This window comes from Pseudomonas sp. S150, from assembly GCF_004526365.1.
Taxonomy (GTDB): domain Bacteria; phylum Pseudomonadota; class Gammaproteobacteria; order Pseudomonadales; family Pseudomonadaceae; genus Aquipseudomonas; species Aquipseudomonas putida_A.
This window is the reverse complement of record NZ_CP038207.1, coordinates 6,003,104-6,117,484: the sequence shown is the minus strand read 5'-3', so window position 1 is coordinate 6,117,484 and position 114,381 is coordinate 6,003,104. Positions and strand designations below refer to the sequence as shown.

The following is a 114,381-nucleotide window of genomic DNA, read 5'->3' as shown; positions in this document are numbered from 1 at the left end:
GCGATTCCACTTGCGGCAAGCAGGTGGGTCTTCGGGTAAAGCGGTGGCGCTTTAGACGGTTCAGTGGTCATAAGTAATTTTGACTTTGAAAAAAGATGAATTGGAAAAGATGAATGACATGATGAAGATGAAATAACTGTATAAAATATAACCAAATCATCCCCGAAGCAAGTCTACAGACACCCTGTCTGCAGATTGGTGTCCGTGCGCCGGGCAAAACTTGTAATTGGTGCACGATCTTGTATGGTTGGTTCCCTTTGAATCTGAGCCTTGCGGGTCTGTTATGAAGTCGGTTGAAGAGCAGCTAGCGCTGATTAAACGTGGTGCGGAAGAACTATTGGTCGAGTCCGAGCTGATCGAGAAGCTCAAGCGCGGCCAGCCGCTGCGTATCAAGGCTGGTTTCGATCCAACCGCCCCGGATCTGCACTTGGGTCACACCGTGCTTATTAATAAGCTGCGCCAGTTCCAGGAATTGGGGCATCAGGTGATCTTCCTGATTGGTGACTTCACCGGGATGATCGGTGATCCAAGCGGCAAGAGCGCTACGCGTCCTCCTTTGACTCGCGAGCAGGTTTTGGAAAACGCCGAGACCTACAAGTCTCAGGTGTTCAAGATTCTGGATCCGGCGAAAACCGAAGTTGCGTTCAACTCCACCTGGATGGATCAGATGGGGCCGGCGGACTTTATTCGTCTGACTTCGCAATACACTGTCGCGCGTATGCTTGAGCGTGATGACTTCGATAAGCGTTACACCACCAATCAGCCGATCGCTATTCATGAGTTCCTCTATCCGCTGGTTCAGGGTTATGACTCGGTTGCTCTGCGCGCGGATGTCGAACTGGGCGGTACCGATCAGAAGTTCAACCTGCTGATGGGGCGTGAGCTGCAGCGTGGGTATGGCCAGGAAGCTCAGTGCATTCTGACCATGCCGTTGCTGGAAGGTCTGGATGGCGTGAAGAAGATGTCCAAGTCGTTGGGCAATTACGTTGGTATCCAGGAAGCGCCAGGTGTGATGTACGGCAAGCTGGTTTCGATTCCAGATGCGCTGATGTGGCGTTACTTTGAGCTGCTCAGCTTCCGTTCGATGGATGAGATCAATGCCTTTCGTGCAGATGTCGAGGCGGGGGCTAACCCGCGCGACATCAAGATCAAGTTGGCGGAAGAGATTGTCGCGCGCTTCCATGGTGAGGAGGCTGCGGCCAATGCTCATCGCGCTGCCGGTAACCGTATGAAGGATGGCGAACTGCCGGATGATCTGCCGGAGATCGAACTGGCCTCTGCTGAAGATATGCCGATTGCGGCCGTCCTGAATAAGGCAGGCCTGGTGAAGAACTCGGCAGCGGCGCGTGATCTGTTGGCTTCTGGTGGTGTGCGTGTGGATGGTGAGGTGGTTGATCGCTCCTTTATATATGTGCTGGGCGCGACCCACGTTTGCCAGGCGGGCAAGAAGGCATTTGCACGTATCACACTGAAAGCTGAATAAAGTTTGAAATAAGGGTTGACGGCGAATTTTAGAAGTCTATAATTCGCCCCACTTCCGGCGCAGTCGAAACGGAAAACTCCTTGAGATTCAATGAGTTACGCAGTTTTCGGCAGCGGCTTGCTTCAGTTCATCGAAGCCTGGAAGGAGTTGAAAGAGCGGTGATGTTTGGCTCTTTTGACGGTTCGATCTTCTCGGTCGAAAGCGGAGAAAAAGAGGTGTTGACAGCGGCGTGTAACGCTGTAGAATTCGCCCCCCGCTAACGAGAGATCGGAAGCGCAAGTGGTTGAAGTTGTTGAAGAAATCTTCGAAAACTTCTGAAAATAATCACTTGACAGCAAATGAGGCTGCTGTAGAATGCGCGCCTCGGTTGAGACGAAAGATCTTAACCAATCGCTCTTTAACAACTGAATCAAGCAATTCGTGGGGTGCTTGTGGAGTCAGACTGATAGTCAACAAGATTATCAGCATCACAAGTTACTCCGCGAGAAATCAAAGATGTAACCAACGATTGCTGAGCCAAGTTTAGGGTTTCTTAAAAACCCAAAGATGTTTGAACTGAAGAGTTTGATCATGGCTCAGATTGAACGCTGGCGGCAGGCCTAACACATGCAAGTCGAGCGGATGAAAGGAGCTTGCTCCTGGATTCAGCGGCGGACGGGTGAGTAATGCCTAGGAATCTGCCTGGTAGTGGGGGACAACGTTTCGAAAGGAACGCTAATACCGCATACGTCCTACGGGAGAAAGCAGGGGACCTTCGGGCCTTGCGCTATCAGATGAGCCTAGGTCGGATTAGCTAGTTGGTGAGGTAATGGCTCACCAAGGCGACGATCCGTAACTGGTCTGAGAGGATGATCACACTGGAACTGAGACACGGTCCAGACTCCTACGGGAGGCAGCAGTGGGGAATATTGGACAATGGGCGAAAGCCTGATCCAGCCATGCCGCGTGTGTGAAGAAGGTCTTCGGATTGTAAAGCACTTTAAGTTGGGAGGAAGGGTTGTAGATTAATACTCTGCAATTTTGACGTTACCGACAGAATAAGCACCGGCTAACTCTGTGCCAGCAGCCGCGGTAATACAGAGGGTGCAAGCGTTAATCGGAATTACTGGGCGTAAAGCGCGCGTAGGTGGTTTGTTAAGTTGGATGTGAAATCCCCGGGCTCAACCTGGGAACTGCATCCAAAACTGGCAAGCTAGAGTATGGTAGAGGGTGGTGGAATTTCCTGTGTAGCGGTGAAATGCGTAGATATAGGAAGGAACACCAGTGGCGAAGGCGACCACCTGGACTGATACTGACACTGAGGTGCGAAAGCGTGGGGAGCAAACAGGATTAGATACCCTGGTAGTCCACGCCGTAAACGATGTCAACTAGCCGTTGGGAGCCTTGAGCTCTTAGTGGCGCAGCTAACGCATTAAGTTGACCGCCTGGGGAGTACGGCCGCAAGGTTAAAACTCAAATGAATTGACGGGGGCCCGCACAAGCGGTGGAGCATGTGGTTTAATTCGAAGCAACGCGAAGAACCTTACCAGGCCTTGACATCCAATGAACTTTCCAGAGATGGATTGGTGCCTTCGGGAACATTGAGACAGGTGCTGCATGGCTGTCGTCAGCTCGTGTCGTGAGATGTTGGGTTAAGTCCCGTAACGAGCGCAACCCTTGTCCTTAGTTACCAGCACGTTATGGTGGGCACTCTAAGGAGACTGCCGGTGACAAACCGGAGGAAGGTGGGGATGACGTCAAGTCATCATGGCCCTTACGGCCTGGGCTACACACGTGCTACAATGGTCGGTACAGAGGGTTGCCAAGCCGCGAGGTGGAGCTAATCCCACAAAACCGATCGTAGTCCGGATCGCAGTCTGCAACTCGACTGCGTGAAGTCGGAATCGCTAGTAATCGCGAATCAGAATGTCGCGGTGAATACGTTCCCGGGCCTTGTACACACCGCCCGTCACACCATGGGAGTGGGTTGCACCAGAAGTAGCTAGTCTAACCTTCGGGAGGACGGTTACCACGGTGTGATTCATGACTGGGGTGAAGTCGTAACAAGGTAGCCGTAGGGGAACCTGCGGCTGGATCACCTCCTTAATCGACGACATCAGTGCTCCATAAGTTCCCACACGAATTGCTTGATTCATTGAAGAAGACGATAGAAGCAGCTTAAGCTCCAAGCTGATAGCTCTTAGCTAATCAGTTACGCGCTCGAAATTGGGTCTGTAGCTCAGTTGGTTAGAGCGCACCCCTGATAAGGGTGAGGTCGGCAGTTCGAATCTGCCCAGACCCACCAATTTTGTATGGGGCCATAGCTCAGCTGGGAGAGCGCCTGCCTTGCACGCAGGAGGTCAGCGGTTCGATCCCGCTTGGCTCCACCATTAACTGCTTCTGCTTGTTAGAGTTTAGAAATGAATATTCGTGAATGAATATTGATTTCTAGTCTTTGATTAGATCGTTCTTTAAAAATTTGGGTATGTGATAGAAAGATAGACTGAACGTTACTTTCACTGGTAACGGATCAGGCTAAGGTAAAATTTGTGAGTGACTCTTAAGAGTTTTGCGAATTTTCGGCGAATGTCGTCTTCACAGTATAACCAGATTGCTTGGGGTTATATGGTCAAGTGAAGAAGCGCATACGGTGGATGCCTTGGCAGTCAGAGGCGATGAAAGACGTGGTAGCCTGCGAAAAGCTTCGGGGAGTCGGCAAACAGACTTTGATCCGGAGATGTCTGAATGGGGGAACCCAGCCATCATAAGATGGTTATCTTGTACTGAATACATAGGTGCAAGAGGCGAACCAGGGGAACTGAAACATCTAAGTACCCTGAGGAAAAGAAATCAACCGAGATTCCCTTAGTAGTGGCGAGCGAACGGGGACTAGCCCTTAAGTGGCTTTGAGATTAGCGGAACGCTCTGGAAAGTGCGGCCATAGTGGGTGATAGCCCTGTACGCGAAAGTCTCTTAGTCATGAAATCGAGTAGGACGGAGCACGAGAAACTTTGTCTGAATATGGGGGGACCATCCTCCAAGGCTAAATACTACTGACTGACCGATAGTGAACTAGTACCGTGAGGGAAAGGCGAAAAGAACCCCGGAGAGGGGAGTGAAATAGATCCTGAAACCGTATGCGTACAAGCAGTGGGAGCCCACTTTGTTGGGTGACTGCGTACCTTTTGTATAATGGGTCAGCGACTTTTTTCAGTCGAGCTTAAAACCGAATAGGGGAGGCGTAGCGAAAGCGAGTCTTAATAGGGCGTCTAGTCGCTGGGAAGACCCGAAACCGGGCGATCTATCCATGGGCAGGTTGAAGGTTAGGTAACACTGACTGGAGGACCGAACCGACTACCGTTGAAAAGTTAGCGGATGACCTGTGGATCGGAGTGAAAGGCTAATCAAGCTCGGAGATAGCTGGTTCTCCTCGAAAGCTATTTAGGTAGCGCCTCATGTATCACTGTAGGGGGTAGAGCACTGTTTCGGCTAGGGGGTCATCCCGACTTACCAAACCGATGCAAACTCCGAATACCTACAAGTGCCGAGCATGGGAGACACACGGCGGGTGCTAACGTCCGTCGTGAAAAGGGAAACAACCCAGACCGTCAGCTAAGGTCCCAAAGTTATGGTTAAGTGGGAAACGATGTGGGAAGGCTTAGACAGCTAGGAGGTTGGCTTAGAAGCAGCCACCCTTTAAAGAAAGCGTAATAGCTCACTAGTCGAGTCGGCCTGCGCGGAAGATGTAACGGGGCTCAAACCATACACCGAAGCTACGGGTATCACGCAAGTGATGCGGTAGAGGAGCGTTCTGTAAGCCTGTGAAGGTGAGTTGAGAAGCTTGCTGGAGGTATCAGAAGTGCGAATGCTGACATGAGTAACGACAATGGGTGAAAAACACCCACGCCGAAAGACCAAGGTTTCCTGCGCAACGTTAATCGACGCAGGGTTAGTCGGTCCCTAAGGCGAGGCTGAAAAGCGTAGTCGATGGAAAACAGGTTAATATTCCTGTACTTCTGGTTATTGCGATGGAGGGACGGAGAAGGCTAGGCCAGCTTGGCGTTGGTTGTCCAAGTTTAAGGTGGTAGGCTGAGATCTTAGGTAAATCCGGGATCTTAAGGCCGAGAGCTGATGACGAGTTACCTTTTAGGTGACGAAGTGGTTGATGCCATGCTTCCAAGAAAAGCTTCTAAGCTTCAGATAACCAGGAACCGTACCCAAACCGACACAGGTGGTTGGGTAGAGAATACCAAGGCGCTTGAGAGAACTCGGGTGAAGGAACTAGGCAAAATGGCACCGTAACTTCGGGAGAAGGTGCGCCGGTGAGGGTGAAGGACTTGCTCCGTAAGCTCATGCCGGTCGAAGATACCAGGCCGCTGCGACTGTTTATTAAAAACACAGCACTCTGCAAACACGAAAGTGGACGTATAGGGTGTGACGCCTGCCCGGTGCCGGAAGGTTTATGGGGTTAGCTAACGCGAAGCTCTTGATCGAAGCCCCGGTAAACGGCGGCCGTAACTATAACGGTCCTAAGGTAGCGAAATTCCTTGTCGGGTAAGTTCCGACCTGCACGAATGGCGTAACGATGGCGGCGCTGTCTCCACCCGAGACTCAGTGAAATTGAAATCGCTGTGAAGATGCAGTGTATCCGCGGCTAGACGGAAAGACCCCGTGAACCTTTACTATAGCTTTGCACTGGACTTTGAATTTGCTTGTGTAGGATAGGTGGGAGGCTTTGAAGCGTGGACGCCAGTTCGCGTGGAGCCATCCTTGAAATACCACCCTGGCAACTTTGAGGTTCTAACTCAGGTCCGTTATCCGGATCGAGGACAGTGTATGGTGGGTAGTTTGACTGGGGCGGTCTCCTCCTAAAGAGTAACGGAGGAGTACGAAGGTGCGCTCAGACCGGTCGGAAATCGGTCGTAGAGTATAAAGGCAAAAGCGCGCTTGACTGCGAGACAGACACGTCGAGCAGGTACGAAAGTAGGTCTTAGTGATCCGGTGGTTCTGTATGGAAGGGCCATCGCTCAACGGATAAAAGGTACTCCGGGGATAACAGGCTGATACCGCCCAAGAGTTCATATCGACGGCGGTGTTTGGCACCTCGATGTCGGCTCATCACATCCTGGGGCTGAAGCCGGTCCCAAGGGTATGGCTGTTCGCCATTTAAAGTGGTACGCGAGCTGGGTTTAGAACGTCGTGAGACAGTTCGGTCCCTATCTGCCGTGGACGTTTGAGATTTGAGAGGGGCTGCTCCTAGTACGAGAGGACCGGAGTGGACGAACCTCTGGTGTTCCGGTTGTCACGCCAGTGGCATTGCCGGGTAGCTATGTTCGGGAAAGATAACCGCTGAAAGCATCTAAGCGGGAAACTTGCCTCAAGATGAGATCTCACTGGAACCTTGAGTTCCCTGAAGGGCCGTCGAAGACTACGACGTTGATAGGTTGGGTGTGTAAGCGCTGTGAGGCGTTGAGCTAACCAATACTAATTGCCCGTGAGGCTTGACCATATAACACCCAAGCAATCTGAATGCTCGAAAGAGACCAGATTGCGGTGTGTGAAGACGCAATGAACCGAAAGTTCGCGATGCTCACAAAACACCTGTATCACATACCCGATTTGCTGAAGCGAGGCCAGCCGGTCACGAGTCAGTACCCGAATTTCTTGACGACCATAGAGCGTTGGAACCACCTGATCCCATCCCGAACTCAGAAGTGAAACGATGCATCGCCGATGGTAGTGTGGGGTTTCCCCATGTGAGAGTAGGTCATCGTCAAGATTAAATTCCGAAACCCCAATTGCGAAAGCAGTTGGGGTTTTGTTTTGCCCGCAGGAAAGTGGTGCGCTTGATTTCTATGCAATCGCCCGGCTCATGGCTATTATTCGGACCTCATTGTGAGGCGAGACCTGCATGCTGACGTTGTTGAATCTATTAAAGGATGGTCGATTCCATTCCGGCGAGGCTCTGGGGGTTACCCTGGGAATCAGTCGAAGTGCGGTGTGGAAGCAGCTTCAGCATCTTGAGGCTGAGCTCGGGTTGTCCATAAACAAAGTCCGGGGCAGAGGCTATCAACTGGCTGCACCCTTGACGCTCCTCGACCCCCTGAAGATTAGTGCCTTAGCAGCGGTTTGGCCGATTACAGTCTTTGATTCCATCGATTCCACTAACGCAGAGGCGCTTCGCGCGATCAATCAGGGTCGAGCGGCGCCGTTTCTGGTATTGGCCGAACGACAGATTTCCGGTCGCGGTCGCCGAGGCCGCAAATGGGTAAGCCCTTTTGCTGAAAATCTCTACTACAGCCTGGTCCTGCGCATTGAAGGTGGCATGCGCCAGCTTGAGGGCTTGAGTCTGGTGGTCGGTTTGGCTGTTATGCATGCCCTGCGAAAGCTGGGGGTGGCGGGCGCAGGATTGAAGTGGCCCAACGATGTGCTGGTCGGGAACAAGAAAGTCGCCGGTATTCTTCTTGAGCTAGTAGGGGATCCGGCAGATGTTTGCCATGTGGTGCTGGGTATAGGCATTAATGTGAACATGCAGGTTGCTGAGGAAGTTGACCAGCAATGGACGTCAATTCGACTCGAGACGGGTCAAACCTGCGATCGCAACGTCTTGGTGGCTGAGCTGAGCGACCAACTGCGCGGTTATATCCAGCGTCATCAGGTCCATGGTTTCTCTGCGTTCCAGGAGGAATGGGAAAAGGATCACATGTGGCAAGGTCGCCCGGTTTCTTTGGTTGCGGGCGTTAGTCATATAGAAGGCGTAGTGCTTGGTATTGATAGCCAGGGTGCGCTGCGCTTGAAGGTGGACGGCGTGGAAAAAGTATTTAGTGGTGGTGAGCTCAGTCTGAGGTTGCGTGATGATTCTTGAGCTCGACTGTGGGAATAGCTTTATCAAGTGGCGCGTATTGAATACGGCTGCTGGCGGTCTTTTCGCGGAAGGTGTTGTCGACTCGGACCAAGCTCTGGTGGATAGCTTGTGCGCATTTGAGAACCTGTCGTTGCGCAAATGTCGGTTGGTCAGCGTAAGAACCAGCGAAGAAACTGCTGCGCTCACCCGAATTCTCGAGCAGACGTTCTGCATCTCGGTAGTGTGCGCCAAGTCGGCCAGTGAAATGTCTGGTGTCAGGAATGGCTATGACGACTATGAACGCTTGGGACTGGATCGCTGGTTGGCGATGCTCGGTGGCTTTCATCTGGCTGCCGGCGCCTGTCTGATTCTGGATTTTGGCACTGCTGTGACGGCCGACTTTATTAATGCCGAAGGTGAGCACCTTGGGGGATTCATTTGCCCAGGAATGCCCTTGATGCGTAACCAGTTACGTACGCATACCCGGAAAATCCGTTATGGGGACTTGGCTGCCGAAAAAGCGTTGACGAGCCATGCTCCGGGGCGCAGTACCGTCGAGGCGGTGGAGCGAGGGTGCTCTTTAATGTTGAGAGGTTTCGTTCTGACCCAGATGGAAATGGCTCGATCCTATTGGGGGGAGCGCTTTGCTGTCTTTATTACCGGTGGCGATGCTGGATTGGTGGCGGACGTCGTGCCTGATGCTCGGATCGTCCCTGACCTGGTATTTGTAGGGTTGGCGATGGCGTGTCCTTTAACTTGAGGTTTGTATGCGTTGGTTGTTCCTGCTGCTCGTTGTTCTCAATGTGTTCTATTACGTCTGGCATCAGCAGGAGGCGCCCTTGCGTGCAAAAGATGTCACTCCTCTCAGCATGTACCGCGGGTCCCAGCAAGATATTCGCTTATTGAGTGAGGCGACTGGTGACTCTGCGGGAGGGCAAGGCGCACGCCGTGCCGGACAGGAGTGTCTGTTTTTGGGTGGTTTGACTCAAGAAAGCAGCCTTTCCGCGCTACAGATGCGTCTAGCGGGCATGAGTGTGAAGGTTCAGGCATCGCAAAAGGATCTTCCCGAGCCTGGATATTGGTTGCGCATTGCGCCCGAAAGCCAGCGTTTATTGGGGGATGTGCAGTTGCAGAACCTTTCTAAGGAATTCAATGAGTTAAAACATAAAATAATGCTGTGTGAGGGGGTTGCACCGCTGGAATAGTTTGCATAGAATGGCGCCCGCTCCACAGCGAACACCTAAACAGGTTGTCAAAGTGGAGCGGTGTCAACGCAGCTAACCTCAGGTTTTTAATGAGAAAATGCTTGACAGAAGGTCGGCATAGTATAGAATGCCGGCTCGCTTAGGAGGGGTTCCCGAGCGGCCAAAGGGATCAGACTGTAAATCTGACGTCTACGACTTCGAAGGTTCGAATCCTTCCCCCTCCACCATTTTTAGCGTGAGCTGCAAGCTCCGCGGGTATAGTTTAGTGGTAGAACCTCAGCCTTCCAAGCTGATGATGCGGGTTCGATTCCCGCTACCCGCTCCAAGTTTGCAGGTTCTGCAAAGTGTTACGCTCTTGTAGCTCAGTTGGTAGAGCACACCCTTGGTAAGGGTGAGGTCAGCGGTTCAAATCCGCTCAAGAGCTCCATATAACAAGGCAGATATGAAAATATCTGCCTTTGTTTTAATGGTAGATATCGTTCGTCTAATTCTTCTGTTGAGGGTGTTATCGATGGCTAAGGAAAAATTTGATCGTTCCCTGCCCCACGTCAACGTAGGGACCATTGGTCACGTTGACCACGGTAAAACCACTCTGACCGCTGCTCTGACTCGCGTCTGCTCCGAAGTTTTCGGTTCGGCCGTGGTTGAATTCGACAAGATCGACAGCGCTCCAGAAGAAAAAGCTCGCGGTATCACCATCAACACCGCACACGTTGAGTACAACTCGCTGATCCGTCACTACGCTCACGTTGACTGCCCAGGTCACGCTGACTATGTGAAGAACATGATCACCGGTGCTGCTCAAATGGACGGCGCTATCCTGGTTTGCTCGGCCGCTGATGGTCCGATGCCACAAACCCGTGAGCACATCCTGCTGTCCCGTCAGGTAGGCGTTCCGTACATCGTGGTTTTCCTGAACAAGGCTGACCTGGTAGACGACGCTGAGCTGCTGGAGCTGGTTGAGATGGAAGTTCGCGACCTGCTGTCCACCTACGACTTCCCGGGCGATGACACTCCAATCATCATCGGTTCGGCTCGTATGGCGCTGGAAGGCAAAGACGACAACGAGATGGGCACCACTGCCGTCAAGAAACTGGTTGAAACTCTGGACAGCTACATCCCAGAACCAGTTCGTATGATCGACAAGCCATTCCTGATGCCAATCGAAGACGTATTCTCGATCTCGGGTCGCGGTACTGTTGTGACTGGTCGTATCGAGCGCGGTATCGTTCGCGTTCAAGATGCACTGGAAATCGTTGGTCTGCGTGACACCACCACCACCACCTGCACCGGTGTTGAGATGTTCCGCAAGCTGCTCGACGAAGGTCGTGCTGGCGAGAACTGCGGCGTTCTGCTGCGTGGTGCCAAGCGTGACGACGTTGAGCGTGGTCAGGTTCTGGTTAAGCCGGGTTCGGTTAAGCCGCACACCAAGTTCACCGCAGAAGTTTACGTTCTGAGCAAGGAAGAAGGCGGTCGTCACACTCCGTTCTTCAAAGGCTACCGTCCACAGTTCTACTTCCGTACTACTGACGTGACTGGTAACTGCGAACTGCCAGAAGGCGTTGAAATGGTAATGCCAGGTGACAACATTCAGATGACTGTTACCCTGATCAAAACCATCGCGATGGAAGATGGTCTGCGTTTCGCTATCCGTGAAGGCGGTCGTACCGTCGGCGCTGGCGTCGTAGCTAAAATCATCGAATAAGCGGTTGTAATGTATTTTTCGGGCCGGCATAATGGTCGGCCTGATTTTGTTTTAGGTCAGTAGCTCAATTGGCAGAGCGACGGTCTCCAAAACCGTAGGTTGGGGGTTCGATTCCCTCCTGACCTGCCAGATTCACTCGGTGTGTCTGGCTTTCTTTTCACAGGATCTTCATAGATGACTCCTAAGGCTGAAGCTCAAGGCTCTCGCTTCGATCTGCTCAAGTGGCTTGTGGTAGCTGCTTTGGTGGTTGTGGGTGTAGTTGGCAATCAGTATTACGCTGCTTCACCGATCCTGTACCGTGTACTCGCTTTGCTCGTAATTGCTGCTGTAGCTGCCTTTGTAGGCCTGCAGACTGCAAAGGGCAAGTCGTTCTTTGTACTGGTTAAGGAAGCGCGCACCGAGATTCGTAAAGTCGTATGGCCAACTCGCCAGGAAACCACGCAGACAACGTTGATCGTTGTTGCTGTGGTTATCGTTATGGCGTTGCTGTTGTGGGGTGTTGATTCCCTGCTCGGTTGGCTTGTTTCCTTGATTGTCGGCTAAGGGTGTCCCGTGGCTAAGCGTTGGTACGTTGTGCATGCTTACTCGGGTTACGAGAAGCATGTCATGCGCTCGCTGATTGAGCGCGTTAAGCTGGCTGGCATGGAAGATGGCTTCGGCGAAATTCTGGTTCCCACTGAAGAAGTGGTTGAAATGCGTAATGGCCAGAAGCGCAAAAGCGAACGCAAGTTCTTCCCAGGCTATGTGCTGGTACAGATGGATATGAATGAGGGTACTTGGCACTTGGTCAAGGATACTCCTCGGGTGATGGGCTTCATTGGCGGTACCGCCGACAAGCCTGCTCCAATCACCGACAAAGAGGCGGAAGCCATTCTGCGTCGCGTGGCTGATGGTAGCGATAAGCCGAAACCGAAGACTCTGTTTGAGCCGGGTGAGGTAGTTCGTGTTACTGACGGTCCATTCGCTGACTTTAACGGCACCGTCGAAGAAGTTAACTACGAAAAGAGCCGTGTCCAGGTGGCAGTGCTTATTTTCGGTCGCTCTACTCCGGTAGAGTTGGAGTTCAGTCAGGTCGAAAAGGTCTAGCTGAACAAGCATCCCAACCCCGCAGCCCTAGGCTGTGGGGTTTTGTCGTCACTGGGATAAACGCGCAAGTAACCGGGGAGCCTTTCGAGGCGTTCGAACCCGTAATTGGAGTGCCTCATGGCCAAGAAGATTACCGCTTACATCAAGCTGCAAGTGAAGGCCGCTCAGGCTAACCCAAGCCCACCTGTTGGTCCTGCTCTGGGTCAGCACGGCGTGAACATCATGGAATTCTGCAAGGCTTTCAACGCCCGTACTCAGGGTCTTGAAGCAGGTCTGCCGACTCCAGTGATCATCACTGTCTACAGCGACCGTAGCTTCACTTTCGAAACCAAATCCACCCCTGCTTCGGTTCTGCTGAAGAAGGCGGCCGGTCTGACCAGCGGTTCCGCTCGTCCGAACACCGTTAAGGTTGGCACTGTTACCCGTGCTCAGCTGGAAGAAATCGCGAAAACCAAAAACGCGGATCTGACTGCAGCTGATATGGATGCAGCCGTGCGTACTATCGCCGGTTCTGCTCGTAGCATGGGCCTTAACGTGGAGGGTGTGTAATGGCTAAGCTGACCAAGCGTCAAAAGGCTATCGCCGGCAAAATCGAAGCAGGCAAGGCCTACAACATTGTAGACGCTGCTGCTCTGCTGGCTGAGCTGTCGACTGTCAAGTTCAGCGAGTCGTTCGACGTTGCTGTAAACCTGGGTGTAGACCCGCGTAAATCCGACCAGGTTGTTCGTAGCGCTACTGTGCTGCCACACGGCACTGGCAAGACCGTTCGCGTTGCTGTGTTCACCCAGGGTCCAGCTGCTGAGGCCGCTCTGGCTGCCGGCGCTGACCGTGTAGGTATGGACGACCTGGCTGCCGAAATGAAAGGCGGCGACCTGAACTACGACGTAGTGATCGCATCCCCGGATGCCATGCGCGTTGTAGGTCAACTGGGTCAGATCCTCGGTCCACGTGGCCTGATGCCTAACCCGAAAGTCGGCACCGTAACTCCAGACGTAGCTACCGCGGTTAAAAACGCCAAGGCTGGTCAGGTTCGTTATCGCACCGACAAAAACGGCATCATCCACACCTCCGTTGGCAAGATCGGTTTCGATGCCGTCAAGCTGAAGGAAAACGTTGAGGCCCTGATCGCTGACCTGAAGCGTATCAAACCAGCTTCCTCGAAAGGTATTTACGTCAAGCGCGTTACCCTGAGCACCACTATGGGCCCAGGTCTGGTTATCGACCAGAGCTCGCTGGACGCGTAAGACAAAGGTTGGTGCGATTATTCGCGCCAATTGAAAGATTGGGGTCCCTGCCTGGCGGGGGCTATCCAAGACCGTAGGCGGCGCAAGCCTTAAACCACAAGCCTACGCAGATGGTGCTCCCGGTTCCTTACCGAATCAGACACCAAAACGACATTCGGTTTCGACCGAGTGAAACGGTAACAAGCAGGAGTTAAACCCGTGGCAATTAATCTCGAAGACAAGAAGGCCATCGTCGCTGAAGTCAACGAGGCTGCCAAAGTCGCTCTGTCCGCTGTCGTGGTTGATGCCCGTGGCGTAACAGTAGGCGCAATGACCGGACTCCGTAAAGAGGCTCGTGAAGCTGGCGTTTACGTACGTGTTGTACGTAACACCCTGCTCAAGCGCGCTGTTGCTGACACTGAATACAGTGTTCTCAACGACGTGTTCACCGGCCCGACCCTGATTGCATTCTCGAACGAACATCCGGGCGCTGCTGCCCGTATCTTCAAAGAGTTTGCCAAGGGTCAGGACAAGTTCGAGATCAAGGCAGCTGCGTTCGAGGGCAAGTTCCTCGCAGCTAATCAGATCGACGTACTGGCAACTCTGCCGACCCGTGACGAAGCAATTTCTCAGCTGATGAGCGTGATTCAAGGCGCTACCAGCAAGTTGGCTCGTACTCTGGCGGCAATTCGCGACCAGAAAGAAGCTGCCGCAGCCTAAGGCTCGTCAACTTCTCGCGTTTTTTGTTTATTTCGATGGTCGCGTAGGCCGTCCCCCAATTCAGGAATTGAGTCATGTCTCTGACTAACGAACAAATCATCGAAGCAATCGGCCAGAAATCCGTAGTGGAAATCGTTGAGCTGATCAAAGCGATGGAAGAAACCTTCGGTGTTACCGCTGCTGCTGCTTCGGCTGGCCCAGCTGTAGCTGCTGCTGCTGTTGAAGAGCAAACCGAGTTCAACGTTGTTCTGCTGGAAGCTGGCGAGAAGAAGGTTAACGTGATCAAGGCAGTTCGTGAACTGACCGGTCTGGGCCTGAAAGAAGCCAAAGAGAAAGTAGACGGCGCTCCTCAGGTTGTAGCTGAAGGCGTTTCGAAAGAAGCTGCTGAAGACGCTAAGAAGAAGCTGGAAGAAGCAGGCGCTAAAGTCGAGCTGAAATAAGTATCGACTTTGCTCCTCCAGCCCGAGCGTCAAGCGACAGGCTGATGGCTGGTGGCTCTTGCCACCGGCCTTTTTCCGTTATTGGCAGCCGACTGGGTCGGTGCTGATAAAGGCGCTGTAACCACCCGATGCGGTGGCGCAAACCATGGGGTTTGCACGATTTTCTGGCTGCTCCCGTCGGGAGGGGCCAAACAAGCAGGTGACCAAGCTGGGGAACGCTGATGGCTTACTCATATACTGAGAAAAAACGTATCCGCAAGGACTTTAGCAAGTTGCCGGACGTCATGGATGTGCCGTACCTCCTGGCCATCCAGCTGGATTCGTATCGTGAATTCTTGCAAGCGGGAGCGACTAAAGATCAGTTCCGCGACGTGGGCCTGCATGCGGCCTTCAAATCCGTTTTCCCGATCATCAGCTACTCCGGCAATGCTGCGCTGGAGTACGTCGGTTATCGCCTGGGCGAACCGGCATTTGATGTCAAAGAATGCGTATTGCGCGGTGTAACTTTCGCCGTACCTTTGCGGGTAAAAGTGCGCCTGATCATTTTCGACAAAGAGTCGTCGAACAAAGCGATCAAGGACATCAAAGAGCAAGAAGTCTACATGGGCGAAATCCCATTGATGACTGAGAACGGTACCTTCGTAATCAACGGTACCGAGCGTGTTATCGTTTCCCAGCTGCACCGTTCCCCGGGCGTGTTCTTTGACCACGACCGCGGCAAGACGCACAGTTCCGGTAAACTGCTGTACTCCGCGCGCATCATTCCTTACCGCGGTTCGTGGCTGGACTTCGAGTTCGACCCGAAAGACTGCGTGTTCGTGCGTATCGACCGTCGTCGCAAGCTGCCGGCCTCGGTGCTGCTGCGCGCGCTCGGCTACACCACCGAAGAAGTGCTGGACGCTTTCTACACCACCAACGTATTCCACGTTAAAGGCGAAGGCCTGAGCCTGGAACTGGTGCCTCAGCGTCTGCGCGGTGAAGTGGCTGTCCTCGATATCCAGGACGATAAAGGCAAGGTTATTGTCGAGCAGGGCCGTCGTATTACTGCCCGCCACATCAACCAGTTGGAAAAGGCCGGGATCAAAGAGCTGGACGTGCCTCTGGACTACGTCCTGGGTCGCACCACCGCCAAGGTCATCGTGCATCCGGCTACCGGCGAAATCCTGGCAGAGTGCAACACCGAGCTGTCGACCGAAGTCCTGGCGAAAATCGCCAAGGCCGGCGTTGTTCGCATCGAAACTCTGTACACCAACGACATCGACTGCGGTCCGTTCATCTCCGACACGCTGAAGATCGACTCCACCAGCAACCAATTGGAAGCGCTGGTCGAGATCTATCGCATGATGCGTCCAGGCGAGCCGCCAACCAAAGACGCTGCCGAAACCCTGTTCAACAACCTGTTCTTCAGCCCTGAGCGCTATGACCTGTCTGCGGTCGGCCGGATGAAGTTCAACCGTCGTATCGGTCGTACCGAGATCGAAGGTTCGGGCGTGCTGTGCAAGGAAGACATCGTCGCGGTACTGAAGACTCTGGTCGACATCCGTAACGGTAAAGGCATCGTCGATGACATCGACCACCTGGGTAACCGTCGTGTTCGCTGCGTAGGCGAAATGGCCGAGAACCAGTTCCGCGTTGGCCTGGTACGTGTTGAGCGTGCGGTCAAAGAGCGTCTGTCGATGGCTGAAAGCGAAGGCCTGATGCCGCAAGACCTGATCAACGCCAAGCCAGTGGCTGCGGCGGTGAAAGAGTTCTTCGGTTCCAGCCAGCTCTCGCAGTTCATGGACCAGAACAACCCGCTGTCCGAGATCACCCACAAGCGTCGTGTCTCTGCACTCGGCCCTGGCGGTCTGACTCGTGAGCGCGCAGGCTTTGAAGTTCGTGACGTACACCCGACTCACTACGGTCGTGTATGCCCGATTGAAACGCCGGAAGGTCCGAACATCGGTCTGATCAACTCCTTGGCTGCTTATGCCCGCACCAACCAGTACGGCTTCCTGGAAAGCCCGTACCGCGTGGTGAAAGAGGGTGTGGTCACTGACGAGATCGTGTTCCTGTCCGCCATTGAAGAAGCCGATCACGTGATCGCGCAGGCTTCGGCGACCATGAACGACCAGAAAGTCCTGATCGACGAGCTGGTAGCCGTACGTCACCTGAACGAATTCACCGTCAAGGCGCCGGAAGACGTCACCCTGATGGACGTTTCGCCGAAGCAGGTAGTTTCGGTTGCAGCGTCGCTGATTCCGTTCCTCGAGCACGACGACGCCAACCGTGCGTTGATGGGTTCGAACATGCAGCGTCAAGCTGTACCAACCCTGCGTGCTGACAAGCCGCTGGTAGGTACCGGCATGGAGCGTAACGTGGCTCGCGACTCCGGCGTTTGCGTCGTGGCTCGTCGTGGCGGCGTGATCGACTCTGTTGATGCCAGCCGTATCGTGGTTCGTGTTGCCGATGACGAAGTTGAAACCGGTGAAGCTGGTGTCGACATCTACAACCTGACCAAATACACCCGCTCGAACCAGAACACCTGCATCAACCAGCGTCCGCTGGTGAGAAAGGGTGATCGCGTTCAGCGTAGCGACATCATGGCTGACGGCCCGTCCACCGACATGGGTGAACTGGCACTGGGGCAGAACATGCGCATCGCGTTCATGGCATGGAACGGCTTCAACTTCGAAGACTCCATCTGCCTGTCCGAGCGTGTGGTTCAGGAAGACCGCTTCACCACGATTCACATTCAGGAACTGACCTGTGTGGCTCGTGACACCAAGCTTGGCCCAGAGGAAATCACTGCGGACATCCCGAACGTGGGTGAGGCTGCACTGAACAAGCTGGACGAAGCCGGTATCGTTTACGTAGGTGCTGAAGTAGGCGCAGGCGACATCCTGGTCGGTAAAGTCACTCCGAAAGGCGAGACCCAACTGACTCCGGAAGAAAAACTGCTGCGTGCGATCTTCGGTGAAAAAGCCAGCGACGTTAAAGACACCTCCCTGCGTGTACCTACCGGTACCAAAGGTACTGTCATCGACGTACAGGTCTTCACCCGCGACGGCGTTGAGCGTGATGCTCGTGCTCTGTCGATCGAGAAGTCCCAGTTGGACGAGATCCGCAAGGATCTGAACGAAGAGTTTCGTATCGTAGAAGGCGCGACCTTCGAACGTCTGCGCTCCGCTCTGGTAGGCCACAAGGCTGAAGGCGGCGCCGGTCTGAAGAAAGGTCAGGACATCACCGACGAAGTTCTCGACGGTCTTGAGCATGGTCAGTGGTTCAAACTGCGCATGGCTGAAGATGCTCTGAACGAGCAGCTCGAGAAGGCTCAGGCCTACATCGTTGATCGCCGCCGTCTGCTGGACGACAAGTTCGAAGACAAGAAGCGCAAACTGCAGCAGGGCGATGACCTGGCTCCAGGCGTGCTGAAAATCGTCAAGGTTTACCTGGCAATCCGTCGTCGCATTCAGCCGGGCGACAAGATGGCCGGTCGTCACGGTAACAAAGGTGTGGTCTCCGTGATCATGCCGGTTGAAGACATGCCGCACGATGCCAATGGCACCCCGGTCGACGTCGTCCTCAACCCGTTGGGCGTACCTTCGCGTATGAACGTTGGTCAGATCCTTGAAACCCACCTGGGCCTCGCGGCCAAAGGTCTGGGCGAGAAGATCAACCGGATGGTCGAAGAGCAGCGTAAAGTCGCTGAACTGCGTACCTTCCTCGACGAGATCTACAACCAGATCGGCGGTCGTAACGAAGATCTGGATAGCTTCTCCGATCAGGAAATCCTGGATCTGGCGAAGAACCTGCGTGGCGGCGTTCCAATGGCCACTCCAGTGTTCGACGGTGCCAAGGAAAGCGAAATCAAGGCCATGCTGAAACTGGCAGACCTGCCGGAAAGCGGCCAGATGCAGCTGACTGACGGCCGTACCGGCAACAAGTTCGAGCGTCCAGTTACCGTTGGCTACATGTACATGCTGAAGCTGAACCACTTGGTAGACGACAAGATGCACGCGCGTTCTACCGGTTCGTACAGCCTGGTTACCCAGCAGCCGCTGGGTGGTAAGGCGCAGTTCGGTGGTCAGCGTTTCGGGGAGATGGAGGTCTGGGCACTGGAAGCATACGGTGCCGCTTACACTCTGCAAGAAATGCTCACAGTGAAGTCGGACGATGTGAACGGCCGTACCAAGATGTACAAAAACATCGTGGATGGCGATCACCGTATGGAGCCGGGCATGCCCGAGTCCTTCAACGTGTTGATCAAGGAAATTCGTTCCCTCGGCATCGATATCGATCTGGAAACCGAATAACACGTGACGCGATCGAGAGCGGGGCAGGACTGCCCGCTCTCTGCTCCGCCAGGAGGAAAGGCCTTGAAAGACCTACTGAATTTGCTGAAAAACCAGGGTCAAGTCGAAGAGTTCGACGCCATCCGTATCGGATTGGCCTCGCCTGAGATGATCCGTTCGTGGTCGTTCGGCGAAGTTAAAAAGCCGGAAACCATCAACTACCGTACGTTCAAACCTGAGCGTGACGGTCTTTTCTGCGCCAAGATCTTTGGCCCGGTAAAGGATTACGAGTGCCTGTGCGGTAAGTACAAGCGCTTGAAGCACCGTGGTGTGATCTGTGAGAAGTGCGGCGTTGAAGTTGCACTGGCCAAGGTTCGTCGTGAGCGCATGGCGCACATCGAACTGGCTTCGCCGGTTGCCCACATCTGGTTCCTGAAATCGCTGCCGTCCCGTATCGGCCTGCTGATGGACATGACCCTGCGTGATATCGAACGCGTTCTCTACTTCGAGAGCTACGTCGTTATCGATCCAGGCATGACCACCCTTGAAAAAGGTCAGCTGCTGAACGACGAGCAGTACTTCGAAGCGCTGGAAGAGTTCGGTGACGACTTCGACGCCCGCATGGGTGCTGAAGCTGTCCGTGAACTGCTGCACGCTATCGACCTGGAGCACGAGATTGGTCGTCTGCGCGAAGAAATTCCGCAAACCAACTCGGAAACCAAGATCAAGAAGCTGTCCAAGCGTCTGAAGTTGATGGAAGCCTTCCAGGGTTCCGGCAACCTGCCAGAGTGGATGGTGCTGACCGTTCTGCCGGTTCTGCCGCCAGATCTGCGTCCACTGGTCCCGCTGGATGGCGGTCGTTTCGCGACTTCCGACCTCAACGATCTGTATCGTCGAGTGATCAACCGTAACAACCGTTTGAAGCGCCTGCTGGATCTGTCCGCTCCGGACATCATCGTGCGCAACGAAAAGCGTATGTTGCAGGAAGCTGTCGATGCACTGCTCGACAACGGTCGTCGTGGCCGCGCTATCACCGGTTCGAACAAGCGTCCTCTGAAATCCCTGGCTGACATGATCAAGGGTAAGCAGGGTCGCTTCCGTCAGAACTTGCTCGGTAAGCGCGTTGACTACTCCGGTCGTTCGGTAATTACCGTAGGTCCGACCCTGCGTTTGCACCAGTGCGGTCTGCCGAAGAAGATGGCTCTCGAGCTGTTCAAACCGTTCATTTTCGGCAAGCTGGAAATGCGTGGTCTCGCGACCACCATCAAAGCGGCCAAGAAAATGGTCGAGCGCGAACTGCCAGAGGTTTGGGACGTTCTCGCTGAAGTAATTCGCGAACACCCGGTTCTTCTCAACCGTGCACCGACCCTTCACCGTCTGGGTATCCAGGCGTTTGAACCGGTCCTGATCGAAGGTAAGGCTATCCAGCTGCACCCGCTGGTCTGCGCCGCGTACAACGCCGACTTCGACGGCGACCAAATGGCCGTGCACGTACCGCTGACGCTGGAAGCCCAGCTCGAAGCGCGTGCGTTGATGATGTCGACCAACAACATTCTGTCGCCAGCCAACGGTGAGCCAATCATCGTTCCGTCGCAGGACGTTGTATTGGGTCTGTACTACATGACTCGTGAAGCGATCAACGCCAAGGGCGAAGGTCGTGTGTTCGCGGATCTGCAGGAAGTTGACCGTGTGTTCCGTGCCGGCGAAGCCGCACTGCACGCCAAGGTCAAGGTTCGTATCAATGAAACCGTCAACGACCGTGACGGCAACAGCGTGAGCAACACTCGTATCGTCGACACCACTGTCGGCCGTGCGCTGCTGTTCCAGGTTGTGCCAAAAGGTCTGTCGTACGATGTCGTCAACCTGCCGATGAAGAAAAAGGCGATCTCCAAGCTGATCAACCAGTGCTACCGCGTGGTTGGTCTGAAAGAGACCGTGATCTTCGCTGACCAGTTGATGTACACCGGTTTCGCTTACTCGACCATCTCCGGCGTTTCCATCGGCGTTAACGACTTTGTTATCCCGGACGAAAAAGCCCGCATCATCGGTGCAGCCACCGACGAAGTGAAAGAGATCGAGAGCCAGTACGCCTCCGGCCTGGTAACCCAGGGCGAGAAGTACAACAAAGTGATCGACCTTTGGTCGAAGGCGAACGACGAAGTTTCCAAGGCGATGATGGCCAACCTCTCGAAAGAGAAAGTCATCGACCGTCATGGCGATGAAGTTGACCAAGAGTCCTTCAACTCGATGTACATGATGGCCGACTCGGGTGCGCGGGGTTCCGCAGCACAGATTCGTCAGCTGGCCGGTATGCGTGGTCTGATGGCCAAGCCGGACGGTTCCATCATTGAAACGCCGATTACTGCGAACTTCCGTGAAGGTCTGAGCGTACTTCAGTACTTCATCTCGACTCACGGTGCTCGTAAAGGTCTGGCGGATACCGCGTTGAAAACTGCGAACTCCGGTTACCTGACTCGTCGTCTGGTAGACGTGGCGCAGGATCTGGTTGTAACCGAGATCGATTGCGGCACCGAACACGGTCTGTTGATGACTCCGCACATTGAAGGCGGTGACGTTGTAGAGCCGTTGGGTGAGCGCGTATTGGGTCGTGTTATTGCCCGTGACGTATTCAAGCCAGGCACCGAGGACGTTATCGTTCCTGCCGGTACCCTGGTAGACGAGAAGTGGGTCGAGTTCATCGAGCTGAACAGCATCGACGAAGTGATCGTGCGTTCGCCGATCAGCTGCGAAACCCGCTATGGCATTTGCGCCAAGTGCTACGGCCGTGATCTGGCTCGTGGTCACCAGGTGAACATCGGTGAAGCGGTCGGCGTTATTGCTGCCCAGTCCATCGGTGAGCCGGGTACCCAGCTGACGATGCGTACGTTCCACATCGGTGGTGCGGCAAGCCGTACTTCCGCAGCCGACAGCGTTCAGGTGAAGAATGGCGGTACTGTCCGTCTGCACAACCTGAAACACGTTGAGCGAGTGGATGGCCACCTGGTTGCCGTGTCCCGTTCCGGTGAGCTGGCAATCGCTGATGACTTCGGTCGTGAGCGTGAGCGTTACAAGCTGCCGTACGGTGCTGTGATTTCGGTTAAAGAAGGTGACAAGGTCGACGCTGGCGCAATCGTGGCCAAGTGGGATCCGCACACTCACCCGATCGTTACCGAAATGAAAGGTACCGTGACCTACGTGGGCATGGAAGAAGGCATCACGATCAAGCGTCAGACTGACGAATTGACCGGTATGACCAACATTGAAGTACTCGACGCGAAAGATCGTCCAGCTGCGGGCAAAGAAATCCGTCCAGCAGTGAAGATGGTCGACGACAACGGCAAGGATCTGTTGCTGCCAGGCACTGACGTTATCGCTCAGTACTTCTTGCCAGCCAACGCCCTGGTCGGTGTTGCGGACGGTGCGAAGATCGCGATCGGTGACGTTATCGCTCGTATCCCGCAAGAAACTTCGAAAACTCGCGACATCACCGGTGGTCTGCCGCGTGTTGCCGACCTGTTCGAAGCTCGTCGTCCGAAGGAAGCGTCGATTCTGGCTGAAGTGAGCGGCACCATCGCGTTCGGTAAAGAGACCAAAGGCAAGCGCCGTCTGGTCATTACCCCGAACGACGGTAGCGATCCGTACGAAGAGCTGATTCCGAAGTGGCGTCACCTGAACGTGTTCGAAGGCGAACAGGTAAACCGCGGCGAAGTTATCTCCGACGGTCCGAGCGATCCGCACGACATTCTGCGTCTGCTGGGTGTGAGCGCGCTGGCCAAGTACATCGTGAACGAGATCCAGGACGTTTACCGTCTGCAAGGCGTGAAGATCAACGACAAGCACATCGAGACCATCCTGCGTCAGATGCTGCGTAAAGTTGAGATCTCCGAGTCCGGCGATTCCAGTTTCATCAAGGGCGACCAGATGGAACTGACTCACGTACTGGTAGAGAACGAGCGTCTGAGCGCGGAAGACAAGTTTGTCTCCAAGTTCACTCGCGTTCTGCTGGGTATCACCAAGGCGTCGTTGTCCACCGAATCGTTCATCTCGGCGGCTTCCTTCCAGGAAACCACTCGCGTACTGACCGAAGCGGCAGTCACCGGCAAGCGCGACTACCTGCGCGGCCTGAAAGAAAACGTGGTTGTGGGTCGTCTGATCCCGGCCGGTACCGGTCTGGCGTACCACAGCGAGCGCAAGCGTCGTCGTGATGCAGACAAGCCGTTGCGCGTAAGCGCCAGTGAAGTGGAAGCTGCACTGACCGAAGCGCTGAACTCGAGCGGTAACTGAGTTCTGCGGTAACTAAGCTGAGGCCCTGATCGCTCCGTTCGTCGAATCGAGACAAATTGTCAAGGTTCGACGGGCGGGGAGGTCGGGGCCTTGCCTTGACTGGGGACAAGATCCTCTTTAGACTCTTGATCCCCTAAATTTGGCGGGAATCCGTTCCTGTCATTTTGCTTTTCTTGCAAGACAATAGCGTCGCAAGACAACAGTGGAGCTAGTAGATGGCAACTATCAACCAGCTGGTACGTCAGCCGCGTAAGCGTATCGTCGAGAAATCCGACGTACCTGCGCTGCAGAACTGCCCGCAACGTCGTGGCGTGTGCACCCGTGTGTACACCACTACGCCGAAAAAACCTAACTCGGCACTGCGTAAAGTATGCCGTGTGCGTCTGACCAACGGTTTCGAGGTTTCCTCGTACATCGGTGGTGAAGGCCACAACCTGCAAGAGCACAGCGTGGTACTGATCCGCGGCGGTCGTGTAAAAGACTTGCCAGGTGTTCGTTACCACACCGTTCGCGGCTCCTTGGATACTTCCGGCGTTAAAGGCCGTAACCAGGGTCGTTCGAAGTACGGTACCAAGCGTCCGAAGTAATCGGTCGTTTTGCAGATTTTCATTTTATTGAGTCGATAAGAGTAAGGTCGGGCTTGCATCCACTGGATCTGTCCCGAACTAACCTGAAGACCGCTTGAGGGCTTATCATGCCAAGACGTCGCGTAGCAGCAAAGCGTGAGATTCTGGACGATCCGAAATACGGAAGCCAGATCCTCGCCAAATTCATGAACCACGTTATGGAAAGCGGCAAGAAAGCCGTTGCCGAGCGTATCGTTTATGGTGCCCTGGAAACCGTGAAGGCTCGTAAGGCCGGCACCGATCCCCTGGAACTCTTCGAAAAAGCACTCGACGCCATCGCTCCGCTGGTCGAAGTGAAGTCGCGCCGCGTTGGTGGTGCTACTTACCAGGTTCCGGTCGAGGTTCGTCCTTCCCGCCGTAACGCTCTGGCAATGCGCTGGTTGGTAGACTTCGCCCGTAAGCGTGGCGAGAAGTCTATGGCTCTGCGCTTGGCTGGCGAACTGCTGGATGCTGCTGAAGGTAAAGGTGCTGCTGTTAAGAAGCGTGAAGACGTGCACCGTATGGCCGAAGCCAACAAAGCTTTCTCGCACTACCGCTTCTAATTTTAGCTTCACTAATTTTGCGAGGGCTTTATGGCTCGTACTACTCCGATTAGTCGCTACCGTAACATCGGTATCGTCGCTCACGTGGATGCTGGTAAAACCACCACCACCGAGCGCGTCCTTTTTTACACTGGCAAAAGTCACAAAATGGGCGAGGTGCATGACGGCGCCGCGACCACAGACTGGATGGTTCAGGAGCAGGAGCGTGGTATTACCATTACTTCTGCTGCCATTACCGCCTTCTGGAAAGGTTCCGAGAAGCAGTACCCGCACGAGCACCGTTTCAACGTCATCGATACCCCGGGCCACGTAGACTTCACCATTGAAGTTGAACGTTCCCTGCGCGTACTCGACGGCGCTGTGGTTGTATTCTGCGGTACTTCGGGTGTTGAGCCGCAGTCGGAAACCGTATGGCGTCAAGCCAACAAATACGGCGTTCCACGTCTTGTTTACGTAAACAAGATGGACCGTGCTGGTGCCAACTTCCTGCGCGTGATCGGTCAGATCAAACAGCGTCTGGGTCACACTCCGGTGCCGATTCAGCTGGCTATCGGTTCGGAAGACAACTTCCAGGGCCAGATCGACCTGATCAACATGCAGGCTGTTTACTGGAACGACTCTGACAAGGGTATGGTTCCTGTTCGCAAGGAAATCCCTGCGGACATGCTCGAGCTGGCTACTGAGTGGCGCAGCAACATGGTTGAGGCTGCGGCCGAAGCCAGTGAAGAGCTGATGAACAAGTACCTGGAAGGCGAAGAGCTGTCGATCGAAGAGATCAAGGCCGCTCTGCGTCAGCGCACTATCGCTGGCGAAATCGTTCTGGCAGTGTGCGGTTCGTCGTTCAAGAACAAGGGCGTTCCCCTGGTTCTCGACGCCGTTATCGACTTCCTGCCTGCTCCAACCGACATTCCAGCTATCAAGGGCTCGAACCCTGATAACGAGGAAGAGGAAATGGAGCGTCACGCAAGTGACGACGAGCCGTTCGCGGCACTGGCGTTCAAAATCGCTACCGACCCATTCGTGGGTACCTTGACCTTCGTCCGTGTTTACTCGGGCGTGTTGAACTCCGGCGACGGCGTGATCAACTCGGTTAAAGGCAAGAAAGAGCGCGTGGGTCGTATGGTGCAAATGCACGCAAACGCCCGTGAAGAGATCAAGGAAGTGCGCGCTGGCGACATCGCGGCCCTGATCGGCATGAAGGACGTCACCACTGGTGAAACCCTCTGCAACGCTGACAAGCCAATCATCCTGGTTCGCATGGACTTCCCGGAGCCGGTTATTTCGGTTGCCGTAGAGCCTAAGACCAAGGATGACCAGGAAAAAATGGGTATCGCACTGGGCAAGCTGGCTCAGGAAGACCCGTCTTTCCGTGTTAAAACTGATGAAGAGACTGGTCAAACGATCATCTCCGGCATGGGCGAGCTGCACCTGGACATCCTGGTTGACCGGATGCGCCGTGAGTTCAACGTCGAAGCCAACATCGGCAAGCCTCAGGTTTCGTATCGTGAGCGCATCACGAAGAATTGTGAAATCGAAGGCAAGTTCGTTCGTCAGTCCGGTGGTCGCGGCCAGTTCGGTCACTGCTGGATCCGTTTTGCTCCTGCTGATGAAGGTCAGGAAGGTCTGCAATTCGTGAACGAAGTTGTAGGTGGTGTGGTTCCTAAGGAATACATCCCGGCTATCCAGAAGGGTATCGAAGAGCAGATGAAGAACGGCGTTGTTGCCGGCTATCCGCTGATCGGCCTGAAGGCAACCGTGTTCGATGGTTCTTACCACGACGTCGACTCCAACGAGATGGCGTTTAAAGTGGCTGCTTCCATGGCGACCAAGCAACTGGCCCAGAAGGGTGGTGGTGAGTTGCTCGAGCCGATCATGGCGGTAGAGGTTGTTACGCCTGAAGACTATATGGGTGATGTAATGGGCGACCTTAACCGTCGTCGCGGCATGATCCAGGGTATGGAAGACACAGTGTCCGGCAAGGTTATCCGTGCCGAGGTTCCACTGGGTGAGATGTTCGGTTATGCGACCGACGTTCGTTCCATGTCTCAGGGTCGCGCAAGCTACTCTATGGAATTCAAAAAATACGATACGGCTCCGTCGCACATCGTCGAATCCGTAACCAAAAAACAAGGCTGATTCAGCCCCTTTAGGCTAGGAGTTAATTGTCGTGGCTAAAGAAAAATTTGATCGTTCCCTACCGCACGTCAACGTTGGCACCATCGGTCACGTTGACCACGGTAAAACCACTCTGACCGCTGCTCTGACTCGCGTCTGCTCCGAAGTTTTCGGTTCGGCCGTAGTTGAATTCGACAAGATCGACAGCGCTCCAGAAGAAAAAGCTCGCGGTATCACCATCAACACCGCTCACGTTGAGTACAACTCGACTATTCGTCACTACGCTCACGTTGACTGCCCAGGTCACGCTGACTACGTGAAGAACATGATCACCGGTGCTGCCCAGATGGATGGCGCGATCCTGGTTTGCTCGGCCGCTGATGGTCCGATGCCACAAACCCGTGAGCACATCCTGCTGTCCCGTCAGGTAGGCGTTCCGTACATCGTGGTTTTCCTGAACAAGGCTGACCTGGTAGACGACGCTGAGCTGCTGGAACTGGTTGAGATGGAAGTTCGCGACCTGCTGTCCACTTATGACTTCCCAGGCGACGACACTCCGATCATCATCGGTTCGGCTCGTATGGCGCTGGAAGGCAAAGACGACAACGAAATGGGCACCACTGCCGTTCGTAAGCTGGTTGAAACTCTGGATACCTACATCCCAGAACCAGTTCGTATGATCGACAAGCCATTCCTGATGCCAATCGAAGACGTATTCTCGATCTCGGGTCGCGGTACTGTTGTGACTGGTCGTATCGAGCGCGGTATCGTTCGCGTTCAAGATGCACTGGAAATCGTTGGTCTGCGTGACACCACCACCACCACCTGCACCGGTGTTGAGATGTTCCGCAAGCTGCTCGACGAAGGTCGTGCTGGCGAGAACTGCGGCGTTCTGCTGCGTGGTACCAAGCGTGACGACGTTGAGCGTGGTCAGGTTCTGGTTAAGCCGGGTTCGGTTAAGCCGCACACCAAGTTCACCGCAGAAGTTTACGTTCTGAGCAAGGAAGAAGGCGGTCGTCACACTCCGTTCTTCAAAGGCTACCGTCCACAGTTCTACTTCCGTACTACTGACGTGACTGGTAACTGCGAACTGCCAGAAGGCGTTGAAATGGTAATGCCAGGTGACAACATTCAGATGACTGTTACCCTGATCAAAACCATCGCGATGGAAGATGGTCTGCGTTTCGCTATCCGTGAAGGCGGTCGTACCGTCGGCGCTGGCGTCGTAGCCAAAATCATCGAGTAATTCTCTTTTATAGAGTCTGCTTGATGAATTGAAAAAGCCCCCGCTCAGCGGGGGCTTTTTTATTGGGTTGACACCTATCTGGGGCGTCTATAGAATTGCGCCTCCTTTTAACGGGCGTATTGCGCCCGGTGGGAATAGCAGCCGGAGTCTGAAATCCAATGCAAAATCAGCAAATCCGTATCAGGTTGAAGGCTTTCGACCATCGCCTGATCGACCAATCAACCCAGGAAATCGTGGAAACCGCGAAACGTACTGGTGCTCAAGTGCGTGGTCCAATTCCACTGCCTACCCGTAAAGAGCGGTTCACCGTTCTGGTTTCCCCGCACGTCAACAAAGACGCGCGTGACCAGTACGAAATCCGCACTCATAAGCGCGTTCTGGACATCGTCCAGCCAACGGATAAAACCGTTGATGCTCTTATGAAGCTTGATCTTGCGGCCGGTGTGGAAGTGCAGATCAGCCTCGGCTAAGACTCGGTCTTAGTCGTGTAACGCTCTGAAATGGGCGGCCATAGCGGGTGAAAGCCCCGTACACTCATGAGGTTTACAACATGACTATTGGTGTAGTCGGTCGTAAATGCGGTATGACCCGTATTTTCACCGAAGAAGGTGTCTCCATTCCGGTCACGGTCATTGAGATCGAGCCGAATCGCGTCACCCAGTTCAAAACTGAAGAGACCGATGGCTATCGTGCAGTGCAAGTCACTGTCGGCGAGCGTCGTGCTTCGCGTGTAACAGCAGCTCAAGCTGGTCACTTCGCTAAAGCGAACGTTGCCGCTGGTCGTACCACCATGGAATTCCGTCTTGAAGAAGGCGAGTACCAGGCTGGCGATCTGATCAACGCTGAAATCTTCGCCGCTGGTCAACTGGTTGATGTAACCGGTCAGTCCAAGGGTAAAGGCTTCCAGGGTACGATCAAGCGTTGGAATTTCCGCGGGCAAGATAACACCCACGGTAACTCCGTATCCCACCGCGTCCCAGGCTCTATCGGCCAGTGCCAGACTCCTGGTCGTGTATTCAAGGGCAAAAAAATGTCCGGTCATATGGGCGCTGAGCGCGTGACCGTGCAGTCCCTGGAAGTAGTGCGCGTGGACGCTGAACGCAATCTGTTGTTGGTCAAGGGCGCTGTTCCTGGCGCTACTGGCGGCAACCTGGTTGTACGTCCAGCAGCCAAGGCTCGCGGTTAAGGGGAAGCTGACATGCAATTAAATGTAAATGACGCTCAAGCGATCGAAGTTTCCGAACTGACATTTGGCGGCGAGTTCAACGAGACGCTGGTTCACCAAGCAGTCGTGGCCTACATGGCCGGCGGCCGTCAAGGTAGCAAGCAGCAAAAGACCCGTTCCGACGTTCGTGGTGGCGGTAAGCGCCCATGGCGTCAGAAAGGTACTGGCCGTGCTCGTGCCGGTACTATCCGTAGCCCAATCTGGCGTGGCGGCGGTACCACTTTCGCAGCTCGTCCACAGGATCACTCCCAGAAGCTGAACAAGAAGATGTATCGCGCAGCAATGCGTTCCATCCTTGCTGAGCTGGTGCGTACTGATCGTCTGGTCGTGGTTCAGGATTTCGCTGTTGAAACTCCGAAAACCAAAGATCTGCTGGGCAAGCTGAACAACATGAGCCTGACCGATGTTCTCATCGTGTCGGACGCTGTTGATCAGAACCTGTACCTGGCTGCTCGTAACCTGCCACACGTAGATGTACGTGACGTGCAAGGTTCCGATCCAGTTAGTCTGATCGCATACGACAAGGTGTTGATCACTGTGTCGGCCGTGAAGAAATTCGAGGAGCTGCTGGGATGAACCAGGAACGCGTATTTAAAGTTCTGCTTGGCCCGCACGTTTCCGAGAAGGCTACGGTTCTGGCAGACAAGAAAGGCCAGTTCGTTTTCAAGGTTGCTACTGATGCAACCAAGCTGGAAATCAAGAAGGCCGTCGAAAGCCTGTTCAGCGTGAAAGTAGAGCGCGTCACTACCCTGAACGTTCTGGGTAAGAGCAAGCGCACTGCTCGCGGTCTGGGCAAGCGTAATGACTGGAAGAAGGCAGTTATCTCCCTTCAGCCAGGCCAAGATCTCGATTTCAGCAGCAGTGCTGAGTAAGGAAGGGGTGCATCATGGCAATCGTTAAATGCAAACCGACTTCCCCTGGCCGCCGTTTTGTGGTCAAGGTGGTCAACCAGGAGCTGCATAAAGGCGCTCCTCACGCACCGCTGCTCGAGAAAAAATCGAAGACTGGTGGTCGTAACAACAATGGCCGTATTACCACTCGTCACATCGGTGGTGGTCATAAGCAGCATTACCGTATGGTCGATTTCCGTCGCAACGACAAAGATGGCATCGTCGCCACTGTCGAGCGTATCGAATACGATCCAAACCGTACTGCTCACATCGCACTGCTCTGCTACGCAGACGGCGAGCGTCGCTACATCATCGCCCCTAAAGGCGTGAGTGCTGGCGACCAGCTGATCGCAGGCGCTCTGGCTCCAATCAAGCCAGGCAACGCTCTGCAACTGCGCAACATTCCAGTCGGTTCTACCGTACACGGCATCGAACTGAAGCCAGGTAAAGGCGCGCAGATCGCTCGTTCCGCTGGTGCTTCGGCTCAGCTGATCGCTCGTGAAGGCGTGTACGTTACCCTGCGTCTGCGTTCCGGTGAAATGCGTAAAGTCCTGGCTGAATGCCGTGCGACCCTGGGCGAAGTCTCGAACTCCGAGCACAGCCTGCGTTCGCTGGGTAAAGCTGGTGCCAAACGCTGGCGTGGCGTTCGCCCAACCGTTCGTGGTGTTGCCATGAACCCGGTTGACCACCCACATGGTGGTGGTGAAGGTCGTACCTCTGGTGGTCGTCATCCGGTATCGCCATGGGGCTTCCCGACTAAGGGCGCGAAGACTCGTGGTAATAAGCGTACCGACAAAATGATCGTCCGTCGTCGCAAGTAAATAGAGGGATACGACAGTGCCACGTTCTCTGAAAAAAGGTCCTTTTATTGATCTTCACCTACTGAAGAAGATCGAAGTGGCGGCGGAAAAGAACGATCGCAAACCAATTAAGACTTGGTCGCGTCGTTCGATGATCCTGCCACAAATGGTCGGTCTGACCATCGCAGTACACAACGGCCGTCAGCACGTCCCAGTTCTCGTGAACGAAGACATGGTTGGCCATAAACTGGGCGAGTTCGCCGGTACCCGCACTTATCGTGGGCACGTGGCTGACAAGAAAGCCAAGCGTTAAGGGGTAAGGAAATGGAAGTAGCCGCTAAGTTGTCGGGCGCTCGAATCTCCGCCCAGAAAGCCCGCTTGGTCGCCGACCAGATCCGCGGGAAGAAGGTGGGCGAAGCGCTCAACCTGTTGGCTTTCAGCAGTAAGAAAGCCGCCGAGATCATGAAGAAAGTGCTGGAGTCGGCCGTAGCCAACGCCGAGCATAACGAAGGCGCAGACGTTGATGACCTGAAGGTCAGCACCGTTTTCGTCAACGAAGGGCGTTCGCTGAAGCGCATCATGCCACGTGCCAAAGGCCGTGCTGATCGCATCGTCAAGCGGTCTTGCCATATCACTGTCAAGGTTGCTGACAAGTAACGGAGTCGAAGAGATGGGTCAGAAAGTACATCCCATTGGCATTCGCCTGGGAATCGTCAAGGAGCACACCTCCGTCTGGTACGCAGACGGTCGGACTTATGCGGACTACTTGTTCGCAGATCTGAAAGTGCGTGAGTATCTCCAAGACAAACTAAAAAGCGCGTCCGTAAGCCGTATCGATATCCATCGTCCGGCCCAAACTGCACGCATCACCATCCACACCGCTCGTCCAGGTATCGTTATCGGGAAGAAAGGTGAAGATGTTGAGAAGCTGCGTCAGGACCTGACCAAGCAAATGGGTGTGCCTGTGCACATCAATATCGAAGAGATCCGCAAGCCGGAGCTCGACGGTATGCTGGTTGCGCAGAGCGTAGCTCAGCAGCTGGAGCGTCGTGTAATGTTCCGTCGCGCTATGAAGCGCGCAGTACAGAACGCCATGCGCATTGGTGCCAAAGGCATCAAAATCCAAGTGAGCGGTCGTCTCGGCGGTGCTGAAATCGCACGTACTGAATGGTATCGCGAAGGTCGTGTGCCACTGCACACCCTGCGTGCCGACATCGACTATGCCAACTACGAAGCTCACACCACCTACGGTGTGATCGGTGTAAAGGTTTGGATCTTCAAAGGCGAAGTAATTGGTGGTCGCCAAGAAGAGCTGAAACCACAAGCACCAGCGCCTCGTAAAAAAGCTGCTAAGTAAGGGGTACGCCAAATGTTGCAACCAAAGCGTACGAAGTTCCGCAAGCAGATGACCGGCCACAACCGTGGTCTGGCACTGCGCGGTAGCAAAGTCAGCTTCGGCGAGTTCGCGCTGAAGTCTGTTGCTCGTGGTCGTCTCACCGCTCGTCAGATCGAGTCAGCGCGTCGTGCTCTGACCCGTCACGTAAAACGTGGTGGCAAGATCTGGATCCGTGTATTCCCGGACAAGCCGATCTCCAAGAAACCTCTCGAGGTTCGTATGGGTAAAGGTAAGGGTAACGTGGAGTACTGGGTTGCCCAGATTCAGCCAGGCAAAGTCCTGTATGAAATCGAGGGTGTTTCTGAAGAGCTGGCGCGTGAGGCTTTCGCCCTGGCTGCTGCAAAGCTGCCGCTCGCCACCTCCTTTGTTAAACGGACGGTGATGTGATGAAAGCGAATGAACTTCGTGAAAAATCCGCACAGCAGCTGAACGAGCAACTGCTCGGCTTGCTGCGCGACCAGTTCAATCTGCGTATGCAGAAAGCAACTGGCCAGTTGGGGCAGTCTCATCTGCTCTCGCAAGTTAAGCGTGACATCGCTCGCGTGAAGACTGTGCTCAACCAGCAGGCAGGTAAGTGATCATGGCTGAAGCCGAAAAAACTGTCCGTACGCTGACTGGCCGTGTTGTCAGCGACAAGATGGACAAAACCATCACCGTTCTGATCGAGCGTCGCGTTAAGCACCCGATCTACGGTAAATACGTTAAGCGTTCGACTAAGCTGCACGCGCACGACGAAACCAATCAGTGCCACATCGGCGACAAAGTCACTATTCGTGAAACTCGTCCGATGGCCAAGACCAAGTCTTGGGCGCTGGTTGATGTTCTCGAACGCGCTGTGGAAGTCTAAGGGCTAGGGGTCGGAGAAATTATATGATTCAGACTCAATCCATGCTCGATGTGGCCGATAACAGCGGCGCTCGCCGCGTTATGTGCATCAAGGTGCTGGGTGGCTCCCATCGTCGTTACGCTGGTATCGGTGACATCATCAAAGTTACCGTCAAGGAAGCAATTCCTCGCGGTAAAGTGAAAAAAGGCCAAGTGATGACTGCTGTTGTAGTCCGCACTCGTCACGGCGTACGTCGTGCTGATGGCTCCATTATCCGCTTTGATGGCAACGCTGCTGTTCTTCTGAACAACAAGCAAGAGCCGATCGGCACCCGTATCTTTGGGCCAGTGACCCGTGAACTTCGTACTGAGAAGTTCATGAAGATCGTCTCGCTCGCCCCAGAAGTGCTGTAAGGAGATCCGACATGCAAAAGATTCGTCGTGACGACGAGATCATCGTGATCGCCGGCAAAGACAAAGGTAAGCGCGGTAAGGTGCTGAAGGTTCTTGCTGACAACCGTCTGGTTGTTGGTGGTCTGAACCTGGTCAAGCGTCATACCAAGCCTAACCCGATGTCGGGCGTACAGGGCGGTATCGTCGAGAAAGAAGCGCCACTGCACGCTTCCAACGTCGCCATCTTCAACGGCGAAACCAACAAGGCTGACCGCGTTGGTTTCAAAGTAGAAGACGGTAAGAAAATTCGTGTCTTCAAGTCGACCCAAAAAGCGGTTGATGCTTGAACACTGCTAGGTAGAAGACCATGGCACGACTAAAAGAGATTTACCGGAAGGAAATCGCTCCGAAACTTAAGGAAGAACTTAAGCTTTCGAACGTGATGGAAGTTCCGCGCGTTACCAAAATCACCCTGAACATGGGTCTGGGCGAAGCGATCGGCGACAAAAAAGTCATCGAGCACGCTGTTGCTGACCTGGAAAAGATCACCGGCCAAAAAGTCGTTGTGACCTACGCTCGTAAATCCATCGCTGGCTTTAAAGTCCGTGAAGGATGGCCGATCGGCGTCAAAGTGACTCTGCGCCGTGAGCGTATGTACGAGTTCCTGGATCGTCTGCTGTCGATCTCCCTGCCTCGGGTTCGCGACTTCCGCGGCCTGAATGCCAAGTCCTTCGATGGTCGTGGCAACTACAGCATGGGCGTGAAAGAGCAGATCATTTTCCCGGAAATCGACTACGACAAGATCGATGCTCTCCGCGGTCTGGACATTACCCTGACCACCACTGCCAAGAACGATGATGAAGGCCGCGCTCTGCTGCGTGCTTTCAAATTCCCGTTCCGCAACTGATTGGAGTAGGAAAATGGCCAAGAAGAGCATGAAAAACCGTGAGCTGAAGCGTCAGCTCACTGTTGCCAAGTACGCCACCAAGCGTGCAGCGCTGAAAGCTATCATCGTTGATCTGAACGCAAGTCCAGAAGCGCGTTGGGAAGCTACCGTAGCTCTGCAGAAGCAACCACGTGACGCAAGCGCTTCGCGCATGCGTAACCGTTGCCGCCTGACTGGTCGTCCGCACGGCGTTTACCGCAAGTTCGGCCTGGGCCGTAACAAACTGCGTGAAGCGGCAATGCGTGGTGACGTTCCAGGTCTGGTTAAAGCCAGCTGGTAATCGCTGTCAAAGCCTTGATGGTCGGGTTCGCAAGAACCTGACCATCGGTGGCCTTGAATCTGAATCAAGCCCCTTTTGGGGCTTGATTCATTTCTGGGGTGTGTCTAGAATGACCGGCTCGCCTGAGCCCGTGTTTTTCATGCCCGGAGTTTCTCGGCGACATGTAGTAGCCGCAAGGCTAATTTTTCTGTATTAGGAGCGTCTAGCCCATGAGTATGCAGGACCCGTTAGCGGACATGCTAACTCGAATCCGTAATGCCCAGATGGCTGAAAAGTCTGTCGTAAGCATGCCGTCTTCCACGTTGAAGGTGGCTGTAGCAAAAGTCCTGAAGGACGAAGGTTACATCGCGGATTTTCAGATCACCACCGACGCTAAGCCGTCGCTGTCCATCTCGCTGAAATACTTCGAAGGCCGTCCGGTCATCGAGGAAGTGAAGCGCGTTAGTCGTCCAGGCCTGCGTCAGTACAAGTCCGTTGAAGATCTGCCGAAGGTTCGTGGCGGTCTTGGCGTGTCTATCGTCTCCACCAACAAAGGTGTGATGACGGATCGTGCTGCGCGCGCTGCCGGTGTCGGCGGCGAAGTTCTTTGCACTGTGTTCTAAGGGGGGATAAGCATGTCTCGCGTCGCTAAGAACCCCGTTAAGCTGCCAGCCGGTGTCGAAGTAAAATTCGCAGGCCAACAGCTTTCGGTGAAGGGTGCCAAGGGTACTCTTGAACTGAACATCCATTCGTCCGTTGAGATCGTTGAAGAAGCCGGTGAGCTGCGTTTCGCTGCTCGCAATGGCGATCAACAGACTCGCGCAATGGCCGGTACCACGCGTGCGTTGGTAAACAACATGGTCCAAGGCGTAAGCCAAGGCTTCGAGCGCAAGCTCCAGCTGGTCGGTGTTGGTTACAAAGCGCAAGCAAAAGGTCAGGTGCTGAACCTGGCTCTTGGCTTCTCGCACCCAGTGGATTACGAACTGCCGCAAGGCATCACCGCTGAGACTCCTAGCCAGACCGATATCCTGATCAAGGGCATCGATAAACAGCTGGTAGGTCAAGTGGCCGCTGAGATCCGCGACTTCCGTCCACCAGAGCCGTACAAAGGCAAAGGTGTGCGCTACGCGGACGAAGTCGTCCGTCGTAAAGAAGCCAAGAAGAAGTAGGGCATAGCAAATGACCGACAAAAAAGTTACTCGACTGCGTCGCGCTCGCAAAGCACGCCTGAAAATGCACGAACTCGAAGTCGTGCGTCTCTGCGTGTTCCGCTCGTCGCAGCACATCTACGCCCAGGTCATCTCGGCCGACGGCAACAAAGTCCTGGCAAGCGCCTCGACTTTGGATAAAGAACTGCGTGATGGCGCCACTGGCAACATCGACGCGGCCACAAAGGTTGGCCAGCTGGTCGCTACGCGTGCTAAGGCCGCTGGCGTCTCGCAAGTGGCTTTCGACCGCTCTGGCTTCAAGTACCATGGCCGCGTTAAAGCGCTGGCTGATGCTGCTCGTGAAGCTGGGCTGGAGTTCTAAGTTATGTCAAATAACGACCAAAAGCGCGACGAAGGCTACATTGAGAAGCTGGTTCAAGTTAACCGCGTAGCCAAAACCGTTAAAGGCGGCCGTATCTTCACTTTCACCGCGTTGACCGTGGTTGGTGATGGTAAAGGGCGTGTTGGCTTCGGCCGTGGCAAGTCGCGTGAAGTGCCTGCTGCGATCCAGAAGGCAATGGAAGCTGCTCGCCGCAACATGATTCAAGTTGACCTGAACGGCACTACCCTGCAGTACGCAATGAAGTCCGCTCACGGCGCTTCGAAGGTGTACATGCAGCCTGCTTCTGAAGGTACCGGTATCATCGCTGGCGGCGCTATGCGTGCTGTCCTCGAAGTTGCTGGCGTTCAGAACGTTCTGGCCAAGTGCTACGGCTCGACTAACCCGGTAAACGTGGTTCACGCCACTTTCAAAGGTCTGAAAGCCATGCAATCTCCTGAGTCCATCGCTGCCAAGCGTGGTCTGACTGTCAAGGAGATCTTCTGATCATGGCTACCGTTAAAGTTACGCTGATCAAAAGCATGACCGGCCGCATCCCTAACCACAAACTGTGCGTTAAGGGTCTGGGTCTGCGTCGCATCGGTCACACTGTAGAAGTCCAGGATACTCCCGAGAATCGCGGGATGATCAACAAGGCTTACTACATGCTGCGTGTCGAGGGTTAATCGATGAAACTCAATGATCTGAGTCCAGCGCCGGGTTCCCGTCGCGAAAAGCATCGTCCGGGCCGTGGTATCGGTAGCGGTTTGGGTAAGACTGGTGGCCGTGGCCACAAAGGTCAAACCTCCCGCTCCGGTGGCACTATTGCTCCAGGCTTTGAAGGCGGTCAACAGCCGCTGCATCGTCGCCTGCCGAAGTTCGGTTTCGTTTCCCTGAAAGCCATGGACCGCGCAGAAGTGCGTCTGTCCGAGCTGGCCAAAGTGGAAGGCGACATCGTCACCGTGCAGTCCCTGAAAGATGCCAACGTGATCAACGTCAACGTACAGCGTGTGAAAATCATGCTGTCCGGTGAAGTGACTCGCGCTGTCACTATCGGCAAGGGAATCGGCGCCACCAAAGGTGCGCGTGCGGCTATCGAAGCAGCTGGCGGCAAGTTCGAGGAATAAATGGCTAAGCAAGGTGCTCTCTCTGCGCTCGGCAAAGGCGGTATGTCTGAACTCTGGGCTCGTCTGCGTTTTCTGTTCCTGGCGATTATCGTCTACCGAATAGGCGCACACATCCCGGTTCCAGGTATCAACCCGGACCGACTCGCAGACCTGTTTCGACAGAATGAGGGGACCATTCTTAGCTTGTTCAACATGTTCTCCGGCGGCGCGCTGGAACGGATGAGCATCTTTGCACTGGGGATCATGCCGTACATTTCGGCATCGATCATCATGCAATTGATGACCGCCGTCAGCCCGCAGCTGGAGCAGTTGAAGAAGGAAGGTGAAGCTGGCCGTCGCAAGATCAGCCAGTACACCCGCTACGGCACCGTCGTCCTCGCTCTCGTTCAGGCTATTGGCATGTCCATTGGTCTGGCGGGGCAGGGCGTTGCGTTCACTGGTGACTTTGGCTTCCATTTCGTCGCGGTATCCACTTTTGTGGCTGGTGCGATGTTCATGATGTGGCTGGGTGAGCAGATTACTGAGCGTGGTGTAGGCAACGGTATCTCGATGTTGATTTTTTCGGGTATCGTCGCCGGTCTTCCGAGAGCAATCGGGCAGTCTTTCGAGTCTGCGCGTCAGGGTGATATCAATATCTTCGCCTTGGTTGCCATCGGTTTGCTGGCAGTAGCGATTATCGGTTTCGTGGTGTTCATTGAGCGTGGCCAGCGTCGTATCGCTGTTCACTACGCCAAGCGTCAGCAGGGCCGCAAGGTTTTTGCTGCGCAGACAAGCCACTTGCCGCTGAAGGTGAACATGGCCGGTGTTATTCCGGCTATTTTCGCGAGCAGCATTTTGCTGTTCCCGGCTTCGTTGGGTGCCTGGTTTGGTCAGTCTGAAGGTATGGGCTGGTTGCAGGACATCTCGCAGTCGATCGCTCCTGGTCAGCCGTTGAATATTCTGCTGTTTAGTGCAGGGATTATTTTCTTCTGCTTCTTCTATACGGCGTTGATGTTCAATCCGAAAGACGTAGCGGAAAACCTGAAGAAGTCCGGTGCCTTTATTCCGGGCATCCGTCCAGGTGAGCAGTCTGCACGCTATATTGATGGCGTTCTGACTCGCTTGACCATGTTCGGTGCTCTTTACATGACGGCCGTGTGCCTGTTGCCCCAATTCCTGGTGGTTGCAGCAAACGTTCCGTTCTACCTTGGCGGGACCTCGTTGCTGATCGTGGTCGTGGTTGTGATGGACTTCATGTCCCAAGTACAATCGCACCTCGTTTCGCACCAGTACGAATCCCTGATGAAGAAAGCCAACCTGAAGGGTTACGGCAGCGGCATGTTGCGCTGAGTACCCATAAGGTTCGAGGAGTTGGTGATGAAAGTTCGTGCATCGGTGAAAAAGCTGTGCCGTAACTGCAAGATTATTCGCCGCGAAGGTGTTGTTCGAGTAATTTGCAGCGCGGAACCGCGTCACAAACAGCGCCAAGGCTGAGTGTGATTGTGCTTCAAGCCCGGCAGCTAGTGCGCTGCCGGGTTGATTATTTGTTATTACAGCGATATTATCTCGCGCCCTATTTCTTGGCTTCCGGGGCGTAGGTAGCTGTCAATTGGAGTCCCACTGAATGGCCCGTATTGCAGGCGTTAACATTCCAGATAACAAGCATACTGTTATCTCGCTGACCTACATCTATGGTGTCGGTCGCACTACTGCGCAGAAAATCTGTGCAGACACTGGGGTAAACCCAGCAGCAAAGATCAAAGATCTGAGCGACGAGCAAATTGAACAGCTGCGTGGCGAAGTGGCGAAGTTCACCACTGAAGGTGACCTGCGTCGCGAAATCAACATGAAAATCAAGCGCTTGATGGACCTCGGTTGCTATCGCGGTCTGCGTCATCGTCGCGGTCTTCCAGTACGCGGTCAGCGTACCAAGACCAACGCGCGTACCCGTAAAGGTCCGCGTAAGCCGATCCGCAAGTAATCGCCCCAGCGAATCGACAGGAATTTAATCATGGCAAAACCTGCTGCTCGTCCTCGTAAAAAAGTTAAAAAGACAGTGGTTGATGGCATCGCCCACATCCATGCTTCTTTTAACAACACCATCGTGACCATTACCGACCGTCAAGGTAACGCTCTTTCCTGGGCTACCTCCGGTGGTTCGGGTTTCCGCGGTTCCCGCAAGTCCACCCCGTTCGCTGCTCAAGTAGCTGCTGAGCGTGCTGGTCAAGCTGCGCTGGAATACGGCCTGAAAAACCTCGACGTTAACGTCAAGGGTCCAGGTCCAGGTCGTGAATCCGCAGTCCGCGCTTTGAACGGCTGTGGCTACAAGATCGCCAGCATCACCGACGTGACGCCAATCCCGCACAACGGGTGCCGTCCGCCGAAGAAGCGCCGCGTGTAATCCAGGAGATTGTAAAGAATGGCTCGTTACATTGGTCCAAAATGCAAACTCGCTCGTCGCGAAGGCACCGATCTCTTCCTGAAGAGCGGCGTGCGCGCGATCGAATCGAAGTGCAACATTGAAGCAGCACCTGGTATCCACGGCCAACGCCGCGGTCGCCAGTCCGACTACGGCACCCAACTGCGTGAAAAGCAGAAGGTCCGTCGTATCTACGGCGTTCTCGAGCGTCAGTTCAGCGGCTACTACAAAGAAGCTGCTGGCAAGAAAGGTGCAACCGGTGAAAACCTGCTGCAACTGCTCGAATGCCGTCTGGACAACGTTGTATACCGTATGGGCTTTGGTTCGACTCGTGCCGAATCCCGTCAGCTGGTATCGCACAAGTCGATCAGCGTTAACGGTCAGACCGTAAACGTTCCGTCGTATCAGGTTCGTGCTGGTGACGTGGTCGCAGTTCGCGAGAAAGCAAAAAACCAACTTCGCATTGTCCAAGCTCTCGATCTGTGTGCCCAACGTGGCCGCGTAGAATGGGTAGAAGTAGACACTGAGAAGAAGTCGGGCGTTTTCAAGAACGTTCCTGCTCGCAGTGATCTGTCCGCCGACATCAACGAAAGCCTGATTGTCGAGCTCTACTCCAAGTAAGGGCTAGAAAATAGGTGCATCCATGCAGATTTCGGTAAATGAGTTCCTGACACCCCGCCACATTGATGTGCAGGTTGTCAGTCCAACCCGCGCCAAGATCACTCTCGAGCCTCTCGAGCGTGGTTTTGGCCACACCCTGGGCAACGCGCTGCGCCGCATCCTGTTGTCCTCAATGCCCGGCTGCGCAGTAGTCGAGGCCGAGATTGACGGTGTGCTCCACGAGTACAGCGCCATCGAAGGTGTACAGGAAGACGTAATTGAAATCCTGTTGAACCTTAAAGGTCTGGCCATCAAGCTGCACGGTCGTGACGAAGTTACGCTGACCTTGTCGAAGAAGGGTTCGGGGGTGGTTACCGCTGCCGATATTCAGCTGGATCATGATGTCGAGATCGTTAACCCCGATCACGTAATCGCTAACCTGGCGTCTAACGGCGCCCTGAACATGAAGCTCACCGTAGCTCGTGGTCGTGGTTATGAACCAGCCGACTCGCGTCAGAGCGATGAAGACGAAAGCCGCAGCATTGGTCGCTTGCAGCTCGACTCTTCGTTCAGCCCGGTTCGCCGTATCGCATACGTGGTGGAAAACGCCCGTGTCGAGCAGCGTACCAACCTGGACAAGCTGGTTATTGATCTGGAAACCAACGGTACTCTGGATCCTGAAGAGGCTATCCGCCGCGCTGCAACCATCCTGCAACAGCAGTTGGCTGCGTTCGTCGACCTCAAAGGTGACAGTGAGCCAGTGGTTGTCGAGCAGGAAGACGAGATCGATCCGATCCTGCTTCGCCCGGTTGACGATCTGGAACTGACTGTACGTTCGGCTAACTGCCTTAAGGCGGAAAACATCTACTACATCGGCGACCTGATTCAGCGTACCGAAGTAGAGCTGTTGAAGACTCCGAACCTGGGCAAGAAATCCTTGACTGAAATCAAGGACGTTCTGGCCTCCCGCGGTCTGTCCCTCGGCATGCGCCTCGACAACTGGCCGCCTGCAAGTCTTAAGAAGGACGACAAGGCGACTGCCTGATCGTCGTAATCACCGAACGTAGTGTTTGGTAAGGAATGAACCATGCGTCATCGTAAAAGTGGGCGTCACCTGAGCCGCACCAGCTCGCACCGCAAGGCCATGTTCCAGAACATGGCGGTGTCGTTGTTCGAGCACGAGCTGATCAAGACTACTCTGCCAAAAGCCAAAGAACTGCGCCGCGTTGCCGAGCCGCTGATCACTCTGGCCAAGACAGACAGCCTGGCTAACCGCCGTCTGGCTTTCGACCGTACTCGTTCGAAAGCTATCGTTGGTAAGCTCTTCAACGACCTGGGCAAGCGTTACGCTACCCGTGAGGGTGGCTACCTGCGCATCCTCAAGTGCGGCTTCCGCGCTGGCGACAACGCGCCTATGGCGTACGTCTCGAGTTGGTTGATCGTGCTACTGCTGGCGAAGCTGTATCCGCCGAGTAAGACGTCAGTCTGAAACGAAAAACCGGGCCTAGTGCCCGGTTTTTTGTGCCCGCAAGAAATGCGCTGTTCGTACAAGCTTCTGACATTGTTGTGTTGCCACTATGTGCAGGGAAACATAATTAGTAATTATCTATCGATGACTGCAAGTTAATGAATTTGTAGGTGTCTCATCGATGATCAATACTTCCCAGCAAGCCGATTAGCCGGCAGTTTCAAGACTGACAGAGGAAGAAGACCGTATGAGCCAGATCAAAACGCTTACGACCGCCAGTGGCGCACCTGTCGCCGATAACCAGAATTCTCGCTCCGCCGGCCCCCGTGGCCCGCTGCTGCTCGACGATTTTCATCTGATCGAGAAGCTTGCCCATTTCAACCGTGAAAACATTCCCTGAGCGCCGCGTGCACGCCAAGGGCTCGGGTGCTTACGGTACGTTCACCGTGACCCGTGATATCACCGAATACACCAGCGCCAAACTGTTTGAGGCCGTGGGCAAGCAAACGCCAACGTTCTTGCGCTTCTCCACTGTAGGCGGCGAACGTGGCTCGGCTGACACTGAACGTGATCCACGTGGGTTCGCCCTCAAGTTCTACACCGAAGAGGGCAACTGGGACATCGTTGGCAACAACACCCCTGTTTTCTTCATTCGTGATCCACTGAAGTTTCCCGACTTTATCCACACGCAGAAACGTCTGCCGCAGAGCAACCTGAAAAGCGCCCAGATGATGTGGGACTTCTGGTCGCATTCGCCGGAAGCACTGCATCAAGTGACCATTCTGTTCTCGGATCGTGGCATTCCCGACGGCTATCGCCATATGCACGGCTTCGGCAGCCACACCTACAGCCTGATCAATGCCAAAGGTGAGCGTCACTGGGTGAAGTGGCACTACAAAACCAAGCAGGGCATCAAGAACCTGGCACCAGCCGATGCTGCGCGCCTGGCGGGTACCGATCCGGATTACGCTCAGCGTGATCTGTTCGAAGCCATCGAGCGTGGCGATTTCCCGAAATGGCGCGTATGCATTCAGATCATGACCGAGGCTCAGGCTGCAGCGCACTACGAGAACCCGTTCGACGTGACCAAGACCTGGTCGCAAAAGGAGTTTCCGCTGATCGAGGTCGGCGAACTGGAGCTGAACCGCAACCCGCTGAACTACTTTGCCGAGGTCGAGCAAGCCGCATTCGGTCCGAGCAACATGGTTCCAGGTGTCGGTCTGTCGCCGGATCGCATGCTGCAAGGCCGCGTGTTCGCCTACGCCGATGCACACCGCTATCGCGTGGGCACAAACCACCAACAATTACCGGTGAATGCGCCGCGCAGCCCGGTGAATACGTACCAGCGCGACGGCTCGATGGCCTTCGGCAGCAATGGTGGTGCAGCACCTAACTACGAACCGAACAGCTACATTGAATCACCGAAGCAAGCTCCGCACTACGCCGAGCCTGCACTGGCATTGAGCGGTGCTGCTGACCGTTACGATCATCGCGAAGACACCGATTACTACAGCCACGCCGGTGCGCTGTTCCGTCTGATGAGTGACGAGCAGAAAGCCTTGCTGGTCAGCAATATCGCCGGCGCCATGAGCGGGGTTTCACCTGATGTGGTTGATCGTCAGTTGCAGCATTTCTATAAGGCCGATCCGGCGTATGGAGAAGCAATCGCAAAGCTGCTCGACGTACAGCTTAACGAAGTCTAAACGAGAAGCAGAACCGCCCTCATTGGGGCGGTTTTTGCGTTATTTAGGCTGGTTTTCTCAGAATATCTTCGCTTTTATTGCGCGAAACGGGGTGACCTTCCGGTCAGCTTGGTTCAAACTACAGACTTTCAAGCAGGGAGATGTAGGGCGATGCAAGGCCACCCAGACGTAATCGATTACCTCAACACGTTGCTGACCGGCGAACTGGCCGCGCGTGACCAATATTTTGTTCACTCGCGGATGTATGAGGACTGGGGTTTCACCAAGCTCTACGAACGAATCAACCACGAGATGGAAGAAGAGGCCGGTCACGCCGACGCACTGATGCGCCGGATCCTGATGCTCGAAGGCACACCGCGCATGCGCCCGGACGATCTCGACGTCGGCACCACCGTCCCGGAGATGCTCGAAGCAGATCTGCGTCTCGAGTACAAAGTCCGCGCCGCTCTGTGCAAAGGCATTGAGTTGTGCGAGCAGCACAAGGATTATGTCAGTCGCGAAATCCTGCGTGTTCAGCTCAACGACACTGAAGAAGATCACACCTACTGGCTGGAAAAGCAGTTGGGCCTGATCAAACTCATCGGTCTCGAGAATTACCTGCAATCTCACACCTGATTGCACAGATACAAAAAAGCCCCTGTCACGGTTGAAGTGACAGGGGCTTTTTCATGCCCGGAGATCAAGCCCGATCGCGAATCAGCAATGGCTTGAGGTAATGACCGGTGTGAGATTGCTTCATCTCGGCCACTTCCTCCGGCGTACCGGTGGCGATGATCTGACCACCCTTGGAGCCGCCCTCCGGCCCCAGGTCCACCAGCCAGTCGGCGGTCTTGATCACGTCAAGGTTGTGCTCGATCACCACTACGGTATTGCCGTGGTCGCGCAAGCGATGCAGCACGTCGAGCAATTGCTGGATATCCGCAAAGTGCAGGCCGGTGGTCGGCTCATCGAGGATATACAGAGTTTTGCCGGTGTCGCGCTTGGACAGCTCGCGTGACAGCTTGACCCGTTGCGCCTCACCACCGGACAGCGTGGTTGCCGACTGCCCGAGCTTGATGTACGACAGGCCCACATCCATCAACGTCTGTAGCTTGCGTGCAAGCGCCGGTACCGCGTCGAAGAACTCCCGCGCCTCCTCGATGGTCATCTCGAGGGTTTCGTGGATGCTCTTGCCCTTGTATTTGATCTCGAGGGTTTCGCGGTTGTAGCGCTTGCTCTTGCACACATCGCACGGCACGTAAATGTCCGGCAGGAAGTGCATTTCCACTTTGATAAGGCCGTCGCCCTGGCACGCCTCGCAGCGACCGCCCTTGACGTTGAACGAGAAACGCCCCGGGCCGTAACCTCGGGAGCGTGACTCGGGCACGCCGGCGAACAGTTCGCGGATCGGCGTGAACAGCCCGGTGTAGGTGGCCGGATTGGAGCGCGGCGTACGGCCGATCGGGCTTTGGTCGATATCGACGACTTTGTCGAGATGTTCCAGGCCTTTGATGCTGTCGTGCGCGGCCGCTTCCAGCGTGGTCGCACCATTGAGTGCAGTAGCGCTCAACGGGAACAGCGTGTTGTTGATCAAAGTCGATTTGCCCGAGCCGGAAACGCCGGTCACGCAGGTCAGCAGACCGATCGGGATTTCCAGATCGACGTTGCGCAGGTTGTTGCCGCGCGCGCCCTTGAGCGACAGCGTCAGCTTCTTGTTACGCGGCGTGCGTTTGGCCGGCACTTCGATCTTCACCCGCCCCGACAGGTATTTACCGGTCAGGGAATCCGGGTGCGCCATGACTTCGGCCGGCGTGCCTTCAGCCACGATCTGCCCGCCGTGCACCCCGGCGCCCGGCCCGATATCCACCACGTAGTCGGCCAGACGAATCGCGTCTTCGTCGTGCTCGACCACGATCACCGTGTTGCCGATGTCGCGCAGGTGCTTGAGGGTGCCGAGCAACCGGTCGTTATCGCGCTGATGCAGGCCAATGGACGGCTCGTCGAGGATGTACAGCACCCCGACTAGACCTGCGCCGATCTGGCTGGCCAGACGAATGCGCTGCGCCTCGCCGCCGGACAGGGTGTCGGCGCTGCGATCCAGCGACAGATAGTCGAGGCCGACATTGACCAGAAATTGCAGGCGCTCGCGGATCTCCTTGAGGATCTTGTCGGCGATCTCGCCACGCCGACCTGTCATCTTCAACTCGCCGAAGTATTCGCAGGCATCGCCAATCGGCAGGTTGGTCACTGCCGGCAGGGTTTTCTCGCCAACCCACACGTGCCGCGCTTCACGGCGCAGACGAGTGCCGCGGCAATCCGGGCAAGCCTGGGTGCTGAGAAACTTGGCCAGCTCTTCGCGCACGCTGGCCGATTCGGTTTCGCGGTAGCGACGCTCAAGGTTCGGCACGATACCTTCGAACGGGTGCGAACGTTTGACGATGTCGCCGCGGTCATTGAGGTACTTGAAGTCGACATTCTGCGAGCCGCTGCCGTGCAGGATCTGTTTCTGCTGTTCGGCGGTCAGCTCGTTGAACGGCTTCTCAAGACTGAACTTGTAGTGCGAGGCCAGTGAGCCGAGCATCTGGAAATAATAGACGTTACGCCTGTCCCAGCCGCGAATCGCGCCCTCGGCAAGAGTCAGTTCACCATTGACCAGGCGCTTGATGTCGAAGAACTGCTTCACGCCCAAGCCATCGCAGGTCGGGCAGGCGCCGGCCGGGTTGTTGAAGGAGAATAGTTTCGGCTCAAGCTCGCTGATGGCATGGCCGCAGATCGGGCAGGCAAAGCGCGCGGAGAAGATCATCTCTTCACCTGGCTCATCGTCCATCGGCGCGACCAAGGCAATGCCGTCCGCCAGCTTCAGTGCGGTTTCGAACGATTCGGCCAGACGCTGCTGCAGGTCGGCGCGGACCTTGAAACGGTCGACGATCACATCGATCGAGTGCTTCTTCTGTTTATCCAGTTTCGGCAGTTCATCGAGTTCGCAAATGCGGCCGTTGACCCGGGCGCGGACGAAGCCTTGGGCACGCAGCTCTTCAAAAACCGAAAGGTGTTCACCTTTGCGTTCGCGAATAACCGGCGCCAGCAACATCAGCTTGCTGCCTTCCGGTTGTGCCAGCACCAGATCGACCATCTGGCTGACGGTCTGCGCTTCCAGCGGAATGTCGTGATCCGGGCAACGCGGCGTACCGACACGTGCATACAGCAGACGCAGGTAGTCGTAGATTTCGGTGATGGTGCCGACCGTGGAACGCGGGTTGTGCGAGGTCGACTTCTGTTCGATGGAGATCGCCGGCGACAAACCTTCAATGGTGTCGACGTCGGGTTTTTCCATCATCGACAGGAACTGTCGGGCGTAGGCCGACAGGGATTCGACATAGCGGCGCTGACCTTCGGCGTACAGCGTGTCGAAGGCCAGGGACGACTTGCCGGATCCGGACAGGCCGGTGATGACGATCAGTTTGTCCCGTGGCAGGGTCAGGTCGATGTTCTTCAGGTTGTGGGTACGGGCCCCACGTATCAGGATCTTGTCCAAAGTGGCCTCGCTCGGCGGGCGTCGAAAACGTAGGAGTATACGGGCAAATACTGGATGGATGCACACTATCAAACGAAGGGTTTTTTACCTTGCATGAAGAGAGTTTCATCTATACGCGTCATAGCGTCGCGATATACCCCGTCTTTCGATGGGACTGGTAGAATCGCCGCCGGTTCACACGAGGTTTTTCCATGCACGATCCCCACAGCGAACGCATGAGTGGCAGCGAGACCCGCGCAGCGAGCGGTCTGGCCCTGGTGTTCGCCTTCCGTATGCTTGGCATGTTCATGGTGTTGCCGGTACTGGCGACCTACGGCATGGACCTGGCGGGAGCGACCCCGGCCCTGATCGGGCTGGCGATTGGCGCTTACGGCCTGACCCAGGCGATTTTCCAGATTCCGTTCGGGATCATTTCCGACCGTATCGGCCGGCGGCCGGTGATTTTCCTCGGGCTGGTGGTCTTCGCCCTTGGCAGTGTGCTGGCGGCTCAGGCCGATTCGATCTGGGGCGTGATCGCCGGACGCATCCTGCAAGGCGCCGGGGCAATTTCCGCTGCGGTGATGGCGTTGCTTTCCGACCTGACTCGCGAACAACACCGCACCAAAGCCATGGCCATGATCGGCATGACCATCGGTCTGTCGTTCGCCGTGGCCATGGTGGTCGGGCCGTTGCTGACCCGCGCGTTCGGCCTGTCCGGACTGTTCCTCGCGACGGGCGGCATGGCCCTGTTCGGGATCGTCATCGTAATGTTCATGGTGCCGAAATCCACCGGGCCATTGAGCCATCGAGAGTCTGGTGTGGCGCGTCAGGCCTTGATGCCGACGCTCAAACATCCCGATCTACTGCGCCTGGACCTGGGCATTTTCGTGCTGCACGCGATGCTGATGTCGAGCTTCGTCGCACTGCCGCTGGCGCTGGTGGAAAAGGCCGGTTTGCCCAAGGAGCAGCACTGGTGGGTTTACCTGACCGCACTGCTGATTTCTTTCTTCGCCATGATCCCGTTCATCATCTACGGCGAGAAGAAACGCAAAATGAAACGAATTTTGCTCGGTGCCGTCCTGACGCTGATGCTCACTGAGCTATTCTTCTGGCAGTTCGGTGACAGCTTGCGGGCTCTGGTGATCGGCACGGTGGTGTTCTTCACCGCGTTCAATCTGCTGGAAGCTTCGTTGCCGTCGCTGATCAGCAAGGTTTCACCGGCAGGCGGGAAGGGCACGGCCATGGGCGTGTATTCCACCAGTCAGTTCCTCGGTTCGGCACTCGGCGGGATACTCGGCGGCTGGCTGTTTCAGCATGGCGGTCTGTCGGTTGTGTTCCTTGGATGTGCGGGTCTGGCTGCCATCTGGCTGGCCTTTGCTGTTACCATGCGCGAACCTCCCTACGTGACGAGCCTGCGCTTGCCGTTGTCGCCCGAAGCGATCCGCGAAGCGGGTCTGGTCGAGCGCCTCAAGGCCCTCGTAGGGGTAACAGATGCAGTGATAGTTGCTGATGAAGCGGCTGTTTACATCAAACTGGACAAAGAATTAGTGGATCGCGACACCCTCGAACGCCTGGTGAACAACCCGGCCGGGGCTGCTTGCGAAGCCTAGGAGAACGTTATGGCCCGTGGGGTTAACAAAGTCATATTGGTCGGCACTTGCGGCCAGGATCCCGAAGTTCGCTACCTGCCTAACGGTAACGCCGTGACCAACCTGAGTCTGGCAACCAGCGAACAGTGGACCGACAAGCAAACCGGTCAAAAGGTCGAGAAGACCGAATGGCACCGTGTTTCGATGTTCGGCAAGGTTGCGGAAATCGCCGGCGAGTACCTGCGTAAAGGTTCGCAGGTGTACATCGAAGGCAAGCTGCAGACCCGCGAGTGGGAAAAAGACGGTATCAAGCGTTACACCACAGAAATCGTGGTCGACATGCAAGGCACCATGCAACTGCTCGGCGGCCGTCCACAACAGGGCGACCAACAAGGCGGTGGCAACAACTACCAGCAGCAGGCGCCACGCCAACAGGCTCCGCGTCCGCAGCAGTCGGCTCCACAACAGCGTCCAGCCCCGGCTCCACAGCAGGCTGCACCGCAACCGGCCCCGGATTTCGACAGCTTCGATGACGACATCCCGTTCTGATTCGCTGCTGCATCCACGCTGAATAAAAAAGGCCCGTCGTTCAACACGACGGGCCTTTTTTGTGGCGCAAGGTCCGCGATTACCACTGATCTCCTGTGGGAGCGGGTGTGTGTTTCAGTCGAGGATCAGGTGCGGCAGAAACCGGCTTGAATCCTTGGTGATCAGACTGTTGTCTTCGCGCACGCCGATCCCCGCCGCCTGATCACCAATCACCCACGAGCCGATCAGCGTGTAGCTGTCGTCGAACTTCGGCAATGGCGCAAATTCCTGCAGGATGAATGGCGCATCGGTGTAGGGCCCGCCTTCTTTGACGATCAGACCTTCTGCCGTTTGCAGTTCGATATTCGCGCCTTCGCGGGAGAAGTACGGTTTGCGTACCCAGCCCTTGGGCACCGCACTGGCCGGATTCGGATCAAGGTGCGCCGCGAGCAGATTCGGATGCCCCTTGTGCAGCTCCCACAGCAAAGGCAGCGCGCCTTTGTTCGACAGGATCGACTTCCACGCCGGTTCGAAGAACTGCGTATCGCTTTCGGCGATTGCTGCACCGAATGGCTCGTGGAAAATAAATTCCCAGGCATGCAGCTTGAACAGGTGCGGGATCCAGCGATCCTCAAGGTCGACGAAGCAACCCTCGGCGGTCAGGCCGATGTCTTCGATGTCGATGTGCCGGGATTCGATGCCGACCTTTTCCGCGATCAGGCGCAAGTAGTCGGTGGTCCCCTTGTCTTCGACCGAGTCTTTCATCGACGCAAAGTAGAACGGCCGCTTGAGCTGCAACTCGGCAAACGCCTGGTGCAGCTTGGTATCGATGCTGTTGAACTGGTCGGCATGGCGCGGCAGCATCCCGCGCTCGATGCACTGCTCCAGCCAGCCCCACTGAAACGCCGCTGCCTCATAAAGGCTGGTCGGCGTGTCGTAGTTGAGTTCCAGCAGCTTTGCCGGGCCGTTGCCGCTGTAGGAAAAGTCCATGCGCCCGTACAGATGCGGATGACCTTCCAGCCAGGACGTGCGGATCATGTCGTAGTACGGCGCCGGGATGCTCAGGCGATCCAGCAGCTCTTCGCTGTGCGCCACGCGGTCGACCAGGTCCATGCACATCTCGTGCAGTTCGGTGGTCGGATCCTCCAGATCGTTTTCAATCTGCGCGAGCGTGAACTGGTAGTAGGCGCTTTCGTCCCAGTACGGCTCGTTGTCGATGGTGTGGAACAGAAAGCCGAGGCTTTCGGCCGTCTGTTTCCAGTCGGGGCGCTCGGCGCAGTGGATCTTCTTCATGGTCAGCTGCTCGAACTGCCCCAGCCGCCCCAACCGCTGCGGGCGGAAGACTGGCTGCCGAAGCCGCCGCGGGACGTCGACGAAGCGACGTTGACCGGTTTGCTTCGGGAGCTGTCGTAGCGGGTGTCGGAGCGAGTAGCCGGCGCCGATTCGATTTTGCGGTACTGCGTCGAAGTGTTGTAGGTCTGGCGCGTATCGCGGTCGCGATAAACCGTGCGGTTGGCGTTATTGCTCATCGCATTGCCGATCAACCAGCCTGTGAGCCAGCCGTTGCCGCCGCCGGACGAGTGCGAAGTACTTTGTACGTTCTGGGCGGCGGCTTCACCGGCAGACATCTGCGCATTGGCAAGCGCATTCAGGTCCTGTGGCGCCTCGCCGTTCTGCGGCACCCTGAAACCGCCGAGCTTCGGCACGAAGCGGCCATCGGAGTTTTTCTGGCACCAGTCGGCGGCAAAGTCTGCGTCGCACTTGGCCTTGTCATCGTAGGCCGGCGCAATACGTCGGTGTTCGGTCAATGCCGCGACGTAGGCGTTGGAGCAGACGTCGGCGGCCACTTCGGCGCCGACGCACTCCTCGACAGATTGGAAGCGTTGCTGCTCCTGCGCGGCAACTTCGCCGGAAATCGCCAGCGCCACCGAAGCGGCGAGGGACAGTTGAACGTACTTGCTGCGTTTCATCGAAGGCTTCCCGCCGATCAGTTGGACGGGGTCATGCACGCGGCGTTAAGCATGCCGACGCTGATGGCTACTGCGGCCACATAGATACCCGAAGCGATTTCACCGTTGGCGATACGCTGCGACGTGCCCTTGAGCACCAGCCCCGTGGCGAGAAAGGCCAGCAGCTGCACCACCGCAGCAATTACCGCCCACAGCACGAAATCGAGAACGTTGACCGAAAACGCGATCACGTTGCTGGCCGGAATTGCGAAGCCGATGATCGCGCCCGCCAGAGCGATGGCGGCAGCGATGTTGCCGGAGCGAATCAGCTCGAACTCCTTGTGTGGCGTGATGCGGGTGTAGACGAACTGAAACAGCATGAACAGCAGCACGGCGCCGATCAGGTAGACGACGAAACCGACCAGTGCGGTCTTGTTCAGGGAAACGGCCAGCACTTCCAGCATGGAAAACTTCCTTATTTAAATGGTGCTCAAATCAGTCGTGTACAGCGAAATGCCCAGCGAGGTACTCAGGCTGACGGTGCCTTCCTCGTCCTGTTCGACGGAGAACAGCAGCAGTTCGCGGCGATCGGTCAGGCCGGTCTCGCGCGCGTAAAGCATGGAGTGGTGTTCGATGGTGTAGCTCTCGTCCGGGTTGACCACATGTTCGGTCATCGGTACGAGTTCGGTCTGGCCTTGTTCGGTGCCCCATTCGCGGCTGTACTGGACGCCGTCGTGGGTATAGATCGGCAGGCCGATCGGGCTCGCGGGGCCGGCCAGGCGCTGCAGCTCGGCGTCACTGTTGACGGTCACGTAGCTGAGGTAGTTGAACAGGGTGACCGACTCGATCTGGTCGTCACCGGTGACGTGGATCTGCAGCCAGAAGTCTTCGTTATTGAGGTAGTAGCGATGCAGCTTGTTGGATTGGCCGAGGTCGATCCAGCCGGCGCTCCAGATTGCCTCTGCCGCTGGAACCTGCACCGAGGTGCTGCCATCGAGCAGCAAGGCCAGAGTCGAATCGAATCGCACGCCTTTGCCTTGTGCCATCCCGAGTGGGCCACTGGCTACCGGAGCGGGCGCAACGGGCTGCCAGTTGCTGGTGCCCAGCAAGTCTTTGAACCATCCCATGGGTACATTCCTTGAGGCGGGTGGAGGTGTTCGTCGTAAAAAACGCCGCCAGTGTACCGGGCCGGGCGACGAACGACACGCCGTAAACCATGTGGGAGCGGTTTGCTCGCGAAGGCGGTGTGTCAGGCAGCTAAGGTACCGACTGACACACCGCTTTCGCGAGCAAGCCCGCTCCCACAGGTTTTGTGCAAACGCTTACTGCGCGGACTTCTGCTTCAGACGCTCGAGGATCGCATTGGCGCTGCCTTCGTTCGGCGTGATGCCAGCGTCGCGCAGTTTGCGTTCCAGGTCATTGCCGGTCGAAGCGTCAGCCAGTTCATCGGCGGCACTCAGCTCGGCAGCGCGTTGCTGCTGCTTGGCCTGCAGACGGTTCAGCGTGCCGACGGCGGTTTCCAGTTTGCCGTTGGCGCCGCCGCTGGCGATGGATGCGCTGACCTGCGCCTTCTGCACGCTTTCACGGGCCTTGGCCATGTCCACTTGCTGGCGCAGGCTCTTGATCCGCGACTCGGCCTTGCTGATGTCCTTGCGCATGTTTTCGGCGTAGGTGCCGAATTCGTCGCTCTGGGCTTTCTCGGCGGCCAAGTCGTTGGTCAGGGTCGAAATCGCTTCGGCCACTTCCATGGCCAGGTCTTCGCGGCCGGCGTTCAGCGCGGAAACAGCCTTGGCTTCCAGATCCTTGATCTTCGCGTCGTACTCGCTCACGCGGTCGGCGGCCAGCTTGTGCTTGGCCATGATGGTGACCAGCTCGCGGCGGGCGTTGGACAGCGCGGTGTCGGCGTCGCGGATTTCCTGGTCGAGGATGCGCAGGGCCTGTTGGTCGACGATCGCTTCGCCGACTTCATTGGCGCCGCCGCGCAGCGCGGTGAACAACTTGCTCCAGATGGACTGAGTCATTGGATATTCCCTGTTGATTACTTGAAGAAGTGTTCGAAGGCTTCGCTCGCGCGCTGCACGTTGTCGACCAGGGTTTTCACCTCGGTGACGACGTTTGTCAGGCTCGAGTCGGCGCTGAGGGCGCCAAACATGTTGTAAACGGTCTGACCATTGGGCATCGACTCGATGCCGATCGACGACAGCGGGAACATTTCCCGGCTGCGCAGCACGGCGTCGTTGAAGGCGCGCACGTCAGTGATCGAATCGATGTCCACCAGCACGGTGTCGACGATGATCTGCTGACCGGCCACAGCGATGTGAATCGGCAGACCGCCGAATTCGTTCATTTCCAGCTTGATGCTGGGTTCGGAGCTCTGGATCAGAGACAGCGTGATCTCGTGCGAAGCCACCTCGTCCAGTGCCTTGAGGGCGTTGAAGAGGCTATCGATGTTCCAGTTGTTGCCTGCGCTCATGTAATTCTCCGACATGAATGAGCCAGCCAGAATCGGTTGGCGTAGCTGTTGCTCCATCTGCTTGAGCAAGCTTCGGTTTTCCGGAAGTACCCAAGTTTCGTGTTTCACATAACCGGCGGCAGCCAGGCCCGCGCGCATCTGCTTCATGTAGAAGCTCGACGGCTTTTTCGCGGACGGTTTCGAGCGCTCTCCCTGTGGGCTCTCTGATGCAACGGTGGGGGAGCGACTTTTCATGGCAATGACTCCGTTATGAACATCTCACGCGTGAGCCACACTACAACCAATTCAAAATGCCATCAATGGCTCACGCGTGAGATTTTTTCGGCATGTCGACATCGCTGATGAGGTGGTGGTCGCAAGCGTTGTCCCGGGTGGGGAGTGTGTTTCTGATTAATCACTGATGTTTATTGTCTGGAAGGCGAGTTTGTTTCTCAATTCTCTCGCTGTGATTTTTTATTGTTTAAATATTGAAGATAATTCCTACATTGTTTTGGCATGTTTCCGTAAGAAGTAATAGCGGCCCTTCGTAAGAGCGTAGGAAGTTTGTTCTTTGTGAGTAATATTAAGAAACAAGGTCGGTTCGCAACCACTAAGAACTTATTCTAGTTTTGGGGTGTGCACACCTTCACTCCGGTGGAACACAGCTTGGACTACCGGCCCTTCAACTTTTGAGGAAATCATTATGACTTTCGAAAAAGCATCTTCCGCTGGCGATTCTCAGATCGGCTGATCTGATCAGTAAGAGCCGGGGCCTTAATGGCCCTGGTTCTTTATCAAGTTGTTTTAATAGCGATTGAGGCTCGAATATGAAGCTCTGTCTTAAACCGACGATTATTCCGTTCAAACTTGATGGTCAGGTAGTCCTGCGTTTTAACGGTCAATACGCAAAAATCCCCGACCTACACGGTGCTGTCTGGGAGTTCATCAAGGCACTTGATGGCCGTACACCCTATGAGGAGTTGATTACCCAGGTGGCAGACCGTTACCCCGGGGTGGGTCAGGACGAAATCCGTAGCGTTGCGCAAGATCTGATCAGATACCGGCTGGTCGAAAGTCCGGATGCCTTTGAAGCGACTTCTCTTTCGGATCATGACCGCATCAGATTTTCCCGCAACATCGACTTTTTCGGGTCGATAGCGGCTGTGGGCGAGAACAAGTTCACCCACCAGGAAAAACTGCGCACGGCCAGGGTCTGCGTACTGGGCTGCGGCGGTCTGGGCACCCATATCCTGTTCGACCTGGTGGCGCTGGGTGTCCACCATCTGACGATCCTCGATTTTGACACGATCGAGTTGAGCAATTTGAACCGGCAGATCCTTTACAAGGAAACCGACGTTGGCATGCCGAAGGTTGCAACGGCCAGGCGCAGGTTGCTTGAATTCAACAGTCACCTCGACATTACTGCTCACGAAACCCGCCTCCAGTCGGCGCAAGACGTCGCCGGCATCGTACGCGGCCACGATATTGTGATTTGTGTCGCTGATAAACCCGCGAACTACATGGCCGACTGGCTGAATGAGGCCTGTGTTAAACAGGGCGTACCCTTCATTTCAGGCGGGCTTGATGTACGGCGCTCGGTGTTTTATTCGGTGGTGCCTGGCTCCTCGGGCTGCGGTGCTTGCTGGCTGACGTCGGCGCGTAACAAGAGCAGCCTGGTGAACAGCGTTTCGACCATGGCCAAACAGCACGACATCACTTATGAGCATCCCGGTCCGGCTCTTGTGACTTTGGTGGCTGTCACCGCCGGGATGATGGTCAGCGAAACGGTCAAGATCATCACCGGCTGCCAACCGCCACAATTGACCAACAAGCTAAAGGAATTCACATTCGACGACCTGGACGTCAGCGTCGCCGAAGTCTGGCAACAGAATCCGGACTGCACGGTGTGTGGACATCTCGCGGACGCGCAACGGTCGGCGCAGGCGGAGACTGTCTAGATGTTCAAACTCCTGGCGTCCTATGCCATCACGTCCATCTGCTCATGGGCCATAGCGTTTCTGATCCCGCTGTATGTTTATGAGCAGACCGGCTCCCCAGTCTGGACGTCGCTGGCTTTTTTCGCCGCGATGGCGCCCTACATACTGGTCACGCCCTTCGCCGGTGTGTGGAGTGATCGCTACAGCAAACGGCGTTTTTTGATCGGTGGTGATCTGATCAACATCGTCACCGGCTGCCTTATATATGCTGCCGTGATTACGCTGTCCGGGAGCAGCTTGAGTATTACTCTGTTACTGCTGAGCTTTCTGTTGGCAAGCGTCGGTGCCACCCACCACCCGGTCTTCCAGAGTATTGCGCCTGCGCTGATCGAGGGGCCCAAACTCCATCGATTCAATGCAATCGTCAATGCCAGTGACAACATCATTCGCATCGTTGCACCAATCGGCGTTGCAGCCTTGCTGGCCTTCAGTACCAAGGAGCAGTTGCTGATTGGCAGCATTGTCGGATTTGCGCTATCCCTGCCGCTTTGCTTCTTGCTGAAAGAGCAGGGTAAGCCTGCGCCGGCCACCACGCGGGTATTCACGGAAATCAAAGCCGGACTGTTGTATGTCATCCAGCAGCGAGAACTGTGTTCGTTTGTCATGCTGTTCTTTTTCTGCAATTTCGGTTTTGCCTTGATCGGTGCCAGCCTTGTCTATGTCTACACCACGCTACTGGCCGTGCCATTGAGTGATGTCGGCTATTACTACGGGCTCATTGGTGCAGGTGCCGTCGCCGGATCAGCTATGGGTGCGTTTCTGGTGAAGAGATATCCGGCCGGCATTCTTATCCGTCGAAGCTGTTTGCTGGCCGGAGTGTTCACGCTGATGGGGGCGATGGCCAACGATCCGTGGTCACTTTCGGCACTGTGGGCGCTTTCTACCGGTTGCCAATCCGTGGTGGTCATCGCTTTTTTCACCTATCGCCAGCAAGTGGTTCCGCAAACCATTCTTGGGCGAACGGTAGGAGTTACACGGCTCATTGCCTACCTCGCGATTCCGCCGGCGAGCCTGCTGAGTGGATGGCTGTTACTGCATTTCTCAAGCAGCGCTGTGATTCTTGCGTCAGGCGGTCTGTGCATCATTTTCGCCTCTCTATGTGCTTACTTTCTGGCCAGGTTTGAGCGCCCGGTCATTTACAGCGACGCACAATGAATACGGTTTTGTAAGTTTTTCGGGGTTTCGGAATAACTGGAAAGTTGCGATCGGCTGGATGGCTGATAAAGAATTAAAAGGAATTTAAAGTTGGAAGTAGATAAAGAGTTGAATTGCGGCGATGGGGCGAAGGTCATTAACTTCATGACCGGAGGCACATTATGGGGCCAATGGCTGGACGCTGATGCGTTAGATAGATTGGTTAATCATGAACTGTTGCTGGCAATGCAAAACGGTCATGTTTCCCTGAAGGGGATGCGTTACTTTCTGATCCAGCATCATTACTACTCGCGAAACTTTACCCGCTTTCTATGCGCAATCCTCAATCGCCTCGAGTCCCTTGGCGACATCAAATTACTGTTGGAAAACATGCAAGAGGAAATGGGCATAGATGGTGACAACAAGCTCACGCATTCCGAGCTGTTTCAAAGGTCGCTGCGGATCCTGGGCACCCATCCCTTGGCTGAATTGCCTTTACCTCAGACCGTGGATTTCACCCAATGCATCATGCAGCTTTGCCGCAGTGAAAATCCTGTCGAGGGCCTCGCAGCACTCTGCCTGGGAGCCGAAGCCATTGTGCCGCTGATTTACAAACCGATTCTGCTGGCACTGGAGGGACTGAATGTCAGTGAGGAAGGCCTGGAGTTCTTTCGCCTGCATATCGAAGAGGATGAGGACCACGCGATAACCATGCTGGGAATTCTGCAACGCCTGACTCACCAGACGCCTGAAGCCAAGCGGCTTGCGATTCAAATCGGGCGTCAGGCTATGCTCAAACGTTGTGTCATGTTCGATGCCATCTGGAAGGAAGTCAGTCAGCAGTAGTCGACGTCCCGTTTCGTGCAAATTGCCGCGGATTCGCTGGCAGTCGTGCAGATTGAAACAGGCCTGATGCCACCATGCTTGTTCCAAGCGATTGAATCATTGGGCATTCCCGGCGCCAGGCGATTGGCCTGATCTCTGCACTTCTCTCATTACATTCATCAATTGGCTTGAAGGGGGACGCATGACCCCGATGTCGAGCAGGAAAGTGGTCGTCGCCCATTCGGTTCGGGCCGGGGCGCCGCAACATGAAGTGCAGACCAACAAGGCACTTGCCCGCTGGCTGGCGCAGATTCTGGGACTCAGCTTCGGCGGAAGTTTTGACCCGCAGAAGCATCGCGGTCGCGATTTATATTGGCTGCCGACCCAGACCATTGTTGGCCCGGCCAGCGCGCGTAATCTGGGGATCAGGGGGCCCGGCGATTTGTGGGGCGGGTACGTCGAACACGATTTCATTTGCACCAAAGCCATCAGTCACGGCTTGCGCAGTCATCTGGCTCACGCGCCACAAGGCTGGGCGCCGCAATTCTCCGAGCGCGTGCGCGATGTGGTGCTCGACGGCTTGACGGTGTTTGCCGTGGAAGATGCGCGACCCGCTGCCGAGCATCTGCTGTACAGCGGACCGATCCGCCTGAAGCCGATTCACGCCTGTGCCGGTCGTGGCCAGGAAGTTATCAACAGCCTCGACGCGTTCGATGAAGTACTGGCCCGTGCAGAAGCGGAAGCGTTGTTTCGGGATGGCGTGGTGCTCGAACAGGACTTGAGCAATGTGTTCACCCACAGCGTTGGCCAGTCATTCATCGGCGACAAAGTGCTTAGTTACTGCGGTGATCAATACTTGACCAAGGATGCCCATGGCGAAGACGTCTATGGTGGTTCGAATCTGTTGGTAGTGCAGGGCGGCTACGAAGATCTGCTGGCGCTGGACTTGCCGGATGACGTGCGACAGGCCATCAAGCAGGCGCAGATTTTCGACCGGGCAGCGGATGAGGCTTATCCAGATTTCTACGCCTCGCGGCGCAACTATGACATTGCCCAAGGCCTGGACAGCAATGGCAAACCCCGCAGCGGGGTGCTCGAACAATCCTGGCGCATGGGCGGTGCCAGCAGCGCTGAATTGGCCGCGTTGCAAAGCTTCGTCAATGATCCGCAGATGCCCGCGATCCGCGTGTCGACCGTAGAAACCTATAGCGATCAAAGCCTGCCGGCGGACACCATCGAAATCTATCGCGGGCCAGCGGAGAACAGCGACTTCCTTCTCAAATACGTAACGGTCAAATCTTATGACGGCTAGAAGCGAAAGCATTCAGATCGACATTGATGATGAACAGATGAGCGGGACGTTTCTCAGTCCAAAATCGAAAGTCCCCGGCGTGTTGTTTGTGCACGGCTGGGGCGGTAGCCAGGAGCGTGATCTTGAACGCGCCAAGGGCATCGCCGGGCTTGGTTGTGTATGCCTGACCTTCGACCTGCGCGGTCACACCGGCGGTACCGGCATTCCGCTGACGCGGGTGACGCGCGAAGACAACCTGCGTGACCTGCTCGCAGCCTACGACCGCCTGCTCGCGCATCCGGCGCTCGACACCTCGGCGATTGCGGTGGTTGGCACCAGTTATGGCGGTTACCTGGCTTCGATCCTCACCTCGTTGCGTCCGGTGCGCTGGCTGGCGCTGCGGGTACCGGCGCTGTATCGCGACGAGCAATGGCACACGCCCAAGCGTGAACTGGACAAGGCCGACCTGCGCGACTACCGGGCGACGTTGGTCCGTGCAGACAGCAACCGTGCGCTGCACGCCTGTTCGCAGTTCACCGGGGATGTGTTGCTGGTGGAATCGGAAACCGACGACTACGTGCCCCACGCGACGATCATGAGCTACCGTGCCGCCTGTCAGCAGACGCATTCGCTGACGCACCGGATCATCGATGGCGCCGACCATGCCTTGAGCGAGCCGGTTTCGCAGCAGGCCTATACTTCGATTCTGGTGGACTGGATTACCGAGATGGTGGTGGGTGAGCGGTTGAGCATCATCCAGTCCACATGATTTGTTGTGGCTCTTCGGACGCCTTCGCGAGCAAGCCCGCTCCCACATTTGGAATGCGTTCTACCTGTGGGAGCGGGCTTGCTCGCGAAGGGGCCATCAGCCATAGCCACAAAATCAGGACGGTTTCTTCTCGATCCGCAGCGCCTTGGCCTTGGCTTCCACCAGCAAATACATCACCACCGTAATCAACAACGGCAACAGAAAATAAATCGCCCGATACGCCAGCAACCCCGCCACCAGACTGCCCCGCGAAGCCTCGTGCTGCAGCAGCGCGACGAACACCGCTTCCAGCACCCCGAGCCCCGCCGGAATGTGCGTGATGACTCCGGCAATCGCGCTGATCAACAGCACGCCGAGCACCAACGGATAATCAAGTTTGCTCGGCAGCAGAGTGAAAATCACCGCCGCCATCAGCGACCAGTTCAATGCACCGAGCAGCAATTGCAGGACGGCCATGCGCAGTGATGGCAGGTTGATTTCCACCCCGCGAATCGACCACTCGCGGCGCTTCGAGAACTGGCACGCGGCGAGGTAACCGGCACTCAACAGCAGCAACAGCACGCCAATGCCTTGCAACGCGGCGCTGCTGATTTTCCAGCCCGGCGGCATGCTCACCAGGCCGCTGCTGAACACTACGCCGGCAATCGTCATATAACCGAACCAGTTGGTGGCCAGGCTCAGTCCGAGAATTTTGGCGATGTTGCTTTTGCTCACCCCCAGGCGCGAATACAGCCGATAGCGCATGGCAATCCCGCCGACCCAGGCGCTGAGATTGAGGTTGAACGCATAACTGATGATCCCCACCGGGAGGATCTGTTTCCAGGTCAGGTCCTGGCGAATGTAGGTGCGGCCGATCAGGTCGAAACTGGCGTAGGTGAGAAAGCTCAGCAGGGTCAGGCTGGCGGCGATGATCAGCGTGCGCACCTTGAAGTCAGCCAGGGTTTGCAGAACTTCCGCCCATTCGATACGGGTGGCGAACATCGTCAGCAACACGATCAGCGCGAGGAAGAACAGCAACGTCAGTGGGCGTTTCCAGCGACTCCAGCGAGAGTGAGTGGCGGGCGCAGACTGTGCGTGGGAATGGCTCATGACGTGCGCCCCCGAAACGGCTTGAGCCGCGGTTTGTGCGCCGGCAACCATCCGGCCATTGACGGGAAATGCCGGAGGAAGTGAAACACCAGAAACCCTACGGTCATGTGCCAGATCCGTCCTCGCGGGGACATGCTGGCGTCCATCGCCTTGCAGTGGTTCTGGCTCAGGTCTTCGAGGCGCTGAAACAAATGCTGATTGAACCCGCGATCGCGGATCAGCACGTTGGCTTCCAGGTTCAGCGACAGGCTCAGCGGGTCGAGATTGCTCGAGCCGACGGTGCTCCATTCCTCATCCACCAACGCGACTTTGCCGTGCAGCGGGCGCTGGCAATATTCGTGGATCTGCACGCCGGCCTTGAGCAGGTAGTCGTAGGTCATGCGCGCCGCCAGTTTGGCCACCAGCATGTCCGGTTGACCTTGCAGGATCAGCCGCACCTCGACGCCACGGCGCGCGGCGTTGCGGATCTCGCGCAGCAGGCGGTAGCCGGGGAAGAAATAGGCATTGGCGATCACCACCCGACGTTTGGCCCGGCGCAATGCGTGCAAGTACACATCTTCGATGTCGGTGTGATGCTGATCGTTGTCGCGAAACACCAGACGTACCTGACCGTCGTGATCGTTGAAAGCCATGTCCGCCCGGCGCTGACGCCGGCGCTGCCACCAGAACCGTGCGCGTCCCGGACGACCACTTTGCAGCAGGGCGAAATGATGGATGTCAGCGACCGCTGGCCCTTGAATCTGCACCGCATAATCCTGTTTCGCCTCGGGGCCGAAATCGGCCAGGTGATCGCCGGAAAAGTTGATCCCGCCAATGAACGCGATCAGTCCGTCGACCACCACAATCTTGCGGTGCAGGCGGCGGAACCAGTTGGTGCGAATGCCCAGGTGCTTGGGCGCCGGGTCAAACATTTGCAGATGCACGCCCGCTTCGCTCAGTGCCGCGAGATAACCGGTGGTCAACTCGCCGCAACCAAAACCGTCGAGGCTGACAGTGGTGCGCACGCCACGCCGCGCGGCGTCGATCAGGATCTGCTGCAACTCTGCGCCGACCTTATCTTCGAAAACGATGAAAGTCTCCAGCAGAATTTCACTCTTCGCCGCACGCATGGCGTCGAACACCCGTGGGAAATATTCCTCGCCGTTTTCCAGCAACTCGACGCGGTTATTGCCCTGCCAGCCGTACTCGACATCGACATGCCCGGGCTCGCGTACCGGCGGGTTGATGCTGATCGGTTCCACGGCGGATTTCTCCAGCGGTGCGCTGCTCATAGTTCGATCTCCACCGATAACGGGACGTGGTCGGAAAGGTGTGACCAGGGCCGGTTGGCCAGGACTTTCGGTTGGCTGGCCTTGAGGTTGCGTACGTAAATACGATCGAGCCGCAGCGTCGGCAGACGCGCCGGAAAGCTGCGCGCCGGTTTGCCGTGATGCTCGGCGAACACCTCGCGCAGACCGCAGGGTTCAAGCAGCGCGTCGGCGCGCTGGCGCCAGTCGTTGAAGTCACCGGCGACGATCACCGGCGCGTCAACCGGCAGCTCCGCCAGACGCTCGCCGAGCAGTTTCAATTGCGCATTACGATGGCTTTCGCGCAGACCCAGATGCACGCAGATCGCATGCACTTCGACGCCATCGCCGGGCAGGCGCAGCACGCAATGCAGCAGCCCGCGGTTCTCGTGGCCGCTGATCGAGACGTCGAGGTTGTCGTGGCGGATGATCTGGAATTTCGACAGCAACGCATTGCCGTGATCGCCCTCCGGGTACACCGCGTTGCGCCCGTAGGCGAACTGCGGCCACAGACTGTCGGCGAGGAACTCGTATTGCGGCATCGTCGGCCAGTTGCTGTAGCGCTTGGGATGATGCTCGTGGGTGCCGTGGACTTCCTGCAAAAACACCACGTCGGCGGCCACGCTGCGCACCGCTTCGCGCAACTCCGGGAGGATGAAACGTCGGTTGAGCGCAGTGAAACCCTTGTGTGTGTTGACCGTCAGCACGGTGAAACGACGCACCGACACTTCAACGCTGGTCTGCTCGTCGGTGAACCCGACCGGCTCTGGAATACTCATGCCAGCACCCCTTCGGCAGCCGGTTCACCGGGGGTGGTGGCGAGCGTTTTATCCAGCTCGAATCGGTGGAGCAAACTGCGCGCGTCGTAGGGCGCGCGGACTTTGATGTCGTTGTCGAAATAGCAGAACACTTCGCGGGATGTACGCGCCCGCGGCTTGAGGCGCGGCGCGATCAGATGCGCATCGCCGGGTTGCCGGCCGTGATGCCAGGCGTCGATGCGTTCAGCCCATTTGTTCAACGCGGCGTCGGTGTAACCGCTGGCGTACAGCTCTTCGGCACCGTGCAGGCGCAGGTAGACGAAATCGCTGGTGAGGTCTTCGCGGTACGGCCATTTGCCGGCGGTGTCGGCGATCACCAGAGCGGTGTTGTAGCGTTTCAACAAGCGCACGAAGTCGGGGTCGATGAACGTGTCATTGCGCACTTCCACGGCATGGCGCAGCGGTTTTTTGCGCCAGGCTTTGAGGCTGGCGTGGCCGTGAAGATGTGAATCGTGTTGGCGGGCGAGGGCGGCAGCGGCTTCGGTATCGTGGGGCAACAATGAGAGGAAGTGTTCGAAGCGCTCAGGATCGAATTTGAAGTTCGGTGGAAACTGCCAGAGGATCGGCCCGAGCTTTTCCTTGAGTTCCAGCACCCCGGAGGCGAAGAAATTCGCCAGCGGTTTTTCGATCTCGCGCAAGCGCCGGACGTGGGTGATGAAACGCGGCGCCTTGACGCTGAACACGAAGTCGTCGGGCGTTTCGCTGTACCACCGGGCATAACGTTCGGGCCGTTGCAGGGCGTAGAACGATCCATTGATTTCGATGCTGTTGACCGCCCGCGAAGCGAACTGCAATTCGCGCTTCTGCGTCAGTCCTTTCGGGTAGAAATCCCCTCGCCACGGAACGTAGCGCCAGCCGGAAATACCGATGTGAATCGTTGCCATGCCGCCCTCCCGTTGTCAGTCCTCGTACAGCCTGTGTCTGTTGATGACTGCGGGCGGTTCGGGAAAGTTTCGGTGGCGTTACGGACGGTACATCCCTGAGAGCAACACAAAGCTAATGTGGGAGGGGGCTTGGTCCCGAAGGCGGTCGTTCAGTCAACATCAATGGCGACTGATACACCGACTTCGGGAGCAAGCCCCCTCCCACAGGGTTACTCAGTGGCCCGTGAATACTCGGCCTTGAGCCGGTTCGGCATAGGCCGGACCGAGGCGATCCAGTCGCCCGCTCCACGCGGTCAGCGCCAGCGCCAGCAACACCACCAACCCACCGATCCACGCCGTGTGAATCAGGCCCAGATGTTCGACGATCAACCCGCCGCCCCACGCCCCACCGGCAATCCCGAGGTTGAACGCAGCAATGTTCAGCCCCGATGCCACGTCCACTGCCTGCGGTGTGTGATGTTCAGCCTGACGCACCACATACACCTGCAACCCCGGCACGTTGCCAAACGCCACCGCGCCCCACACCAGCACTGTCGCCAACGCCAGCCATGGATTGGCGGCGGTGAAGGTCAGCACGAACAACACGGCCGCGAGCAGGGCGAAGATGATTTTCAGGGCGCTGATCGGCCCGCGTTTGTCTGCCAGTTTGCCGCCCCAGATATTGCCGACCGCCACCGACACGCCGTACACCAGCAACACCAGGCTGACGGTGCTGGCGCTGAAGCCGGAGAGGTCCTGCAGGATCGGCGCGAGGAAGGTGAAGGCGATGAACGAGCCGCCGTAACCAATCGCGGTCATGGCGTACACCAGCAGCAGACGCGGTTTTTTCAGCACTTGCAGTTGCTGCAGCAAGGACGCCGGTTTGCTGTGGGCGATGTTGTTCGGCACATACAGCAGGCTGCCAATGAAGGCGATCACACCCAACGCCGAGACGGCGAGGAAGGTTTCGCGCCAGCCGAAATGCTGGCCGATGAATGTGCCCAGCGGTACGCCGGTGACCAACGCCACAGTGAGGCCGGTGAACATGATCGCAATCGCGCTGGCAGCCTTTTCCTTGGGCACCAGGCTGGTGGCGATGGTCGAGCCGATGGAGAAGAACACCCCGTGGGCCAGACCCGTGACGATCCGCGCCAGCACCAGCGATTCATAACCCGGCGCCAGCCAGGCCAGCAGGTTGCCGAGGGTGAACAACACCATCAGCGACAGCAGCAACAATTTGCGCGGGACTTTGCCGGTGAGGGCGGTCAGCACCGGCGCGCCAATGGCGACGCCCAGTGCATACAGACTGACCAGCAGCCCGGCGGACGGCAGGCTGACGCCGAGATTGGCGCCAATGGTGGGTAACAGGCCGACGATGACGAACTCGGTCGTCCCGATGGCGAATGCGCTGAGGGTCAGCGCGAGCAAGGCAATGGGCATGACAGCACTCCGGTAGAGGTTTGAATGGAGCGCAGTGTCGGGGTTTGGGTTGTGCGGAAAAATACAGGGTTGGGCATTTGATATTTGCCTTGGACGCAAAGGTCAAAAGCGCTCCCCTCACCCCAACCCTCTCCCCCAAAGGGGCGAGGGGGAAAGGAGCTGATCTCGGTTGCACTCAATATTGAGTTCGGCTGGATAATTCAGGTCGATGTAGCTCGAGAGCTCAATTCGGTCGGCCCCCTCTCCCCCAAGGGGGTGAGGGGGAAGGGAGCGGATCTCGGTTGCACTCAATATTGAGTTCGGCTGGATATTTCAGGTCGATGTAGCTTGAGAGCACAACTCGGTCGGCTCCCTCTCCCTCGGGGAGAGGGCTGGGGTGAGGGTGCTCTTGAACTTGCCAGACAATTACCGATCAGTTCCTTACAGGTTCAGCCAAGAGGGATCGGAGTTTTGATCAAGTTCAGGATCGCCATTTTGCTGGGAGCGCTGCTGTTTCTCGGCGCCAGCGAACTCGAAGCCGCCACGCTGCCGGGGGTTCCGGCTGCTGCTGAAGAACCGGCCAAACCCGAGCCAATTGTGCAGGGCGGTCTGCTCGGCGCAATCAGTTCGAGCATCGACGACGTGCAGGACAAACTCGATCTCAACGAGCATCTGGTCGACGCCTGGCGCCTGCGTGCCGATCGCGCGGCGGATGAGGTCGACAAACTGGTCAACCAGCCGTCGAACCGATCCGGCTGGAGCGTCGCCGGGGATTTCCTGACTCTGTCCGGCGTGTGGCTTGGCGCCTTCGCGTTGCTTACGGTGCTCGGCAGCCTGCTGGCCAAGCGGCTGAGTCAGGGCCGTTGGCTGCGCACCCGCCAGCGCAGTCAGGACTTGGTTGGCTACCTGCTGCCGTACACGCTGCCAGCGCTGATCTGCCTGCCGCTGACACTGTACGTCAGCCACTTTCTGCAGGCCTCGGTCGGTCGGGCGCTGGCGCTGTGTCTGGCGTACGCCACCAGCAGCGGGATTTTCTCCACCTCGATGCTGTTGTGCGTGGTGGTGATGTTCAACGTCGGCCACAAACGGCCGGCCGCGCGGATCATCCGCGACTACTGCCCGAAGCCGCTGTTCCTGATTGGCTTTCTCGCCGCCCTCAGTGACGCGTTGACCAGCCCACAGATCGCCCGTCAGTTAGGCGGCAACATCACCAGCAGCGTCGCGGTGTTCACTGGGTTGATAGCCTCGATCATCTTCGGTCTGCTGGTGATTCGCCTGCGCCGGCCGGTGGCGCACCTGATCCGTAATCGGCCACTGGCGCAACGTCTGAAACAGCCCTCACTGCAGGAGTCGCTACGGATTTTTTCCGGGCTCTGGTACTGGCCGATTGTGCTGATGGTGCTGGTTTCGGCGGTGAATCTGATCGGCATCGGCGAAGACAATCAGAAGGCCCTGCGCTGTGCGCTGTTCACCACGGTGCTGCTGATCGGCACGGTGTTCCTCAGCACCATCCTCCAGCACCTGTTCAAGTCGCGAAAAGCCGAAGCGATCCAGCGCAGCAGCGCCTACAAGGAGCGCTTTCTCAGCCTGTTGCACGCGTTGCTGCGGATCGTTATTGCGATTGCCTTCATCGACATTCTCGGGCGGATCTGGGGCGTTTCACTGCTTGATTTCGCCCAGAGCAGCACGATCGGCCGCGCGATCAGCAATGCGTTGAGTAGCATCGGCCTGATCTTCCTCGTCACGTGGCTGTTGTGGGTGGTGCTCGACACGGCGATTCAGGAAGCGCTGAAACCACCGGTGAGCAAACGCTCGTCGCGTCAGCCCAGCACCCGGGTGAAAACCATCCTGCCGCTGCTGCGCAATGCGATCAAAATCATCCTGGTGGTGATCTGCGCGATCACCACCATGGCCAACCTCGGCATCAACGTTGCGCCACTGTTGGCCGGTGCCGGGGTGGTCGGTCTGGCGATCGGTTTCGGTTCGCAGCAACTGGTGCAGGACGTGATTACCGGGCTGTTCATCATCATCGAAGACACGCTGTCGATCGGCGACTGGGTGGTGCTTGATTCCGGGCATGCCGGCACCGTCGAAGGCCTGACCATTCGCACCCTGCGCCTGCGTGACGGCAAGGGGTTTGTGCATTCGGTGCCGTTCGGCCAGATCAAGGCAGTGACCAATCAATCACGCCAGTTTGCCTACGCATTTTTCTCGGTGCAGTTCACCTACGACACCGACGTCGACAAGGCCATCGAACTGATCCGCGAGACCGGTGATGCGATCCGCGAAGACCCGTTCCTCAAGTACAACCTGCAAGGGCCGCTGGATGTGTTTGGCGTGGACCGGATGGACCTGAACGGCGTGGTGCTGACGGCGCAGTTCCGTACCGTGTCGGGTGGGCAATATGCGGTGAGCCGGGCGTTCAACCAGCGTTTGAAAAAGCTTGTGGATAACAGTCCCGACGTGCATTTCGCGCAGACTTATCCACAGCAGGTTTTGTTGCCCAAGCGGCAGGGTGAGGGGGAGTTGGTGGCGAGCGAGGTGCCGCAAAAGTCGAGTACTTGATTGCCGATTTTGCAGTGGGATTGCCGGCCTCTTCGCGGGCGAGCCCGCTCCCACATTGGATTTGTGAACGACGCAGATCCCCTGTGGGAGCGAGCTTGCTCGCGAAAGGGCCGGAACTGTCGACATCAATGCCGGATCAGCTTGCTACGCACCTGCTCCATGACCACCTGATCCAGCTCAGTCCAGAAAACCTGCTTGCCGGCAATCTCGGCTGCCACCGGCAAGCCATCCCGATACACTAACCGATTACTCACCAAAGCTGGCACCTTCGCTCCTGGCAGCAAAGTCCCCGCCAGATTCAACGGATCCACCCCGCACACCGCGATCAAACTGCCGTCATGCGCCCGCCGTCGTACTTCGCGCAGCAATGGAATCGCCTCCGGCAAGGCAAACTGTTCCCCCGCCAGACCACTGACAAAGCGCCCGCCGCGAATCTCGCCACGGGCCTCCAGCCGATGAAACGTGCGCAGCAATTCGCGCCAGCTCGGCAGCCAATCCGCCTCGCGCTCCAGCAGACGCCAGAACACCACACCGTAGCGGCGCAGCAACGCCATGGCGACATGTTCGAGGGTTTCCGGCGAAGCGCTCTGGCTGTTCTCGACGAGCGACCCTCGGCGCAACAACGCCCAGCGCCCGGCATCGTCCATGCCACCGACAAACGCCCCGCGCCCGCGTCGACTGCTGCGTTGCTGGCGCTTGCTCGCCGGGGTAATCAGGGCGCGCAAACCGGCGAAGCTGTCGGCGTTCACCAGGCCGGCACCGACCAGTTCCTGCAAGGCGATTTCCAGCTCGGTGCGCAGCAGATGCGCTTCATGGATCAACTCATCGAAAAACAACGCGCCGTGCTGACTCAGCGCCTCGTAGACCTTCTGCGTTTTCGCTGACAGTTCGCTGACCGGTGTTTGCTCGGCCAATCCACTCCACAGTCCGACCTGACTGCGCGGCAACAGCACAATCGGCGTACTGCGCAACGCCGTGCCGCTGACTTTCTGTCGGGCACTGAGGCGCGTCCACACCAGTTTGCCGTTGCGGCACAGGTCATCCAGCCAGCTCGGCGAGTAGTCTTTCAGGCGCGCCGGGAGAATGTCGCTGTCCCACGCGGAGGCCGCTGCCGGGTAACCTTCGAACTGGCCGACAATCGCCGGCAACACCGCGCTGCCCTGACCGCGGGTAGCGGAGGACAGATGCTGCCAGTCGAACAGAAAACGCATGAAATCCTGCAGAGCCACCGGCTCGATTTCCCGGCGCAAACGCTTGACCGTGTAGCGATGAATGCGCGCCAGCAGATGCCGTTCGCACCATTCCTCAACCGTCGCGCCCGGGGTGAATTTACCGCGCAGCACGTAGCCTTCGCGCTCCAGTTGCGCGAGGGCCTGATTGACCTGCGGTATCGGCAACGCGAGTGGTTCGGCAATGGCGGCTAACGGCAGCGGGCCAAATGCGCCCAGTCGCGCGCGGAGCACTTCGACCAGCGCTTCCTCTAACGTCCAAGGTTCGTTGAAACCGGGCAGGGCCTCTTGCTGCGGTTGCAGCGTGGCCTGCGGATAAAGCGCCAACAGGCAGATCAGGCGTTCGCGTGCCAGCCACAAACAGCGCTGTGGATCGATCATCAGGCGGCAGGCGCGGCCACTGTCTGTCAGGGTATCCAGCCATTCGCGCCAAGGCTCGTGGGCCTGCACTTCGGCCTCGCTGACGCACGCCAGACTCATCAGCGCCTCGTGCATTTCATCGACGTTGGCCGGCGTCGGCCATGCTTCTTCGCGCACCGCGTTGATGGCGTCGGCGTCCAGCGCACCGAGATCATCAGTGGACTGCGGATCGCTCCAGCGCCGGTTGATCACCGCTTGGGTGCGGCGTTCTTCCAACGGCGCATCGTCGAGAAAGCTGTACGGCCGCGCGCTGAGAATTTCTGCCGCCAGCGGTGACGGCGCAGGCAGATCGCGGCTGAGCAACCGCACCTCGCCACTCTCCATGCGCCGCAGCAGATTGAGCCAGCCGTCGCTGTCCATGGCCTCGTGCAGGCAATCGTCGAGGGTCTGTTCCACCAGCGGATGTTCGGGAACCTCCCGTTCGCCGGCGAGGTTTTCCAGGCATGCGATCTGGTCGGGGAACACGCTGGCAATCAGGTCCTCGCTTTTCATCCGCTGCAACTGCGGCGCGACTTTGCGCCCGCCGGTAAAACGCGGCAGCGCCAGCGCCACCCCGGCATTCCAGCGCCAGCGCACACCGAACAATGGCGCGTCGAGAATCGCCTGAATCAGGATGTGCTCGGCGCTGTTGCTGTGCAGGTACCGCCAGACGTCATCCAGTTCGAAACTGTGGCTGGTGGACAGCGACAGGACAATCGCGTCTTCGCTGGCGGCAGCCTGCAATTCGAAGTTGAACGTGCGGCAGAAACGCTTGCGCAAGGCCAGGCCCCAAGCGCGGTTGATGCGGCTGCCGAACGGTGAATGGATGATCAACTGGGTGCCGCCGGATTCGTCGAAAAAACGCTCCATCAGCAGCGTGTCCTGCGAGGGCAGGGCGCCGAGGGTCAGGCGAGCGCGGGCGAGATAGTCCACCAGCTGTTCGGCGCTGGCGCGGTTCAGGCCGAGGGTTGCGGTCAGCCAGTCGAGCGCCGGTTGCAGATCGCCGGGGCTGGCGCCGAGCAACAGGTCGAGAGTCGCTTGCAGCCGCGCCACCGCCGCAGACAATTCATCGCTGCGCCCCGGGGCTTCGCCGAGCCAGAACGGAATGGTCGGCGGCTGGCCCTGAGCATCCTCGACCCGCACCTTGCCGGTTTCAACCCGCAGGATGCGGTAGGAGGTGTTGCCGAGCTGGAACACATCACCCGCGATACTTTCCACGGCAAAGTCTTCATTGACGCTGCCGATGCTCAGGCCTTGCGGTTCGAGCAGCACGCTGTAGTCGGCATTATCGGGGATGGTGCCGCCGCTGGTCACGGCGGTCAGTTGCGCGCCACGGCGGCCACGCAGGGTGCGGCTGACCGTATCGCGGTGCAGGTAGGCGCTGCGGATGCCCTGACGACCGTTGTAGCCTTCGGCGAGCATGGTCAGCAGCGCCTGATAGTGTTTTTCGTCGAGATCGCGATACGGCGAGGCTTTGCGGAACAGCGCCAGCAATGCGTCCTCCGCCCATTCCTTGCAACTGACTTCGGCGATGATCTGCTGCGCGAGTACATCCAGCGGCGCTTCGGGAATGTGCAGGGTGTCGAGTTCGCCACGGCGCACGCAGTCGAGCAGGGCGGCGCACTCGATCAGGTCGTCGCGGGGTGGTGGCGAACAAGCGGCCCTTGGGCGTGCCGCCGACCTGGTGCCCGGAGCGCCCGACCCTTTGCAGAAACCCGGCAATCGAACGCGGCGAGGATATTTGGCAGACCAGATCGACTTCGCCGATATCGATGCCCAATTCCAGCGAAGCGGTGGCGATCAGCACTTGCAGCTCGCCGCGCTTGAGCCGCTGTTCGGCGTCGAGGCGGAATTCCTTGGCCAGACTGCCGTGGTGCGCGGCGACTGCGTGCTTGCCGAGGCGCTCGCTGAGGTGGCGGCTAAGGCGTTCGGCCAAGCGCCGGGTATTGACGAAAATCAGCGTGGTTCGGTGTTCGCGGGCCAGTTCGGCGAGCCGGTCATAAACCAGCTCCCAGACGTCGTTAGCCATCACCGCCGACAACGGCACCGGAGGCACCTCGATGCCCAGATCCCGTGGTCGGGCGTGGCCGATGTCGATGATTTCGCAGGGGCGATCGGTGCCGACCAGAAACTGCGCCACGGCGTCGATCGGTTTTTGCGTGGCGGACAAGCCGATGCGGGTCAGTGGTTCTGCGCACAGCGCCTGCAGGCGTTCGAGGCTCAGCGCCAGATGACTGCCGCGTTTGCCAGCAGCGATGGCGTGAATCTCGTCGATGATCACCGTGCGTGTGCTGCCGAGCATTTTGCGTCCGGACTCGGAGCCGAGCAGCACGTACAGCGATTCCGGGGTGGTCACCAGAATGTGCGGCGCGCGCTTGCGCATGGCGGCGCGGTCTTTTTGCGGGGTGTCGCCGGTGCGCACCGCCGTGGTGATCTGCAGTTCGGGCAGGCCCGTCTGGCGCAACTGCTCGGTGATTCCCGCCAGCGGGTTCTGCAGGTTGATGCGGATGTCGTTGGACAACGCCTTGAGCGGTGAGACGTAGACGACGAGGGTTTCGTCTGGCAGGCCTGCGGGGTTTTCCAGACCCCGGTGGACGAGGGCGTCGAGCACGGCGAGAAACGCGGTAAGGGTTTTACCGGAGCCGGTGGGCGCGGCGATCAGCGTCGAGCGGCGCTGGCGGATCAACGGCCATGCGCGGGCCTGGGCGGCGGTGACCGTCGGGAAAGTGCTGCTGAACCAGGCGCTGACGGCGGGGTGAAAGCCTGCCAGGGCCGCGTCCTTGGGGATGGGCAGATTCATGGCTTAAGTTATGCGGGTGGGGGCGGCAAGATGCAAGTACCGCTGAGATCTTCAGCGTTTGGCCGTGCCTCTTCGCGAGCAAGCCCGCTCCCACAGGGGAATGCGGTCAACTGTGGGAGCGGGCTTGCTCGCGAAGAGGCCTGCTGCAACGCCACAAATGCCAGGGATCTACACTTTACGGGTGACGGTTGCGCACTAAACCCGCAAAATGCAACGATTCCGGCAATTATCGATGACGGTGTCACCAGCACCGTCGCTAAAGCCATCGTTCCAATCAGACTGGGCCTGCTGACTCTATGCGAATGCGCCTTATGTTACTGGGCGGCGGAAATGCCCTTGGGCAGGCGCTGATTCGCCTCGGTGCGGAAGAAGACATCGGTTTCCTCGCCCCCCGCCCGCCAGAAGACGGCTGGGATGCCGCGAGCCTGACGCAACTGCTCGACGATACCCGTCCGGATGCGTTGATCAACCTCGCCTACTATTTCGACTGGTTCCAGGCCGAGACCGTCAGCGAAAGCCGTCTGGCCGGTCAGGAACGCGCCATCGAGCGACTGGCCGAGCTGTGCCAGCACCACAACATCATCCTCGTGCAGCCTTCCAGCTATCGGGTGTTCGACGGTTCGCGGGCGACTGCCTACAGCGAAAAGGACGAGCCGGTGCCGTTGGGCCTGCGCGGCCAGGCGCTGTGGCGCATCGAGCAAAGTGTTCGCGCCACTTGCCCGCAACACGTGTTGCTGCGCTTCGGCTGGCTGCTCGATGACAGCCCTGAAGGCACCCTCGGGCGCTTCCTCGCCCGCGCCGAACAACCGGACGAATTGCTCATGGCCGATGACCGCCGGGGCAATCCGACCCCGGTGGATGACGCGGCACGGGTGATCATTTCGGTGCTCAAGCAACTCGATTGCGCAGCGCCGCTGTGGGGCACTTACCATTACGCCGGCCACGAAGCGACCACGCCGCTGGCGCTCGGTCAGGCGATTCTGACCGAAGCGCGCAGCCTGCATCCGCTGGCAATCGAAGCACCGACCGCTCAGGCCCACGCCGCGCGGCCGGACGCCGCCGAGGAGCCGCAACACGCGGTACTCGCCTGCAAGAAAATTCTGCACACTTTCGGGATCAAGCCCCGCGCCTGGCGCGCCGCACTCCCGGCTTTACTGGATAGGTTTTATCGTCATGGCTGAAGGCCCTGTTTTAATCACCGGCGGCGCCGGTTTCATCGGCTCGCACCTGACTGACGCGTTGCTCGCCACCGGCCACTCGGTGCGGATTCTCGATGATCTGTCGACCGGCAAACGCGGCAACCTGCCGCTGGACAACCCGAAGGTCGAACTGATCGTCGGTGACGTCGCCGATGCCGCGCTGGTCGCGCAGGTCATGCAAGGCTGCAGCGCCGTCGCGCATCTGGCGGCGGTGGCCTCGGTGCAGGCGTCGGTGGACGATCCGGTGAAGACGCACCAGAGCAATTTCATCGGCACCCTGAATGTCTGCGAAGCCATGCGCCAGGCCGGGGTCAAGCGCGTGCTCTACGCCTCGAGCGCAGCGGTGTACGGCAACAACGGTGAAGGCGAGTCGATTGACGAAGAGACGCCAAAAGCCCCGCTGACGCCATATGCCTCGGACAAACTGGCCGGCGAGCACTACTTCGATTTCTACCGTCGTCAGCATGGTCTGGAGCCGGTGATCTTCCGCTTCTTCAACATCTTCGGCCCGCGCCAGGATCCGTCCTCGCCGTACTCCGGGGTCATCAGCATTTTCAGCGAGCGGGCACAGAAAGGCCTGCCGATCACGGTGTTCGGCGATGGCGAGCAGACCCGCGATTTCCTCTATGTCGAGGATCTGGTCGATGTGCTGGTGCAGGCAATCGACAAGCCTGAAGTGGAAGTGGGGGCGATGAACGTCGGCTGGAATCAGGCGATGAACCTCAAGCAGATGCTGCAAGCGCTGCAGGAAGTGGTCGGCGAGTTGCCCCCGGTCAGCTACGGCCCGGCGCGCTCCGGCGACATCCGTCACTCGCGGGCGAATAACGCGCGTTTGCTGCAACGCTTCAAGCTGCCAGAGCCGACGCCGATGCGTGTGGGGCTGGCGCGGTTGCTGGGCAAGTAGGTTTACCGCAGACATGAAAAAGGCGCCTTGTTACAGGCGCCTTTTTCACGGCCGGAATTTGTCGCTAATCCTGTGGCGAGGGGATTTATCCCCGATCGATCACGAAGTGATCGTCGTCAGTTCTAAGCCTGCTCACCCAAAGCCTCATTCACCACCACGTGAACGTTCCTGGTTGAATCTGCCTTAGAACTTGTAGCCCAGACCCACCATGTACACAAACGGATCGACATCGACATTCACCTTGGCACGGGTGCCCGGCGCCACGGCGTTGTTCTCGACAGTCGCGCGGGTATCGATGTCGATGTAGCGCACCTGGGCGTTGAGCATGATGTTGTCGGTCAGCATGTAGTCGGCGCCGACCTGCCAGGCCAGGCCCCAGGAGTTTTTCGCCTTGAAGTTGCTGAAGCCATTGGACTGGGCTTCGCTGCCGACGTGCTCGTCGTAGATCCAGGTGTAGTTGATGCCGCCGCCGATGTACGGCTGGAATGGCGATTTCGCATCCAGCGGGTAGTACACGACGCTGAGGGTGGGCGGCAGGTGTTTCAGGGTGCCGAGTTTGCCGTTGGCGGCTGGCAGCGCAGTGCCTTTGATTTTCACGTCATGCTCGAACGGCGAGGCGGCCAGCAACTCGATACCGATGTTGTTGGTCAGCATGTAGGCGAAGTTCAGACCCAGTTGGGTGTCGCTGCTCATGGTCGCCTTGCCGCCCAGGTTGGTGCCGCTCAACGGACCCTGATCGACCTTGACATTGGAGCTGTCGGCCTTCGGGTTGACGGTGATCGCACCGGCGCGAACGATGATGTCGCCGGCTTCGTGAGCGTGGGCGAGCGGGGCTGCGAGCGCGAGGGCAAACAGCGAGGCGCTGAGCAAGGACTTGTTCATGGGGGCTCCAAAAGGACGTTAAAAGTTTCTGATGTCCTATGGTATGAAGCCAACTGATACGGTCTTTTGACTCAGCTCAATGAAACAGTGATGCCCCGGTTTTTTGTGGAACCTTGGCCGGCCCCATCGCGAGCAGGCTCACTCCTACATTTGGAATGCGTTCCCCTGTAGGAGTGAGCCTGCTCGCGATAGCAATTGATCCGGCAACTCAAAACCTCCGGGTATTACTCCGGCAGCTCATACACATAAATCTTGTCCGCCGCCATCTGATACCCGGCATCGGCCAGTTCGCTGGTGGACGCCTTGACCTGCAACGGTCCCTCGACCCAGTACGGCTGATACAGCTCGTCGAGCTTCACGCCCAGCTCGCTTTTCACATGCACGATCTGGTTCGACGGCGGTGGCGGCACGTGGATGCAGGCGCCGAAGTACGGCACCAGCAGGAAGTCGGTGGTGCGTCCTTCTTCGTTGACCTCCAGCGGCACGATGTAGCCCGGCAGGCGGATGTTCTGCCCGTCGAGACTCTGCACCACCGGCGCGTTGGGCATGTCCTGTTTCGCCGCCGGCGCCGACTCGGCGGACAGCGCATCACTCATCTTCGACATGTCGTGCAACGGCGTCATGTTCGGCACTTCCGGCGCGGCGTCCGGCGGGATCATCTCCGACCAGGTCAGGTCTTTCGGCGCCGCTGCCCACACAGGCAGGGCAACCAGCAACAGCAGCGCAAGCACGGCGCGGGGCATGGTGAACATCCTCATAAACGGATCGACAGGCCATCGGCCAGGGATTGGCGATACGCGCGCCAGGCCGGCACGCTGCCCATCAGCAGCGCGGCCGCCAGAATGCCACCGAGCAGCGTCCATTCATACTCGCTCGGCCACGCCAGTGGCAGATACAAACCGTAATTGGCCTGCACATAGCCCTGCGCGGCGGCGATGCCGATGTACAGCAATGCCAGCCCCGCGATCACTCCGGTCAGCGCCAGGGCGAAGGCCTCCAGCACCAGCAGGCTCGCGATGTGCCACGGCCGCGCACCGACCGAACGCAGAATCGCCATCTCGCGGCGACGCTCGTTGAGGCTGGTGAGAATCGCCGTGAGCATGCCGATCAACCCGGTCAGCACCACGAACAGCGAGACCACGAACAAGGCTTTTTCCGCAGTACTCATCAGGCTCCACAACTCCTGCAAGGCCACGCCCGGCAGGATCGCCAGCATCGGCTCACCACGGAATTCGTTGATCTCGCGTTGCAGGGCAAAGGTGGAAATCTTGCTGTTGAGGCCGAGCATGAACGCGGTGATCGCCTGTGGCGTCAGGTCCATGTTGCGTGCCTGATCTGCGGTGATCCGGCCGTTGCCCCGGGCCGGCACGCCGTTGTGCCAGTCGATGTGAATCGCCTCCATGCCGCCGAGGCTGATGTGCAGCGTGCGGTCCACCGGCGTGCCGGTGCGCTTGAGAATGCCGACCACGGTGAACGGTTTGTCGTCGTGCTTGACCAGACTGATCGCAGCCACGCCGTGAGCCAGTACCAGTTGGTCGCCGAGCTTGTAATGCAGCGCCTCGGCCACTTCGGCACCGAGCACCACTTCGAACGGGTCGGTGGCAAATGCCCGGCCATCAGCCAGTTGCAGATGCTGCTGGCGCCCGTACTGGTAATGCTCGAAATAGGCTTCGGTGGTGCCCATCACCCGGTAGCCGCGATGGGAGTCGCCGAGGGACATCGGGATCGCCCACTTCACTTTCGGGTTGCTGGCGAAATGTTCGAAGCTGTCCCAACGGATGTTGTTGGTCGCGTTGCCGATGCGGAACACCGAGTACAACAGCAGGTTCACCGAACCTGAGCGGGCGCCGACGATCAGGTCGGTGCCGCTGATGGTGCTGGCGAAACTGGCCTTGGCCTCGGTGCGCACGCGCTCGACGGCGAGCAACAGGCACACCGACAGGGCAATGGCGAACGCGGTGAGCAGGGCGGTAAAGCGGCGGTTGGCCAGGCTGGCCATGGCCAGACGAAACAGATACATCTCAGACCTCGGCAGACGTGGCGGCGCGATTGAGCTCGGCCAGGGACAGGTGACGGTCGAACAGCGGCGCCAGGCTCTGGTCGTGGCTGACGAACAACAGGCTCGAGCCAGCTTCGCGGCATTCGGCGAACAGCAGACGGATAAAGTTTTCCCGGGCGTCGTAATCCAGCGCCGAGGTCGGTTCGTCGGCGATCACCAGTTCCGGTTGGCCGATCAAGGCACGAGCGGCGGCGACCCGTTGCTGTTGACCGATCGACAGCGAATCGGCGCGACGACCGAGGATGCTTTCATCTTTCAGGCCCAAGTGGGCGAGCAGGGTGGCGGCGGCCTGATCGACGCTGCCGTGACGCTGTTTCGCCCGCTCGGCACGCAATCTGGAGAAGTGGCACGGCAACTCGACGTTCTCACGCACCGAGAGAAACGGCAGCAGGTTGAACTGCTGGAAGATGTAGCCGGTGTGATCGACACGAAAGCGGTCGCGGGCGCCGGCACCCAGCTCGGTCAGTTCCTGGCCGAGCAGGCGAATGCTGCCGCGCCCGGGCTTCTGTACCCCGCCCAGCAGGCCGAGCAGGGTGGTCTTGCCACTGCCGCTCGGGCCTTTGAGGAACAGGGTTTCGCCCGGCGCTAGGCGAAACGCCGGGATGTCCAGCAGCGGCGGGTGACCTGGCCAGTTGAAGCCCAGGTCGGACAGTTCGATGAGTGCTTGGGTCATGGCACCAGTTTCAAGGAGTGAACACTTAACCCTGTGGGAGCGGGCTTGCTCGCGAATGCGGTGGATCAGCCAAATCCATGTTGACTGACCCACCGCATTCGCAAGCAAGCCCGCTCCCACAGGGGATTGTCGGTGTGATCAGAATTTCAGGGCAGCAGCCTTGGCCGTCACTTCCGTACCTTGCTGGCCGTTCGGGCCGATCAGTTGTACCTGAATTTTCTGGGTGGCCGGGAAGGTATTGAAGAGGTTCGCCAGATCCAGAGTCTTCAAGGCCCCCGGTGCAGCGCAACTGAATTGATAGTGCGCGTGGATTTCGCTGTGTTCATGGTGATGCGCTTCACCACCCTTGGCATCTTCGTCGTGGTCATCATCGTCATGCTCGTCGGCAGCCGGTTTGTCGCCGAACAGCGGGCTTTCCAGTTCCTGGCTGGTGACTTTGCAACCAGCGGCTGCTGGCAGGCTGAACAGCGCCAGCGGGTTTTCCAATTTGGTACGTGCGGCCACGACTTTGGCCTTGTCGGCGTCGCTGGCGGCAGCGTGTTCGAAGCCCACCAGGTTCATCGCCGGGCTTTCCAGTTCCAGCTCCAGGGTCTGGCCGTCGAGTGCGGCGTTCAAGCGGCCGACGCCATGTTCGTGGGCGCCGAGGCTGCCGTGCTCATGGTCATGATCGTGTTCATCGGCGGCATGGGCGATGGCCAGCGGCAACAGGGCAAACGGCAAAGCGAGCAGCAGACGACGCATGGCGGTCTCCGGAAAGTAAAGTGAAGAGTTTGTTATGTAATCTTATAACGAAAGTCCGCAGAGTTTGCCCGTGCGCTTGGCGTTGCACAAGTCCCGTGGGAGCATGCAGGTCAGAAATGTGCAGGAGCGAAGCAGATGTTGCGGATACGCGGAACCGTCGGCGCGACGCCGGTGGATTTGACGGTGGAGCTGGATGACAGCGATTGGGTGAAGCTCGGTTCGGCTCTGAATGTGCAGTCGCCGACTCAGCCGGAGATGGCGGTTGCCCCTGCAGCCAAACCGCTGAATCAGGACGATGCGTTATGGCAGGTGGCGAAAGATCTGTTGCGCAAGGCCGGGCAACTCAGCGGGCCAGATCTTCTGGAGCAGCTTGAGGGATTGACCGGCAGCGCGGCCGCAGGCAAACGCCTGCTGGTGCGCTTGCGCCACAGTTCACAGGTGAAAGTAGCGAGCGGCGGTGATACGCCGCTCTACAGCTGGAGCGAGTGAGCCGCAAAAGATCGCAGCCTGCGGCAGCTCCTACAGGTTCACCCATGTTTTGCGGATGAACCTGTAGGAGCTGCCGCAGGCTGCGATCTTTTGATCTTAATAAAGCGCTGCGAAAACCTTACGTCGGTAAGCGGTCACCAGAGGATGATCGTTGCCCAGCAACTCAAACACCTGCAGCAACGTCTTGTGCGGCAACCCTTCGCCGTAGCTACGGTTACGGATGAACAGCTTGAGCAACGCCTCCAGCGCCGCCTCGTATTGCTGACGCGCCAGTTGCTGGATCGCCAGGTGATACACCGCTTCGTCGTCTTGTGGATCTTTGGCCAGACGCGCCTTGAGGTCGGCAGCATCCGGCAGATCACGGGCAAGTCCCAGGAACTTGATCTGCGCCTTGGCCCCGGCCAGTGCAGCCTTGTGCTCATCGCTCTTGACCGCGTCGAGCACGGTTTGTGCCTCGCCCAGTTCGCCGCGTTCGGTCAGGCAGCGGGCGTAGAGGATCAGCGCCTTGGCGTTGCTGTTGTCTTCGGTGAGCATGACCACCAGCGCCGCTTCCGCGTCAGCGAAACGCCCTTCATCGAACAGCGCCTGCGCCTGTTCGAACGGATCGGCGGCGGCCGGCGGCGGCATTTGCACATGCGGCTCAAGCAACGCGCGCACTGCGGATTCCGGTTGCGCACCGGCAAAACCGTCCACCGGTTGACCGTCCTTGAACAGCACCACAGTCGGCAGGCTGCGGATACCGAAGCGGGCGACGATGTCCTGCTCGATGTCGCAGTTGACCTTGGCCAGCAGCAGTTCACCCTGATAGCTCTCGGCAATGCCTTGCAGCATCGGCATCAACGCCTTGCACGGCGCACACCACTCGGCCCAGAAATCCACCAGCACCGGTTTGTTGAAGGAGGCTTCGATCACCGACTGGTCGAAATCGGCAGTCGTGGCGTCGAAGATGTACGGCGTTTGCTGACTCATGGGGGATCTCGTAAAAGCGTGGATGGGGCAACTATACGGCTTGGCGGGGTGTGGCCGGAAGCGGGGGCAGGTTTTAGAGTTGTGTCGCCCGGCAGGACGCTTTCGCGAGCAAGCCCGCTCCCACATTTGGAATGCGTTACCCCTGTGGGAGCGGGCTTGCTCGCGAAGCTTTTTAGCTCCGCCGCGCGTGGTACAGGCTCACATGCCGAAATTCTTCCGGCTCCGCCAGATCCGGCAAGGTCATCGCCTCAAGCATTTCGATTCGCTCATACAACGGATGGCGAAAATCCCGAACCCGCGAATCCGCCACCAGCGCCTCGCGGCCACGGCTGAGAAACGCATCGAGCAGCGGCAGGTTCTCGCGGTCGTAGAGCACATCCGCCACCAGAATCAGATCAAAGCGATCAGCCTCGGCAAAGAAGTCCGTCGAATAACTCATCTGCACATCATTGAGTTCAGCGTTGGCCCGACACGCAGCAATCGCCAGCGGATCCAGATCACAGGCCACCACCTCCAACGCCCCGGCCTTCACCGCAGCAATCGCGGCGATCCCGGAACCGGCGCCGAAATCCAGCACCCGCTTGCCGCGCACCCACTCGGGGAACTCCGCGAGATAACGCGCCACCGCCAGACCGCTGGCCCAGCAGAAACTCCAATAGGGCGGCTCGTGGAGAATGCGTCGGGTTTCATCCGGGCTGAATTCACGATCCATGTTCTCGCCGTCGATCAGCCAAAGCTGCAAATCGGTGCCCGGTAAAGCACAGGCCTTGAGCCGCGCATCACCGAGCAATTCACCCAACGCCTGTTGCAGGTCGAGCGGTACGGTCATGGTGCTTTGACAAATTGCAGCTGGCCCAGCGCCTGGGTGGTCGGCTGGGTAATGGTTTGCGACGGCAGGTGCAGGATCAACTGGCCCGACTGCGTGGCACGACCGCGCAGCTCAACCCGTGCGCCGGCCGGGAAGGCGTCCGGATTGAAGCGCAGACGAAACGGCAGGATCTGGTTGTTGCCGATCAGGCTGGAACTGGCGAGCAGTTGTTGCGGGCGCGACTTCTCGTCGATCACCAGCAGCGCCAGTTCGACTTCGGCCCCGGCCGGCACGCCTTGCAGGGTGCCGCTCAGTTCCCGTTGATAGGCCGGCAGCGGACCAAGATCAGCGGCCTCGCGGGCTTTTTTCTGCGCCTGTTGTGGTGCAGGGCCCGGTGTTGGCGGTTGCGGCTTGGGCTTGTCGCTGCCACAGGCCACCAGCAGGGCGAAAAGACTGAGCAAAACGAGCGGTCGTAGCGACATTGGCAGCTCCAGAAAATGAAATCCGTGGATCAAACGATCATGGCAGTCTGTATACCGCAAACCCTATGGCTTGTCTTGCCACCGGGATGCGCTACCATGGCCCTCCCTTTTTTTGTTGCCAGCCACCATGCACTGTCCCTTCTGCGGTGCCAACGACACCAAGGTCATCGACTCGCGTCTGGTCGCCGAGGGCGAACAGGTGCGCCGCCGGCGTGAATGCCTGGCCTGCGGCGAACGTTTCACGACATTCGAGACGGCCGAACTGGTGTTGCCGCGCCTGATCAAAACCGACGGCAGCCGCCAACCGTTCGACGAAGAAAAACTCCGCGCCGGCATGCAACGCGCGCTGGAGAAACGTCCGGTGAGCGTCGAGCGCCTCGAATCCTCTCTGGTTCACATCAAGCACAAGCTGCGCGCCACCGGCGAGCGCGAGGTCAAATCCCTCGTGGTCGGCGAACTGGTGATGGCCGAGCTGCAAAAGCTCGATGAAGTGGCCTACATCCGTTTCGCTTCGGTATACCGGCGCTTCCAGGACCTTAACGAGTTCCGTGAAGAGATCGACCGCCTCGCCCGCGAACCGGTGAAAGAATGACCCGCGCCGCCGAGCAGGCGATCCTCGACGCCCACTTCATGGCGCGCGCGCTGCAACTGGCGCGCAAGGGCCACTACACCACCCATCCCAATCCACGGGTTGGCTGCGTGATCGTGCGTGACGGGCAGATTGTCGGCGAAGGCTTTCACGAGCGCGCCGGCGAACCCCACGCCGAGGTCCACGCCCTGCGCGCTGCCGGTGAACTGGCCCGGGGCGCCACGGCTTACGTGACCCTTGAGCCGTGCAGCCACCATGGCCGCACACCGCCGTGCGCCGATGCGTTGGTGACTGCCGGGGTTGCTCGGGTGGTCGCCGCGATGCGCGATCCGAACCCACAGGTCGCCGGGCGTGGCTTGCAGCGTCTGAGCGATGCCGGGATCGCCACCGAAAGCGGCGTGCTGGAAGTCGAGGCGCGCCAGCTCAATCAAGGTTTCCTGAAGCGCATGGAACATGGCTTGCCGTTCGTGCGGGTCAAGTTGGCGATGAGTCTCGACGGGCGCACGGCGATGGAAAGTGGCGAGAGCCAGTGGATCACCGGCCCGGCCGCGCGTTCCGCCGTGCAGCGTTTGCGCGCGCAGGCGGCCGTGGTGTTGACCGGCGCTGACACCGTACTGGCCGACGGCGCGCGCCTGACCGTGCGCGCCGACGAACTGGGTCTGGATGCCGAACAAACCGCACTGGCCATGAGCCGTCCGCCGCTGCGGGTGCTGATCGATGGGCGCCTGCGGGTGCCGTTGGATGCGCCGTTCTTCAAGGCCGGCCCGGCGCTGGTCGCCACCTGCATGGCGGTCGAAGAGCAATACGCCAATGGACCGGAATGCCTGATCGTGCCGGGTGACGACGGTCAGGTTGATCTGCATCAACTGCTGATCGAACTGGCCAACCGTGGCGTCAACGAAGTGCTGGTCGAGGCCGGCCCGCGTCTGGCTGGCGCGTTCGCGCAGCTCGGTCTGGTCGATGAGTTCGTGATCTTCATTGCCGGCAAGTTTCTCGGCTCCACGGCGCGGCCGTTGCTGGACTGGCCGCTGGCTTATATGAAGGACGCTCCCGAGCTGAAAATCACTGAAATCCGCGCGGTTGGCGATGACTGGCGAGTCACTGCGACGCCAGTCGTTTCGGCGAGCGTATAATTCCCGGCCATCGCCTTAGCGCTGGCTTCGTTCTCAAGGAGAACCCCATGTTTACCGGCATCATCGAATCCATCGGCAGTATCCGTGCACTGACCCCCAAGGGCGGTGATGTGCGGGTGCATGTCGAAACCGGCAAGCTCGACCTGAGCGACGTCAAACTCGGCGACAGCATCGCGGTCAACGGCGTGTGCCTGACCGCCGTCGAACTGCCGGGCGACGGCTTTGCCGCCGACGTCAGTCGCGAAACCCTCGACTGCACCGCCATGAATGACCTGAAAAGCGGCAGCCCGGTCAACCTGGAAAAAGCCCTGACTCCGACCACCCGTCTAGGCGGGCATCTGGTCAGCGGTCACGTCGACGGTGTCGGCGAAGTGGTATCGCGCAGCGACAATGCCCGCGCCGTGGAATTTCGCATTCGCGCGCCGAAGGAACTGGCCAAGTACATCGCCCATAAAGGCTCGATCACCGTCGACGGCACCAGCCTGACCGTGAACGCGGTGGATGGCGCCGAATTCCTGCTGACGATCATTCCGCACACCCTGAGCGAAACCATCATGGCTTCCTACAAGCCGGGCCGCCGGGTGAACCTGGAAGTCGATTTGCTGGCGCGTTATCTGGAGCGTTTGCTCCTCGGCGACAAGGCTGCTGAGCCAAGCGCTGGCGGTATTACTGAAAGCTTTCTGGCCGCCAACGGCTATCTCAAATCCTGACTGAAGGGGGTGCCTTGTGGCGCTCAATAGCATCGAAGAACTGGTTGAAGACATCCGCCAAGGCAAGATGGTCATCCTCATGGATGACGAAGACCGCGAGAACGAAGGCGACCTGATCATGGCCGCCGAATGCTGCAAGGCCGAGCACATCAACTTCATGGCCAAGCACGCCCGCGGCCTGATCTGCATGCCGATGAGCCGCGAGCGTTGCGAGCTGTTGAAGCTGCCACTGATGGCGCCACGCAACGGTTCCGGTTTCGGCACCAAGTTCACCGTATCGATCGAAGCCGCCGAAGGCGTCACCACCGGTATCTCCGCCGCCGACCGTGCGCGCACCGTGCAAGCGGCTGCGGCCAAAGACGCCAAGGCTGAAGACATTGTCAGCCCGGGCCACATCTTCCCGCTGATGGCCCAGGCCGGCGGCACCCTGGCGCGCGCTGGTCATACTGAAGCGGCCTGCGACCTGGCGCGTATGGCCGGTTTTGAACCAAGCGGCGTGATCTGCGAAGTGATGAACGACGACGGCACCATGTCCCGTCGCGCCGAGCTGGAAGCGTTTGCCGCCGAACACAACATCAAGATCGGCACCATCGCCGACCTGATTCACTACCGGATGATCCACGAACGTACCGTTCAGCGGATTGCCGAGCAGCCGCTGGACAGCGAACTGGGCCAATTCAACCTGGTGACCTATCGTGATTCGGTGGAAGGCGACGTGCACATGGCCCTCACGCTGGGCACCGTTTGCGCCGAGGAACCGACCCTGGTTCGCGTGCACAACATGGATCCGCTGCGCGACCTGCTGATGGTCAAGCAACCGGGCCGCTGGAGCCTGCGCGCCGCGATGGCTGCGGTGGCCGAGGCCGGCAGCGGTGTGGTGCTGTTGCTCGGTCACCCGCTGGACGGCGATGTGCTGCTGGCGCATATCCGCGAAACCGGTGAGCAGGCGGCGGTGAAAAAACCGACCACTTACAGCATCGTCGGTGCCGGTTCGCAGATCCTGCGTGACCTCGGCGTACGCAAAATGCGCCTGATGTCTGCGCCAATGAAATTTAATGCGATATCCGGTTTCGATCTGGAAGTTGTAGAATACGTGCCCTCCGAATAATGACCCGGTGAATTCGGCATTGTTGATGTAGATCCTTGTGGTGAGGGGATTCATCCCCGACGGGCTGCGTAGCGGCCCTATTTGGTTGGGACTGCTGCGCAGTCCATCGGGGATGAATCCCCTCGCCACAGGGGTGTAGTCGAACAGCAATGCGGTGTTTCCGGTCATGAATTTGTGGCTAATATCACTGAGGGATGCGTACGAAACGCGTCCCGGCTCTTTAAGAGATCTGACGAATGACCCTGAAGACCATCGAAGGTACCTTCATCGCCCCTAAAGGCCGCTACGCTCTGGTAGTGGGCCGTTTCAACAGCTTCGTGGTTGAAAGCCTGGTCAGCGGTGCAGTTGATGCCCTGGTTCGCCACGGCGTGAGCGAAAGCGACATCACCATCATCCGCGCGCCTGGCGCCTTCGAAATCCCGCTGGTTGCGCAAAAAGTCGCCCAGAAAGGCGAGTTCGCAGCCATCATCGCCCTCGGCGCGGTCATTCGTGGCGGCACTCCACACTTCGAATACGTGGCAGGCGAGTGCACCAAGGGTCTGGCCCAGGTGTCCATGGAGTTCGGCGTACCGGTCGCGTTCGGCGTCCTGACCGTTGATTCCATCGAGCAAGCCATCGAACGTTCCGGCACCAAGGCCGGCAACAAAGGTGCTGAAGCTGCCCTGTCCGCTCTGGAAATGGTCAGCCTGCTGGCGCAGTTGGAGGCCAAGTGATTAGCGACGATAGCGATCGTTTCAACCCGCGCGATCCGAAACCTGCGGATGCCGGCAAGCCATCGAAAAGCGTCAAGCGTCGCGAAGCCCGTCAGCTCGCGACTCAGGCCCTGTATCAGTGGCACATGGCCAAGGCTTCGCTGAACGAGATCGAAGCGCAGTTCCGCGTTGATAACGATTTCACCGATGTCGATGGCGCGTATTTCCGCGAAATCCTCCACGGGGTTCCGGCGAGCCGCACCGAAATCGACACCGCGCTCAAGCCGTGCCTGGACATCGAAATCGAAGAGCTGGACCCGGTTGAACTGGCGGTTCTGCGCCTGTCCACCTGGGAACTGCTCAAGCGCGTCGACGTGCCGTACCGCGTGGTGATCAACGAAGGTATCGAGCTGGCGAAAGTCTTCGGTTCGACCGACGGCCACAAGTTCGTCAACGGCGTACTCGACAAGCTGGCTCCGCGCCTGCGTGAAGCTGAAGTGAAGGCGTTCAAGCGCTGATACGCGCTTGAGACCTCATGGGCGAGTTTGAGCTGATCCGCAATTTCTTCGCCGCCGCGCCTTGTGCGCAGGGCGGCGAGGGCGTTGCTCTGGGGATCGGCGACGACTGCGCCTTGCTGGCGGTTCCCCCCGGGGAACAGCTGGCGATTTCCACCGATACGCTGGTGGCCGGCGTGCATTTCGCCGATCCCTGCGATCCGTTTCTGCTCGGTCAGCGCTCGCTGGCCGTCGCGGTCAGCGATCTGGCCGCCATGGGCGCCACGCCCGTTGCCTTTACCCTTGCCCTGACTGTGCCGACGGTGACCGCCGATTGGCTGCAAGCCTATGCCCACGGTTTGAACCGCATGGCGCAGAGCTGCAGCATCGCGCTGGTCGGCGGCGACACCACGCGCGGGCCGTTGAGCCTGACGGTCACGGTGTTCGGTCGGGTGCCGGCCGGGCAGGCCTTGACCCGCAGCGGCGCACAACCGGGTGATCTGCTCTGCGTCGGCGGCGAGCTGGGCAATGCCGCCGGTGCCTTGCCGCTGGTGCTTGGCCAGCGTGAAGCCGTAACGGATATCGCCCAGCCGTTGCTCGATCATTACTGGTCGCCCCAGCCGCAACTGGCTCTTGGTCAGGCGCTGCGTGGCAAGGCCACTGCCGCTCTCGACATCTCCGACGGCCTGCTCGCCGACTGTGGGCATATCGCCCTGGCCTCGCAGGTTCGCCTCGAAGTTGAACGTGAGCGCGTACCGTTGTCCGATGCTTTAGTGGCGTTTCTCGGTCAGCGCGGTGCCGAACGGGCGGCGTTGAGCGGCGGCGATGACTATGTGCTGGCCTTCACGCTACCGTCCGTCGAGTTGCCGGCGCTGCTGGCCGATGGCTGGCCGATCCATGTGATCGGGCGTGTGGCGCAGGGCCAGGGTGTGGTCCTGCTGGATCGCGAAGGACACGACATCACCCCGCAAATCCGGGGTTATCAACATTTTCAGGAGACACCGTGACAGATCACCCGAAACAGGTTCCGGCCGAATTCGTTCCGCCGTCGGTCTGGCGCAATCCCTGGCATTTCCTCGCGTTCGGCTTCGGCTCCGGCACCTTGCCGAAAGCGCCGGGCACGTGGGGTTCGTTAGTTGCGCTACCCTTTATCCCGTTGTGGCAGATGTTGCCCGACTGGGGTTACTGGCTGATGCTCGGAATCACCATGCTGTTCGGCTTCTGGCTGTGCGGCAAGGTCGCCGACGATCTGCGGGTCCACGACCATGAAGGCATCGTCTGGGACGAAATGGTCGGAATGTGGATCACCCTGTGGCTGGTGCCGGAGGGCTGGTACTGGTTGCTCGCGGGTTTTCTGGTGTTCCGTTTCTTCGACATTCTCAAGCCGTGGCCGATTCGCTGGATCGACCGGCATGTCCATGGCGGCGTCGGCATCATGCTCGACGACGTGCTGGCCGGCGTGTTCGCCTGGCTGGCGATGCAGGGACTGGTGTGGATTTTCGCCTGATCCGGATTGTCCGGGTTCAGTGAGGAGACTAGGGATGGCTCGACGCTGGCTGGCGCTGGTGTTTCTGACTTTGCTGGGCACTGTCGCCAGTGCGCAGGAAACCGCGCACGCGCCGTCGGTCATCCACCTGGCCAGCGAGGACTGGGAAGATTACACCGCCGCGGACGGCCACGGCCTGGGCTGGGACGTGCTGCGCAAGGTGTTCGAACCGGCGGGAGTGAAACTCGACATTCGCAGCGAACCGTACACTCGTTCAGTTGGGCTGGCCCAGCGTGGCGAGGTCGATGCTTGTGTCGGTTCTTATCATGAAGAATTCAGCGACCTGCTCTATCCGCGCTGGAATTTCGACACCGACCACATCTACGCCCTGGGCCTGGCGAGTAATCCAGCACCGACCCCGGAAACCCTCGGTCAATATCGGCTGGCCTGGGTTCGTGGTTACGACTATCAGAATTATCTACCCGGCGTGCGCAACTTCAACGAGGTCGTGCGACGTACCGGGATCCTCTCGATGCTCACCCACAACCGCGCCGACTATTACATCGATGCTTTGACCGAAATCGATTACGTGCTTGGCCGGGCCAGGGAACCGACGCAGTTTCGCAAGACGCATATCGCCGAACTGCCGCTGTACCTGTGCTTCGCCAACACACCGCAAGCGCGCATGTTGATGGCAGTGTTCGACCGGCGCATGGAGCAGTTGGTCAAGAGCGGCGAGCTGAAGCCAATTTTCGAACAGTGGAAGCAGCCGTATCCGTTCGAGCCGAACTGACAGGGCCGTCCCCCCTGTGGGAGCGGGCTTGCTCGCGAATACGGTGGTTCCGCCAGCCTATTGCCGACTGACACGACGCCTTCGCGAGCAAGCCCGCTCCCACAGGGGGGCCAGGCAAGTCGGGTGTTATCAAACTTTTTGATCGTTATGCCCGATAATTCAGCCTAAGCGTCTGCAGGAACCTGCTGTTACAATGCCGGCCTGCGAATTTTCAGACTTTTAGATCAGGAGCACACCGGTGCCTGTCGTTTTTGTCGCCGCTTCCAAGCTGCCAACGCCTTTTGCGCAATTCACCATGCACGGTTTTCTCGATGAGGCTACCGGCCGCGAGCACGTTGTGCTGAGCCTGGGTGATTTCGCCGACGGTGCCCCGGTTCTCGGCCGGTTGCACTCCGAGTGCCTGACCGGTGATGCGCTGTTCAGCCAGCGCTGCGACTGCGGCTCGCAACTCGAAGCGGCGCTCAAGGCCATCGCCCGTGAAGGCCGTGGCGTGCTGCTGTACCTGCGTCAGGAAGGTCGCGGCATCGGTCTGCTGAACAAGATCCGCGCCTACGAGTTGCAGGACGGCGGCGCTGACACTGTTGAAGCCAACGAGCGTCTGGGCTTTGCCGCCGATCAGCGTGACTACGCCATGTGCCTGCCGATGCTCGAGCATCTGGGCGTGAAGTCCCTGCGCCTGATGACCAACAACCCGCGCAAGGTCAAAGCCCTGACCGACATGGGCATCGTCGTCGCCGAGCGCGTGCCGCTGCACACCGGCCACAACCCGCACAACAAACTGTACCTGGCGACCAAGGCCAGCAAGCTCGACCACATGATGGGTAACGAGCATCAGGGCGAGGTCGACCGCGCGTGACCCGCGGTCAGGTGCGACGCCGTCTGGCGGTCGACTGGTGGAAATACCTGGCGCTGGCGCTGCTGCCGCTGTTTGTCCTCAATGGCCTGTTCGGCCAGGGCGAAGGCATTCTGCCGGTGCTGGCCATGCCGTTGTTCATTGCCGGCGTGGCCTCGATGTTTGTCAGTCTGAAGTTTTTCGGCCGCTACAAGCACGCGCTGATCGCCACGCAAAAAGCCCTTGATACCCCCGACGAACCGGCGGCCTGGATTGCCTTGGCGGCCCAGCGTCGCAGTGCATTCCTCGCGGCCGCATTGCCGGCATGGATCGGTGCGCTGGCGGTGTTCGTCGGCCTCGAAGCCGTACCGCTGATGCTGCTGGCGTTGTCCACGGCGGTGCTGTTCTACCTCTATCGCATCCCGCGTCAACTCGGCTGATGCGTCGTCTGTGGCTGGCGGTTCTGCTGCTGGCCTGCGCCGGCCCGGTGCTGGCGAGTCTGCGAGTGGTCAGTCTCGCGCCTTCTCTGTCTGAAATCGTTGTCGAGCTGGGCTCGGCTGATCTGCTGGTTGGCGTGCTCGATGCCGGCGAGCGTCCGGCTGCCATTGCCGATGTTCCCTCGGTGGGGCGTTATGGCCAACTCGACATGGAGCGCCTGCTCAGTCTCAAGCCGGATTTGCTGCTGCTGTGGCCCGGCAGTGTCGGCCCGGCACAACGCGATCAGCTCAAACGCCTGAACATTCCGACCTACGTCGCCGAGCCGCACAATCTCGAACAGCTGTCTGCGCAGATCGAGACGATTGCCGCGCAACTGGGGCGACCTGAGCGTGGGACGAAACTGGCGGCGGACCTGCGCCAGAAGCTCGATGACCTGCGCCAACGCTATCGCCGGGACACGCCGCTGACCGTGTTCTATCAAGTCTGGGACAAGCCGCTGTACACCGTCGGTGGCGGGCAGATCATCAGCGATGCGCTCGAAGTCTGTGGCGCACGCAATGTGTTTGCCGATCTGAGTTTGCCGGCGCCGCAGGTCAGCATCGAAGCCGTGTTGCAGCGTGATCCGCAGGTGATTCTGGCAGGTGATCAGGGCCAGCTCGATGCGTGGAAGGCCTGGCCGCAGGTGAGTGCGGTGGCACATGGTCAGTTGCTGCTGATCAGCGACAAAGGCCTGGAGCGCCCAAGCGGCCAGATGATCGAAGCCACCGCCAAACTCTGCCATTTGATTGCGCCTGAGCGCTGAGACCGAGGTGAATTCTTCGCGAGCAAGCCCGCTCCCACAGTTGGAATGCGTTACCCCTGTGGGAGCGGGCTTGCTCGCGAAGAGGCCAGTCAAAACAGCGTCAATTCCGGATCAAAGCCCCGGTGTCCAGGTCACCCCAAACACCCACGCCCGACCTTCCTCGCGATAGCCATACTGGTTGCCGTCATAGCTGTACAGCGCACGGCTGTAACTCTTGTCCAGCAGATTCTCGACCTTCAGATCCAGTTTGATCTCGCGATTCAGCGCCCAGTTGCTGCGCAGTCCAAGCGTGCCGTAGCCACCCAACGGCTGGGTGTTGTTCAGATCGTCGTAACTGCCGCTGACCAATTGCCAGCTCGCGCCGACGCCCAACCGGTCAAACTGTCGATCCAGATCCCAACTCATCGTGCGCCGCGCACGACGCGCCAACGTGTGCCCGGTATCGCGATCACGCGGGTCGATAATCGCCACACCGAGATTGCTCTGCCAGCCGAACAGTTCCTGTTTCAGCGCCGCTTCAAAGCCATTGATCCGCGCCGAGGCCACGTTCTCCGGGCGTGAGTTGCTGCCGAAGATGATCGCGTCTTGCAGATCAGTGCGGTAAATCGATGCCTCCAGCCGACTGCTATCGCTCAACTGACTGCGCCATTGCAGCTCATAGCTTTTCGAGGTTTCCGGCTTTAGATCCGGGTTGCTGAAATCCGGGTAGTACAGGTCGTTGAAGGTCGGCGCGCGGAAGCCTTCGCTGTAGCTCAGCAACAGATCGTTGTCCGGGTTCAGCGGCAGGGTAAAAGTGCCGCTCCAGGTGTTCTGGCTGCCGAACTGCTGGTTGTCGTCGTGACGCAGGCCCAGTTCGGTGGAGAAGCTGTCGGCCTGATAACGATGCTGGATGAACGCGGCGCGGTTCCAGCGGCTGTCCTCGTCGAACGCGGTGCTGCTGTTGACCCGGTCTTCGTACCAGTCGCCGCCGAGGATCAGGCTGTTGCGCGCATCCAGAGTCAGGTCGTTCTGCCAGTTCACCGAATCGCGATAGGTGTTGAACACCGTGCGGTCGTCGCTGAGTTTGTCGAGGGTCTTTTCGCGGTTTTCGGTGTGACCGAATTCGACGCGGGTTTTCCAGATTTCGTTGACCCGGGCATCGACGTAGCTGCTGACACTGCTGACGTTGAAGTCGCTGTAGGGCTGCTGTTGCACCGACTCGAAAGTGGTCGTATCGAAGCGGCCGAACGGGTTGTCGAACTCGCTTTTGCCGCGGTTATCCAGCAGGTTGGCGCCGACCTCGATGTCATCGGTCAGCGCATGACTGAGACTCAGGCTGACGGATTGATTGCGATAGGCATCGTGATCGCTGTCGCTGGGGTATGACTCATGAGTACGGTCGAGGCCGGCGGTGTCATCGAGGCTGGCACCCAGGTTGAAGCGGGTCTTGTCATCGCCACCGGACAGGCCGAGGCTGCGTTCCCAGGTCTGGTTGCTGCCGAAGCCGACGTGCAAGCGCGGCTGCAAGCCTTGCTCGTTGCCGCGGCGGGTGAAAATCTGAATCACCCCGCCAATCGCATCGCTGCCGTAAATCACCGAGCGCGAACCGCGCAACACTTCCACGCGCTCGATCTGGTCGATATTCAGGTGCTGCAGATTGCTGTCGCCGGAGGTCGAACTGCCGATGCGCTGGCCATCGACCAGCACCAGACTCTGCGCCGATTGCGTGCCGCGAATGTAGATCCCCGGCAGACTGCCGCGCCCACCGGCCTGCGCCACCTGCACGCCCGGCACCCTTTGCAGCAGGTCGGTGACGCTGCCCGGTTGCAGGCGGTCGATGTCTTCGCGGGTGAACACGGTGTTGGCGGCGCTGCTGTCGTTGCGCGCTTCGACCTGGCGGTTGGCGCTGATCAGCGTGTCCGGCAGTTTCAGGGCCTGATCGCGTTCGAAGCTGTCGGCGAGGGTGCTGGTGGCTGGCAGCAGGAAGAAGGGCAGGGCGAGGCGCGAGAGGTTCATCGGTGTTCCAGTGGATATTTCTGATGTACACAAATCAAATGTGGGAGCGGGCTTGCTCGCGAAGGCGCCGGTTCAGTCAACTCATCATCGACTGAACCGGCGCCTTCGCGAGCAAGCCCGCTCCCACATGGGTATTGCGTGTTACTTGTTGAGCAGTTCCAGACGCTCACGAATCGAGGCTTCGATTCCCGCTTCATCCAGCCCGCACTCGGCCAGCATCTGCGCGGGTTTGGCGTGCTCGACGTAGATGTCCGGCAAGCCCAGATGCAGCATCGACTTGAGGATGTTCTCGCGCGCCAGGAACTCGCTGACCGCGCCACCGGCACCGCCCATGATCGCGTTCTCTTCGATCGTCACCAGCAACTCGTGGCTGCCGGCGATCTCGCGTACCAGCGCTTCATCCAGCGGCTTGACGAAGCGCATGTCGACCACGGTCGCATCCAGCTTCTCGGCGACTTTCAGCGCTTCGGTCAGTTGCACGCCGAACACCAGCAAAGCGACTTTGCTGCCCTGGCGGCGGACGATGCCCTTGCCGATTTCGATCGGCTCGAGATCCTTGTCGATGGTCGCGTTCGGGCCGGTGCCACGCGGGTAGCGCACCGCCGCCGGGCCGTTGTACAGGTGGCCGGTGGTGAGCATCTTGCGCAGTTCGTTTTCATCGCTTGGGGTCATGATGACCATGCCCGGAATGCAGCGCAGGTAAGACAGATCGAAGCTGCCGGCGTGAGTTGGGCCGTCTTCACCCACCAGACCGGCGCGGTCGATGGCGAACAGCACGTCGAGGTTCTGCACCGCGACGTCATGCACCAACTGGTCGTAGCCGCGTTGCAGGAACGTCGAGTAGATCGCCACCACCGGTTTTGCGCCTTCGCAGGCCATGCCGGCGGCGAACGTCACGGCGTGCTGTTCGGCAATCGCCACGTCGAAGTAGCGCAGCGGGAAACGTTCGCTGAACGCCACCAGATCCGAGCCTTCCTTCATCGCCGGGGTGATCCCGACCAGACGCGGGTCAGCCGCGGCCATGTCGCACAGCCATTCGCCGAACACCGCCGAATACTTCGGCCCGCCGGCCTTTTTCGGCGCAGCGGCCGGGGCGTCGAGCGGTTCGAGCTTGGTGATCGCGTGGTAACCGATCGGGTCGACTTCCGCCGGGGCGAAGCCTTTGCCTTTCTTGGTGACGATGTGCAGGAACTGCGGGCCTTTCAGATCGCGCATGTTGCGCAGGGTAGCGATCAGGGTCGGCAGGTCGTGGCCATCGATCGGGCCGATGTAGTTCCAGCCCAGCTCTTCGAACAGGGTGCCGGGAACCAGCATGCCTTTGGCGTATTCTTCGGTGCGACGGGCGATTTCCCAAGCGCCGGGCAGGCGCGACAGGACTTTCTTGCTGCCCTCGCGCATGCTCGCGTAGGTGCGGCTGGAAAGAATCTTCGCCAGATAATTGGACAGGCCACCGACGTTGCGCGAGATCGACATGTCGTTGTCGTTGAGGATCACCAGCATGTTGGCGTTGACTTCCGGCGCGTGGTTCAGCGCCTCGAAGGCCATGCCGGCAGTCAGCGCGCCGTCACCGATCACCGCAATCGCCTTGCGATCGCTGTTTTGCAGGCGGGCGGCAATTGCCATGCCCAGCGCTGCGCTGATCGAGGTGCTGGAGTGGCCGACGCCAAAGGTGTCGTACTCGCTCTCGGCGCGACGCGGGAAGGCGGCGATGCCGTCCTTCTGACGCAGGGTTTCCATGCGCTGGCGGCGACCAGTGAGGATCTTGTGCGGATACGCCTGATGACCGACGTCCCACACCAACCGGTCATCCGGGGTGTCGAAGACGTAATGCAACGCGATGGTCAGCTCGATGACGCCCAGGCCGGCCCCGAAATGCCCACCGGTCTGACCGACCGTGTAGAGCAATTCCAGGCGCAACTCATCGGCCAGGGTTTCCAGCTCGGCTTCGCCTAACCGGCGCAGGCCGTCCGGCGTGTTCGCGCGGTCGAGCAGGGGCGTGGTCGGGCGCTTGCGGGGAATCTCATGAAACGTCGTGGGCATCAGGCGAATCGTTATAGGTATAAAAGATGCGGCAGTTTACCTGATGCATCGCCCCCTGCCCACGCGTTGGTCTTTTTTGGCAGGTTGGCGTTCAGTTGCGCCGCTCGACGATATACCGGGCCAGGTCGCGCAAAGGCTCGGCTGCCGCGTCAAACGGTCGCAGCGCGTGCAGGGCCTGATCGCGCAGTTCCAGAGCGTAGGCTTTGGCCGCGTCCAGCCCCAGCAAGGCCGGGTAGGTCGGTTTGTCGCGGGCGATGTCGGCGCCCTGGCGTTTGCCGAGGGTTTCGGTATCGCTTTCGACGTCGAGAATGTCGTCCTGTACCTGGAAGGCCAGACCGATGGCCTGTGCATAAGTCTGCAGGGCTTTGAGTTGATCCTGCTCGGCGCGGCCGCTGGCCAGGGCGCCGAGCTTGACGCTGACTTCGATCAACGCGCCGGTCTTGTGCCGGTGCATTTGCTCCAGCGCTTGCTGATCCAGCTTCAGGCCGACCGAGCCGAGGTCGATGGCCTGACCGCCGACCATACCCGCCGGGCCTGCCGCGTGCGCCAGCGCCGTGACCTGTTGCAGACGGATGTCAGCGTCGAGGCTGCTCAGGCGCGGGTCGAGCAGGGCGCTGAAGGCCAGGCTCTGCAAGCCGTCACCGGCGAGAATCGCGCAGGCTTCGTCGAATTTCTTGTGGGTGGTGGGCTGGCCGCGACGCAGATCGTCGTCGTCCATCGCCGGCAAATCGTCGTGCACCAGCGAATAAGCGTGGATCAGCTCAACCGCGCAGGCCGCGCCGTTGGCTTGCTCAGCCTTGCCACCCAGCGCTTCGCACGCGGCGTAGGCCAGCAGCGGGCGCACGCGTTTGCCGCCGATCATCACGCTGTAGTGCATCGCCTCATACAGGCGCGACAGCTCCGGCAGCGGAGCCTTGAAGAGGATTTCCAGTGCCGCATTGACCCGCGCCTGGCTGGTCGCCGAATACGCCGCAATCATTCTGGCTGTTCCGCGTCGAAGGGTTCCTCGGCGAGTTCGCCATCGCGCTCCAGCAGCACTTGCACCTTCTGCTCAGCCTGGGCCAGCGCTGCCTGGCAGTCACGGGTCAGGCCGATGCCCTGCTCGAAAGCGGTCAGCGAGTCTTCCAGCGACAATTCCCCGTTCTCCAGACGCTCGACCAGTGTTTGCAGGTCGGCGAGGGACTGTTCGAAATCCAGTGCAGCTTTTTTGCGGGCCATGGCGGCGATTTCCGGTTGACGTTAAACCGGCGCGACACTAGCAGATAGGGGGTTTATGGGCAAATGAGCGGGGCGCGGCCGACCCTTATCCCCTCACTACAGACGCCAGTAGTCAGTTTGAGGAATCGCCCGGGTAATTGATTTTGTAGCGGGTACTCCGTCCCCCCCCCGGCATTCTTTGCAGGCAGCCCTTTTCCAGCAGTTCCGCCAGATGGCGGGTTGCCGTGGCTTTCGAGACCTTGGCCACCGCTTGATACTGTGCCGCGCTGATGCCGTGCTCGAAGCCTCGTTCTCCACCGTCGAGCAGGCGATTGAGCACTTTACTCTGCTCCACCGAAAGCTCGGATTCACGGTGCGCCTGCCAGAAGCGGGTTTTACCCAGCACACTTTCGATACGCGCGATGGCTTGCTGCAGACTGCGTAAAAGAGTCTGCAGAAACCAGGTGAGCCATTGGGTGACGTCCAGCGTCGCCTTTTGGCTGGCCTCGAGTACTCGGTAGTAGCCGTTGCGGTCATCGAGGATGCTGGCCGACATCGCGTAAAAGCGGATCGCCTGGGCTTCACCTTGCGCCAGCGCCAGATCGGTGATGGTCCGAGTCAGGCGACCGTTGCCGTCATCAAACGGATGCAGCGTGACAAACCAGAAATGCGCAATGCCAGCACGCAGCAACGGATCCAGCGCTGTTTGATGCTGGCTGGCCTCGAACCAAGTGAGAAATTTATCCACCTGCCGTTCGAGACCTTGGCGCGCAGGGGCCTCGAAATGCACAGTGGGACGGTCGAGACGACCGGAAACTACCTGCATCGGTTCGTCACCGCGAAGCGCACCGACATGCATCGACCTTGCGGTGAAGTCGCTTTCCTGATCCGGAAACAGCCATCGATGCCATTCCAGTAATCGCTCCAGCGTCAGTGGTTCAGCGAAGCGCCGGGTGGCGTCGAGCATCAGTTGGGCCAGGCCTTCGCTCCGTTGACTGACTTTATCGCTATCGGGCAACTCCAGCCCCAGGCGTCGAGCCAATGACGAGCGCACCGAGCCGACATTCAACTGTTCACCCTCAATGGCCGAAGAGGTCACGATGTTTTGCAACAGTGCGTCGAGTTCGGTCTGAGCGCTCAGGGAGTTGCCCACGGATCCAGCCATGCCCATCAATTGGCCTTGTGCCTGAACGCATTCACGCAGCAGCGGCGCCAGACGTTCTGCCTGCCAGTTGAAATCAGGCCAATCCGGCTGCTGCCAGATCCATTGAGTGATCATCGGTTATTGCCTGTAATAGGGCCGTGAGCCGAATAGAAATGCTATTCGGCTCATTTAGTGAGCCGAATATGACGGCTATTCGGCTCACAGTCCACCCGTACGGCGTGATTCCCACCGCAAATCCAGATGTATCCGATTGTTAAAAAACTGCCGAATCGCTAATCTTCGCGCCTTCTACGACCCGCTAGTCACGGGGTCTTTCAGACGAAACGCAGTTTCCACCGCTGTGAAGTACCGAGGATCGGGTGCAAGGTTTCGTTCAGGCATGGCAGGAGGCATTACATGCGTTCATTTCTTTGGCTGCTGATCGGTCTGGCTTGCGCGCCTGCGCTGCTGGCAGCGCCGACTGCCGAGCTGTCGGAACCATCCGGTGGCTGGCGTTATAACGGCTTGCTTGATCGCAGTGAAAACCCGCAAGTCGCCTATCCCACGCCGCCGATCGATCGCGGCATTCAGCGCAATCGCACGATGATTCAGGGCCAGCTCAAGGCCATCGGCAATCAGCGCGGGCCGCACACGCTGGCGGTCAACGGCAATCCATTGAATCTGTACACCGACGATGACGGGCGATTCGCCCGGCCGTATGCGTTCGGCGCCGGTTCCAACAGTGTCGAAGTGCGCAGTGCCGAGGGCCAGTCGCTCAAGCGCGTGCAGTTCTATGAAGCGAACAACCTGCGCACCCCGGCGAAGATCCGTGTGGTGCTCGGCTGGGACGATCCCAAGGCCGAGCTCGACCTGCACATCATCACCCCGGACGGCCAGCACGCGTTTTTCGCCCATACGGCGTTGACCAACGGTGGCGGTCTGGATCCGGATGGTGTCGATGGCCCCGGCCCGGAAATGTTCACCATGACCGCGCCGCTGCATGGCACCTATCTGGTTTACGTCAACTATTGGGGCAACTTCGGCGACGGCGGCTATAACTTCGAGGAGGCCAGCAATCAGAACGAGGTGATCACCTCGCAAATCACGCTGGTGCTCAACGAAAACACGGTCGACGAAAAACGTGAAACGTTCATCGTGCCCCTGCGGGCAATCGGTGATCTGCTGCTGGTCAAGACTTTCAACTATTAAGCATCCCGCACCACGGATGAACTTCGGGTTTTGTGAACATGAGTGATAACGCTGCTTCTCCGGCCGTCCCGACACCTGCCGGCCAACCTTCCCGGCGCTGGCCAGCGCTGCTGATCGGCCTGGTTCTGGTGGCCGGGGTGGCCGGTGGTCTCGGCTGGCTGCTGCACAAGCCCAAGGTGCCGGCGGCGGCACTGGCCAGTGACAAGCTCGGCCTGAGCCGTCCAGATGCGCTGCTGGAAACCCGCTCCCTGAGCCAGTTGCCCAAGGACCTGCTGACGGTGCCGTTCCTCAAGGCCACGCTCACCGAGGATTTCGTCTTCTATTACGAAACCCACGCCGATCGCCTGGGGCTGATCGGTAGCCTGCGGCGGATCATCTACGAACACGATCTGAAGCTGCAGGACAGCCTGATCGAGCAGCTTTTCGATCAACCGGCCGACGTCGCGCTGTGGCGCGGTGCGGATGGCCGGCTCAAGGATTTTCTGCTGGTGATGGACCGCGGCGGCCTGGCGAAACTGCTCGAACCGTTGGCGAAAGTGGCGCTGGACGATTCGCAACTCAGCGTCTTCGGCAGCCTCAAGGTCGGCAGCGACGAAGTGCCGCTGTACCAGCTCAGCTACAACGCCAGCAAATCGCTGCTGTTCGCGTCGCGCGGCGACAAACTGGTGGTGCTGTCCAACCCGAACAAATATTACGACCCGGCCAGCGGCGAATCGGAAGAGTCCGGGCATGTCTCGCCGCAAGCGCTGGCAGCGCTGCTCAACGGCGACAAACTGTTCCCCGAGGCGTTCGGTCTACCGGCCAAGGCGCCGGAGATCAAACAGCGTCTGTCGGTCAATTCCAGCGTCCTTGCGATGGGCTATCAGCGCTTCATCCCGAACTTCGCCGGGCTGCGTTTCGACATGGACGACAAGGGCTGGCACAGCTACCTCGCCATGGACGAACTGGATAACCAGCCGGACTTCGATTTCAAACCGGTGTGGCAAGCCATGCCGCTGGGCGCCAGTGCCTGCGTGACCTTGCCGGTAGCGGCCGAACCGCAGAAACCGCTGCTGGTGAAACTCGGCGCCGACGAAGCGGTGGCGCAGAAGCTCACCGAACACGTGGCTGGCGCGGCGGGCCTGTGCTGGTACGCCGATTCGCGGTTGTACACGCCGTTGCTGGTTGCCAGCCTGAAGGACGAGGACAGCGGCAAGCTCGATGGCGATCTGGGCACGTTGTTCGGTTCGATGGTGGGCGCCTACGAGACGAATGTCGATGAACACGCATTCCCGGTGGTCGAGAAACAGGAAGGCCAGAGTCATGTCTGGCAGCGTCAGGTCAGCTCCAACTTCGGCCCGTACGCCGCCAAGACTGCCGAGAATCCGGATGCGATCAGCGGTAAAGCGTTCATGAAAGTCAGCCTCGCCCGTCACGGTTCGACGCTGCTGTTTTCCCTCGACGACAAACTGGTGGACAAGGCTCTCGGTACTCTCGACAAGCGCTTCCCGCCGATGGCTGACGTGCTGCCGAAGGATGTGCTGATGCCGATCTACTTCGGCCCGGATTCGATGGCGCAACTAATGCAGCAGGAAACCCTCGACAGCCTGCCGCAGGACATGGAGCCGGTGTTCTACAACGCCGCGCAAACCTACCTGATCCCGAAACTGCGCACCCTCGGCGGCTACGGCAAATACGCCCTGACCCTGCCCGAAGGCAGCGAGCCTGACGGCCACTGGCAATGGCTGCCGCTGGAATGGAAAGCGCTGTGACGACACTGATCCGCAGCCTCGGCCTGCTCGCGCTACTGCTCAGCGCGGGCGCCCGCGCCGTCGAAGCACCGGCGCTGGATCCGGCGCAGTCCCAGGTGTTCCGCGCCTGGTTCGTGCGCATCGCTCAGGAGCAACTGAGCCAGGGCCCGAGCCCGCGCTGGTATCAGCAGGACTGCGCAGGCCTTGTGCGTTTTGCCGCCAACGAAGCGCTGAAAGTCCACGACGACAAATGGCTGCGCAGCAATGGTCTGTCCAATCGCTACCTGCCGCCGGAGCTGACGCTCAGCGATGAGCAGCGCAAGCTCGCCCAGCAATGGCAGCAGGGCGGCGGCAAGGTCGGGCCGTACGTCAACGCGATCAAACTGATTCAGTTCAACAGCCATCTGGTCAGCCGCGACGTGTCCCAGGCACGCCCCGGCGACCTGATGTTTTTCGATCAGGGCGACGACCAGCACCTGATGATCTGGATGGGCCGCTACATCGCCTATCACACCGGCACGACCACCCCCACTGACAACGGCATGCGTTCGGCAAGCCTGCAGCAACTCATGACATGGAAGGACACCCGATGGATACCCGACGCAGTCAACCCCAACTTCATCGGCGTCTATCGACTGAACTTTCTCTCCCAATGACCGGTGCCCGCATGCTGCGACTCTGCGCTCGAATTCCCCTGCTGCTGGCGCTGTTGCTGCCATTGGCGACCGTCAACGCTGAAGATTCGGTGGAGCCGAGTGGCTACACGCCGGTCGCCGGTGAAAGCTTCTTCCTGCTGGCCGACAGCAGTTTCGCCGCCGACGAGCAGGCGATGGTGCGTCTCGAAGCACCGGGCCGCGACTACCGCCGTTTCCGCATGGAGCCGTACGGTGGCGCCGACATTCGCGTGTACCGCATCGACAAGCCGCTGGATTTCCTCAAGCGTCAGAAGAACCTGCACCGCGTTGTCAGCGACGGTCAGTTCAAGGGCGAGGGCTTGTCCAACACCCTCGCGTACCTCTGGGACAACTGGTACCGCAAATCGCGGCGGGTGATGCAGCGCGCGTTCTCCTACGAGTCGCGCAAGCAGGTCACCGAGGAAGTGCCGGAACTGAAGATGGGCAACGCCATCACCGCGCCGACGCCGTACGACGCGCAGCCGCAATTCGCGCTGATTCCGGGTCTGCCGGTGGTCAGCCAGTTCCGTTATCCGCTGTGGCAAGCCAAGCCGATCCAGCCGCCGGCCGGGGTCAACCTGGCCGGGTCTTCCAGCGAGTTCGTCAGCGTTGCGCCGGGTAACGTGTACATCCCGTTGGGCAACCTGAAACCGGGCCTGTACCTGGTCGAAGCGCTGATCGGCAAGTACCGCGCGACCACCATGGTGTTCGTTTCCAACACCGTGGCGGTGAGCAAAATTGCCGGCGATGAATTGCTGGTCTGGGCCGCACGCAAACACGAAGGCAGTTCGGTGCCGAAGGTCAATGTGCTGTGGACTGACGGCCTCGGCGTGATGAGCAGCGGTGCCACTGATGCCGATGGTTTGCTGCGCCTGAAACACGTCAGCCCCGAGCGTTCGTTCGTCATTGGCGAGGACGAAGAGGGCGGGGTATTCGTCTCGGAAAACTTCTATTACGACAGCGAAATCTACGACACCAAACTCTATGCGTTCACCGACCGACCGCTGTATCGCCCGGGGGATTGGGTGTCGCTGAAAATCGTCGGTCGCGAGTTCAAGAATGCGCGGGATTCGGTGCTGCCGGGCGCTGCTGACGTCAACGTCAGTGTGCTTGATGCCACCGGCACCGAGCTGCAACGCCTCGACCTGAAACTCGATTCCAAGGCCGGTACCCAGGGCCGCTTCCAGTTGCCGGATAACGCTGTGGCCGGTGGTTACGAGATCCGCTTCAACTACAAGGATCAGGCCTTCAGCAGCGCTTTCCGTGTGGCCGAGTACATCAAGCCGCACTTCGAAATTTCGCTGAATCTGGCCAAGCAGGATTACCGCACCGGCGAGCCGGTGAAGGGCAGTCTGGTGCTGCTGTACCCGGACGGCAAACCGGTGGCCAACGCCAAACTGAGCCTGAGCCTGCGTGCCCAGCAACTGTCGATGGTCGACAATGAGCTGCAATACCTCGGGCAATTCCCGGTGGAGTTGACCAGCACCGAACTGACCACTGACAGCAAGGGCAACGCGACCCTCGACCTGCCGGCCGCCGACAAACCGAGCCGTTACATGCTCACCGTGTTTGCCAGCGATGGCGCGGCGTATCGGGTCAAGACCACCAAGGAAATCCTCATCGACCGTGGCGCCGCGAGCTTCCGCCTGAGTGCGCCGCAACGTTTCAGCGCAGTCAACGACAAAGTCGCGTTCAGCTACGCCAACGAGGGCGGCAGCGAGCAGAGCAAAGCCGTGACCCCAAGCAGCTACAGCTGGGTGCGTCTGGAAGACCAGAGCACTGGCGAAGGCAAACTCGCGGCGACTGACAAAGGCTTTAGTCTGGCCTTTGAACGTCCGGGTACTTACAACCTGACGCTGAAAGATCAACACGGTCGCGTCCTCGGCGCCACCGGCCATTCGGTCACCGGCGACGGTGTCAAAGCGGTGCCGGGCACTGTGGAAATCGTCCTCGACAAGCCCGAGTACAAGGCCGGCGATGAAGCGCTGGCACTGATCACCTTCCCGGAGCCGGTCAGCGATGCACTGCTGTCGCTGGAGCGCGACAAGGTCGAAGCCACCGCGCTGCTGGCCAAGGGCGGCGACTGGCTGAAACTGGAAAAACTCAGCGACACCCAATACCGCGCGCGCATTCCGGTGAAGGACAACTTCGCGCCGAACCTGACCTTCTCGGTGCTCTACACCAAGGGCGGGCAGTACAGCTTCCAGAACGCCGGGATCAAAGTGATTGCCCCGCAAATCGACGTGGCGATCAGCACCGACAAACAGGTGTATCTGCCGGGCGACACGGTGACCGTCGACCTGACTACGCAGTTCGCCGGTAAAGCAGTTCCGGCGCATCTGACGGTGAGTGTTGTCGATGAAATGGTCTACGCGCTGCAACCGGAAGTCGCGCCGACCATCGACCAGTTCTTCTACCACCCGCGTCGCAATAATGTGCGCACCAGCGCCAGCCTGTCGTTCATCAGTTACGACGTGGCGTTGCCGGGCAGCCCCGGCGCGCCGGGCAAGGCCAACCGCAGCGAACGTGGGGTGAAAGTGCTGGAGCGCCCACGTCGTGAAGACGTCGACACCGCCGCGTGGCAGCCGGAATTGCTCACAGGTGCCGACGGTAAAACCCGTTTCACCTTCAAGATGCCGGACTCGCTGACCCGCTGGCGCATCACCGCCCGGGCTATCGCCGACGACGGCCAGGTCGGGCAGAAGAAGCAGTTCGTCCGTTCGGAAAAACCGCTGTACCTGAAGTGGAGCGGGCCGAGCAAATTCCGCAAGGGCGATCAGCCGCAACTCGGTGTGTTTGCCTTCAGCCAGGCCGAAAAACCGGTCAAGGCTGAACTGGTCACCCATTACGCTGGCGCCGAACAGCGCCTGCCGGTGACCCTGAATAACGGCATCAACTACGTGCCGCTGCCAGCGTTTGCGCTGGCGACCGGTGAGTGGACTGCCGAGCTGGTGCAGGATGGCAAAACCGCGGACTCCCTGGCTGTGCGCCTGAGCGCGACCGGTGACGGCTGGCAAGTCACGCAAACCCAGAGCCTCGACGTGGCCAGCGGCGACACCCCGTTGAGCCTGCCGGCCGACGCCACCGACATTCGTCTGCGTCTGGATGACAGTCCGCAAGCGCTGTTCCGTTCAGCCCTCGATTATCTGCTGAGCTACCCGTACGGTGGCGTCGAGCAGACGGCCAGCCGTTTGCTGCCGCTGAGCATCGCCTATCCGTCGCTGGCGTCGAGCCCACAGATCCGCGATCGCCTGCGCCTGATCATGCAGAACAGCCGTCTGCGTCTGGTGCAAATGGCCGGGCCGTCAGCGAGCTTCACCTGGTGGGGCTTCGACGGCGAGCCGGATGCATTCCTGACCGCTTACGCCTACTACGCCGACTGGAACGCCAGCCAAGTGCTGGAGCTGACCTTGCCACCGGAGCACTGGCAGCGAGTGCTGGAGGTCTACGCCAAGCAAGCGCCGAACACGCCGCTGCTGCAGCGGGCACTGATCCTGTCGTTCGCCAAGCAGATGCATCTGCCGGTGAACACTTTGCTCAGCGGCTTGATGGACGATCTGGCGAAGGCTGGTGAAGGCAATGCCGAAACCCTGATGGACGACGGCGAAGACAGCCTGGTGATGAGCGACCCGGATTCGGCGCTCGGTCTGGCGGCGGCGCGGGTATTGACCGCGGCGCTGGCGACTCAGTCGAAAGTTGCGTTGCCCGACGCGTTCAATCGCCAGGTCGCTGCGGCACAACAGCGTCTGGCGGTCAGTTCGCAGCCGTTTGTCGAAGCGCTGAACCTGTCGCTGCAACCGTTTGATCAGGCGCGGGCGACGGCGTTGTTGCAACGTCTGTTGCCACAGCAATCGACCCTCGAACGCGCCCTGGCGCTGAGCTGGTTGCAACGCAGCATCGCTCAGGCCTCGCCGACCATCGCGCTGCTGCCGGGTGAAGGCTGGAAGAAAAACTACGGCGCAACCGGTGAGATGTTCTGGACCTGGCAGGGTGCGACGCCGGTGCCGAGCGTGTTGTCGGTGTCCGGCACTCAGGAGCGTCCGCTGCGGGCAGCGTTAAGCTTCCAGACCCAGCAACCGGCCGTCGATCCAATGGCCGTGACTATCACCCGCCGTTTGTCGCGACTGGTGCCGGGTGACGAAGCGTTCACCTTCAAACTGGAGCCGGTCGGCAACAAGCCGCTGTCCAGCGACAGCCTGTATCTGGACGAAGTGATCCTCACCAGCAAGGCGCCGAAACCGCTGCGCTACGGCATGCTCGAAGTGCCGCTGCCACCGGGCGCCGATGTCGAGCGCACCACCTGGGGCATCAAGTTGCAGGGCAAGGACGGCACCGAGCCGACCGCGCTGGAAAAGGCGCGCTTCGAACCGGGGCAATTGGCCTACGCGGTGCCGGTGGATGCGCTGAGCGGCGAATTGCGTCTGCGCCATCTGGTGCGCTTCTCGCAGAAGGGCCAGTTCAACCTGCCGCCGGTGCGCTTCACTCAGGTCTACGCGCCGCAGCATCAGGCCCGGGAAGCGAAAGCCGCCCTCGGTCAGGTCACGGTCAACTGACATGAACCGGCCGCTGCTGTGGCTGCTGATGTGTGTGATGCCTGCGCTGGCGACGGCGCAGGATGAGCCGCTGCGGCTGGCGTACAAGGGCGAGTTGCTGTCGTTGAATCAGACGCAACTGACCGCCCGCGAGCCCTTGCCGTCGACGCTGGATACCCCGCTGGGCAGTCTGTGGAAATTGTTCGTCTATGCGTGGCTGGTCGATACCGGCGCGCGCGAGCCGGCGTATGAATGTCACGGGCAATCCAAGGAAGAGGTTTATTGCTGCTCGGCGGGCGGCAAGATCGAGCGTGATCAGGCGTTGGTCAAATCCTGCGGGTTGTACTTTGAGCCGGCGCGATTGGGCATTGCTGCTGCCGATTGGCGCACGTATTGGCAGGTGCGGCAGGCGCCTTCGTGGTTGCTGGATTTACCAACCGTGCAACCGGCCACGCGGGTTTCCGTGCCTGACTTGCTGAAGGTGTTGTCGGTGCTGCCAGCGCAGGAGCAGATGCGCCGCGTCTTGCTCGACGTCGTGCTGAATGCGGCGGACGGCAATGTCGTCGGTGAGCTGGGCGGGCGCTTGCGGGTGAAAACCTGGAGCTGGCTCGGCGATCAGGATCCGCAATCGCGGCAGGGCGGTTTCGCCGGTTGGACGGCGGACGGCTCGCCGATCTGGGCCGGTGGGCGTGGCACCAGTCAGATGGTTTTGCGCCATTACGGGCAGGCACTGGCGACGGTGCTGCCTTCTTCGTGGCCGGCGGAAGCAGGGCGTTGTGTAGAGGTCGGACTGTTCTCGCGTTATCCCGTTTCCCGGGTTCTGGCCGGTGATCGGGTGGTGACTTCGGGCCCATTGCAGGGCGATTACCGCGTCGAATTCGCCAACGGCAACGCGCTGGATATCCACAGCGCCGGTGAGCTGTTTCTGCTCGACGACAAACTGGTCGCCAGACTTGATCGCGAAGAATACGTCGCCCGCGTCCTTGAGCGCGAAGCCAAACCTGAACCCGCCGAAGCTGCCAAGGCACTGGCCGTGGCGATCCGCACCTATCTGCTGCAAAACGCCACGCGCAACGGCGATTGCCTGAGCATCGACGACAGCAGCAACCGTCAGCGCGTCGCTCCGCGTCCGGCCTCCGCCGAGTCGCGCAACATCGCCGCATGGACAGCGGATCTGGTGCTGGCCGGCAGCACCGTCACCTATCACTCCGATCAACCCGGCCCGGACAAACTCGCTTGGCAACAAGCCGTCGAGCAGGCCAACGCCGGCCAGCGCTACGACGCGATTCTGCTGCACGCCTACCCGCGCGCCAGTCTCAGCCGCTGGGACAATCCGGTCGCCTCCTGCGAAGCGTTGCCCGCCGCGCAAGACTGGCTGCAAAAGCAGCGCCGCGGCTGGCGTCCGACGCTGGAAAGCGAAACCGGCTACAACGAAGTCAGCTCGTTCGCGGTGTGCAAACTGGCGTTCGGCCGCCCGTTCGTTGATCGCGAACGCCAGCGCATTTACGTGCGCGGCGTGCTCACGCTGCAGGATCGCCTCGACCTGACTCACGAATACCTGCACCTGGCCTTTGAAGCACATCCCAATGGCCAGGATGAAACCTACATCGAAGGGCTCGCCCGTCACCTCTTGCTGGAATAGACCATGACACTCCGTTATCCACAGGTCTTGCTGTTGCTCTGCGCGTTCAATGCATGGCCGATGGCAATGGCCGCTGACAGCGTCAAACTCGACACCCCGGTCGGCGGCTGGCGCACCGGCGCGCCCGAGGGCGAAGGCGAAAACTTCCGCCAGACCGTCAACTACCCGGCCTCTTCGGTCAACACCCCGGTCGGCCAGGCCAACACCGCGCGCATCAGCGGCGAAATCAAAGCCACCCCCAAGAGCAAGGATCCCGGCCGGCTGATCGTCAACGGTGTCAGCATGCCGCTGAAAATCGACGACAGTGGCCGCTTCGACCGCCCGTTCTCCTTCCCCAACGGCAGCAACAGCGTCGAAGTGCGCAGCCCCGACGGCCAGCAACGCCACCGCACCCAATTCCTCAACGCCAGCGGCGGCGCCACCCCGGCCAAACTGCGCGTGCTGCTCTCCTGGGACAGCGACGGCACCGACCTCGATCTGCACCTGATCACCCCCGACGGCGCGCACATCTGGTACGGCGACCGCGTCGCACCCAATGGCGCCGCGCTCGACGTCGACGTCACCACCGGCTACGGCCCGGAAATCTTCGCCATGCCGGCGCCGATCAAGGGCCAGTATCTGGTGTATGTGAACTACTTCGGCGGGGGGTATCGGGGGGATGATGAAGGCGGGGAGGAGGCGGTGCAGCCGCTGACCACGGCGCAGGTGACGGTGATTACCGAGGAAGGCACGCCAAGCGAGAAAATGGAGACGTTTGTGGTGCCGATGCGGGCGGTGGGGGAGTTGACGTTGGTGAAATCGTTCAGCTATCCCTGAGCAGCAGCCTGCTCAGGGTTGCACTAGAAACCAGGCGGAATATAACCAGGCACGAACGGCACGTTGATGCACTTGCCGTGGATGATCTTTCCGTCCTCGATCCTGAACAGCACGATCTTTTTCGCCTTGTTGACGGTGGCTTCGAGTTTGCAATCGGAACTGTGGCCGACCGTCTGGTAATACTCGGTGTAAACCATGCCGTTACCGGTGTGATTCATTGAAGTACCGGCCGCTTCCGTGGTGGTCCAACTGGACGATTTGTACCAGGTGAGCACAGCCAGATTCTCGCCGTTGGCCCCGGTCTGTTTTTTCATCGAGTCGGGTTTGCCAAACAGATCGAGCGCTTCCTGAACATCGCGTCCTTCCCAGCGCGACTGGGCAATCAAGTGGCAACCATTGATCAGCAAAACAGCGGGCGTTATCAGCAGCGCCAATAACGATTTAGTCCATGGGTTCATCGTGATTCCCGCCGCTTACTTGTTGCCCAGGATCGAGTCGAGGTGGTCCATCATCTGGCCTTTCTCCTGAATCGGCGCCAGTTTGAAGAACATCTGCTGCAGACCCTGAATCATCTGCAGGTACTCCATCTTGCCCAGCGCGATCATGTCCTTTTTGGCAGGTGAGCAAACAAACTCGCTGGTGCGCTGCACCCAGAACTCCTTCGGCTGCTGCCATTGGTCATTAACTTTCAGGTTGCGCATCATGTAGGCGATGCGATCAACCGACTGGCCATTGAGCATTCGGACCTTGTTCGTCGAACACTGAACTTCGAGGTTGTAGGCATCGATCATCGGTTTGCCGGGTTCCTCATACACCAGCGTCACGGCGACCAACTTGGCCCCCTTGGTGTGTTTCGACGGCACGACTGAAGTGCTGTCGGCCACATACATGATGTTCTTGTGGGGAACGCCGTTGCCGTAAATGATCCACCAGTCACCAACGAGCTTCTGCTCCTCTGCCAAGGCTGAAGAGGTAGCGGTCATGAGTGCGGTCAGCAGAACAACGGATTGATTGAGTTTGAAAAACGACGACATGGTGTTGCTCCATTCCTTGGCGCTTTTGTAATGCACAAAAACAGAATGGAAATTTAGTGGTGAGGTTGGGCGCGGGGCAATTAGGGCGGATGTGCTAATGGCTTATTGCGATGCCCGTTTCAGTCAGGGCATGGTAATGGGGCAAGTATTTCTTGCCCCATTTCATAACGATGTCAGGCCGCCATTTCCGGGCTGAAGCTGGTGGATGTCAGACGCGTGATCGCAATTCCTAGTGCCTGATCATCGAATAATTTGTTTTTACGCACCGCAGCTCCGGACCCACCGTCCCAGTTCATCAGTGCTTTACGTACCGCAGGAACGGTTGGAGCAATCCTTTCCCGAATCAGCAACCAATCAACGGTCGCCAGCAACTCCATGCCGAAAGGTGACTCAAAACCATCGATCAATTCAGCCGTCCGCTCTAAAGCTTGAGAGTATTCCTTAGCTTCGGTCTTGAGGTAGGTCTGCAAAAACGTTTTGCGATCTTGATCAAACCAAATGACATCGGTGATTCCAGCATCACTGATGCGCTTGTCGCAATGTAGATAGCTGCCATCCAGATTGTTCAGCAGATGCTCCAATCGATTGGCATACGGGCCGAATTTATGAGCGACAAATTTGAGGTTCAGCGGATTCTCAGTACCTGGAATTTTCTCGATTGCGCGTTCAAGAAACCAAGCCAGTTTCTGAATTTCGAGCAGGCTGCATTCCATGCCCAGAACCCAATAACGCCGGACCAGTTCAGCGATCAGTGCGCGTGCCGGAGTGAGTTGCTCAACGCCATCGCGCTTAGCGACATTCAGATACTGACTGGAGGGTTCGAACACTAATACGTCGACATCCAAGTCACCGAGCACTTCTACAATCTGCTCGCGCACTTCAGGCCACTTCAAACCACCGTTACCAGCGCCCAGCGGAGGAACGGCGACGGACTTCACATCGTTTTCAAGCAGAAACCGTCGCAGATCATGCAAGCCTTCAGTTATCCATGCCATTTGCGACGGGTACCGCCAGTGGCGCTTGGTGGGGAAATTCACAATCCAGCGCGGTCCATCGAGTTCGTTGGTGGCAGTCACGTGCATTTTGCCGGTTTCGACATCCCCGGCTTTGCACGCGGCTGCATATAGTCGGTAATTCTGCGCAAAGCGTTCCTTGAACATCAGTGCGATGCCCTTACCCATTACACCCACGGTATTCACCGTGTTGACGAGCGCTTCAGTTTTGGCTTCCAGCAGGTTGCCTTGGGTGAATCTGATCATTGGAAATACCATTTGGGACGCGCATGGACCGGCAACGTCAAGCCTCTAACGGCCACGTCTGCTTCTATGCGTACTTTCATTGCATCGGTGTGGCACATGATGCCCAGTAGTCCCGTAATCGGTAAATGTTGGTGGATCAGCGCCTCAGCCTGATAACGCTCCATTTTGCGAGGGTCGTCAGGATCGCGCTTGAAGTCGCGCCGTTGAAGGATAGACCAATCGATCTGGTCGAGATTCGCCAGATCGCTGTAGTAGTTTGTCCAACTCGGGTAGGCATGAGCGTTTGTGAAGACAAACGGTAGGCCAAGCTCTTCAACGCGATAGAGGCTTGAGACCAGAATCACGATCTCGTCATTGCCGCGTTGTTGAACACTCCAGCCAGAGTGAATGTTCTGCATCATCACCGAGAAGGGTGTGAAATAGAAGGGCACGTAGTCGGCCAGTACGCCTTCGGGTGCGATAGGCACCTGACGGAAACGGCGTTTGTCGATCAAGTCGACGTTGCCGATATTCACGTACTGAGGTGCCTTTGCTTCCGAGTTTGCGCAATGCAGACCGTTGTCCAGAATCCAGGGCAGGTTATCGCGATGGACGATACGCCAAATCAGAGCTTTCTCTGGATTCAGGTTGGTATAGATCATTGATAAAACATTCTCTGGTTCACGCTGGTCTGCACATTAACATCGGCCGCCTGTAATTTAGCTACGCAAAGTGCATCAACTTCTTCGCTGGGGGTGAAGATTTTGAAGAAGGCATCAGGTTTAACAATCCCCGGTGCGAGACACTCTGCCATGCAGATGCTTTTGCAATGAGGATCCAGGTAATCGCGACTGCTCATGACATCCCACTCGATGGCTTCGAAACCCTGTATTGAGTCGCCCGCTAACGGGTGGCTTGGAATGACTTTCCAGCCGTATTGCTTGGCTGTTGATCTGTAGACCGAGATCAACACAAATTGTGCCTCTGGCCTATTGCGCTGAACGCTTCCGTCAAATGGATTCTTCGCAAACCAGTGGAAGGGGACGTAGTTGTCGAGCTGCAGAGCCTGCCGCTTTTTCAGGATTTCAGCATCTGCGACGTCTTTGAAACCCGAGAGGCCGGCGCGAGGTTTCAAGCCATCCCTGAAAATCCCATCCAGGTTTTCAACTGAAGTGAGATGGTAGAGAAGCTTCTGATCCTTGATGCTTTTAACGTCCGACATAGTGGTCTCCTTGACCTGCACATCAACCTAAACTGAATTCAGTCCCGGCCTCGCCCCGTGCTGATGTAACCCTCGATCCGTGGGGGTTGGTAGAACAATTGTCGTGATTCTAGTGTGCCATCACTTTTCACGGCAAGCCCAATATGGGAATCGAATAACCGGGCCAAATTGACTCACCACTGAACTCATTCCTCATCAAAATAATCGCGATCCAGCGTTGGCAACCGTAACAAACGGGATGTCACGCCCACCTCATGATCCATCATCAGATGCACCAGCCGCGTGCCGTCTACCAACACAATACCGTCCACCGATTTGGCAAAGTCGACAGCGTGCGCTGTGAAGCCGGACGTAGTGATGAAAACGCCACGCTTGGCTTTTTGCCCAGCGAGCGCTCCGTAGAACGCCTGCAGTTCAGGCCGGCCAACCGTGTTCTGCCAGCGCTTGGCCTGAACGTAAACCTTTTCCAGCCCCAATTTATCGAGCGAGATAATGCCGTCGATGCCGGCATCACCGGAACCGCCGACACGTTGCAGATCATTACGACTGGCGCCGTAACCCAGGCGATGAAGCACATCCAGCACGATCACTTCGAAGCGGTTGGGGCTGACTTGCAGCAAGTTATCCAAAAGGTCGGCCGCCGTGGCATCGCGCAATTCTTTTAGCGCTCGCTCCAGTCGGTCGTCGGGGCTTTCGGTGGCGGAGGCCAAATCTGGCTCTACATTTGGTTGGTCATCCAGTGGCTCGGCATCAGGCGCGACCTTCAGCTTCACATTCATGTAACCGATTGCTAAATGCTCCACATCCTTGGCCGACAGTGGAAATGCATGCTCCTTGGCGTACTGCAGGCCTGCATCAGTCAACTTCCAATAACCGCGTTTGGCACTGCTGGAAAGGCCTGCACGCTTGAGACGATCGTGCGCCCAACCTGATCGGTTCTTGTAGGTAGCTTGGCCACTGGCGATCAGTTCTTCGCGCTGTGCTTCGGTCAGTTGCAGCATTTTCGCTGCTGCTTCGTGCGCGTCCCGAGCAATAGCGCCCTCGGGCTTTGTAGCGAGAAAACGCAGGATCGGCTCAATGAACTGATCGTAGGTTGGAACGGACATGGGCGCATCCCTGTGCTGATGGGTGTTTTTTAACTGACTGGCGGGCGAGTATAAATTAACGCTCGCTGAGGATGCCTTCGCGAGTTAGCGCTGGTGCGGTAAAAGCGTAAGTCGCCGTGTCTCGGCTCATTTATATGCCGAAAGGCCGAATAGGATATTTTTTAGCAGGCATTAAAAAGCCGGCTTGTGGCCGGCTTCTCGGGGACTGGCTTGGTTTATTTTTGGTAAACCGCGTCAGCCTTCAAAACGTACACCCGGATCTGCGTCCGGCTGTGGGACTTGGTCAGACGTTGGTCTACCGCGTCAGGCGTCATCTGGGCCGCGGGAGCGGGGCGATGCGCAAATGTGGGGCGCAGGATACTGAGTTTTGTTGGGGATTCCCAGCCTCAACTGCGGAATAGAGCCACCGCGGGGGGCAAAATTCGTAATTTGTACTGATTTTCGGGGCCTCTTCGCGAGCAGGCTCGCTCCCACAGGGGTTGGTGCAGGATCGAAGATCCGTATCAGATCAGAGAAACGGCACCACCGGCCGGCGTTTACCCAGGGTCGACCACCAGAATACCCAGCCCAGAATGTGTATGCGCTGCTCATCGATCTGCGCTGCGCGGAAGATTTCGTCCGGGTATTCGGCGCTGTTGTGGCTGCGCAGGCGCAGGGCGTTGCCGGGCATGCGGTGCAGGTATTTGATGCGCAGCATGCCGTCGTGTTCGATGGCGTAGATTTCGCCGTCGACCACCTGGGTCAGGCCGCGGTCGATGCCGACGATGGAGCCGTCTTCGATGCGCTCGGCCATGCTGTTGCCGATCATGTGCGCGCAGATGGCGTCGCTTGGGCGGATTTCCAGTTGGGCGAGATGGGCCCGGGGCAGGCGGACGGTCTGCTCGGGGTCGAGGATGACGTGGGTTTTGTCGGCGCCGGCGCTGAGAGGTGTTTCCTTGAAAAACGGCAGTTCGATGTCGTTGGGGTTGATGATGGAATAGACGCCGTTGACGGACTGCGCGTCGAAGGTGTCGCCGTTGCTGGCAGGCGTTTGCAGGCGGGGTGACTCTTTGCTGCCTTCGCCGGTTTTCAGCCACTCGCTGTTGACCGAGAGCAGGCGTGAGACTTCCTCCATGCGATACGCCGGGACGCCCCGGGTGTACCAGTTATGAATGTTTTGGGCTTCCGTGCCCCAGAACTTTGCGAATCCCGTGGTGGTGATGTTCGCTGCTTCCAGGAGTGCCTTGAATCTTGGACCGCTAGTGTTCTTTCTCATAAACACCGAGTCTACGGCCGTGCCAGAGCGGTTTGAATAAACCGGCTGTTCAAAAAAAGCCTGTATTTTGCGACTGGATGTAAGGCGTGCTTGTGGGAAATCACTCACTTCGAAACTTTTCTGTAGTCCGCGATAAACACACTGTTTAAAGCGGCGTTTCTCAGGCACAAAAAACCCCGGATCAACCGGGGTTTTCTTCAAGCATCATGCAGCCAGCCGGCGCTTAGCCCTTGTAGGCAGCAACCGACTTGGTGATCGCGTCGCGAGCGGCATCAGCGCCAGCCCAGCCTTCGATCTTGACCCACTTGCCTTTTTCGAGATCTTTGTAGTTCGCGAAGAAGTGCTCGATCTGCTGGATCAGCAGCGGTGGCAGGTCGGTGTATTCCTTCACGTCGACGTACAGCTGGGACAGCTTGTCGTGTGGGACTGCGATGACTTTGGCATCGCCGCCGCCGTCGTCGGTCATGTTCAGGATGCCGACTGGACGCGCGCGGATCACCGAGCCTGGAGCAACCGGGTAAGGGGTCACAACCAGCACGTCGAGGGGATCACCGTCGTCAGCCAGGGTGTTCGGGATGTAACCGTAGTTGGCCGGGTAGAACATTGGGGTGGCCATGAAACGGTCAACGAACAGGCAATCGCTGTCTTTGTCGATTTCGTATTTGATCGGCGCGTGGTTGGCCGGGATCTCGATCGCGACGTAGATGTCGTTCGGCAGGTCTTTGCCAGCCGGAATCTTGCTGTAGCTCATTGGGCGTTGCCCCCGTAGTTGACCAAAAACACTTGGCCGGATTGACCAAAAAGTGGCGGCGATTATAGGCATATTCCTACGTCGACGCCACGTACCAGAAGTCGTGCAGCGCTTACTCGTGCGCCTGATAGACCGGGTCTGTGGCCTGAAGTTGCCGCAGCCTGCCCAACGGATCCTGCCGGTAGAAAAGCTGCAGTTGCAAGTAGACCTGTGGATAAGCCGCGTGCAGCAGATCCGGAGCGCTGAAGAAGTATTCGCTGGTGACCGCAAAGAACTCCGCCGGGTTTTCCGCGGCGTACGGGTCGATGGCGGTTTCGGCATCGGGATTGCGGTCGAGCTGGCGGTTGAGGTCATCGTAGGCGTGTTGCATGACCTCGGCCCAGTCGCTGACGCGCATGTCGGCGTGCAGCGGCGGCAGGCCGTTGGCGTCGCCGTTGAGCATGTCGAGCTTGTGCGCCAGTTCGTGGATCACCAGGTTGTAGCCTTCCCAGCCACCACTGGCCATCACCCCCGGCCAGGCGAGGATGATCGGCCCCTGTTGCCAGGCTTCGCCGCTGTGCTCGCCGTCCCACTCGTGCTCGACGCCGCTGGCATCGCGATGCCGTTGCGGGCTGAGGAAGTCGTCGGGGTAGAGGACGATTTCGTGGAAGCCCTGATACCAGTTCAAATCGCCCAGATTGAGCAACGGC

109 protein-coding genes, 6 tRNA genes, 3 rRNA genes and 3 pseudogenes (2 of these 121 only partly in view) are annotated in these 114,381 nt (G+C 58.4%); 85 read left to right on the top strand and 36 right to left on the bottom strand.

Going from position 1 to position 114,381, the window contains the following annotated elements:
• Positions 1–71, bottom strand: partial view of a peptidoglycan DD-metalloendopeptidase family protein gene (locus E3Z29_RS28515; RefSeq protein WP_134787456.1) — the start only. Its footprint begins 1,354 nt before the window's first position; the window shows 71 of its 1,425 coding nt (coding positions 1–71); its start codon is at positions 69–71; its stop codon lies off the left edge, out of view.
• Between the two features lie 212 nt (positions 72–283).
• Here E3Z29_RS28515 and tyrS point away from each other — a divergent pair, with 212 nt between their 5' ends.
• From tyrS to bfr, 56 genes and pseudogenes are all read left to right on the top strand, one after another.
• A complete protein-coding gene (tyrS, locus tag E3Z29_RS28505) occupies positions 284–1,483 on the top strand; it encodes a tyrosine--tRNA ligase (RefSeq protein ID WP_027610745.1) in 1,200 nt (399 codons plus the stop codon).
• A gap of 552 nt (positions 1,484–2,035) precedes the next feature.
• A 16S ribosomal RNA gene (locus E3Z29_RS28495) occupies positions 2,036–3,568 on the top strand.
• Positions 3,569–3,690: 122 nt separating this feature from the next.
• Positions 3,691–3,767, top strand: a tRNA-Ile gene (locus E3Z29_RS28490).
• 9 nt (positions 3,768–3,776) lie between these two features.
• Positions 3,777–3,852: transfer RNA gene (locus E3Z29_RS28485), tRNA-Ala, on the top strand.
• 237 nt (positions 3,853–4,089) lie between these two features.
• Positions 4,090–6,971: ribosomal RNA gene (locus tag E3Z29_RS28480) — 23S ribosomal RNA — on the top strand.
• A gap of 154 nt (positions 6,972–7,125) precedes the next feature.
• A 5S ribosomal RNA gene (gene rrf / locus E3Z29_RS28475) occupies positions 7,126–7,241 on the top strand.
• The 16S, 23S and 5S rRNA genes sit together here with 2 tRNA genes alongside, the layout of an rRNA operon.
• Before the next feature lie 132 nt (positions 7,242–7,373).
• The gene (gene birA / locus E3Z29_RS28470; RefSeq protein ID WP_134787455.1) at positions 7,374–8,327 is read left to right on the top strand and encodes a bifunctional biotin--[acetyl-CoA-carboxylase] ligase/biotin operon repressor BirA; all 954 of its coding nucleotides are present in this window, start codon (positions 7,374–7,376) and stop codon (positions 8,325–8,327) included.
• Positions 8,317–9,066 carry a pantothenate kinase gene (locus E3Z29_RS28465; protein WP_098965871.1) on the top strand — a complete coding sequence of 250 codons (750 nt, stop codon included), beginning with the start codon at positions 8,317–8,319 and terminating at the stop codon, positions 9,064–9,066. The genes birA and E3Z29_RS28465 overlap by 11 nt, the downstream gene beginning before the upstream one ends.
• Before the next feature lie 7 nt (positions 9,067–9,073).
• Positions 9,074–9,511, top strand: coding sequence for a hypothetical protein (locus E3Z29_RS28460; RefSeq protein WP_134787454.1), 438 nt, complete (start codon positions 9,074–9,076; stop codon positions 9,509–9,511).
• Between the two features lie 142 nt (positions 9,512–9,653).
• Positions 9,654–9,738, top strand: a tRNA-Tyr gene (locus tag E3Z29_RS28455).
• A gap of 24 nt (positions 9,739–9,762) precedes the next feature.
• Positions 9,763–9,836 (top strand) — tRNA-Gly (locus E3Z29_RS28450).
• A 26-nt stretch (positions 9,837–9,862) separates the two neighbouring features.
• Positions 9,863–9,938, top strand: a tRNA-Thr gene (locus tag E3Z29_RS28445).
• 84 nt (positions 9,939–10,022) lie between these two features.
• Positions 10,023–11,216, top strand: coding sequence for an elongation factor Tu (tuf, locus tag E3Z29_RS28440; protein ID WP_134787453.1), 1,194 nt, complete (start codon positions 10,023–10,025; stop codon positions 11,214–11,216).
• A gap of 53 nt (positions 11,217–11,269) precedes the next feature.
• Positions 11,270–11,345, top strand: a tRNA-Trp gene (locus E3Z29_RS28435).
• Between the two features lie 45 nt (positions 11,346–11,390).
• A complete protein-coding gene (gene secE / locus E3Z29_RS28430) occupies positions 11,391–11,759 on the top strand; it encodes a preprotein translocase subunit SecE (protein WP_041074957.1) in 369 nt (122 codons plus the stop codon).
• A 9-nt stretch (positions 11,760–11,768) separates the two neighbouring features.
• A complete protein-coding gene (nusG, locus tag E3Z29_RS28425; RefSeq protein WP_025113545.1) occupies positions 11,769–12,302 on the top strand; it encodes a transcription termination/antitermination protein NusG in 534 nt (177 codons plus the stop codon).
• Positions 12,303–12,419: 117 nt separating this feature from the next.
• The gene (rplK, locus tag E3Z29_RS28420) at positions 12,420–12,851 is read left to right on the top strand and encodes a 50S ribosomal protein L11 (protein WP_003228756.1); all 432 of its coding nucleotides are present in this window, start codon (positions 12,420–12,422) and stop codon (positions 12,849–12,851) included.
• Complete coding sequence (gene rplA, locus E3Z29_RS28415) at positions 12,851–13,546, top strand: 50S ribosomal protein L1 (RefSeq protein ID WP_003228754.1); 696 nt, start codon at positions 12,851–12,853, stop codon at positions 13,544–13,546. Before rplK ends, rplA begins: the two co-directional genes overlap by 1 nt.
• Before the next feature lie 198 nt (positions 13,547–13,744).
• A complete protein-coding gene (gene rplJ, locus E3Z29_RS28410) occupies positions 13,745–14,245 on the top strand; it encodes a 50S ribosomal protein L10 (RefSeq protein WP_003228752.1) in 501 nt (166 codons plus the stop codon).
• 74 nt (positions 14,246–14,319) lie between these two features.
• Positions 14,320–14,685, top strand: a complete 366-nt coding sequence (gene rplL, locus E3Z29_RS28405) for a 50S ribosomal protein L7/L12 (protein ID WP_007962228.1) — start codon at positions 14,320–14,322, stop codon at positions 14,683–14,685.
• A gap of 221 nt (positions 14,686–14,906) precedes the next feature.
• The gene (gene rpoB, locus E3Z29_RS28400; RefSeq protein ID WP_098965865.1) at positions 14,907–18,980 is read left to right on the top strand and encodes a DNA-directed RNA polymerase subunit beta; all 4,074 of its coding nucleotides are present in this window, start codon (positions 14,907–14,909) and stop codon (positions 18,978–18,980) included.
• 63 nt (positions 18,981–19,043) lie between these two features.
• Positions 19,044–23,243, top strand: coding sequence for a DNA-directed RNA polymerase subunit beta' (gene rpoC, locus E3Z29_RS28395; protein ID WP_027614261.1), 4,200 nt, complete (start codon positions 19,044–19,046; stop codon positions 23,241–23,243).
• Positions 23,244–23,458: 215 nt separating this feature from the next.
• Complete coding sequence (rpsL, locus tag E3Z29_RS28390) at positions 23,459–23,830, top strand: 30S ribosomal protein S12 (protein WP_003186084.1); 372 nt, start codon at positions 23,459–23,461, stop codon at positions 23,828–23,830.
• Positions 23,831–23,937: 107 nt separating this feature from the next.
• Positions 23,938–24,411, top strand: a complete 474-nt coding sequence (gene rpsG / locus E3Z29_RS28385; protein WP_003228745.1) for a 30S ribosomal protein S7 — start codon at positions 23,938–23,940, stop codon at positions 24,409–24,411.
• Positions 24,412–24,441: 30 nt separating this feature from the next.
• Complete coding sequence (gene fusA, locus E3Z29_RS28380) at positions 24,442–26,547, top strand: elongation factor G (RefSeq protein ID WP_007962223.1); 2,106 nt, start codon at positions 24,442–24,444, stop codon at positions 26,545–26,547.
• A 31-nt stretch (positions 26,548–26,578) separates the two neighbouring features.
• Positions 26,579–27,772: an elongation factor Tu gene (gene tuf, locus E3Z29_RS28375; protein ID WP_024014521.1), complete on the top strand. Its 1,194-nt coding sequence runs from the start codon at positions 26,579–26,581 to the stop codon at positions 27,770–27,772.
• Positions 27,773–27,930: 158 nt separating this feature from the next.
• Positions 27,931–28,242 (top strand): 30S ribosomal protein S10, encoded by a 312-nt coding sequence (gene rpsJ, locus E3Z29_RS28370; protein ID WP_003186070.1) that lies wholly within the window; start codon positions 27,931–27,933, stop codon positions 28,240–28,242.
• Positions 28,243–28,322: 80 nt separating this feature from the next.
• Complete coding sequence (rplC, locus tag E3Z29_RS28365; protein ID WP_003228738.1) at positions 28,323–28,958, top strand: 50S ribosomal protein L3; 636 nt, start codon at positions 28,323–28,325, stop codon at positions 28,956–28,958.
• Positions 28,959–28,970: 12 nt separating this feature from the next.
• A complete protein-coding gene (rplD, locus tag E3Z29_RS28360; RefSeq protein ID WP_003228735.1) occupies positions 28,971–29,573 on the top strand; it encodes a 50S ribosomal protein L4 in 603 nt (200 codons plus the stop codon).
• Positions 29,570–29,869, top strand: a complete 300-nt coding sequence (rplW, locus tag E3Z29_RS28355) for a 50S ribosomal protein L23 (protein ID WP_002555488.1) — start codon at positions 29,570–29,572, stop codon at positions 29,867–29,869. Before rplD ends, rplW begins: the two co-directional genes overlap by 4 nt.
• A gap of 14 nt (positions 29,870–29,883) precedes the next feature.
• Positions 29,884–30,708: a 50S ribosomal protein L2 gene (gene rplB / locus E3Z29_RS28350; protein ID WP_003228734.1), complete on the top strand. Its 825-nt coding sequence runs from the start codon at positions 29,884–29,886 to the stop codon at positions 30,706–30,708.
• A gap of 16 nt (positions 30,709–30,724) precedes the next feature.
• Positions 30,725–31,000 (top strand): 30S ribosomal protein S19, encoded by a 276-nt coding sequence (gene rpsS, locus E3Z29_RS28345; protein ID WP_003228731.1) that lies wholly within the window; start codon positions 30,725–30,727, stop codon positions 30,998–31,000.
• Positions 31,001–31,011: 11 nt separating this feature from the next.
• A complete protein-coding gene (gene rplV, locus E3Z29_RS28340; protein WP_003103908.1) occupies positions 31,012–31,344 on the top strand; it encodes a 50S ribosomal protein L22 in 333 nt (110 codons plus the stop codon).
• A gap of 13 nt (positions 31,345–31,357) precedes the next feature.
• Positions 31,358–32,044: a 30S ribosomal protein S3 gene (rpsC, locus tag E3Z29_RS28335; RefSeq protein WP_003176422.1), complete on the top strand. Its 687-nt coding sequence runs from the start codon at positions 31,358–31,360 to the stop codon at positions 32,042–32,044.
• A 12-nt stretch (positions 32,045–32,056) separates the two neighbouring features.
• A complete protein-coding gene (gene rplP, locus E3Z29_RS28330) occupies positions 32,057–32,470 on the top strand; it encodes a 50S ribosomal protein L16 (RefSeq protein WP_003228729.1) in 414 nt (137 codons plus the stop codon).
• On the top strand, positions 32,470–32,661 hold the full coding sequence (gene rpmC / locus E3Z29_RS28325; RefSeq protein ID WP_002555481.1) for a 50S ribosomal protein L29: 192 nt from the start codon (positions 32,470–32,472) through the stop codon (positions 32,659–32,661). Before rplP ends, rpmC begins: the two co-directional genes overlap by 1 nt.
• 2 nt (positions 32,662–32,663) lie before the next feature.
• Positions 32,664–32,930: a 30S ribosomal protein S17 gene (gene rpsQ / locus E3Z29_RS28320; protein WP_003194644.1), complete on the top strand. Its 267-nt coding sequence runs from the start codon at positions 32,664–32,666 to the stop codon at positions 32,928–32,930.
• A gap of 23 nt (positions 32,931–32,953) precedes the next feature.
• A complete protein-coding gene (rplN, locus tag E3Z29_RS28315) occupies positions 32,954–33,322 on the top strand; it encodes a 50S ribosomal protein L14 (protein ID WP_002555479.1) in 369 nt (122 codons plus the stop codon).
• Between the two features lie 11 nt (positions 33,323–33,333).
• Positions 33,334–33,648: a 50S ribosomal protein L24 gene (rplX, locus tag E3Z29_RS28310; protein WP_003186046.1), complete on the top strand. Its 315-nt coding sequence runs from the start codon at positions 33,334–33,336 to the stop codon at positions 33,646–33,648.
• Between the two features lie 20 nt (positions 33,649–33,668).
• Positions 33,669–34,208, top strand: coding sequence for a 50S ribosomal protein L5 (rplE, locus tag E3Z29_RS28305; RefSeq protein WP_003210069.1), 540 nt, complete (start codon positions 33,669–33,671; stop codon positions 34,206–34,208).
• A 13-nt stretch (positions 34,209–34,221) separates the two neighbouring features.
• Complete coding sequence (rpsN, locus tag E3Z29_RS28300) at positions 34,222–34,527, top strand: 30S ribosomal protein S14 (protein ID WP_003228726.1); 306 nt, start codon at positions 34,222–34,224, stop codon at positions 34,525–34,527.
• Between the two features lie 209 nt (positions 34,528–34,736).
• A complete protein-coding gene (gene rpsH, locus E3Z29_RS28295) occupies positions 34,737–35,129 on the top strand; it encodes a 30S ribosomal protein S8 (RefSeq protein ID WP_007966178.1) in 393 nt (130 codons plus the stop codon).
• Between the two features lie 12 nt (positions 35,130–35,141).
• Complete coding sequence (gene rplF / locus E3Z29_RS28290; RefSeq protein ID WP_007966176.1) at positions 35,142–35,675, top strand: 50S ribosomal protein L6; 534 nt, start codon at positions 35,142–35,144, stop codon at positions 35,673–35,675.
• Between the two features lie 10 nt (positions 35,676–35,685).
• A complete protein-coding gene (gene rplR / locus E3Z29_RS28285; protein ID WP_003186037.1) occupies positions 35,686–36,036 on the top strand; it encodes a 50S ribosomal protein L18 in 351 nt (116 codons plus the stop codon).
• A gap of 3 nt (positions 36,037–36,039) precedes the next feature.
• Complete coding sequence (gene rpsE, locus E3Z29_RS28280) at positions 36,040–36,540, top strand: 30S ribosomal protein S5 (protein WP_003176409.1); 501 nt, start codon at positions 36,040–36,042, stop codon at positions 36,538–36,540.
• Positions 36,541–36,542: 2 nt separating this feature from the next.
• Positions 36,543–36,719 carry a 50S ribosomal protein L30 gene (rpmD, locus tag E3Z29_RS28275; RefSeq protein ID WP_003176408.1) on the top strand — a complete coding sequence of 59 codons (177 nt, stop codon included), beginning with the start codon at positions 36,543–36,545 and terminating at the stop codon, positions 36,717–36,719.
• A gap of 3 nt (positions 36,720–36,722) precedes the next feature.
• Positions 36,723–37,160, top strand: a complete 438-nt coding sequence (gene rplO, locus E3Z29_RS28270) for a 50S ribosomal protein L15 (RefSeq protein WP_003228720.1) — start codon at positions 36,723–36,725, stop codon at positions 37,158–37,160.
• The gene (gene secY, locus E3Z29_RS28265) at positions 37,161–38,489 is read left to right on the top strand and encodes a preprotein translocase subunit SecY (RefSeq protein WP_003228718.1); all 1,329 of its coding nucleotides are present in this window, start codon (positions 37,161–37,163) and stop codon (positions 38,487–38,489) included.
• 27 nt (positions 38,490–38,516) lie between these two features.
• Positions 38,517–38,633, top strand: coding sequence for a 50S ribosomal protein L36 (gene rpmJ / locus E3Z29_RS28260; RefSeq protein ID WP_002555468.1), 117 nt, complete (start codon positions 38,517–38,519; stop codon positions 38,631–38,633).
• A gap of 130 nt (positions 38,634–38,763) precedes the next feature.
• On the top strand, positions 38,764–39,120 hold the full coding sequence (gene rpsM, locus E3Z29_RS28255; protein ID WP_008374135.1) for a 30S ribosomal protein S13: 357 nt from the start codon (positions 38,764–38,766) through the stop codon (positions 39,118–39,120).
• A 30-nt stretch (positions 39,121–39,150) separates the two neighbouring features.
• Complete coding sequence (gene rpsK / locus E3Z29_RS28250) at positions 39,151–39,540, top strand: 30S ribosomal protein S11 (protein WP_002555466.1); 390 nt, start codon at positions 39,151–39,153, stop codon at positions 39,538–39,540.
• Positions 39,541–39,558: 18 nt separating this feature from the next.
• On the top strand, positions 39,559–40,179 hold the full coding sequence (gene rpsD, locus E3Z29_RS28245; RefSeq protein WP_003176404.1) for a 30S ribosomal protein S4: 621 nt from the start codon (positions 39,559–39,561) through the stop codon (positions 40,177–40,179).
• Between the two features lie 22 nt (positions 40,180–40,201).
• Positions 40,202–41,203, top strand: coding sequence for a DNA-directed RNA polymerase subunit alpha (gene rpoA / locus E3Z29_RS28240; protein ID WP_003186012.1), 1,002 nt, complete (start codon positions 40,202–40,204; stop codon positions 41,201–41,203).
• 42 nt (positions 41,204–41,245) lie between these two features.
• Positions 41,246–41,634 (top strand): annotated as a pseudogene (gene rplQ / locus E3Z29_RS28235) (50S ribosomal protein L17).
• Between the two features lie 239 nt (positions 41,635–41,873).
• Positions 41,874–43,329: pseudogene (locus E3Z29_RS28230) on the top strand (catalase).
• Positions 43,330–43,479: 150 nt separating this feature from the next.
• Positions 43,480–43,944 (top strand): bacterioferritin, encoded by a 465-nt coding sequence (bfr, locus tag E3Z29_RS28225; protein WP_003228714.1) that lies wholly within the window; start codon positions 43,480–43,482, stop codon positions 43,942–43,944.
• A 64-nt stretch (positions 43,945–44,008) separates the two neighbouring features.
• Here the strand turns inward: bfr and uvrA are convergent, their stop codons facing one another.
• Positions 44,009–46,843 carry an excinuclease ABC subunit UvrA gene (gene uvrA, locus E3Z29_RS28220; protein WP_027614251.1) on the bottom strand — a complete coding sequence of 945 codons (2,835 nt, stop codon included), beginning with the start codon at positions 46,841–46,843 and terminating at the stop codon, positions 44,009–44,011.
• A 191-nt stretch (positions 46,844–47,034) separates the two neighbouring features.
• Here uvrA and E3Z29_RS28215 point away from each other — a divergent pair, with 191 nt between their 5' ends.
• Positions 47,035–48,432, top strand: a complete 1,398-nt coding sequence (locus tag E3Z29_RS28215) for an MFS transporter (protein ID WP_027614250.1) — start codon at positions 47,035–47,037, stop codon at positions 48,430–48,432.
• Between the two features lie 9 nt (positions 48,433–48,441).
• On the top strand, positions 48,442–48,960 hold the full coding sequence (locus E3Z29_RS28210) for a single-stranded DNA-binding protein (RefSeq protein WP_007966163.1): 519 nt from the start codon (positions 48,442–48,444) through the stop codon (positions 48,958–48,960).
• Positions 48,961–49,074: 114 nt separating this feature from the next.
• Here the strand turns inward: E3Z29_RS28210 and E3Z29_RS28205 are convergent, their stop codons facing one another.
• From E3Z29_RS28205 to E3Z29_RS28180, 6 genes are all read right to left on the bottom strand, one after another.
• Positions 49,075–50,232 (bottom strand): glutathionylspermidine synthase family protein, encoded by a 1,158-nt coding sequence (locus tag E3Z29_RS28205; protein ID WP_134787452.1) that lies wholly within the window; start codon positions 50,230–50,232, stop codon positions 49,075–49,077.
• A 2-nt stretch (positions 50,233–50,234) separates the two neighbouring features.
• On the bottom strand, positions 50,235–50,909 hold the full coding sequence (locus E3Z29_RS28200; protein WP_134787451.1) for a DUF1190 domain-containing protein: 675 nt from the start codon (positions 50,907–50,909) through the stop codon (positions 50,235–50,237).
• 17 nt (positions 50,910–50,926) lie between these two features.
• Entirely contained in the window at positions 50,927–51,352 is a 426-nt protein-coding gene (locus E3Z29_RS28195; protein ID WP_027614247.1) for a DUF350 domain-containing protein, read from the bottom strand.
• A 15-nt stretch (positions 51,353–51,367) separates the two neighbouring features.
• Positions 51,368–52,015 carry a DUF2491 family protein gene (locus tag E3Z29_RS28190; protein WP_134787450.1) on the bottom strand — a complete coding sequence of 216 codons (648 nt, stop codon included), beginning with the start codon at positions 52,013–52,015 and terminating at the stop codon, positions 51,368–51,370.
• Between the two features lie 195 nt (positions 52,016–52,210).
• Positions 52,211–52,909 carry a PspA/IM30 family protein gene (locus E3Z29_RS28185; RefSeq protein ID WP_115988786.1) on the bottom strand — a complete coding sequence of 233 codons (699 nt, stop codon included), beginning with the start codon at positions 52,907–52,909 and terminating at the stop codon, positions 52,211–52,213.
• Between the two features lie 17 nt (positions 52,910–52,926).
• Positions 52,927–53,595 (bottom strand): YjfI family protein, encoded by a 669-nt coding sequence (locus E3Z29_RS28180; RefSeq protein WP_096796345.1) that lies wholly within the window; start codon positions 53,593–53,595, stop codon positions 52,927–52,929.
• Between the two features lie 572 nt (positions 53,596–54,167).
• On the opposite strand from E3Z29_RS28180, the gene E3Z29_RS28175 reads away from it, so the two are divergent.
• The 5 genes from E3Z29_RS28175 (at position 54,168) to E3Z29_RS28155 (ending at position 59,356) form a co-directional block, all read left to right on the top strand.
• A complete protein-coding gene (locus tag E3Z29_RS28175) occupies positions 54,168–55,298 on the top strand; it encodes a ThiF family adenylyltransferase (RefSeq protein ID WP_134787449.1) in 1,131 nt (376 codons plus the stop codon).
• Positions 55,299–56,492 carry an MFS transporter gene (locus tag E3Z29_RS28170; RefSeq protein ID WP_098965850.1) on the top strand — a complete coding sequence of 398 codons (1,194 nt, stop codon included), beginning with the start codon at positions 55,299–55,301 and terminating at the stop codon, positions 56,490–56,492.
• Between the two features lie 90 nt (positions 56,493–56,582).
• A complete protein-coding gene (locus tag E3Z29_RS28165; protein WP_134787448.1) occupies positions 56,583–57,317 on the top strand; it encodes a TenA family transcriptional regulator in 735 nt (244 codons plus the stop codon).
• 181 nt (positions 57,318–57,498) lie between these two features.
• Positions 57,499–58,608, top strand: coding sequence for a DUF3182 family protein (locus E3Z29_RS28160; protein ID WP_134787447.1), 1,110 nt, complete (start codon positions 57,499–57,501; stop codon positions 58,606–58,608).
• On the top strand, positions 58,598–59,356 hold the full coding sequence (locus E3Z29_RS28155; protein WP_027614239.1) for a S9 family peptidase: 759 nt from the start codon (positions 58,598–58,600) through the stop codon (positions 59,354–59,356). The genes E3Z29_RS28160 and E3Z29_RS28155 overlap by 11 nt, the downstream gene beginning before the upstream one ends.
• A 114-nt stretch (positions 59,357–59,470) precedes the next feature.
• Here E3Z29_RS28155 and E3Z29_RS28150 read toward each other — a convergent pair whose 3' ends face one another.
• The 5 genes from E3Z29_RS28150 to E3Z29_RS28125 all read right to left on the bottom strand — a co-directional run bounded on the left by E3Z29_RS28150 (position 59,471) and on the right by E3Z29_RS28125 (position 64,852).
• Positions 59,471–60,445 carry a lysylphosphatidylglycerol synthase domain-containing protein gene (locus E3Z29_RS28150; RefSeq protein ID WP_027612952.1) on the bottom strand — a complete coding sequence of 325 codons (975 nt, stop codon included), beginning with the start codon at positions 60,443–60,445 and terminating at the stop codon, positions 59,471–59,473.
• Positions 60,442–61,716, bottom strand: coding sequence for a cardiolipin synthase ClsB (clsB, locus tag E3Z29_RS28145; RefSeq protein WP_134787446.1), 1,275 nt, complete (start codon positions 61,714–61,716; stop codon positions 60,442–60,444). The genes E3Z29_RS28150 and clsB overlap by 4 nt, the downstream gene beginning before the upstream one ends.
• Complete coding sequence (locus E3Z29_RS28140) at positions 61,713–62,510, bottom strand: endonuclease/exonuclease/phosphatase family protein (protein ID WP_134787445.1); 798 nt, start codon at positions 62,508–62,510, stop codon at positions 61,713–61,715. Before E3Z29_RS28140 ends, clsB begins: the two co-directional genes overlap by 4 nt.
• Positions 62,507–63,433 carry a DUF72 domain-containing protein gene (locus E3Z29_RS28135; protein ID WP_134787444.1) on the bottom strand — a complete coding sequence of 309 codons (927 nt, stop codon included), beginning with the start codon at positions 63,431–63,433 and terminating at the stop codon, positions 62,507–62,509. The genes E3Z29_RS28140 and E3Z29_RS28135 overlap by 4 nt, the downstream gene beginning before the upstream one ends.
• Positions 63,434–63,646: 213 nt before the next feature.
• Positions 63,647–64,852, bottom strand: coding sequence for an MFS transporter (locus E3Z29_RS28125; RefSeq protein WP_134787442.1), 1,206 nt, complete (start codon positions 64,850–64,852; stop codon positions 63,647–63,649).
• 450 nt (positions 64,853–65,302) lie between these two features.
• On the opposite strand from E3Z29_RS28125, the gene E3Z29_RS28120 reads away from it, so the two are divergent.
• A complete protein-coding gene (locus E3Z29_RS28120; RefSeq protein ID WP_134787441.1) occupies positions 65,303–67,396 on the top strand; it encodes a mechanosensitive ion channel family protein in 2,094 nt (697 codons plus the stop codon).
• A gap of 125 nt (positions 67,397–67,521) precedes the next feature.
• On the opposite strand, the pseudogene E3Z29_RS28115 reads toward E3Z29_RS28120, so the two are convergent.
• Positions 67,522–71,824, bottom strand: a pseudogene (locus E3Z29_RS28115) (DEAD/DEAH box helicase).
• A 296-nt stretch (positions 71,825–72,120) separates the two neighbouring features.
• On the opposite strand from E3Z29_RS28115, the gene E3Z29_RS28105 reads away from it, so the two are divergent.
• Positions 72,121–73,005 (top strand): sugar nucleotide-binding protein, encoded by an 885-nt coding sequence (locus tag E3Z29_RS28105; protein WP_041074483.1) that lies wholly within the window; start codon positions 72,121–72,123, stop codon positions 73,003–73,005.
• On the top strand, positions 72,998–73,927 hold the full coding sequence (locus tag E3Z29_RS28100) for an NAD-dependent epimerase/dehydratase family protein (protein ID WP_134787439.1): 930 nt from the start codon (positions 72,998–73,000) through the stop codon (positions 73,925–73,927). The genes E3Z29_RS28105 and E3Z29_RS28100 overlap by 8 nt, the downstream gene beginning before the upstream one ends.
• Before the next feature lie 183 nt (positions 73,928–74,110).
• On the opposite strand, the gene E3Z29_RS28095 is transcribed toward E3Z29_RS28100, so the two are convergent.
• From E3Z29_RS28095 to E3Z29_RS28075, 5 genes are all read right to left on the bottom strand, one after another.
• The gene (locus tag E3Z29_RS28095) at positions 74,111–74,809 is read right to left on the bottom strand and encodes an OmpW family protein (protein ID WP_027612943.1); all 699 of its coding nucleotides are present in this window, start codon (positions 74,807–74,809) and stop codon (positions 74,111–74,113) included.
• Between the two features lie 224 nt (positions 74,810–75,033).
• Positions 75,034–75,552 (bottom strand): DUF3299 domain-containing protein, encoded by a 519-nt coding sequence (locus E3Z29_RS28090; protein WP_003228673.1) that lies wholly within the window; start codon positions 75,550–75,552, stop codon positions 75,034–75,036.
• 11 nt (positions 75,553–75,563) lie between these two features.
• The gene (locus E3Z29_RS28085) at positions 75,564–76,829 is read right to left on the bottom strand and encodes an ABC transporter permease (protein ID WP_007966122.1); all 1,266 of its coding nucleotides are present in this window, start codon (positions 76,827–76,829) and stop codon (positions 75,564–75,566) included.
• Between the two features lies 1 nt (position 76,830).
• On the bottom strand, positions 76,831–77,541 hold the full coding sequence (locus E3Z29_RS28080) for an ABC transporter ATP-binding protein (protein ID WP_134787438.1): 711 nt from the start codon (positions 77,539–77,541) through the stop codon (positions 76,831–76,833).
• Between the two features lie 138 nt (positions 77,542–77,679).
• The gene (locus E3Z29_RS28075) at positions 77,680–78,282 is read right to left on the bottom strand and encodes a DUF2796 domain-containing protein (protein WP_134787437.1); all 603 of its coding nucleotides are present in this window, start codon (positions 78,280–78,282) and stop codon (positions 77,680–77,682) included.
• Positions 78,283–78,417: 135 nt separating this feature from the next.
• Between E3Z29_RS28075 and E3Z29_RS28070 the strand changes: the two genes are divergently transcribed.
• Complete coding sequence (locus E3Z29_RS28070; protein WP_134787436.1) at positions 78,418–78,771, top strand: hypothetical protein; 354 nt, start codon at positions 78,418–78,420, stop codon at positions 78,769–78,771.
• A 96-nt stretch (positions 78,772–78,867) separates the two neighbouring features.
• Here the strand turns inward: E3Z29_RS28070 and trxA are convergent, their stop codons facing one another.
• The 3 genes from trxA to E3Z29_RS28055 all read right to left on the bottom strand — a co-directional run bounded on the left by trxA (position 78,868) and on the right by E3Z29_RS28055 (position 81,030).
• Entirely contained in the window at positions 78,868–79,740 is an 873-nt protein-coding gene (gene trxA / locus E3Z29_RS28065) for a thioredoxin (RefSeq protein WP_134787435.1), read from the bottom strand.
• A 172-nt stretch (positions 79,741–79,912) separates the two neighbouring features.
• A complete protein-coding gene (locus E3Z29_RS28060; RefSeq protein ID WP_134787434.1) occupies positions 79,913–80,569 on the bottom strand; it encodes a methyltransferase in 657 nt (218 codons plus the stop codon).
• Positions 80,566–81,030, bottom strand: a complete 465-nt coding sequence (locus tag E3Z29_RS28055; protein WP_134787433.1) for a YbaY family lipoprotein — start codon at positions 81,028–81,030, stop codon at positions 80,566–80,568. The genes E3Z29_RS28060 and E3Z29_RS28055 overlap by 4 nt, the downstream gene beginning before the upstream one ends.
• Positions 81,031–81,157: 127 nt before the next feature.
• On the opposite strand from E3Z29_RS28055, the gene nrdR reads away from it, so the two are divergent.
• The 12 genes from nrdR (at position 81,158) to E3Z29_RS27995 (ending at position 90,107) form a co-directional block, all read left to right on the top strand.
• On the top strand, positions 81,158–81,622 hold the full coding sequence (nrdR, locus tag E3Z29_RS28050; RefSeq protein ID WP_003228656.1) for a transcriptional regulator NrdR: 465 nt from the start codon (positions 81,158–81,160) through the stop codon (positions 81,620–81,622).
• The gene (ribD, locus tag E3Z29_RS28045) at positions 81,619–82,752 is read left to right on the top strand and encodes a bifunctional diaminohydroxyphosphoribosylaminopyrimidine deaminase/5-amino-6-(5-phosphoribosylamino)uracil reductase RibD (RefSeq protein WP_134787432.1); all 1,134 of its coding nucleotides are present in this window, start codon (positions 81,619–81,621) and stop codon (positions 82,750–82,752) included. Before nrdR ends, ribD begins: the two co-directional genes overlap by 4 nt.
• Positions 82,753–82,799: 47 nt before the next feature.
• Positions 82,800–83,462: a riboflavin synthase gene (locus E3Z29_RS28040; protein ID WP_027612934.1), complete on the top strand. Its 663-nt coding sequence runs from the start codon at positions 82,800–82,802 to the stop codon at positions 83,460–83,462.
• Positions 83,463–83,478: 16 nt separating this feature from the next.
• Complete coding sequence (gene ribBA, locus E3Z29_RS28035) at positions 83,479–84,570, top strand: bifunctional 3,4-dihydroxy-2-butanone-4-phosphate synthase/GTP cyclohydrolase II (protein WP_003228650.1); 1,092 nt, start codon at positions 83,479–83,481, stop codon at positions 84,568–84,570.
• Positions 84,571–84,806: 236 nt separating this feature from the next.
• Positions 84,807–85,283, top strand: coding sequence for a 6,7-dimethyl-8-ribityllumazine synthase (gene ribE / locus E3Z29_RS28030; protein WP_003228649.1), 477 nt, complete (start codon positions 84,807–84,809; stop codon positions 85,281–85,283).
• The gene (nusB, locus tag E3Z29_RS28025; RefSeq protein WP_003228643.1) at positions 85,280–85,780 is read left to right on the top strand and encodes a transcription antitermination factor NusB; all 501 of its coding nucleotides are present in this window, start codon (positions 85,280–85,282) and stop codon (positions 85,778–85,780) included. Before ribE ends, nusB begins: the two co-directional genes overlap by 4 nt.
• Before the next feature lie 17 nt (positions 85,781–85,797).
• Entirely contained in the window at positions 85,798–86,763 is a 966-nt protein-coding gene (gene thiL / locus E3Z29_RS28020; RefSeq protein WP_134787431.1) for a thiamine-phosphate kinase, read from the top strand.
• Positions 86,760–87,263, top strand: coding sequence for a phosphatidylglycerophosphatase A (locus E3Z29_RS28015; RefSeq protein ID WP_007910933.1), 504 nt, complete (start codon positions 86,760–86,762; stop codon positions 87,261–87,263). Before thiL ends, E3Z29_RS28015 begins: the two co-directional genes overlap by 4 nt.
• Positions 87,264–87,297: 34 nt before the next feature.
• Complete coding sequence (locus E3Z29_RS28010) at positions 87,298–88,035, top strand: ABC transporter substrate-binding protein (protein ID WP_134787430.1); 738 nt, start codon at positions 87,298–87,300, stop codon at positions 88,033–88,035.
• A gap of 238 nt (positions 88,036–88,273) precedes the next feature.
• Positions 88,274–88,891 (top strand): GTP cyclohydrolase II, encoded by a 618-nt coding sequence (gene ribA / locus E3Z29_RS28005; protein WP_027612931.1) that lies wholly within the window; start codon positions 88,274–88,276, stop codon positions 88,889–88,891.
• The gene (locus E3Z29_RS28000; RefSeq protein WP_027612930.1) at positions 88,888–89,307 is read left to right on the top strand and encodes a hypothetical protein; all 420 of its coding nucleotides are present in this window, start codon (positions 88,888–88,890) and stop codon (positions 89,305–89,307) included. Before ribA ends, E3Z29_RS28000 begins: the two co-directional genes overlap by 4 nt.
• Entirely contained in the window at positions 89,307–90,107 is an 801-nt protein-coding gene (locus tag E3Z29_RS27995; RefSeq protein ID WP_134787429.1) for a cobalamin-binding protein, read from the top strand. Before E3Z29_RS28000 ends, E3Z29_RS27995 begins: the two co-directional genes overlap by 1 nt.
• Positions 90,108–90,218: 111 nt before the next feature.
• Here E3Z29_RS27995 and E3Z29_RS27990 read toward each other — a convergent pair whose 3' ends face one another.
• The 5 genes from E3Z29_RS27990 to E3Z29_RS27970 form a co-directional block, all read right to left on the bottom strand.
• Positions 90,219–92,102, bottom strand: coding sequence for a TonB-dependent receptor domain-containing protein (locus E3Z29_RS27990; protein WP_134787428.1), 1,884 nt, complete (start codon positions 92,100–92,102; stop codon positions 90,219–90,221).
• A 141-nt stretch (positions 92,103–92,243) separates the two neighbouring features.
• A complete protein-coding gene (dxs, locus tag E3Z29_RS27985; protein ID WP_098965812.1) occupies positions 92,244–94,142 on the bottom strand; it encodes a 1-deoxy-D-xylulose-5-phosphate synthase in 1,899 nt (632 codons plus the stop codon).
• 91 nt (positions 94,143–94,233) lie between these two features.
• Positions 94,234–95,121 carry a (2E,6E)-farnesyl diphosphate synthase gene (gene ispA, locus E3Z29_RS27980; RefSeq protein WP_134787427.1) on the bottom strand — a complete coding sequence of 296 codons (888 nt, stop codon included), beginning with the start codon at positions 95,119–95,121 and terminating at the stop codon, positions 94,234–94,236.
• On the bottom strand, positions 95,118–95,360 hold the full coding sequence (locus E3Z29_RS27975; protein ID WP_003228627.1) for an exodeoxyribonuclease VII small subunit: 243 nt from the start codon (positions 95,358–95,360) through the stop codon (positions 95,118–95,120). Before E3Z29_RS27975 ends, ispA begins: the two co-directional genes overlap by 4 nt.
• 112 nt (positions 95,361–95,472) lie before the next feature.
• Complete coding sequence (locus E3Z29_RS27970; RefSeq protein ID WP_134787426.1) at positions 95,473–96,618, bottom strand: Fic family protein; 1,146 nt, start codon at positions 96,616–96,618, stop codon at positions 95,473–95,475.
• 282 nt (positions 96,619–96,900) lie between these two features.
• On the opposite strand from E3Z29_RS27970, the gene E3Z29_RS27965 reads away from it, so the two are divergent.
• From E3Z29_RS27965 to E3Z29_RS27940, 6 genes are read left to right on the top strand one after another with little or no spacing between them, the layout of a single operon-like run.
• Positions 96,901–97,692, top strand: a complete 792-nt coding sequence (locus E3Z29_RS27965; protein WP_096796324.1) for a YfaP family protein — start codon at positions 96,901–96,903, stop codon at positions 97,690–97,692.
• Positions 97,693–97,730: 38 nt separating this feature from the next.
• Positions 97,731–99,443 carry a DUF2138 domain-containing protein gene (locus E3Z29_RS27960; RefSeq protein WP_134787425.1) on the top strand — a complete coding sequence of 571 codons (1,713 nt, stop codon included), beginning with the start codon at positions 97,731–97,733 and terminating at the stop codon, positions 99,441–99,443.
• Positions 99,428–100,078: a DUF1175 domain-containing protein gene (locus tag E3Z29_RS27955; protein ID WP_134787623.1), complete on the top strand. Its 651-nt coding sequence runs from the start codon at positions 99,428–99,430 to the stop codon at positions 100,076–100,078. Before E3Z29_RS27960 ends, E3Z29_RS27955 begins: the two co-directional genes overlap by 16 nt.
• Entirely contained in the window at positions 100,075–104,649 is a 4,575-nt protein-coding gene (locus E3Z29_RS27950; RefSeq protein ID WP_134787424.1) for an alpha-2-macroglobulin, read from the top strand. The genes E3Z29_RS27955 and E3Z29_RS27950 overlap by 4 nt, the downstream gene beginning before the upstream one ends.
• Position 104,650: 1 nt before the next feature.
• Positions 104,651–106,270: a DUF2300 domain-containing protein gene (locus E3Z29_RS27945; protein WP_134787423.1), complete on the top strand. Its 1,620-nt coding sequence runs from the start codon at positions 104,651–104,653 to the stop codon at positions 106,268–106,270.
• 3 nt (positions 106,271–106,273) lie between these two features.
• Positions 106,274–107,086, top strand: a complete 813-nt coding sequence (locus E3Z29_RS27940) for a YfaP family protein (RefSeq protein ID WP_098965801.1) — start codon at positions 106,274–106,276, stop codon at positions 107,084–107,086.
• A gap of 23 nt (positions 107,087–107,109) precedes the next feature.
• Here E3Z29_RS27940 and E3Z29_RS27935 read toward each other — a convergent pair whose 3' ends face one another.
• The 9 genes from E3Z29_RS27935 to E3Z29_RS27895 all read right to left on the bottom strand — a co-directional run.
• Positions 107,110–107,544 carry a hypothetical protein gene (locus E3Z29_RS27935; RefSeq protein WP_134787422.1) on the bottom strand — a complete coding sequence of 145 codons (435 nt, stop codon included), beginning with the start codon at positions 107,542–107,544 and terminating at the stop codon, positions 107,110–107,112.
• 15 nt (positions 107,545–107,559) lie between these two features.
• Positions 107,560–108,120: a hypothetical protein gene (locus E3Z29_RS27930; RefSeq protein ID WP_134787421.1), complete on the bottom strand. Its 561-nt coding sequence runs from the start codon at positions 108,118–108,120 to the stop codon at positions 107,560–107,562.
• Positions 108,121–108,293: 173 nt separating this feature from the next.
• Positions 108,294–109,379 (bottom strand): macro domain-containing protein, encoded by a 1,086-nt coding sequence (locus E3Z29_RS27925; protein WP_134787420.1) that lies wholly within the window; start codon positions 109,377–109,379, stop codon positions 108,294–108,296.
• The gene (locus E3Z29_RS27920; protein WP_096796317.1) at positions 109,376–110,020 is read right to left on the bottom strand and encodes a DUF4433 domain-containing protein; all 645 of its coding nucleotides are present in this window, start codon (positions 110,018–110,020) and stop codon (positions 109,376–109,378) included. The genes E3Z29_RS27925 and E3Z29_RS27920 overlap by 4 nt, the downstream gene beginning before the upstream one ends.
• Positions 110,017–110,580, bottom strand: a complete 564-nt coding sequence (locus E3Z29_RS27915; protein WP_134787419.1) for a DarT ssDNA thymidine ADP-ribosyltransferase family protein — start codon at positions 110,578–110,580, stop codon at positions 110,017–110,019. Before E3Z29_RS27915 ends, E3Z29_RS27920 begins: the two co-directional genes overlap by 4 nt.
• A gap of 185 nt (positions 110,581–110,765) precedes the next feature.
• Positions 110,766–111,686: a restriction endonuclease gene (locus tag E3Z29_RS27910; RefSeq protein WP_098965795.1), complete on the bottom strand. Its 921-nt coding sequence runs from the start codon at positions 111,684–111,686 to the stop codon at positions 110,766–110,768.
• Positions 111,687–112,194: 508 nt separating this feature from the next.
• Positions 112,195–112,941 (bottom strand): helix-turn-helix transcriptional regulator, encoded by a 747-nt coding sequence (locus E3Z29_RS27905; RefSeq protein WP_027612915.1) that lies wholly within the window; start codon positions 112,939–112,941, stop codon positions 112,195–112,197.
• A gap of 223 nt (positions 112,942–113,164) precedes the next feature.
• A complete protein-coding gene (gene ppa / locus E3Z29_RS27900; RefSeq protein WP_008052339.1) occupies positions 113,165–113,692 on the bottom strand; it encodes an inorganic diphosphatase in 528 nt (175 codons plus the stop codon).
• 112 nt (positions 113,693–113,804) lie between these two features.
• On the bottom strand, positions 113,805–114,381 hold the 3' portion of the coding sequence (locus E3Z29_RS27895) for a zinc-dependent peptidase (protein ID WP_027612913.1). Its footprint extends 236 nt past the window's final position; only the last 577 of its 813 coding nucleotides appear in the window; its start codon lies beyond the right edge, outside the window; it ends in the stop codon at positions 113,805–113,807.

Coding starts and splice junctions, on each gene's coding strand:
- tyrS (WP_027610745.1), top strand. CDS start 284: ATGAAGTCGGTTGAAGAGCAGCTAGCGCTGATTAAACGTGGTGCGGAA.
- birA (WP_134787455.1), top strand. CDS start 7,374: ATGCTGACGTTGTTGAATCTATTAAAGGATGGTCGATTCCATTCCGGC.
- E3Z29_RS28465 (WP_098965871.1), top strand. CDS start 8,317: ATGATTCTTGAGCTCGACTGTGGGAATAGCTTTATCAAGTGGCGCGTA.
- E3Z29_RS28460 (WP_134787454.1), top strand. CDS start 9,074: ATGCGTTGGTTGTTCCTGCTGCTCGTTGTTCTCAATGTGTTCTATTAC.
- tuf (WP_134787453.1), top strand. CDS start 10,023: ATGGCTAAGGAAAAATTTGATCGTTCCCTGCCCCACGTCAACGTAGGG.
- secE (WP_041074957.1), top strand. CDS start 11,391: ATGACTCCTAAGGCTGAAGCTCAAGGCTCTCGCTTCGATCTGCTCAAG.
- rplK (WP_003228756.1), top strand. CDS start 12,420: ATGGCCAAGAAGATTACCGCTTACATCAAGCTGCAAGTGAAGGCCGCT.
- rplA (WP_003228754.1), top strand. CDS start 12,851: ATGGCTAAGCTGACCAAGCGTCAAAAGGCTATCGCCGGCAAAATCGAA.
- rplL (WP_007962228.1), top strand. CDS start 14,320: ATGTCTCTGACTAACGAACAAATCATCGAAGCAATCGGCCAGAAATCC.
- rpoB (WP_098965865.1), top strand. CDS start 14,907: ATGGCTTACTCATATACTGAGAAAAAACGTATCCGCAAGGACTTTAGC.
- rpsL (WP_003186084.1), top strand. CDS start 23,459: ATGGCAACTATCAACCAGCTGGTACGTCAGCCGCGTAAGCGTATCGTC.
- rpsG (WP_003228745.1), top strand. CDS start 23,938: ATGCCAAGACGTCGCGTAGCAGCAAAGCGTGAGATTCTGGACGATCCG.
- fusA (WP_007962223.1), top strand. CDS start 24,442: ATGGCTCGTACTACTCCGATTAGTCGCTACCGTAACATCGGTATCGTC.
- rpsJ (WP_003186070.1), top strand. CDS start 27,931: ATGCAAAATCAGCAAATCCGTATCAGGTTGAAGGCTTTCGACCATCGC.
- rplC (WP_003228738.1), top strand. CDS start 28,323: ATGACTATTGGTGTAGTCGGTCGTAAATGCGGTATGACCCGTATTTTC.
- rplD (WP_003228735.1), top strand. CDS start 28,971: ATGCAATTAAATGTAAATGACGCTCAAGCGATCGAAGTTTCCGAACTG.
- rplW (WP_002555488.1), top strand. CDS start 29,570: ATGAACCAGGAACGCGTATTTAAAGTTCTGCTTGGCCCGCACGTTTCC.
- rplB (WP_003228734.1), top strand. CDS start 29,884: ATGGCAATCGTTAAATGCAAACCGACTTCCCCTGGCCGCCGTTTTGTG.
- rplV (WP_003103908.1), top strand. CDS start 31,012: ATGGAAGTAGCCGCTAAGTTGTCGGGCGCTCGAATCTCCGCCCAGAAA.
- rpsC (WP_003176422.1), top strand. CDS start 31,358: ATGGGTCAGAAAGTACATCCCATTGGCATTCGCCTGGGAATCGTCAAG.
- rplP (WP_003228729.1), top strand. CDS start 32,057: ATGTTGCAACCAAAGCGTACGAAGTTCCGCAAGCAGATGACCGGCCAC.
- rpmC (WP_002555481.1), top strand. CDS start 32,470: ATGAAAGCGAATGAACTTCGTGAAAAATCCGCACAGCAGCTGAACGAG.
- rpsQ (WP_003194644.1), top strand. CDS start 32,664: ATGGCTGAAGCCGAAAAAACTGTCCGTACGCTGACTGGCCGTGTTGTC.
- rplN (WP_002555479.1), top strand. CDS start 32,954: ATGATTCAGACTCAATCCATGCTCGATGTGGCCGATAACAGCGGCGCT.
- rplX (WP_003186046.1), top strand. CDS start 33,334: ATGCAAAAGATTCGTCGTGACGACGAGATCATCGTGATCGCCGGCAAA.
- rplE (WP_003210069.1), top strand. CDS start 33,669: ATGGCACGACTAAAAGAGATTTACCGGAAGGAAATCGCTCCGAAACTT.
- rpsN (WP_003228726.1), top strand. CDS start 34,222: ATGGCCAAGAAGAGCATGAAAAACCGTGAGCTGAAGCGTCAGCTCACT.
- rpsH (WP_007966178.1), top strand. CDS start 34,737: ATGAGTATGCAGGACCCGTTAGCGGACATGCTAACTCGAATCCGTAAT.
- rplF (WP_007966176.1), top strand. CDS start 35,142: ATGTCTCGCGTCGCTAAGAACCCCGTTAAGCTGCCAGCCGGTGTCGAA.
- rplR (WP_003186037.1), top strand. CDS start 35,686: ATGACCGACAAAAAAGTTACTCGACTGCGTCGCGCTCGCAAAGCACGC.
- rpsE (WP_003176409.1), top strand. CDS start 36,040: ATGTCAAATAACGACCAAAAGCGCGACGAAGGCTACATTGAGAAGCTG.
- rpmD (WP_003176408.1), top strand. CDS start 36,543: ATGGCTACCGTTAAAGTTACGCTGATCAAAAGCATGACCGGCCGCATC.
- rplO (WP_003228720.1), top strand. CDS start 36,723: ATGAAACTCAATGATCTGAGTCCAGCGCCGGGTTCCCGTCGCGAAAAG.
- secY (WP_003228718.1), top strand. CDS start 37,161: ATGGCTAAGCAAGGTGCTCTCTCTGCGCTCGGCAAAGGCGGTATGTCT.
- rpmJ (WP_002555468.1), top strand. CDS start 38,517: ATGAAAGTTCGTGCATCGGTGAAAAAGCTGTGCCGTAACTGCAAGATT.
- rpsM (WP_008374135.1), top strand. CDS start 38,764: ATGGCCCGTATTGCAGGCGTTAACATTCCAGATAACAAGCATACTGTT.
- rpsK (WP_002555466.1), top strand. CDS start 39,151: ATGGCAAAACCTGCTGCTCGTCCTCGTAAAAAAGTTAAAAAGACAGTG.
- rpsD (WP_003176404.1), top strand. CDS start 39,559: ATGGCTCGTTACATTGGTCCAAAATGCAAACTCGCTCGTCGCGAAGGC.
- rpoA (WP_003186012.1), top strand. CDS start 40,202: ATGCAGATTTCGGTAAATGAGTTCCTGACACCCCGCCACATTGATGTG.
- bfr (WP_003228714.1), top strand. CDS start 43,480: ATGCAAGGCCACCCAGACGTAATCGATTACCTCAACACGTTGCTGACC.
- E3Z29_RS28215 (WP_027614250.1), top strand. CDS start 47,035: ATGCACGATCCCCACAGCGAACGCATGAGTGGCAGCGAGACCCGCGCA.
- E3Z29_RS28210 (WP_007966163.1), top strand. CDS start 48,442: ATGGCCCGTGGGGTTAACAAAGTCATATTGGTCGGCACTTGCGGCCAG.
- E3Z29_RS28205 (WP_134787452.1), bottom strand. CDS start 50,232: ATGAAGAAGATCCACTGCGCCGAGCGCCCCGACTGGAAACAGACGGCC.
- E3Z29_RS28200 (WP_134787451.1), bottom strand. CDS start 50,909: ATGAAACGCAGCAAGTACGTTCAACTGTCCCTCGCCGCTTCGGTGGCG.
- E3Z29_RS28195 (WP_027614247.1), bottom strand. CDS start 51,352: ATGCTGGAAGTGCTGGCCGTTTCCCTGAACAAGACCGCACTGGTCGGT.
- E3Z29_RS28190 (WP_134787450.1), bottom strand. CDS start 52,015: ATGGGATGGTTCAAAGACTTGCTGGGCACCAGCAACTGGCAGCCCGTT.
- E3Z29_RS28185 (WP_115988786.1), bottom strand. CDS start 52,909: ATGACTCAGTCCATCTGGAGCAAGTTGTTCACCGCGCTGCGCGGCGGC.
- E3Z29_RS28180 (WP_096796345.1), bottom strand. CDS start 53,595: ATGAAAAGTCGCTCCCCCACCGTTGCATCAGAGAGCCCACAGGGAGAG.
- E3Z29_RS28175 (WP_134787449.1), top strand. CDS start 54,168: ATGAAGCTCTGTCTTAAACCGACGATTATTCCGTTCAAACTTGATGGT.
- E3Z29_RS28170 (WP_098965850.1), top strand. CDS start 55,299: ATGTTCAAACTCCTGGCGTCCTATGCCATCACGTCCATCTGCTCATGG.
- E3Z29_RS28160 (WP_134787447.1), top strand. CDS start 57,499: ATGACCCCGATGTCGAGCAGGAAAGTGGTCGTCGCCCATTCGGTTCGG.
- E3Z29_RS28155 (WP_027614239.1), top strand. CDS start 58,598: ATGACGGCTAGAAGCGAAAGCATTCAGATCGACATTGATGATGAACAG.
- E3Z29_RS28150 (WP_027612952.1), bottom strand. CDS start 60,445: ATGAGCCATTCCCACGCACAGTCTGCGCCCGCCACTCACTCTCGCTGG.
- clsB (WP_134787446.1), bottom strand. CDS start 61,716: ATGAGCAGCGCACCGCTGGAGAAATCCGCCGTGGAACCGATCAGCATC.
- E3Z29_RS28140 (WP_134787445.1), bottom strand. CDS start 62,510: ATGAGTATTCCAGAGCCGGTCGGGTTCACCGACGAGCAGACCAGCGTT.
- E3Z29_RS28135 (WP_134787444.1), bottom strand. CDS start 63,433: ATGGCAACGATTCACATCGGTATTTCCGGCTGGCGCTACGTTCCGTGG.
- E3Z29_RS28125 (WP_134787442.1), bottom strand. CDS start 64,852: ATGCCCATTGCCTTGCTCGCGCTGACCCTCAGCGCATTCGCCATCGGG.
- E3Z29_RS28105 (WP_041074483.1), top strand. CDS start 72,121: ATGCGAATGCGCCTTATGTTACTGGGCGGCGGAAATGCCCTTGGGCAG.
- E3Z29_RS28100 (WP_134787439.1), top strand. CDS start 72,998: ATGGCTGAAGGCCCTGTTTTAATCACCGGCGGCGCCGGTTTCATCGGC.
- E3Z29_RS28095 (WP_027612943.1), bottom strand. CDS start 74,809: ATGAACAAGTCCTTGCTCAGCGCCTCGCTGTTTGCCCTCGCGCTCGCA.
- E3Z29_RS28090 (WP_003228673.1), bottom strand. CDS start 75,552: ATGCCCCGCGCCGTGCTTGCGCTGCTGTTGCTGGTTGCCCTGCCTGTG.
- E3Z29_RS28085 (WP_007966122.1), bottom strand. CDS start 76,829: ATGTATCTGTTTCGTCTGGCCATGGCCAGCCTGGCCAACCGCCGCTTT.
- E3Z29_RS28080 (WP_134787438.1), bottom strand. CDS start 77,541: ATGACCCAAGCACTCATCGAACTGTCCGACCTGGGCTTCAACTGGCCA.
- E3Z29_RS28075 (WP_134787437.1), bottom strand. CDS start 78,282: ATGCGTCGTCTGCTGCTCGCTTTGCCGTTTGCCCTGTTGCCGCTGGCC.
- E3Z29_RS28070 (WP_134787436.1), top strand. CDS start 78,418: ATGTTGCGGATACGCGGAACCGTCGGCGCGACGCCGGTGGATTTGACG.
- trxA (WP_134787435.1), bottom strand. CDS start 79,740: ATGAGTCAGCAAACGCCGTACATCTTCGACGCCACGACTGCCGATTTC.
- E3Z29_RS28060 (WP_134787434.1), bottom strand. CDS start 80,569: ATGACCGTACCGCTCGACCTGCAACAGGCGTTGGGTGAATTGCTCGGT.
- E3Z29_RS28055 (WP_134787433.1), bottom strand. CDS start 81,030: ATGTCGCTACGACCGCTCGTTTTGCTCAGTCTTTTCGCCCTGCTGGTG.
- nrdR (WP_003228656.1), top strand. CDS start 81,158: ATGCACTGTCCCTTCTGCGGTGCCAACGACACCAAGGTCATCGACTCG.
- ribD (WP_134787432.1), top strand. CDS start 81,619: ATGACCCGCGCCGCCGAGCAGGCGATCCTCGACGCCCACTTCATGGCG.
- E3Z29_RS28040 (WP_027612934.1), top strand. CDS start 82,800: ATGTTTACCGGCATCATCGAATCCATCGGCAGTATCCGTGCACTGACC.
- ribE (WP_003228649.1), top strand. CDS start 84,807: ATGACCCTGAAGACCATCGAAGGTACCTTCATCGCCCCTAAAGGCCGC.
- thiL (WP_134787431.1), top strand. CDS start 85,798: ATGGGCGAGTTTGAGCTGATCCGCAATTTCTTCGCCGCCGCGCCTTGT.
- E3Z29_RS28010 (WP_134787430.1), top strand. CDS start 87,298: ATGGCTCGACGCTGGCTGGCGCTGGTGTTTCTGACTTTGCTGGGCACT.
- E3Z29_RS27995 (WP_134787429.1), top strand. CDS start 89,307: ATGCGTCGTCTGTGGCTGGCGGTTCTGCTGCTGGCCTGCGCCGGCCCG.
- E3Z29_RS27990 (WP_134787428.1), bottom strand. CDS start 92,102: ATGAACCTCTCGCGCCTCGCCCTGCCCTTCTTCCTGCTGCCAGCCACC.
- dxs (WP_098965812.1), bottom strand. CDS start 94,142: ATGCCCACGACGTTTCATGAGATTCCCCGCAAGCGCCCGACCACGCCC.
- ispA (WP_134787427.1), bottom strand. CDS start 95,121: ATGATTGCGGCGTATTCGGCGACCAGCCAGGCGCGGGTCAATGCGGCA.
- E3Z29_RS27975 (WP_003228627.1), bottom strand. CDS start 95,360: ATGGCCCGCAAAAAAGCTGCACTGGATTTCGAACAGTCCCTCGCCGAC.
- E3Z29_RS27970 (WP_134787426.1), bottom strand. CDS start 96,618: ATGATCACTCAATGGATCTGGCAGCAGCCGGATTGGCCTGATTTCAAC.
- E3Z29_RS27965 (WP_096796324.1), top strand. CDS start 96,901: ATGCGTTCATTTCTTTGGCTGCTGATCGGTCTGGCTTGCGCGCCTGCG.
- E3Z29_RS27960 (WP_134787425.1), top strand. CDS start 97,731: ATGAGTGATAACGCTGCTTCTCCGGCCGTCCCGACACCTGCCGGCCAA.
- E3Z29_RS27955 (WP_134787623.1), top strand. CDS start 99,428: ATGGAAAGCGCTGTGACGACACTGATCCGCAGCCTCGGCCTGCTCGCG.
- E3Z29_RS27950 (WP_134787424.1), top strand. CDS start 100,075: ATGACCGGTGCCCGCATGCTGCGACTCTGCGCTCGAATTCCCCTGCTG.
- E3Z29_RS27945 (WP_134787423.1), top strand. CDS start 104,651: ATGAACCGGCCGCTGCTGTGGCTGCTGATGTGTGTGATGCCTGCGCTG.
- E3Z29_RS27940 (WP_098965801.1), top strand. CDS start 106,274: ATGACACTCCGTTATCCACAGGTCTTGCTGTTGCTCTGCGCGTTCAAT.
- E3Z29_RS27935 (WP_134787422.1), bottom strand. CDS start 107,544: ATGAACCCATGGACTAAATCGTTATTGGCGCTGCTGATAACGCCCGCT.
- E3Z29_RS27930 (WP_134787421.1), bottom strand. CDS start 108,120: ATGTCGTCGTTTTTCAAACTCAATCAATCCGTTGTTCTGCTGACCGCA.
- E3Z29_RS27925 (WP_134787420.1), bottom strand. CDS start 109,379: ATGATCAGATTCACCCAAGGCAACCTGCTGGAAGCCAAAACTGAAGCG.
- E3Z29_RS27920 (WP_096796317.1), bottom strand. CDS start 110,020: ATGATCTATACCAACCTGAATCCAGAGAAAGCTCTGATTTGGCGTATC.
- E3Z29_RS27915 (WP_134787419.1), bottom strand. CDS start 110,580: ATGTCGGACGTTAAAAGCATCAAGGATCAGAAGCTTCTCTACCATCTC.
- E3Z29_RS27910 (WP_098965795.1), bottom strand. CDS start 111,686: ATGTCCGTTCCAACCTACGATCAGTTCATTGAGCCGATCCTGCGTTTT.
- E3Z29_RS27905 (WP_027612915.1), bottom strand. CDS start 112,941: ATGAGAAAGAACACTAGCGGTCCAAGATTCAAGGCACTCCTGGAAGCA.
- ppa (WP_008052339.1), bottom strand. CDS start 113,692: ATGAGCTACAGCAAGATTCCGGCTGGCAAAGACCTGCCGAACGACATC.